The sequence below is a fragment of the Pseudomonas sp. GW821-FHT09A09 genome, assembly GCF_059418405.1.
In genome coordinates this window covers 32,989-147,266 of record NZ_JBWKPU010000010.1, presented here as the reverse complement: position 1 = coordinate 147,266, position 114,278 = coordinate 32,989, and the positions used below count along the sequence as shown (strand labels likewise).

The 114,278-nt window shown below is 58.0% G+C and carries 100 protein-coding genes and 3 pseudogenes (1 of these 103 running past the window's edge); 59 read left to right on the top strand and 44 right to left on the bottom strand.

Annotated elements, in window-relative coordinates:
* From AC07OV_RS11370 to AC07OV_RS11355, 4 genes are all read right to left on the bottom strand, one after another.
* Positions 1-39 carry the 5' portion of an efflux transporter outer membrane subunit gene (locus AC07OV_RS11370; RefSeq protein WP_176998170.1) on the bottom strand. 1,377 nt of this gene lie to the left of the window's left edge, so 39 of the gene's 1,416 nt are visible here — the first part of the coding sequence; it begins with the start codon at positions 37-39; the stop codon falls past the left edge of the window.
* Positions 36-3,215: an efflux RND transporter permease subunit gene (locus AC07OV_RS11365; protein ID WP_176998171.1), complete on the bottom strand. Its 3,180-nt coding sequence runs from the start codon at positions 3,213-3,215 to the stop codon at positions 36-38. Before AC07OV_RS11365 ends, AC07OV_RS11370 begins: the two co-directional genes overlap by 4 nt.
* Positions 3,216-3,230: 15 nt before the next feature.
* Complete coding sequence (gene mexE, locus AC07OV_RS11360) at positions 3,231-4,472, bottom strand: multidrug efflux RND transporter periplasmic adaptor subunit MexE (protein WP_495092254.1); 1,242 nt, start codon at positions 4,470-4,472, stop codon at positions 3,231-3,233.
* Positions 4,473-4,711: 239 nt separating this feature from the next.
* Positions 4,712-5,248, bottom strand: a complete 537-nt coding sequence (locus AC07OV_RS11355; protein ID WP_494998612.1) for a sterol desaturase family protein — start codon at positions 5,246-5,248, stop codon at positions 4,712-4,714.
* A 379-nt stretch (positions 5,249-5,627) separates the two neighbouring features.
* Here AC07OV_RS11355 and AC07OV_RS11350 point away from each other — a divergent pair, with 379 nt between their 5' ends.
* The 4 genes from AC07OV_RS11350 to AC07OV_RS11335 all read left to right on the top strand — a co-directional run bounded on the left by AC07OV_RS11350 (position 5,628) and on the right by AC07OV_RS11335 (position 8,850).
* Entirely contained in the window at positions 5,628-5,945 is a 318-nt protein-coding gene (locus AC07OV_RS11350) for a hypothetical protein (RefSeq protein WP_494998639.1), read from the top strand.
* Positions 5,946-6,054: 109 nt separating this feature from the next.
* Positions 6,055-6,909, top strand: a complete 855-nt coding sequence (locus tag AC07OV_RS11345) for a LysR family transcriptional regulator (RefSeq protein ID WP_494998611.1) — start codon at positions 6,055-6,057, stop codon at positions 6,907-6,909.
* A 106-nt stretch (positions 6,910-7,015) separates the two neighbouring features.
* Positions 7,016-8,197, top strand: a complete 1,182-nt coding sequence (locus AC07OV_RS11340) for an MFS transporter (protein ID WP_494998610.1) — start codon at positions 7,016-7,018, stop codon at positions 8,195-8,197.
* A gap of 179 nt (positions 8,198-8,376) precedes the next feature.
* Positions 8,377-8,850: a hypothetical protein gene (locus AC07OV_RS11335; RefSeq protein ID WP_494998609.1), complete on the top strand. Its 474-nt coding sequence runs from the start codon at positions 8,377-8,379 to the stop codon at positions 8,848-8,850.
* 976 nt (positions 8,851-9,826) lie between these two features.
* Here AC07OV_RS11335 and AC07OV_RS11330 read toward each other — a convergent pair.
* The 3 genes and pseudogenes from AC07OV_RS11330 to AC07OV_RS11320 form a co-directional block, all read right to left on the bottom strand.
* Positions 9,827-10,183 (bottom strand): type II toxin-antitoxin system RelE/ParE family toxin, encoded by a 357-nt coding sequence (locus tag AC07OV_RS11330; protein ID WP_339437124.1) that lies wholly within the window; start codon positions 10,181-10,183, stop codon positions 9,827-9,829.
* Positions 10,184-10,185: 2 nt separating this feature from the next.
* A complete protein-coding gene (locus tag AC07OV_RS11325; protein WP_449117174.1) occupies positions 10,186-10,476 on the bottom strand; it encodes a type II toxin-antitoxin system ParD family antitoxin in 291 nt (96 codons plus the stop codon).
* Between the two features lie 201 nt (positions 10,477-10,677).
* A pseudogene (locus AC07OV_RS11320) lies at positions 10,678-10,892 on the bottom strand (hypothetical protein).
* Between the two features lie 350 nt (positions 10,893-11,242).
* Here AC07OV_RS11320 and AC07OV_RS11315 point away from each other — a divergent pair.
* Positions 11,243-12,685: an ATPase domain-containing protein gene (locus AC07OV_RS11315; protein WP_494997000.1), complete on the top strand. Its 1,443-nt coding sequence runs from the start codon at positions 11,243-11,245 to the stop codon at positions 12,683-12,685.
* Positions 12,686-12,708: 23 nt separating this feature from the next.
* Positions 12,709-13,071 carry a response regulator gene (locus tag AC07OV_RS11310; protein WP_494996967.1) on the top strand — a complete coding sequence of 121 codons (363 nt, stop codon included), beginning with the start codon at positions 12,709-12,711 and terminating at the stop codon, positions 13,069-13,071.
* A 118-nt stretch (positions 13,072-13,189) separates the two neighbouring features.
* Here the strand turns inward: AC07OV_RS11310 and AC07OV_RS11305 are convergent, their stop codons facing one another.
* From AC07OV_RS11305 to AC07OV_RS11295, 3 genes are all read right to left on the bottom strand, one after another.
* Entirely contained in the window at positions 13,190-13,489 is a 300-nt protein-coding gene (locus AC07OV_RS11305) for a hypothetical protein (protein ID WP_495092253.1), read from the bottom strand.
* Positions 13,490-14,236: 747 nt separating this feature from the next.
* Complete coding sequence (locus AC07OV_RS11300) at positions 14,237-15,070, bottom strand: HNH endonuclease (RefSeq protein WP_494996969.1); 834 nt, start codon at positions 15,068-15,070, stop codon at positions 14,237-14,239.
* Positions 15,063-16,694, bottom strand: a complete 1,632-nt coding sequence (locus AC07OV_RS11295; RefSeq protein WP_494996970.1) for an AAA family ATPase — start codon at positions 16,692-16,694, stop codon at positions 15,063-15,065. The genes AC07OV_RS11300 and AC07OV_RS11295 overlap by 8 nt, the downstream gene beginning before the upstream one ends.
* A gap of 486 nt (positions 16,695-17,180) precedes the next feature.
* Here AC07OV_RS11295 and AC07OV_RS11290 point away from each other — a divergent pair.
* Positions 17,181-17,348, top strand: a pseudogene (locus AC07OV_RS11290) (IS3 family transposase); the annotation flags it as partial.
* Here AC07OV_RS11290 and AC07OV_RS11285 read toward each other — a convergent pair.
* The 5 genes and pseudogenes from AC07OV_RS11285 to AC07OV_RS11265 form a co-directional block, all read right to left on the bottom strand.
* Positions 17,344-17,436 (bottom strand): annotated as a pseudogene (locus tag AC07OV_RS11285) (transposase); the annotation flags it as partial. The pseudogenes AC07OV_RS11290 and AC07OV_RS11285 sit on opposite strands and share 5 nt — an antisense overlap.
* Positions 17,437-17,596: 160 nt before the next feature.
* Complete coding sequence (locus AC07OV_RS11280; RefSeq protein WP_495092252.1) at positions 17,597-18,097, bottom strand: MFS transporter; 501 nt, start codon at positions 18,095-18,097, stop codon at positions 17,597-17,599.
* A gap of 125 nt (positions 18,098-18,222) precedes the next feature.
* The gene (locus AC07OV_RS11275; protein WP_495092251.1) at positions 18,223-18,801 is read right to left on the bottom strand and encodes an MFS transporter; all 579 of its coding nucleotides are present in this window, start codon (positions 18,799-18,801) and stop codon (positions 18,223-18,225) included.
* A gap of 32 nt (positions 18,802-18,833) precedes the next feature.
* Positions 18,834-20,030, bottom strand: a complete 1,197-nt coding sequence (locus AC07OV_RS11270) for an alpha/beta hydrolase family protein (protein ID WP_494996971.1) — start codon at positions 20,028-20,030, stop codon at positions 18,834-18,836.
* A 209-nt stretch (positions 20,031-20,239) separates the two neighbouring features.
* Entirely contained in the window at positions 20,240-21,133 is an 894-nt protein-coding gene (locus AC07OV_RS11265) for a LysR family transcriptional regulator (protein WP_495092250.1), read from the bottom strand.
* 229 nt (positions 21,134-21,362) lie between these two features.
* Here AC07OV_RS11265 and AC07OV_RS11260 point away from each other — a divergent pair, with 229 nt between their 5' ends.
* The 6 genes from AC07OV_RS11260 (at position 21,363) to AC07OV_RS11235 (ending at position 27,329) form a co-directional block, all read left to right on the top strand.
* Complete coding sequence (locus AC07OV_RS11260; protein ID WP_495092249.1) at positions 21,363-22,481, top strand: alkene reductase; 1,119 nt, start codon at positions 21,363-21,365, stop codon at positions 22,479-22,481.
* A gap of 104 nt (positions 22,482-22,585) precedes the next feature.
* Positions 22,586-23,299, top strand: coding sequence for a TetR/AcrR family transcriptional regulator (locus AC07OV_RS11255; RefSeq protein WP_178903485.1), 714 nt, complete (start codon positions 22,586-22,588; stop codon positions 23,297-23,299).
* A gap of 283 nt (positions 23,300-23,582) precedes the next feature.
* A complete protein-coding gene (locus AC07OV_RS11250; protein ID WP_494996973.1) occupies positions 23,583-24,065 on the top strand; it encodes a VOC family protein in 483 nt (160 codons plus the stop codon).
* Positions 24,062-25,282: an FAD binding domain-containing protein gene (locus AC07OV_RS11245; protein ID WP_495092248.1), complete on the top strand. Its 1,221-nt coding sequence runs from the start codon at positions 24,062-24,064 to the stop codon at positions 25,280-25,282. Before AC07OV_RS11250 ends, AC07OV_RS11245 begins: the two co-directional genes overlap by 4 nt.
* Positions 25,283-25,314: 32 nt before the next feature.
* Positions 25,315-25,677 (top strand): DUF485 domain-containing protein, encoded by a 363-nt coding sequence (locus AC07OV_RS11240; RefSeq protein ID WP_178903488.1) that lies wholly within the window; start codon positions 25,315-25,317, stop codon positions 25,675-25,677.
* Positions 25,674-27,329, top strand: coding sequence for a cation acetate symporter (locus AC07OV_RS11235; protein ID WP_495092247.1), 1,656 nt, complete (start codon positions 25,674-25,676; stop codon positions 27,327-27,329). Before AC07OV_RS11240 ends, AC07OV_RS11235 begins: the two co-directional genes overlap by 4 nt.
* Before the next feature lie 54 nt (positions 27,330-27,383).
* On the opposite strand, the gene AC07OV_RS11230 is transcribed toward AC07OV_RS11235, so the two are convergent.
* On the bottom strand, positions 27,384-28,301 hold the full coding sequence (locus AC07OV_RS11230; RefSeq protein ID WP_495092281.1) for an AraC family transcriptional regulator: 918 nt from the start codon (positions 28,299-28,301) through the stop codon (positions 27,384-27,386).
* Between the two features lie 163 nt (positions 28,302-28,464).
* Here AC07OV_RS11230 and AC07OV_RS11225 point away from each other — a divergent pair, with 163 nt between their 5' ends.
* Positions 28,465-29,307, top strand: a complete 843-nt coding sequence (locus tag AC07OV_RS11225) for an SDR family oxidoreductase (protein WP_495092246.1) — start codon at positions 28,465-28,467, stop codon at positions 29,305-29,307.
* Positions 29,308-29,310: 3 nt separating this feature from the next.
* Here the strand turns inward: AC07OV_RS11225 and AC07OV_RS11220 are convergent, their stop codons facing one another.
* The 5 genes from AC07OV_RS11220 to gcvA form a co-directional block, all read right to left on the bottom strand.
* Positions 29,311-29,772 (bottom strand): PaaI family thioesterase, encoded by a 462-nt coding sequence (locus tag AC07OV_RS11220; protein ID WP_178924103.1) that lies wholly within the window; start codon positions 29,770-29,772, stop codon positions 29,311-29,313.
* A gap of 93 nt (positions 29,773-29,865) precedes the next feature.
* Positions 29,866-31,431 (bottom strand): DHA2 family efflux MFS transporter permease subunit, encoded by a 1,566-nt coding sequence (locus AC07OV_RS11215; RefSeq protein ID WP_495092245.1) that lies wholly within the window; start codon positions 31,429-31,431, stop codon positions 29,866-29,868.
* Positions 31,428-32,537, bottom strand: a complete 1,110-nt coding sequence (locus tag AC07OV_RS11210; protein ID WP_259174493.1) for an HlyD family secretion protein — start codon at positions 32,535-32,537, stop codon at positions 31,428-31,430. The genes AC07OV_RS11215 and AC07OV_RS11210 overlap by 4 nt, the downstream gene beginning before the upstream one ends.
* 22 nt (positions 32,538-32,559) lie before the next feature.
* On the bottom strand, positions 32,560-33,084 hold the full coding sequence (locus AC07OV_RS11205; protein ID WP_495092244.1) for a winged helix-turn-helix transcriptional regulator: 525 nt from the start codon (positions 33,082-33,084) through the stop codon (positions 32,560-32,562).
* 175 nt (positions 33,085-33,259) lie between these two features.
* Positions 33,260-34,189: a transcriptional regulator GcvA gene (gene gcvA / locus AC07OV_RS11200; RefSeq protein ID WP_178911828.1), complete on the bottom strand. Its 930-nt coding sequence runs from the start codon at positions 34,187-34,189 to the stop codon at positions 33,260-33,262.
* Positions 34,190-34,386: 197 nt separating this feature from the next.
* On the opposite strand from gcvA, the gene AC07OV_RS11195 reads away from it, so the two are divergent.
* The 6 genes from AC07OV_RS11195 (at position 34,387) to AC07OV_RS11170 (ending at position 39,890) form a co-directional block, all read left to right on the top strand.
* A complete protein-coding gene (locus AC07OV_RS11195) occupies positions 34,387-35,160 on the top strand; it encodes an SDR family NAD(P)-dependent oxidoreductase (protein ID WP_495092243.1) in 774 nt (257 codons plus the stop codon).
* Between the two features lie 91 nt (positions 35,161-35,251).
* Positions 35,252-35,593, top strand: coding sequence for a carboxymuconolactone decarboxylase family protein (locus tag AC07OV_RS11190; protein ID WP_494997001.1), 342 nt, complete (start codon positions 35,252-35,254; stop codon positions 35,591-35,593).
* A gap of 70 nt (positions 35,594-35,663) precedes the next feature.
* Positions 35,664-36,332: a cupin domain-containing protein gene (locus AC07OV_RS11185; protein ID WP_495092242.1), complete on the top strand. Its 669-nt coding sequence runs from the start codon at positions 35,664-35,666 to the stop codon at positions 36,330-36,332.
* Between the two features lie 2 nt (positions 36,333-36,334).
* Complete coding sequence (locus tag AC07OV_RS11180) at positions 36,335-37,492, top strand: flavin monoamine oxidase family protein (RefSeq protein WP_494996984.1); 1,158 nt, start codon at positions 36,335-36,337, stop codon at positions 37,490-37,492.
* 83 nt (positions 37,493-37,575) lie between these two features.
* Positions 37,576-38,661, top strand: coding sequence for an alcohol dehydrogenase (locus tag AC07OV_RS11175; RefSeq protein WP_494996985.1), 1,086 nt, complete (start codon positions 37,576-37,578; stop codon positions 38,659-38,661).
* Positions 38,658-39,890, top strand: a complete 1,233-nt coding sequence (locus AC07OV_RS11170; RefSeq protein ID WP_494996986.1) for an MFS transporter — start codon at positions 38,658-38,660, stop codon at positions 39,888-39,890. The genes AC07OV_RS11175 and AC07OV_RS11170 overlap by 4 nt, the downstream gene beginning before the upstream one ends.
* A gap of 224 nt (positions 39,891-40,114) precedes the next feature.
* Here the strand turns inward: AC07OV_RS11170 and AC07OV_RS11165 are convergent, their stop codons facing one another.
* The 8 genes from AC07OV_RS11165 to AC07OV_RS11130 form a co-directional block, all read right to left on the bottom strand.
* Positions 40,115-41,008, bottom strand: coding sequence for a LysR family transcriptional regulator (locus AC07OV_RS11165; RefSeq protein WP_101270021.1), 894 nt, complete (start codon positions 41,006-41,008; stop codon positions 40,115-40,117).
* A gap of 81 nt (positions 41,009-41,089) precedes the next feature.
* On the bottom strand, positions 41,090-42,142 hold the full coding sequence (locus AC07OV_RS11160) for an alpha/beta hydrolase (RefSeq protein WP_495092241.1): 1,053 nt from the start codon (positions 42,140-42,142) through the stop codon (positions 41,090-41,092).
* Positions 42,143-42,189: 47 nt separating this feature from the next.
* A complete protein-coding gene (locus tag AC07OV_RS11155) occupies positions 42,190-43,134 on the bottom strand; it encodes an alpha/beta hydrolase (protein WP_176332055.1) in 945 nt (314 codons plus the stop codon).
* Between the two features lie 121 nt (positions 43,135-43,255).
* Complete coding sequence (locus tag AC07OV_RS11150; protein WP_101273790.1) at positions 43,256-44,029, bottom strand: carboxymuconolactone decarboxylase family protein; 774 nt, start codon at positions 44,027-44,029, stop codon at positions 43,256-43,258.
* Positions 44,030-44,260: 231 nt separating this feature from the next.
* Positions 44,261-44,728 (bottom strand): (R)-mandelonitrile lyase, encoded by a 468-nt coding sequence (locus tag AC07OV_RS11145; RefSeq protein WP_101270027.1) that lies wholly within the window; start codon positions 44,726-44,728, stop codon positions 44,261-44,263.
* 60 nt (positions 44,729-44,788) lie between these two features.
* Positions 44,789-45,781: an aldo/keto reductase gene (locus tag AC07OV_RS11140; RefSeq protein ID WP_101270030.1), complete on the bottom strand. Its 993-nt coding sequence runs from the start codon at positions 45,779-45,781 to the stop codon at positions 44,789-44,791.
* A 24-nt stretch (positions 45,782-45,805) separates the two neighbouring features.
* Positions 45,806-46,396 carry a flavodoxin gene (locus AC07OV_RS11135; RefSeq protein WP_101270033.1) on the bottom strand — a complete coding sequence of 197 codons (591 nt, stop codon included), beginning with the start codon at positions 46,394-46,396 and terminating at the stop codon, positions 45,806-45,808.
* On the bottom strand, positions 46,393-47,382 hold the full coding sequence (locus AC07OV_RS11130; RefSeq protein WP_101270036.1) for an aldo/keto reductase: 990 nt from the start codon (positions 47,380-47,382) through the stop codon (positions 46,393-46,395). The genes AC07OV_RS11135 and AC07OV_RS11130 overlap by 4 nt, the downstream gene beginning before the upstream one ends.
* A 1,131-nt stretch (positions 47,383-48,513) precedes the next feature.
* Here AC07OV_RS11130 and AC07OV_RS11125 point away from each other — a divergent pair.
* From AC07OV_RS11125 to AC07OV_RS11100, 6 genes are all read left to right on the top strand, one after another.
* Positions 48,514-49,386, top strand: coding sequence for a helix-turn-helix domain-containing protein (locus AC07OV_RS11125; protein WP_101270042.1), 873 nt, complete (start codon positions 48,514-48,516; stop codon positions 49,384-49,386).
* A gap of 148 nt (positions 49,387-49,534) precedes the next feature.
* A complete protein-coding gene (locus tag AC07OV_RS11120; RefSeq protein WP_495092240.1) occupies positions 49,535-50,803 on the top strand; it encodes a DUF1479 domain-containing protein in 1,269 nt (422 codons plus the stop codon).
* 58 nt (positions 50,804-50,861) lie between these two features.
* A complete protein-coding gene (locus AC07OV_RS11115; protein ID WP_041064242.1) occupies positions 50,862-52,142 on the top strand; it encodes an ABC transporter substrate-binding protein in 1,281 nt (426 codons plus the stop codon).
* Between the two features lie 280 nt (positions 52,143-52,422).
* Positions 52,423-53,760 carry an MFS transporter gene (locus AC07OV_RS11110; protein ID WP_101270049.1) on the top strand — a complete coding sequence of 446 codons (1,338 nt, stop codon included), beginning with the start codon at positions 52,423-52,425 and terminating at the stop codon, positions 53,758-53,760.
* Positions 53,761-53,783: 23 nt separating this feature from the next.
* Positions 53,784-55,046, top strand: coding sequence for a gallate dioxygenase (locus tag AC07OV_RS11105; RefSeq protein ID WP_101270051.1), 1,263 nt, complete (start codon positions 53,784-53,786; stop codon positions 55,044-55,046).
* 123 nt (positions 55,047-55,169) lie between these two features.
* Entirely contained in the window at positions 55,170-56,417 is a 1,248-nt protein-coding gene (locus AC07OV_RS11100; protein ID WP_101270053.1) for an OprD family porin, read from the top strand.
* On the opposite strand, the gene AC07OV_RS11095 is transcribed toward AC07OV_RS11100, so the two are convergent.
* Positions 56,392-57,627 (bottom strand): LysR family transcriptional regulator, encoded by a 1,236-nt coding sequence (locus AC07OV_RS11095; RefSeq protein ID WP_495092239.1) that lies wholly within the window; start codon positions 57,625-57,627, stop codon positions 56,392-56,394. The genes AC07OV_RS11100 and AC07OV_RS11095 overlap by 26 nt on opposite strands.
* A 155-nt stretch (positions 57,628-57,782) precedes the next feature.
* Between AC07OV_RS11095 and galB the strand changes: the two genes are divergently transcribed.
* From galB to AC07OV_RS11080, 3 genes are read left to right on the top strand one after another with little or no spacing between them, the layout of a single operon-like run.
* Positions 57,783-58,517: a 4-oxalmesaconate hydratase gene (gene galB, locus AC07OV_RS11090; protein WP_041064224.1), complete on the top strand. Its 735-nt coding sequence runs from the start codon at positions 57,783-57,785 to the stop codon at positions 58,515-58,517.
* A complete protein-coding gene (locus AC07OV_RS11085; RefSeq protein ID WP_495092238.1) occupies positions 58,514-59,230 on the top strand; it encodes a 4-carboxy-4-hydroxy-2-oxoadipate aldolase/oxaloacetate decarboxylase in 717 nt (238 codons plus the stop codon). The genes galB and AC07OV_RS11085 overlap by 4 nt, the downstream gene beginning before the upstream one ends.
* A gap of 2 nt (positions 59,231-59,232) precedes the next feature.
* Positions 59,233-60,321: a 4-oxalomesaconate tautomerase gene (locus tag AC07OV_RS11080; RefSeq protein ID WP_101270055.1), complete on the top strand. Its 1,089-nt coding sequence runs from the start codon at positions 59,233-59,235 to the stop codon at positions 60,319-60,321.
* Positions 60,322-61,524: 1,203 nt separating this feature from the next.
* On the opposite strand, the gene AC07OV_RS11075 is transcribed toward AC07OV_RS11080, so the two are convergent.
* The 3 genes from AC07OV_RS11075 to AC07OV_RS11065 form a co-directional block, all read right to left on the bottom strand.
* Complete coding sequence (locus tag AC07OV_RS11075; protein WP_494998608.1) at positions 61,525-61,881, bottom strand: type II toxin-antitoxin system RelE/ParE family toxin; 357 nt, start codon at positions 61,879-61,881, stop codon at positions 61,525-61,527.
* A gap of 2 nt (positions 61,882-61,883) precedes the next feature.
* Positions 61,884-62,174, bottom strand: a complete 291-nt coding sequence (locus tag AC07OV_RS11070) for a type II toxin-antitoxin system ParD family antitoxin (RefSeq protein ID WP_494998607.1) — start codon at positions 62,172-62,174, stop codon at positions 61,884-61,886.
* A 201-nt stretch (positions 62,175-62,375) separates the two neighbouring features.
* Entirely contained in the window at positions 62,376-62,591 is a 216-nt protein-coding gene (locus AC07OV_RS11065) for a hypothetical protein (protein ID WP_494998606.1), read from the bottom strand.
* 490 nt (positions 62,592-63,081) lie between these two features.
* Between AC07OV_RS11065 and AC07OV_RS11060 the strand changes: the two genes are divergently transcribed.
* The 6 genes from AC07OV_RS11060 (at position 63,082) to AC07OV_RS11035 (ending at position 71,724) form a co-directional block, all read left to right on the top strand.
* Complete coding sequence (locus AC07OV_RS11060; protein ID WP_495092237.1) at positions 63,082-64,233, top strand: ABC-three component system protein; 1,152 nt, start codon at positions 63,082-63,084, stop codon at positions 64,231-64,233.
* Complete coding sequence (locus AC07OV_RS11055; RefSeq protein WP_495092236.1) at positions 64,223-64,741, top strand: three component ABC system middle component; 519 nt, start codon at positions 64,223-64,225, stop codon at positions 64,739-64,741. The genes AC07OV_RS11060 and AC07OV_RS11055 overlap by 11 nt, the downstream gene beginning before the upstream one ends.
* Complete coding sequence (locus tag AC07OV_RS11050; protein ID WP_495092235.1) at positions 64,741-66,729, top strand: DUF3732 domain-containing protein; 1,989 nt, start codon at positions 64,741-64,743, stop codon at positions 66,727-66,729. The genes AC07OV_RS11055 and AC07OV_RS11050 overlap by 1 nt, the downstream gene beginning before the upstream one ends.
* A gap of 120 nt (positions 66,730-66,849) precedes the next feature.
* Entirely contained in the window at positions 66,850-68,376 is a 1,527-nt protein-coding gene (locus tag AC07OV_RS11045) for a P-loop ATPase, Sll1717 family (protein WP_495092234.1), read from the top strand.
* Between the two features lie 365 nt (positions 68,377-68,741).
* Positions 68,742-70,196: a DUF1254 domain-containing protein gene (locus AC07OV_RS11040; protein ID WP_495092233.1), complete on the top strand. Its 1,455-nt coding sequence runs from the start codon at positions 68,742-68,744 to the stop codon at positions 70,194-70,196.
* Between the two features lie 34 nt (positions 70,197-70,230).
* Positions 70,231-71,724: a DUF1254 domain-containing protein gene (locus AC07OV_RS11035; protein ID WP_495092232.1), complete on the top strand. Its 1,494-nt coding sequence runs from the start codon at positions 70,231-70,233 to the stop codon at positions 71,722-71,724.
* Positions 71,725-72,027: 303 nt separating this feature from the next.
* On the opposite strand, the gene AC07OV_RS11030 is transcribed toward AC07OV_RS11035, so the two are convergent.
* Complete coding sequence (locus AC07OV_RS11030; RefSeq protein WP_122685129.1) at positions 72,028-72,942, bottom strand: LysR family transcriptional regulator; 915 nt, start codon at positions 72,940-72,942, stop codon at positions 72,028-72,030.
* 268 nt (positions 72,943-73,210) lie between these two features.
* Between AC07OV_RS11030 and AC07OV_RS11025 the strand changes: the two genes are divergently transcribed.
* The 4 genes from AC07OV_RS11025 to pgm all read left to right on the top strand — a co-directional run bounded on the left by AC07OV_RS11025 (position 73,211) and on the right by pgm (position 79,537).
* On the top strand, positions 73,211-74,233 hold the full coding sequence (locus AC07OV_RS11025) for a zinc-dependent alcohol dehydrogenase family protein (protein ID WP_071483319.1): 1,023 nt from the start codon (positions 73,211-73,213) through the stop codon (positions 74,231-74,233).
* A 715-nt stretch (positions 74,234-74,948) separates the two neighbouring features.
* Positions 74,949-76,385 carry a hypothetical protein gene (locus tag AC07OV_RS11020; protein ID WP_495092231.1) on the top strand — a complete coding sequence of 479 codons (1,437 nt, stop codon included), beginning with the start codon at positions 74,949-74,951 and terminating at the stop codon, positions 76,383-76,385.
* Complete coding sequence (locus AC07OV_RS11015) at positions 76,382-77,788, top strand: aminotransferase-like domain-containing protein (RefSeq protein WP_495092230.1); 1,407 nt, start codon at positions 76,382-76,384, stop codon at positions 77,786-77,788. The genes AC07OV_RS11020 and AC07OV_RS11015 overlap by 4 nt, the downstream gene beginning before the upstream one ends.
* Before the next feature lie 105 nt (positions 77,789-77,893).
* Positions 77,894-79,537: a phosphoglucomutase (alpha-D-glucose-1,6-bisphosphate-dependent) gene (gene pgm, locus AC07OV_RS11010; RefSeq protein ID WP_494996993.1), complete on the top strand. Its 1,644-nt coding sequence runs from the start codon at positions 77,894-77,896 to the stop codon at positions 79,535-79,537.
* Between the two features lie 79 nt (positions 79,538-79,616).
* Here the strand turns inward: pgm and AC07OV_RS11005 are convergent, their stop codons facing one another.
* Positions 79,617-80,312 carry a pirin family protein gene (locus AC07OV_RS11005; protein ID WP_495092229.1) on the bottom strand — a complete coding sequence of 232 codons (696 nt, stop codon included), beginning with the start codon at positions 80,310-80,312 and terminating at the stop codon, positions 79,617-79,619.
* A gap of 219 nt (positions 80,313-80,531) precedes the next feature.
* Here AC07OV_RS11005 and AC07OV_RS11000 point away from each other — a divergent pair, with 219 nt between their 5' ends.
* Positions 80,532-82,982, top strand: coding sequence for a UvrD-helicase domain-containing protein (locus AC07OV_RS11000; protein WP_495092228.1), 2,451 nt, complete (start codon positions 80,532-80,534; stop codon positions 82,980-82,982).
* A 137-nt stretch (positions 82,983-83,119) separates the two neighbouring features.
* On the opposite strand, the gene AC07OV_RS10995 is transcribed toward AC07OV_RS11000, so the two are convergent.
* The gene (locus AC07OV_RS10995; protein ID WP_495092227.1) at positions 83,120-83,392 is read right to left on the bottom strand and encodes a DUF1652 domain-containing protein; all 273 of its coding nucleotides are present in this window, start codon (positions 83,390-83,392) and stop codon (positions 83,120-83,122) included.
* A gap of 257 nt (positions 83,393-83,649) precedes the next feature.
* Here AC07OV_RS10995 and AC07OV_RS10990 point away from each other — a divergent pair, with 257 nt between their 5' ends.
* Genes AC07OV_RS10990 through AC07OV_RS10975 form a run of 4 tightly spaced genes read left to right on the top strand, consistent with a single transcriptional unit; the run spans position 83,650 to position 87,422 of the window.
* Positions 83,650-84,459, top strand: a complete 810-nt coding sequence (locus tag AC07OV_RS10990; RefSeq protein WP_495092226.1) for a helix-turn-helix transcriptional regulator — start codon at positions 83,650-83,652, stop codon at positions 84,457-84,459.
* A 48-nt stretch (positions 84,460-84,507) separates the two neighbouring features.
* Positions 84,508-85,914 carry an NAD(P)/FAD-dependent oxidoreductase gene (locus AC07OV_RS10985; RefSeq protein WP_495092225.1) on the top strand — a complete coding sequence of 469 codons (1,407 nt, stop codon included), beginning with the start codon at positions 84,508-84,510 and terminating at the stop codon, positions 85,912-85,914.
* A gap of 26 nt (positions 85,915-85,940) precedes the next feature.
* A complete protein-coding gene (locus AC07OV_RS10980; protein WP_176998327.1) occupies positions 85,941-86,282 on the top strand; it encodes a cupin domain-containing protein in 342 nt (113 codons plus the stop codon).
* Between the two features lie 60 nt (positions 86,283-86,342).
* Positions 86,343-87,422, top strand: a complete 1,080-nt coding sequence (locus AC07OV_RS10975; protein ID WP_494996999.1) for a polyamine ABC transporter substrate-binding protein — start codon at positions 86,343-86,345, stop codon at positions 87,420-87,422.
* A 334-nt stretch (positions 87,423-87,756) separates the two neighbouring features.
* Here the strand turns inward: AC07OV_RS10975 and AC07OV_RS10970 are convergent, their stop codons facing one another.
* The gene (locus AC07OV_RS10970; protein WP_495092224.1) at positions 87,757-88,542 is read right to left on the bottom strand and encodes a helix-turn-helix transcriptional regulator; all 786 of its coding nucleotides are present in this window, start codon (positions 88,540-88,542) and stop codon (positions 87,757-87,759) included.
* A gap of 200 nt (positions 88,543-88,742) precedes the next feature.
* On the opposite strand from AC07OV_RS10970, the gene AC07OV_RS10965 reads away from it, so the two are divergent.
* The 8 genes from AC07OV_RS10965 to AC07OV_RS10930 all read left to right on the top strand — a co-directional run bounded on the left by AC07OV_RS10965 (position 88,743) and on the right by AC07OV_RS10930 (position 99,473).
* On the top strand, positions 88,743-90,107 hold the full coding sequence (locus AC07OV_RS10965) for an APC family permease (RefSeq protein ID WP_495092223.1): 1,365 nt from the start codon (positions 88,743-88,745) through the stop codon (positions 90,105-90,107).
* Between the two features lie 9 nt (positions 90,108-90,116).
* The gene (locus tag AC07OV_RS10960; protein WP_495092222.1) at positions 90,117-91,220 is read left to right on the top strand and encodes a DmpA family aminopeptidase; all 1,104 of its coding nucleotides are present in this window, start codon (positions 90,117-90,119) and stop codon (positions 91,218-91,220) included.
* A gap of 367 nt (positions 91,221-91,587) precedes the next feature.
* Positions 91,588-93,021 (top strand): serralysin family metalloprotease, encoded by a 1,434-nt coding sequence (locus AC07OV_RS10955; protein WP_176998322.1) that lies wholly within the window; start codon positions 91,588-91,590, stop codon positions 93,019-93,021.
* A 48-nt stretch (positions 93,022-93,069) separates the two neighbouring features.
* On the top strand, positions 93,070-93,438 hold the full coding sequence (locus AC07OV_RS10950) for a protease inhibitor Inh/omp19 family protein (RefSeq protein ID WP_176998321.1): 369 nt from the start codon (positions 93,070-93,072) through the stop codon (positions 93,436-93,438).
* Positions 93,439-93,541: 103 nt separating this feature from the next.
* On the top strand, positions 93,542-95,293 hold the full coding sequence (locus AC07OV_RS10945) for a type I secretion system permease/ATPase (protein ID WP_495092221.1): 1,752 nt from the start codon (positions 93,542-93,544) through the stop codon (positions 95,291-95,293).
* A complete protein-coding gene (locus AC07OV_RS10940; protein ID WP_495092220.1) occupies positions 95,290-96,603 on the top strand; it encodes an HlyD family type I secretion periplasmic adaptor subunit in 1,314 nt (437 codons plus the stop codon). Before AC07OV_RS10945 ends, AC07OV_RS10940 begins: the two co-directional genes overlap by 4 nt.
* Positions 96,604-96,605: 2 nt before the next feature.
* The gene (locus AC07OV_RS10935) at positions 96,606-97,934 is read left to right on the top strand and encodes a TolC family outer membrane protein (protein ID WP_494998647.1); all 1,329 of its coding nucleotides are present in this window, start codon (positions 96,606-96,608) and stop codon (positions 97,932-97,934) included.
* Positions 97,935-98,042: 108 nt separating this feature from the next.
* Positions 98,043-99,473, top strand: coding sequence for a polyurethane esterase (locus AC07OV_RS10930; RefSeq protein ID WP_495092219.1), 1,431 nt, complete (start codon positions 98,043-98,045; stop codon positions 99,471-99,473).
* Here AC07OV_RS10930 and AC07OV_RS10925 read toward each other — a convergent pair whose 3' ends face one another.
* Positions 99,474-99,749 carry a hypothetical protein gene (locus AC07OV_RS10925; RefSeq protein WP_495092218.1) on the bottom strand — a complete coding sequence of 92 codons (276 nt, stop codon included), beginning with the start codon at positions 99,747-99,749 and terminating at the stop codon, positions 99,474-99,476.
* Between the two features lie 191 nt (positions 99,750-99,940).
* Here AC07OV_RS10925 and AC07OV_RS10920 point away from each other — a divergent pair, with 191 nt between their 5' ends.
* Positions 99,941-100,105: a hypothetical protein gene (locus tag AC07OV_RS10920; RefSeq protein WP_176998315.1), complete on the top strand. Its 165-nt coding sequence runs from the start codon at positions 99,941-99,943 to the stop codon at positions 100,103-100,105.
* A gap of 50 nt (positions 100,106-100,155) precedes the next feature.
* Here AC07OV_RS10920 and AC07OV_RS10915 read toward each other — a convergent pair whose 3' ends face one another.
* On the bottom strand, positions 100,156-100,380 hold the full coding sequence (locus AC07OV_RS10915; protein ID WP_176998314.1) for a YgdI/YgdR family lipoprotein: 225 nt from the start codon (positions 100,378-100,380) through the stop codon (positions 100,156-100,158).
* Positions 100,381-100,567: 187 nt separating this feature from the next.
* On the opposite strand from AC07OV_RS10915, the gene AC07OV_RS10910 reads away from it, so the two are divergent.
* The 3 genes from AC07OV_RS10910 (at position 100,568) to AC07OV_RS10900 (ending at position 105,479) form a co-directional block, all read left to right on the top strand.
* Positions 100,568-102,214 (top strand): VRR-NUC domain-containing protein, encoded by a 1,647-nt coding sequence (locus tag AC07OV_RS10910; RefSeq protein ID WP_494998651.1) that lies wholly within the window; start codon positions 100,568-100,570, stop codon positions 102,212-102,214.
* Positions 102,211-104,466 carry an ATP-dependent DNA helicase gene (locus tag AC07OV_RS10905; RefSeq protein WP_495092217.1) on the top strand — a complete coding sequence of 752 codons (2,256 nt, stop codon included), beginning with the start codon at positions 102,211-102,213 and terminating at the stop codon, positions 104,464-104,466. Before AC07OV_RS10910 ends, AC07OV_RS10905 begins: the two co-directional genes overlap by 4 nt.
* 80 nt (positions 104,467-104,546) lie before the next feature.
* Positions 104,547-105,479 (top strand): alpha/beta fold hydrolase, encoded by a 933-nt coding sequence (locus tag AC07OV_RS10900; RefSeq protein WP_495092216.1) that lies wholly within the window; start codon positions 104,547-104,549, stop codon positions 105,477-105,479.
* On the opposite strand, the gene AC07OV_RS10895 is transcribed toward AC07OV_RS10900, so the two are convergent.
* Positions 105,442-106,908 (bottom strand): sensor histidine kinase, encoded by a 1,467-nt coding sequence (locus AC07OV_RS10895; RefSeq protein ID WP_495092215.1) that lies wholly within the window; start codon positions 106,906-106,908, stop codon positions 105,442-105,444. The genes AC07OV_RS10900 and AC07OV_RS10895 overlap by 38 nt on opposite strands.
* Positions 106,905-107,615, bottom strand: a complete 711-nt coding sequence (locus AC07OV_RS10890) for a response regulator transcription factor (RefSeq protein WP_176998308.1) — start codon at positions 107,613-107,615, stop codon at positions 106,905-106,907. Before AC07OV_RS10890 ends, AC07OV_RS10895 begins: the two co-directional genes overlap by 4 nt.
* Before the next feature lie 231 nt (positions 107,616-107,846).
* Here AC07OV_RS10890 and msrB point away from each other — a divergent pair, with 231 nt between their 5' ends.
* From msrB to msrA, 3 genes are all read left to right on the top strand, one after another.
* The gene (gene msrB, locus AC07OV_RS10885; protein ID WP_495092214.1) at positions 107,847-108,347 is read left to right on the top strand and encodes a peptide-methionine (R)-S-oxide reductase MsrB; all 501 of its coding nucleotides are present in this window, start codon (positions 107,847-107,849) and stop codon (positions 108,345-108,347) included.
* Positions 108,348-108,382: 35 nt separating this feature from the next.
* Entirely contained in the window at positions 108,383-110,143 is a 1,761-nt protein-coding gene (locus AC07OV_RS10880) for a cytochrome c biogenesis protein DipZ (RefSeq protein WP_495092213.1), read from the top strand.
* A gap of 132 nt (positions 110,144-110,275) precedes the next feature.
* A complete protein-coding gene (msrA, locus tag AC07OV_RS10875; RefSeq protein WP_494998657.1) occupies positions 110,276-110,971 on the top strand; it encodes a peptide-methionine (S)-S-oxide reductase MsrA in 696 nt (231 codons plus the stop codon).
* 114 nt (positions 110,972-111,085) lie between these two features.
* Here the strand turns inward: msrA and AC07OV_RS10870 are convergent, their stop codons facing one another.
* The 3 genes from AC07OV_RS10870 to AC07OV_RS10860 all read right to left on the bottom strand — a co-directional run bounded on the left by AC07OV_RS10870 (position 111,086) and on the right by AC07OV_RS10860 (position 113,992).
* Positions 111,086-111,520: a nuclear transport factor 2 family protein gene (locus tag AC07OV_RS10870; RefSeq protein WP_495092212.1), complete on the bottom strand. Its 435-nt coding sequence runs from the start codon at positions 111,518-111,520 to the stop codon at positions 111,086-111,088.
* Positions 111,521-111,628: 108 nt separating this feature from the next.
* A complete protein-coding gene (locus AC07OV_RS10865) occupies positions 111,629-112,579 on the bottom strand; it encodes an alpha-E domain-containing protein (protein WP_017253783.1) in 951 nt (316 codons plus the stop codon).
* Positions 112,580-112,582: 3 nt separating this feature from the next.
* Positions 112,583-113,992: a circularly permuted type 2 ATP-grasp protein gene (locus tag AC07OV_RS10860; protein ID WP_176998303.1), complete on the bottom strand. Its 1,410-nt coding sequence runs from the start codon at positions 113,990-113,992 to the stop codon at positions 112,583-112,585.
* Between the last annotated feature and the right edge of the window lie 286 nt (positions 113,993-114,278).

Sequence of the window (114,278 nt, the reverse complement as noted above, 5' to 3'; positions counted from 1 at the left end):
CAGTACCAACAAGCTCGGCAGGAATACTTTTACGCTCATTGCTGTGTCTCCAGCTTCAAGGCCTTGGCCGCTTTGCGTGCTTCGCTGCGCTCGACATAGCGACGAATCAATACGTAGAACACTGGCGTCAGCAACAGACCGAAGAAGGTCACCCCGATCATCCCGGAGAACACCGCCACGCCCATGGCATGACGCATCTCGGCACCGGCACCGCTGGACAACACCAGAGGCACCACACCCATGATGAACGCGAACGAGGTCATCAGGATCGGCCGCAGACGCAGACGGCAGGCTTCCAGTACCGCTGCGAGCGGGTCGAGGCCTTCCTGCTGTTTGTCCTTGGCAAACTCGACGATCAGAATCGCGTTCTTGCACGCCAGGCCCACCAGTACGATCAAGCCGATCTGGGTGAAGATGTTGTTGTCGCCGCCCGAGATGATCACCCCGGTGATGGCCGACAGCAGCGTCATCGGTACGATCAGGATCACCGCCAGTGGCAAGCTCCAGCTTTCGTATTGGGCGGCCAGTACCAGGAACGCCAGCAGTACGCAGAGCGGGAACACGAACAGCGCGGTGTTGCCCGAGAGGATTTGCTGATAGGTCAGGTCGGTCCACTCGTAAGTCATGCCGTTGGGCAGTTCTTCTTTGAGCAGCTTTTCAATCGCGGCCTGGGCCTGGCCGGAGCTGTAGCCCGGTGCGGCGTTGCCGTTGATTTCAGCGGTGATAAAGCCGTTGTAGTGCATCACGCGGTCCGGGCCCGAGGTGTCGCTGACCTTGATAAAGGTCGCCAACGGGATCATCTCGCCTTTGTTGTTGCGTACTTTCAGCTGGCCGATCTGGTCTTCATCCAGGCGGAACTGCTGCTCAGCCTGCACGTTGACCTGGTAAGTACGGCCAAAGCGGTTGAAGTCGTTGGCATACAGCGAACCCAGGTAGATCTGCAGGGTGTCGAAGATGTCGCTGATCGCCACGCCGTGGGTCTTGGCCTTTTCGCGGTCGATGGCAGCATCGACCTGAGGCACGTTGACCGTGTAGCTGGTGAACAGGCCGAACAGCTCCGGCGTGGTACGGCTCTTGGTGATGATGTTCTGGGTTTCTTTGTACAGCTCGTCGTAACCCAGGTTGCCACGGTCCTCAATCTGCAAGCGGAAACCACCAATCGTACCCAGGCCCTGTACCGGCGGCGGTGGGAAGATCGCCATGTAGGCTTCCTGGATGCTGCTGTACTTGCCGTTGAGCGCGCCGGCAATTGCACCGGCGGACATGCTCGGGTCTTTACGCTCGTCGAACGGCTTCAAGGTCACGAACACGATGCCGCTGTTCGGGCTGTTGGTGAAACCGTTGATCGACAGGCCCGGGAATGCGACGGCGCTTTCCACGCCAGGTTGCTTCAGCGCGATGTCGGACATGCGCTTGATCACGTCTTCGGTGCGGTCCAGGCTCGCGGCGTCCGGCAGTTGGGCGAAGGCCACCAGGTATTGCTTGTCCTGGGCCGGTACGAAACCGGTTGGCGTGTGGGCAAAGCCCAGCCAGGTCAGGACCATCAGGCCGGCGTACAGGAACAGCGCGATACCACTGCCGCGAATCACTCGGCGAACAGTGCCGACGTAACCGTGGCTGGCTTTCTCGAAGAAGCGGTTGAATGGACGGAACAACCAGCCACCCAGCAACTTGTCGAGGAACTTGGAGAACGCGTCTTTCGGTGCATCGTGACCTTTGAGCAACACGGCCGCGAGGGCAGGGGACAAGGTCAGCGAGTTGAAGGCCGAAATCACCGTCGAGATCGCAATGGTCAAGGCGAACTGTTTGTAGAACTGCCCGGTCAAGCCGCTGATGAACGCAGCCGGGATGAACACCGCACACAGCACCAGGGCCGTGGCAATGATCGGGCCGGTCACTTCGCTCATGGCTTTTTCGGTGGCCGGGAACGGCTCCAGGCCCAGTTCGATGTTCCGTTCGACGTTCTCCACCACCACGATGGCGTCGTCCACCACGATACCGATCGCCAGTACCAGGCCGAACAGCGACAGCGCGTTGAGCGAGAAGCCAAACAGGTGCATCACCGCAAACGTACCGATCAACGATACCGGCACCGCCACCAACGGAATGATCGAGGCACGCCAGGTTTGCAGGAACAGGATCACGACCAATACAACGAGGATCAGCGCTTCGAACAGGGTGTGAACCACCGCCTCGATAGAGCCACGCACGAAGATGGTCGGGTCATAGACGATGCTGAAGTCCATGCCTTCCGGGAAGCTCTTTTTCAGCTCCGCCATCTTGTCGCGCACTTCGTTGGAGATCTCGATCGCGTTGGAGCCCGGGCGCTGGAAGATCGGGATCGCCACGGCCGGCTGGTTGTTGAGCAACGAACGCAAGGCGTACTGGCTGGAGCCCAGCTCCACCCGTGCGATGTCTTTGAGGCGCGTGATTTCACCATTGTCGCCAGAGCGAATGATGATGTTCTCGAACTCTTCCTCAGTCACCAGACGGCCCTGAGTGTTGATCGACAACTGGAAGCTGGTGGCATTCGGCGCAGGTTGTGCACCCAGGGCACCGGCGGCTACTTGACGGTTCTGCTCGCGGATCGCGGTCACCACATCCGTGGCGGTCAGGTTGCGCGAAGCGGTCTTGTTCGGGTCCAGCCATACACGCAGGGAGTAGTCGCCCATGCCGAACAGTTGCACGTCACCCACACCACCCAAACGGGCCAGCTCGTCTTTGACGTTGAGCAAGGCATAGTTGGACAGGTAGAGCATGTCGTAACGCTTGTCCGGGGAGGTCAAGTGCACAACCATGGTCAGGTCGGGGGAGGCCTTGTCCACGGTGATACCGATGCGCGTCACTTCCTCAGGCAGCTTTGGCTGAGTCCGGGTCACACGGTTTTGCACCTGCACCTGCGCGTTGTCCAGGTCAGTGCCCAGGGCGAAGGTGATGGTCAGGGTCAGCTTGCCATCCGCGGTCGACTGCGACGACATGTACAACATGTTTTCGACGCCGGTGATGGCTTGCTCCAAAGGGGCCGCAACGGTTTCACCGATGACTTTAGGGTTGGCGCCGGGGAAGTTGGCACGTACCACCACGGTCGGCGGCACCACTTCCGGGTATTCGCTGATCGGCAGCTTGAACAGCGAGATCGCACCGGCGATCAGGATCAACAGCGAGAGCACCGCTGCGAAGATCGGCCGTGAAATGAAGAACTTGGAAAAATTCATCTTGAGTTGTGTCCCTTAACCGCGTGGAATCGCGACGGCTGCGAGCTTGGGCGCGGCTTTATCCGGCGCCACTTGCTCCAGGTTGCTGGCTTCAAGCGCTTGTCGTTGTTGTGCCAAGGCGGCGAGGGTTTCCTTGCTGGCCATCGGGATGGTTTCCGGAGCAACCGGCGACCCCGGGCGAATGCGCTGCAAGCCCTTCACGACGATGGTGTCGTCCTTGTTCAAACCGCTGCGCACGATGCGCAGGCCTTCGATCTTCGGCCCCAGTTCCACGGCGCGGTAGGCCGGCTTGTCGCCGTCCATTACCAGTACGAACTTCTTGCCAAGGTCGGTGCCCACGGCTTCGTCATTGATCAGCACGGCGGAGTAGGTGCCGCTGCCAACCAATTTGAGACGGGCGTACAGGCCAGGGGTGTATTCGCCCTTGCTGTTATCAAACACAGCGCGACCGCGGATAGTGCCGGTGGCCGGGTTGACCTGGTTGTCGACGAAGTTCATCTGGCCCAGGTGCGGGTTGCCGGTTTCGTTGGACAGGCCCAGGTACACCGGGGTAGTTGCGCCACGGCGGCCTTCGCGCGCCAGCTCGGTGTACTTGAGGTACACGCGCTCATCGGCGTCGAAGTAGGCGTAGACCTTGTCGGTGGAGACCACGCTGGTCAGCGGGGTGGTATCGGCGGTCACCAGGTTGCCGGCGGTGATTTCGGCACGGCTGACGCGGCCACTGATCGGCGACGTCACGCGGGTGAAGCTCAGGTTCAGCTTGGCCAGGTCCAACTGCGCCTGGATACCGGCGACGGCTGCGCGGGCTTCCTGGGCGGCGGTGGTACGCGAATCGGCCAGCTCGGCGGAGATCGCGTTGCTCTGACGCAGGCGTTCGCCACGTTGCGCTTCGTTATCACTGCGGGTAGCAGCAGCTTTCGTTTGGGCAAGCTGGGCTTCGAGGCGGCGCACTTCAGACTGGAACGGACGCGGGTCGATCTGGAACAGCAGGTCGCCTTTTTTCACCAGGGCGCCTTCGGTGAAGGCCACCTGGTCGATCTGGCCCGACACGCGCGGACGGATCTGCACGGTTTCCGGGGCTTCCAGACGGCCGGTGAATTCGTCCCACTCGTTGACCGGTTGTTCCAGCACCTTGGCCACGCTGACTTTTGCAGGGGGCATGGCGGCCGCTTGTTCCGGGGCTTTACCGCATGCGCTCATCACCACCACGGCCAAAATCGCCAAGGGGAAGCGCATATGTTTGAGTGACTGTTCCATGAGGTGCATCCGCCAATGTATTTGAGATGGGCGGATCATGCGCGGCGATGTGCTATGTCACGAATCGAATGAAACAAAGGTAACTATCATTCGGAATGATATAAGCGCGAGGTCAGCCCTCTAGCATGGGGGTTTCGTTAGGGGGCTATCAATGAGCGTGATGACAAAAGACTGTTGCCCGGGTTGCAAGGAACCTCGGGCAAGGTACAAGGTCCCGGCTGCCTGAGCTATTCAAAGCTTCACGCCCGTTCTTGATTTCCATCGAGCGCGTGAGCCCGAACGTAGGTACGAAACACGTGATCCCATAACGGCGAGGACACCCCGAAGTTCTTCTCCACACCCTTGCGGTGATGCAGGTCATGGTTGGCCACCAACCGGGGAATCAGCGGGTACGCCCAATGCTCGGGACGATGCATCACGTAATGCACCGAGATATAAAAGAAGTACCCCGCAACCGTTCCGGCAAACATCGACGTCAATCCGACGTACCCCGCACACAGCAACAGCACGGCAAAGGTGGAGCTGGTCTTCCAGCTGGATACGCCGATGTAAGCCAGCACATCTATATGATGGGTCCAATGCTCGCGGCGGTACAGCGAGTGAAACAGGAAGCGGTGCGCCGAATATTCCACCAGCGTCCAGGCCAGCAGGCCTGCGACGATTTGCACGGGGTCAATGGGGGCGAGGTACAGCGCCAAGACGATAAACAGGGGGACGGTGAAGAAGTCGAGGTAATACGCGACAGATGACATCAGCCATTTGTTTGAAGCAGCCATGGGCAGAAAATCCTTGTAGTGCTCAAGGGTTGAATGAAGTGCCCGGCTCTCCAGGCAGGAAGACTATCCCGTGGGGATGATGCTACAGGCTGTAGGAAATTTCCCAGCGCAATGGGTGTCCGGGATCACACTCTGGTGTTTACGTCGCTGAAGCGTTCGTGCCAGTCTCTCGGCAAGCGGCAAGGGGCCGCCTCGTACATCAGGAGATTGACGTGGCTAAGTACTTCGATAATTCAGGGCTGTTCAAGATGACTTCGTATCGCGGCATCCGCTCCACACGCAGCGCCATCACGGGCTGGGAGCTGAAAAACCTGTCCCTGAATACGAAGGAATTTTTGACATGTCCAAAGAACTACTCGGAGTTTCTGCTCTAGGCCTGATGGTATTGGGTGAGTTTTGTGCGATCTACAGCGAGGTAGCCACCGCCCGGCTTGCGCAAGTGGATAACGGCGCGTGGTCGGCCTTTGTCGTGCCGGTCCTGCTGATGTGCTTTGCAGGGTTGTGCCTGCTGGGGGCGTATTGGCTTGGTTATGTGGCGGTAGGTGACATTTGGGTGGTCACCGTGGTTTCCGTCACGTCGTTGTTGCTGCTTGAGCCGCTGGTGGTGTGGTGTCTCTTCCAGGAGATGCCGGGGCGCGGCGCGCTGATCGGGTTTGTCCTGGGGGCGTTGGGGATGCTGGCTACGGTAGTGCTGTAGGTGTGGAAGCTGGCTCGACTCTCAACGGTTGAGCCAGCTGTTACGGGTTGTCGGGCTCCCCGAAATCACTTTTGAAAGGCCGACGGGCTCGGTATCGATTCGATGAACAATGATGTTTGATTGGGACAGCCTTCGCTTTTTCTCTGCCTTTGCTCGAGAAGGCTCTCTCGCTGCCGCTGCGCGCTCATTGGGCGTAGAGCACGCGACCGTCGTTCGACGGATAGCCGCCCTTGAGGCGTCGTTGAACATGAAGTTAGTCGACCGCAGGGGCCGTGTTTACCAACTGACCGAAGATGGGGTGAGGGTCAGTGAATATGCTGCAGAGATGGAGTCCGCGTCATTTGCGCTCAAGCGGTTCGTGGAGGGCGAGGAGACACGTATCGAAGGTGAGGTGATTTTGTCTGCCCCTCCGGCGTATCTGGGCACCCTGGTTGCTCGACGTCTGGGCGTGTTGCGCGAGCGGTATCCCAAGTTGCAATTGAGGTTGGTGGGTGCCAAGTCCACCAGCTCCCTGGCCAGGAAAGAAACGGACATCGCCATCACGTTCAGTCGGCCGGAGGAGCAAAGCGTGGTCGCAAAAAGACTCGGCTTTTTGCAATTCTTCCCTCATGCAAGCCCGGATTACGTGAACCGGCGCGAACCTGATGCCTACGAATTCATCGGGTATGACCGAAGTATGGGGGATTCGGTACAGCAGCAATGGCTCCTGAATCACCTGGAAGGTCGATCGATTTCGGTCACCAGTAACGATTTGCGTATTCAAGCAATCGCCGCTGCGGGTGGGGCCGGCATCGTGTTCGTACCGGATTTTCTCGGGGCGGAGTATGGGCTGGCCAGGGTCGAAATGGGGCTGGCGCCACTGGAACTGCCGGTGTGGCTTGCTTTCCATGAGGATCTGCGCAGTGCTCAAAAGATTCGGGTCGTGCTTGATTTCATCCTGGAAGGCTTGGCGCAAGCGTTGTGAATTTTTGCACATCCCGTTTGTGACATTGATGAATAGGGCGCCATGAAACATTTCTCTAGTCTGGGCCGCAACACGATTTCGCGCCCGCTAGAGAGGCCTTTCACGAATGAGCAGTCCCCACCTTAAACACGGTTCACTGGCGGTCTACCGCACTGCATGGGTCGTCACCGCTGTCTTCATGCTGTCGAACGCAGCAACGCCACTTTATAGCGTCTGGCAGCAATCCCTCGGCTTCGCCTCCGGCGTACTGACCGTGATTTTCGCTTGTTACATCATTGGCCTGCTGCTAACCCTCACGGTGGCAGGGCAATTGTCCGATCACTTTGGGCGCAAAGCCCTGCTTGTGCCCTGTGTGGGCCTGGCCATCGCTGCGGCGGCCTTGTTTAACCAGGCGGACAGTGTTGGCGTGTTGATGCTCGCGCGCTTCCTCACAGGTGTATCTGTCGGTCTTGTGGTGTCTGGCGGCATGGCGAATGTGGTTGAGCACGCCCAGCCGCATCGCAAGCACTTTGCTTCGCTCATGGCGTCTGTCGCAATGGTCGCGGGTGCCGGTACGGGACCTTTGCTGGCTGGGGTCGTGGCGCAATACTTCCCGCACCCGATACAGACTGTTTTTCGAATTGAAATGGCGGTGTTGTGCCTGGCACTTTTCGCGTTGCTGAGCCAGAAAAACCTCAGGCTAGGCAAGGGCTCTTTCAAACCGCGCTTACCCACCGTTGCCAAAGAAAACGTAAGGATTATTTTGCTTGGCATCGCATTCTTCGGCCCAGGGATAACGTCCACTTCGTTCATCCTGTCCCTTGGCCCCAAGTTGATAGCCGCCTTTATGGGGGCAAACAGTCCCTTGATTGCCGGCTGTATGGCGTTCGCGATGTTCTTCGTTGCGGCAGGTGTCCAGTTCGCGGCAAAACGGTTTGATAACCCTGGCGTTTTCCTGTGCAGCGGGCTGGCGACTGTTTTTTCGATGATCTGCGTTTGGGTTGCACTGCAAACCAGCTCAGCGCCGTGGCTGATTTTATCGGCTCTTCTGGCGGGGGCAGGCCAGGGGTTGGGGCAGCTCGGTGGGCTGAGGCTGATAGCAGACAATGTCCCGCCTCAACGAAGAGCCGAGGCGAACGCAGTGTTCAATATGGGCGGTTACATTCCCGCAGGGGCAATTCCGGTCATCACTGGGTATTTGATTGACAGCCTGGGGCTGGGTGTTGGCATTTGTTCGCTGGCCCTTATCATTGCGAGCCTGGCGCTATTGGGGTTGATCCAACTGAAGCGATATCCGGCCACGCGTTGACTGACGTGATTGTGAAGCGATAGGAAGCTCTGAGTGTGGCGCCGTAAACAGACGCTTAAAAGCGGTTAATGTGTATCGTGTGAGGGAGCACGGAGAATACTCAGGATGTGGTACGTGTCTTTTCATGAACGATCCGCCCTCCCTCGAACAATAAATTTCCACGGGGTATCAGAGACTTCATGACGATAATTAAGGTCACAGACGCTGTCAGTTCGCAAAAATACGAGCGCTGGAAAAACCAGTGGAAGGACCCGTCCGAGCTGGATGAGTATTCTTATATCAGCGATGTTGTACACCCTGAAGACGCCTTGATGTTTTCCAAAGTTTTATTTCCGGATTTTGTAATTCACGAATCAGGTGTGTTTTTGGAAAGCAGATTTACCGTCGAGGCGTTCATCGGTTGGATGGAAGCGTGTAATGACGATGTGGTGGCGGTTGAGAAGGTTTTGAATCATGTACATCTATATGATGTTTTTGGCGGCTGCAGAGATAGGGTGGATGAGGTGGTTTATGAGCAGCTGTGCAGGATTGTTGCCCAGTCATGGAAGATGGTGTTGCTGAATAAATTCCCGGAAAAGAAGTTTTGTGTACAAGCGATAATATCCGATCAGGAGTACGGTCCGGTGGTTACGTTCTCTCAGGTCAAAGAGTAGTGTTGTCACGGGACAGTTCATGGTTGCTCCTATTATTTTTTCCAACGACCTCTGTAGTTGGCGTTCCTGTAAGGGGCTGTCAGGATTTCAGATACATCGGAAGATCGCTTTAAGTCTACAAACTGAGGTGATCGGATAGCGCTCGACGGCGGTTTCGGAGCAGCAGCTTATGACTTTTCCGAAAAGGGGCTGTTGGGCCCTAGGCTGGGGGCATCCTTTTCAAACCATCCAAAGCATGCCCTCAGATGTGCCTCCAACGTAGCAATCCACTGGAAGTGAACGGAGCTCCATGGTGTGTGGAAGGGCGGAAATGATCAGATGAAGAGTCTGCCCGACGACGCCTAGAGACTGTCCGGATCCCCAAAAAACATTTTGACTAGGCTCTAGGACGGTAGTTACAGCCTGAAAAAAACTAATTATGCCCCCAGTTATGCCCCCAATTGCGCGTAGTGTTCGAGCGATCGCGAATGGCGATTTCTGACGCAGGCTTGGGTGGCTGTGGCTGGTATTCAGTGCGCCTCCGTATACTGGATTAGCAACCCGTATCTGGCGAACCCTTGCTCGTCCGGAAGAGGATATGGGTAATGAGTCGATATCCTTAAGTGGTGTTGTCGGGTCTTTCTCTATGCACCTATCCTGAAATTGACTCCAGAGACGCTCGTGCTCTGCGTGATGTTGCCAGGCCTCTGGATGCTAGGGGCATTGATCCGCGTGTCCATTGGCAGTTGCAGCGTAATGCGAGGCGCCTAGGCACGGAAAACGCCTATGAAGCGGTTGTTCAGCATTGAAAGCGGTGGGCAAAATTGAACATCGTGTTTCTTGTCGTGGATCTCGATAGTCCGGTCGGGGCCAGAGCATCGTGCTTCAATTGGCCGCCGAATCGGCTGGTAGCGGGGGAGGGGCTCAGGTTGCGATGTAGAGGGAGCGCCTACCTTTGCTGTTCATGGCCGGTTAAACTATTGGGCCCGGTCGCTGATCAGTCGTTCGGCAAGTGCAACTGCACTTCCATGGCGTCGTGAAGGAGTCGGACAACCTCGATCAGATCGTCGTTAACCATGCGATAGAAGACGATGTGGCGTGGGCTTTTGACCGCCCCGCTGGGATGCTTGGCCTGCTGGCGTGAATAGGTGAGATGGTAGCTGCGAAGGCCCGGTGCAAGCTCATCGCGGTCGTGGCTGCCAATGCAATAAGGCTTGCTGGCAAGCGCTTGCAGCGCCGTTAGGATCAGCGTCTGGTAGCGTTGGCGTGCTTGATCGCCGAATTGCGTCTGGGAGAGCCTGAGTATGTCGACAATGTCGGCGCGCGCCGCGTTGGAAATCCGATACTGCGGCATGCTTAATGTTTCTCTCTCGCGGGGAGGGTCGCCTCCAGGCTTAAGCCCTCGAGGTAGTGCTCCAGATTCCCTTCGTTCACCTGAGTAAAGCGCCCGTGCTCAAGATCCATGATGCCGATCGAGGTCGCCTGACGCAGTGCCTCAATTTTGGCGGTGTCTTCGGCGACGCGCTGCTCCAGTAAACGCAAACCCTCTCGCATCACTTCGCTGGCATTCTGATAACGGCCGGACTGCACCAGGTCATGTATAACCTGTTCCTGATGAGGGGTGAGCACAACGTTTCTCGTTGCCATATTGAGCTCCAGCTTTCGTTAAACATTTTCTTTCGGTCATTGGCATATTATGCCATTTTGCTTGCGAACACATTGTTTGGGATTTTAATCGGACGGACCTATTTCATACGGGTCATTTTTGCGACTAACCGCGTGCTGACCCGACGGCACGCACTTAAAGTCGAAAAAAAGGCCGCTCCAGGGATGTCGTCGGCAGCTTGATTAGTGTGGATCTTGGGACTTTAGTTTGGCCAGACCTTGCTTCATGTGTCCGGCGTTCTCGCCGATCGTTTGTAGCGCACCGCGGATATTTTCGCCGGTGTCTGTCGCACCTGGCATTCAGCCCTTAAGGTCAGCTCCATTACGGCCGCCTCTAAGGCAAGCTGGTTCTGGTAAAGGCGCTCAAAGACATCACCTAGTGAGTATTCAGTGGGCATTGTTCCGACTCCAATGAGTGAGTCGAAAGCGTAGCTGCGGGGGGAAGTGGATGTCTTGAGCCACCCGCAAATTAAGTGAATGCAACGGTTTTGGGGTGGGGTCGGCATTCGTCAAAAGCTGCCTTGGTGACAGGCAGCAGACGGCCAATAGCAGACGCTCACGATCGCTTGCTTTCGGCCAAAAACGGTCACTCAGTATCTGAGAAACACAGTCCGGCTCAGAAGACGGTGATAGTGCAAATACCTCTCTTGGCCAACTATGATTCAGCCGAGAATGGCCCCATAGCGAAAATGGCGTTAGCATCCCGCCTCACTCGGCTTAAATAGCCTGTTTTTCAGATCAGGGTCGCATCGTGGAAAAGCTCAAACGCCTCCAAAGTGGAATAGAAGGGCTGGACGCTCTCCTTAAGGGAGGGCTGGTCGCAGGTGCTTCATACATCATCCAGGGACGCCCGGGGTCCGGTAAAACGATTCTAGCGAACCAGCTGGGATTCCATCATGCGAATAATGGAGGTCGTGTGCTGGTCGCCACGCTGCTGGCCGAGTCACATGACCGTCTTTTTCAGTTTCTTTCAACGCTGAGCTTTTTCGATTCCTCAAAAGTCGGCGCAGAAATTCAGTTTGTCAGCGCATTTGATACTTTAGAAAACGAAGGCCTGGATGAGGTGGTGAAGCTGCTTCGTCGTGAGATAAGCCGCCAAAAAGCCACAGTGATGGTGGTGGACGGCTTGCTCAATGCGCGCTCAAAGGCCGATTCGCACATCGATACCAAGAAATTCATTTCAGAATTACAAGGGCACGCCGCTTTTGCGGGTTGCACCGTGCTATTTCTCACCAGCTCACGCCTGGACGACGGTAGCCCTGAACACACCATGGTTGACGGCGTAATTGAAATGGGCGAAGAGCTGTTTGGCTCCCGCTCGGTCCGTCGTATTCAATTGCGCAAAACTCGGGGCAGTGGCGCACTGACAGGCCTACATGAGTGTGAGATTACCGACAACGGATTGGTGGTTTACCCTCGTTTGGAAAGCCTTTACAGCCATCCGTCCGCTCCAGACAGCGCTGACATGACGCGTATCGGCAGTGGTGTTGGCTCGCTGGACGCGATATTGGGTGGAGGCCTTTATAGTTCCAGCGTGTCTTTGGTGATAGGCCCATCCGGAATTGGTAAAACGACTCTGGGTCTGAAATTTTTGGCCGAGTCGACGAAGGAAGCTCCAGGGTTGCATTTTGGCTTCTACGAAAGCCCACAACGGCTGCGACTCAAGGGCCAATCTCTAGGAATCGACATCAAAGGTATGGAGGACAGCGGTGCCCTAAGCATCGCCTGGCAACCCACTACTGAAGGTCTATTGGATGGTCTGGGCGCACGATTACTGAGTATCGTTGAAGAAAAGGGTATCAAACGCCTGTTTCTCGATAGCCTTAGCGGTATGACAAGGATTTCTACGAATCCAGCGAGGATTACCGACTTTTTCAGTGCGCTGATGAACGAACTGCGATCCCGGGGGGTCACGGTATTTGCATCTTGGGAAATGCGCGATCTATTTGGCTCCGAGGTCAGCGCGCCAAACTCCGACCTATCAAGCATCGTCGACAACCTCATGCTAATGCGGTTCTCAGAGAATCACTCTGAACTAAGCAGGACGCTTTCGATTCTTAAAGTACGTGATAGCGCTTACGACCCCTCGCGCTTTGAGGTCGTCATCCATGCCCAAGATCTTTTACTGAAAAAGGCTTCAAGACATGAACCATCAGTCCCCACTGAGTCATCTCCTGGTTCAAATTCTTAAGCTTTTGAGTGGGTTAAACTAAAATGACCACCATCCTGGTCGTCGACGACGAGTATTTGATCGCTGACATTCTCAGCTTCGCGCTGGAGGATGAAGGATTCATGGTGGTAACGGCCAGCAATGGTCGAAAAGGACTGGATGTGCTGGAAAGAGAAAGACCAGCCTTGATTATCACCGACTTTATGATGCCAGTCATGGACGGCTTAGAATTCGCCACAGCCGTCCGCGCACTTCCTTCCACCAATCATTTGCCGATTATTTTGATGAGCGGAGCCCAGGCACATATCGGTATGCAACGATCAGATTTATTTGATGTTGTATTGCCAAAACCATTCGATATCGATGTGATCATCACCGAGGTTAGAAAACTTCTAGCCTCCGAATAGCGGGCGTGTCCGTGGCTGCGGCGTTTGTAACCTCTGCATCATGTCTCGTCACTGCTCTTTCTTTTTGAAGCAACGATAGCGATCAGCCGAGTGCGCAAACTTGCGGTCACTTGCTCTCCTACTGACCTTGTTCTAGATGCACGTAGGCAGCCTTTTCGGCAGCGGCGATCGCTTCTTCCATCGCTTTATGCATGTCTTCGTTGATCAGGTCGGCAGCTCGCAGGCCCCACGCAAACCCTCGCGCCCGCTCAGCGCGGTGGGGAATCTTCGGAAGGGTGAGGTCTTGGCCAATACGGGCCAGTTCGCTGTTCCACGCAGCTCTCAAGAAATCTGTAGGCAGCGTAATACCGCTGGAGGAATCGTCGCGACGACCTGAGCCATACTGAGGACCGCGGGGGTTTGCGGTATTGGGAGGCATGGAACGACCTTTTGCGAACGTATGTAAGGGACTTTGAAACCAGAATAGGGAGTGTCGGTATGCCAGTCTAGGGGGCTGGACGCCACCAGGATAAAAAAGCCCCCCGCACCTGGTGAAGGTGCGGGGGCCTTTTTAACTTATGGGCGATGTCAGATGTTCATAAGCAGTTCACGGGCCCGATTTTACTGAATCAGTGATCTCGAAATTAGCGCGACTGTTCATCGATGAATGTTCACGGACCTAGTTTTCCCCGCCATCCTTAGCCCCGTCGCCCGGCCTGTGACGGTCCCAGTCCAGAGGCTAAGCCCTTAATGCTGGAGTTCGGAAGGTGAGTTTGCCGGATGCTTACGAAAAGCGTGTGGCACAGATAGGAGAAAAAATCTGAGAAAATGGATGGTAAGGAGATCCCGCTTTTTCTTTGTCCCTCAAATATAACAACTCCGTTTTATTTTTTGTTTTATAGGGTTAACATTCGGAAATCATACAGAATTGTGATGTGCATCACGGAAAGTGGCTGATTTCTTTGGTTTCCGTTAGGTTTGTTTTTCAAGTGGCGTCTGTTGAACCCGTCGCAGCGACGACTTAAATGAAGCCGGTCAGCCTGTCATTTTTAGGGCTTTTTCGTGACCCTATCCGGGAGCTCGCAAGGGCAGAAAATAGGCTTGCTGAAAACCCTGGGGCAGATAAGCTGGTGTTGGACGTTCGCAAATCATCGCAGCGGGAGATGCTCCCGCTGCGTCACGGACGTCAAGGACGGGGAATTGCGGGAGGAAGTGCTGCTATGTATTGCAGGGCTTCCAAATTCATGCTCAGACCGAGTATGAAACAGGATCGCCATCCGTTGAGGGAGCGGTCGGATGCCTCCTCAACCCTCTGCCAGCGCTGCAGGACCCTGATCACAGCATTGATGTCGGTCGGGTCATCAAAATAAGCGTAAGGGTCGAGAAGTATTGAACCCCATAGGTCGCGGATTTCTCTGTGAAAACCTGCTGGCACGATAATGTTGTCGATGTGCCACTTTGCAGTTACCAGCTCAGCGCCCGTGACATCATAAGGGATAGCATTGACCTCTGGTGCCTTCCAAGGAGGTGAGATCACGATGAGCATGATTCTGCGCTCTGCAAAGGCATCGAAATAAGGGTGAATAGGGCGTTCGCCGTCAAGCGCACCTTTGGTGAGGTTGCCTCTCTTCGTGTTGCAGTTGAAGCAAGCAGGCACCAGATTCTTTGAGTAGAAAGAAAACTCCGCATAAAAGCTTTTTGGCAGGTAATGATCGAGGGTGCCAACACCTCGCCCTCCGCACACCGGACAGGCGCCCGCCAGCGAATATCTTAATTGCTCTATAAAACCCAACGCCAAGGGTGGGCTTGTGTAGAGATGTTGCAAATGGGCTTTCTTATCCTCAAATTGCTGATCAACATCAACCAGCCACGGATTACCACAGCCTCGATCGTATTCCGCAAACCGCTCTCTCATAGCTGGCATGTGCGCCACGATGGCTTGCGCATTATCGGATTTTGAAGCTTCAAGAAGCTGCAAGTTTTCAATGTCATCTACGACGGGTAGCGGGATCTTACGCATTTTCGCTATCCATTTTTTTATGAAGCAGCATCAACGCTTCAGTACTTAGCTCACCCGAATACTTTTGCAAGGCCTCGGTAAATGTGCTGCTCTGATTTTTGGCATGAACGACGAGCTCCTCATAAAGGTGCATGGGAAGATCGTCGCCAAACACTTCATTAGAAATGGACGCAACGTTTGCCCCCAGGGTTTGGAGGCGAGGGTGGCTCACCTTTATTAACCCCTCTGACTCCCACATGACATGCACCTGAGCGCTTTGGACTTCGCGAACTACGAATGGTGAATGGGTCGCTATAATTGCTATGGACTGTGTTGCTTCTAGGATTTTATTGAGCGTTCGCATGAACCTTGAAATAAGGTTCGGATGCAAGAAGTTTTCAGGCTCATCAATGATAAACGCGGAAGAAGGGCCAGCGTTTGCAAGCGCTATCAGGCAAAAATTAATGAATGACTGCTGTCCCAAACTCAGGGGTCGTTCGCTGCCTCGCTCGTCGACAAACTTAATTGGACGGGAGTGATCAATCTGTGCGATCTGTTTCAGCTGGCTGAATTCTCCACCCCTCATCCAATCTTCAAAATTGGCGTGACCGTCTCGTTTGTTAGAGTTGGGCTCGTTATTGTTCGGGTGGTCGATCGGAATGTATAGCTGAAGATTTGGGAATTCAGCGGCGAGGACTTCTCGAAAAATGTCCAATGATTTATACATGGGGCCAAGACTGCGGGCGACATCGACCAGCAGTTGTGTCATAGGCACTGAGTCATATTTTTTGGGCGTAGCGGGGTTAAACGTGAATATCCGGGCTCTACCCATGCCTGCTTCTGAAGCAGGTGTAAACTGGCGGCGTGATGAGGTGTGAATGAAGGCCAGAACCTGATTAAGATCTGGGCGATTGGTGATCTCTACGCTCTTATTTTTTGTATCCGCCAAGCCGCGCGCCAGCTTTGCAAGCGATGCAGTTTTACCTGATCCGTTTTGGCCGATTATGACTGAAATTCGTCCTCTGAAGAAGTTTGACTTGTCGAATAGAAAGTTGAACGTAACGTTCGGCCCTTTTCCTATTAAAGCGGCGCTGAAGGTCTGGCGGGCATCCGCTACTTTGATGCTCAATCCTTGGATAATTCTCTTTGCCCGACGGAAGGCGAAATAAGCTTCGCTTGATCTGATAAAGCCCAAAGAAAATTCGGAAGAAGAGGTGAAACCGCGCCAGGATACATGGAACCCAGTCGCCACAGCGATGTCTTGAGCGGCTGTTAATAGCTCTCGTGCCCGCTTGGCTCCGAAGATGTTGTGCAGAAGATTGTAAGATTTGCTGTCGGAAAGTAAAGTTCTGAACGGTACTTTGAGCGAGCGGGCATCAATAGGCTCATGACTTTGTAATACGCTGTTGAAAAACTCATTCAGGTTGTTGTTTCCTTGGATGGCGCAGTGCCCATTGAAACTCTCGTATGCGCCGTCATATGTCCTGAAGTAGATTGCGCACCCCATTCCAAACTTTGTGTCTTTTCGATTGCTCAGCTTAGGTGTGATGACGATATCGTGTGAGTTTTTGTTAAAGTTGGGATAAGGGTCATGGTAGAAACAAACTGTGACGGGTTCCGTCGGAGATGCCTTTTTTGTCTTCATTGAATTGGGTATCATTCGGGCAATAGAGTGTTTTGGAGACGCCGCTATCTATTAGCAGGGCTTAGTTATGCTGTGGCGAAATGATATCACGAAAATTGATGCCTCTACTGCACAGATAGCTCAGGCCAATCGTTACTGATCGATCACCGGCTCAGCGTGAGGAGGTGGATGTAATGGAGTTGAACCATTCCAAAGTCGATGCCGGATGCGGCTAATTGGTTAATCTAATCCGGGAGGCTCTTGCGGGTTAGATAGCGAGACAAAGCGGCCTGTGGCTCGGCACCAGGCGATCGTTGTGCCTGACTAGCTCTCGCCACTTTGGTGAATCCACGTTGCGTATGCCGATATCAACGTTTCGGGCAGGCTGGGTAGATTCCGCTCGGCCTGTGCGATCTCCGGAGCACTTTTGATGCATTCAGCTAGCCAGGTGATTAGCCGAAGGCGTGAGGTAGGGCATCGCATTACTTGACTTTCCAGAGCGTCGGCCAAACTACCCGAGCAAAAGAAGATCAACGTCTGCTTGGCTTGATCAAACACGCTTGGCTAGAAAGCGGAGGTGTATACGGCTACCGCAAAATTCACGATGACCTACGTGAACTGGGAAAGGCATGCGGGCGAAATCGAGTCGGGCGCTTGATGCAGGCGGAGGGGCAGCTTCGATATGGCTGTAGCCCTGGTCGAGCACCAGACTTGCAGCTTCGCGCTTGAACTCGGGCGTAAAGGAACGACGTTGCTTGGTCATCGGACACCTCTCTATGGCGAGCATTCTCGCCTAAATGGGTGTCCGGTTTCATTAGACCACTACAATGAGCCCACACCTGATTTTCTAGGCCCGTAGCTAAGAGAAGCTAGATAACTGTTTTGCAGAGCCATCCTCTCTCTCCCGATTTTCTTAATTTTAATCAGCTTCTGCTCCTTCCACTCAACAACCTTGGTTCAGCTATTTCCCGCTTTATTCCGAGCAAAAATATCAGCAACGCAGCCAGCAGAAGTACGCTAGTGATCCAGTGCAGTTGTGAAACATCAATTCCACGCGCGATAGCGGCACCGCCGATGGCTGCTCCAGTCGCAAAGCCGATGTAAATGACGGAATGATTCAGTGCAATTAGAAGGGCGCTATTTTGCGGCGCCAGGTTGATCAAGCGTGCCTGTTGAGGAGCGAAGGTCGCCCAACCGGTGATCGACCATATGGCTAATGCACATGCGGTAGTTAACGTAGAAGTCGCACTTATCTGCATCATGGCTTGATTGATGGCTGCGATAGCCAAGCAAAATGCGAGAGGTGTTGTTACGCCAAAACGGTCGAGAAGACGACCGCCCAACTGGCTACCGATCAGCCCTCCGACACCGTATACGAAGAACAAAAAAATCACTGTCTGAGGATCATGACGCTCTGCAAGCATGGCGCCCAAATACGTGTAGCTAGTCAGGTTTGCGGTGTTCCAAAGCAAGCTGGGCAGCAAGGCCAGCAGAACCGTTGGCCGTATAAGGGGCGCAAATCGTGCTGCGTAAGTCAGCCGACTCGTATTCAGGTGTGATTGGTTTGCAAACGTACGACATGAAAGTGCAAATACAGCCCCCCCGAGAGGGTCGCCACGAGCCAGAATGTAGCTCTCCAGCCAATCGCGTGGCCAATGGCCGCGCCGATTGGAACGCCAAAAACCGCGGCCGCAGTCAATCCCAATGCAACGGCGGACAGGGCCGCACCCTTGCGATTGGCTGGCGCAAGAGCGGTGGCCAGGGCATAGGCGGTTGAGGTGTACAGCGCTGCTGCGATGCCTGCAATGGCACGGGCGACCATCAGCAGTTCATAGGATTGAGCCAGGGCACAAAGGAAATTGCCGACAGCGAACATGGCCAGTGCTGAGATACACACACGCCGTTGGTTCAGTGTTGCAGTCATTGGCACTATCAATGGCGCGGCCAAGGCGTAAGTGAGGGCGTATGCGGTGACTGTAAGGCCCGCTGACTCGAGGCTGGTGCTCAGGTCTTGTGCCATGAGTGACAATACGCCGGAGACTACAAAGACGTCTGTTCCTATGGCGAAGGTGCCCAATGCAAGCAGCCAGATGACAGGGTTCAGTGCTGTGGTGGGTGCTTTACTCATCAATCATTCATCACTCTTTGCGCGTTCAACCCTCATGCAAATGTTTCGTCGAGCCAATCAAAAATAGTCTGATGAACGCGACTCATCGCCCCCATATGGCAATGCTCCCCGGCACCTTCGGAGGTCAGCAGTAGAGCCAGATGTTTTGGGCAGGTTAATACCGCATACACCTGCTCGGGTTGCCCTTTTAAAAACTGATCGTTTTCGGCGTCCAATACCAAGGTGGCAGCCTTGATCAAGTGAGCGCAGTCTTTCAGCGTGTACTGTCTGGTCATGCGGATAAACTCGGCGCCGGAGGTAACGCCAAACGTCCATTTGCCGTTATCAAGTGCCCATCGCTTGCCCGTGTTCAGGCGTCTGGCCAGGTTCAGCAACGGTTCCGCGAGGCTGTCCTGCTTGTTCGAGATCCATGTGGTCAGGAAAGAAGGGAGTGCGTTTCTAAACGCAAAATTAAAATCATAAAGCCCGTCATCCAGGATGATTGCAGCGACGCGATGCTCATACGCTGCAGCACGCGCGACCAGGTAGCCGCCAAGGCTGTATCCGAACAATGCGATCTTGTCGGCGAGCACTTCCGCACGCGTCAATGCAAAATCGATGACAGTCGTAATCACCGCCTCCCAGTCGTGCCGAAAGGGAATTCGCTGATCGCGAATAACCGATCCCTGGCCTGGGCCGTCAAACGCCAACACGTTATACCCACGTAACAGCGCCGCTGCGGCGATTGCGTAATAGGACTCTTCCTGAGTGGAGTCAAAGCCGTTGTTATAGATGATTGTGGGTTTGGGACTGCCCGAATGATCAGCCAGGAAAAGGTACCCCGGAAGGGTCGTTCCCTCATAAGGGATGGATACTATTTCGAAGGGGGTATCCAGAAGCTGTGCTGCCGAAATGAATGCCTCACGCGAGGCGTTACTGATTCGCGCAACGTCTTTATCCGTTTCAGGGTTGGCGCGTTTGAAAAACTCGGCCGTCCTGTAGTAATTAGCCGCTCTGAAAAAAGCTTCACGGGCGCTGACTCGGTGGCCACGCGCCAGAGAATGCTCTGCCAATCTCGCAACACGGTCCGCGGTGGCTTCCCACTCCCGTAGCCATGCTTCTTCGTTTCCTTCTGGAATGGCTTTAGCTGTCATAAGTACTTCGCCCAAATCAGCACCGCTGTAGCCAGCAAAACCGGCGGTTCTGAGGGTTTCGAAAGAAAAAGACTCATTTTTGAAAAGGAATTTCATTGCAGACACCCCGGCGCAGAAAATGGAATCGTATTCTCAGTGATGGAGCAAATGCAACGTTAATGTTCGATCGATAAATAAAGCGGATGAGTATTTGATTGAATCATAGACGCACATTCGGGAGTGCCGGCTCGATTACAGGGTTTCGATCATTTTGGCTTTACTAAAGGCATCCCGAGTGGAATGGCGCGCTTTGCCACGTCATCTGATCAAAGCAATTCGCTTAGAAATTCGATGAACGCATTGACTCTTCTAGAGCCTCGATAATTGGGCAGATAGAGCGCTGAGATGGCCGAGCTCGCGCTATTGGGGTTGACCACAAAAGATTCAAACAAGGACGTCAGCCTTCCGCTTTCGATATCTTCGCTGACGAGCCAGTCAGGCAACAGTGCCACGCCACCGCCTGCCAGTGCGACTTCGCGCAAGACTTCGGCATTGTTACTTTTGAACCGGCCATCAACCGATATGCGGACCTCCCCACTGTCTTCCTGAAAGGTCCAGACCTGCTGCTGAGGGCCATAGCTGAAGCGCATACAGTCATGTTGCAACAGGTCGGTTGGCTGCTTTGGAAAGCCGCGTACGTCCAGGTATTCGGGGCTGGCGACTACTTTTCGGCGAAACGTACCTATGGCGCGGCTGACCACTCCGTCCATGGTTGCTGCTGTTCCCAGTCTGATAGAAAGATCGATACGCTCACCGAGCAAATCGACGATGTCATCCGACAAGGTCATATCTAATTCAAGGTCTGGATAGCGCTGTAGAAATGCACCGATATGAGGGCTGATCAATCGTCGTCCAAACGCGACAGGCACTGAAATACGTAATTGCCCGGTAGGTGCATCACCCCGATCCGTGACCGACGCATCAGCGTCAGCCATGGCACTCAGAATTTCCCGAGCCTTCAAATAATATGCGGAGCCCGCGTCAGACAAGGTGACTTGACGGGTTGAGCGATTGAGCAATACAGCGCCTAGTTCGGCTTCCAGCCCATCGATCATTCGCGTTACCGAAGAGGTTGCCAGGCCCAATTGTCTGGCCGCAGATGAAAAGCCCTTGGAGTCGACGGTCTGCACGAACATCTTCAGGGCCAGCAGCTTGTCCATAACACTCCTTAAACGGTATCAGCGCGTCTGTTGGTGCAGTTGATAGGAGGCATTTAATCGATCAGAAATTCTTCTCTGACCGCGCATGTCGAGATCCGCAGGGTGCTTTGCGCATTGCGCAAGATTGTGTTGCAGATCGCACCGATTCTCCTGTTGAGACAGCGCCGCTACCTTGCACGCCTGAAACCTATTCATGCGCGGCGTAGCCCGCTTATCTACAGGAACGCCTATGAAACTTTTCGACCCCATTACAATTGGCACTCACACTCTCAAGCATCGTATCGCGATGGCTCCTCTGACGCGCTCGCGTGCCGGTCAACCAGGTAACGTGCCGACGCAGTTGAATGTCGAGTATTACCGTCAACGTGCAAGCGCCGCGCTAATCATCACAGAGGCTTCTCAAATTTCACAGCAGGGTCAAGGTTACGCCTGGACTCCAGGTATCTACACGCCCGAGCAAGTTGCTGGATGGAAGGCCGTCAGCGATGCCGTTCATGCCGAAGGCGGTACGATATTCTTGCAGCTTTGGCACGTGGGTCGTATCTCCCATCCCAGTTTTCAACCCAACGGTGGATTGCCGGTCGGGCCGAGTGCTTTGAGTGTAGAGGGCGGCAAGACATTCATTATTGATGAAGAAGGCAATGGCGTCTGGGGTGACGTTCCAGTACCACAGGCCCTGACAATCGAGGGTATCCAGTCAATTATTCAGGACTACCGTGTTGCCGCGCGTAATGCTGTACTGGCGGGTATGGATGGCGTAGAAATCCATTCTGGCAATGGGTATCTGCTAGACCAGTTCATCGATTCCAACAGCAATAAGCGTGATGATATTTACGGAGGGAGTATTGAGAATCGTGCTCGACTTTTGCTCGAAGTCACTCAGGCAGTGATTGAGGAAGTGGGGACTCACCGTGTCGCGGTACGCCTGACGCCCATGGGGCGTTTCATGGGCATGGGAGATGCGACACCAGAAGCGACATTCGGTTATGTGGTGACGCAGCTCAACACGATGAATCTGGCCTATCTGCACCTGGTCGAACCGGTCATTGTGGGCATCGAGCGAGATGAAAACTTCGATCCGCGCTGGGACACGATCATCAAGCAGCTTCGTGAGAGTTACAGCGGTGTGCTGATGCTCGCCGGTGGGTACGATCAAAAGACTGCCGAGGCTGCACTCGAAAGTGGGCGAGGGGACATCATTGCATTCGGGCGTAACTTCCTCGCCAACCCCGATCTCCCAGCGCGTTTCAAGGCAAACCAGCAGTTGAATCCGGCTGATGGCGCCACGTTCTTTGGTGGCGATGCGACGGGTTACACCGATTACCCCGCTCTGGCAGATCATGCCTGAACTGGCGCGTGAACGTTGAACCCCATCGGTAGAGAGCCTGGCCATTCATAGCCAGTGCATTCTTTTGTTTTGTATGATGCCTCAATCAGCTCGAGCGAGGCGTTATGCAAGACTCAAAAAAGGTCAACAACAAGGCCTCCGGCAAGGTGGCGCAGACAGCCGCTGTGGTCAAATCGACCGCACGGCGTTTGTCGCCCGAAGTCAGAGAACAGCAAATCGTGCAGAAGGCGATAGAGCATTTTGCGACGTGCGGATTTTCGGGCAGTACGCGCGAACTGGCGCGCCAACTTGACGTCACCCAACCGCTGCTCTACCGATACTTCCCCAGCAAAGAAGCACTGATTGACCGCGTATACGATGAGGTCTATCAGTGGGATGACGCTTGGGAGTCCATCATAAAAGACCGCTCGGAAGGTCTTCAGTCTCGCTTGGTGCGTTTCTATACCGCTTATGCCCAGGTGATCCTGCGACGAGAATGGATTCGTATCTTCGTGTTTGCCGGTTTGACTCGCGAAGGTATCAATGATCGCTATCTGGCCAAATTGCGCGAGCGGGTCTTCATTCCCGTTATCGCGGAAATTCGCCACGCGCATGGTCTGGCGCCGTCAGCGAGTGCGACGATCAGTGAAAGCGAACTCGAACTGATCTGGAGTTTGCACGCCAGTATTTTTTACGTGGGCGTTCGAAAGTGGATCTACGATCTTCCCGTGACTGAGGACATAGACGTGCTGATCAAGCAAATGGTCGACGCGTTCCTCAACGGCAGCCCTCACACCCTGCAACAACTGGATAGCGACGCGCTCGACATCCACTCTTGAGTTGAACAGCGATGCCGCCCCTGTGCGGCGTTGAACACTGCTTTTAGACGTCTGCATTACTGGCTGTCATTACTTTCCTTGGCGATTTGCGCAAAGGGTGATGGATGGCGCGCCCCCCGCTTTCGCGCTAAGAAAACTCCCTGATACCCGCCTGATAAGCCTTCCGAATCGGCGGCACGCAGCATTGCGCGCACAAAAATATGCCCCCCAACCTATTTACTTCAAATTCGTGAAGCTCTATTGTTTATCGGGTGATAAATAAACACAAAACGTTGGAGGCATCATGCAAGTCTTGAAGCTCGCTCACTATTCAATACGCTCGTTCGATCTGGAAAAATCGAGCCGATTTTATGAAAAAGTGCTTGGGTTTACTCCCGGCTACCGGCCGCCGTTCGATTTTCCCGGCGTCTGGCTGTACATGGGCGGCGACGAGAAGGATTACGGCACGGTTCACATTATCGGGATTGATCCGAATAACCCCGAAGGCCTCAAGCAATACCTGGGTGATAAAGAAATCCTGCAGACCGGCACCGGTACCGTCGACCATATTGCGTTTCTGGTCACCGGCCTGGTCGATTTCTGGAGCGTTTTCAAAGCCGAAGGGGTTGCTTGGCGTGACCGCACCGTTCCCAGTCTTGGCCTTCATCAGGTGTTTATCGAAGACCCTTCAGGCGTGACCATCGAGCTCAATTTTCCGGCATCGGAAATTCAAGCGGTCGGTTCTTATGCAGACCATGTGGCGGCCATGGGAGGAGAGCGGTCATGACTCATTCTTCGAACAAGCGCCGGGCTATTGTTGTGGGTGGTTCTCTGGGAGGGCTGTTTGCAGCGAATATGCTATTGCGCAAAGGTTGGGATGTAGAGGTCTTCGAGCGCGTGCCGGATGAGCTTGCCGGACGTGGCGCCGGCATCGTGACGCACCCTGAGTTGTACGAGGCGATGGCAGTGGCGGGTATTCCTCTCGACACTTCCATCGGTATCGATGTGCATTCACGCGTTACCCTGGCGCAGGGCGGTAGCGTCGTACTTGAGACGGCACACCCGCAGACTTTGACCGCGTGGGGGAAGATGTACCAGGTGCTTCGCGCGGCTTTTCCAGATCCTCAGTACCGCTGCGGTGGCAATGTCATCTCGGTCGAAAGTACTCCGACGCACGCCAGTGTCACGTTGGCCAACGGGACAACCCACCAGGCCGATCTCATTATCGCCGCGGATGGATTTCGCTCGACCATTCGCCAGCATTTTTTACCAGACGTGCACCTGCAATATGCCGGGTATGTTGCCTGGCGCGGACTGGTTGATGAAAGTGCGCTCTGCGACGCCACTCACACGGCGCTTTTCGACAAGTTTGCATTTTGTTTGCCGCCTCAAGAGCAAATTCTGGGCTACCCCGTAGCCGGGCATTCCAATAGTACGGCTGCAGGCCAGCGTCGCTACAACTTTGTGTGGTATCGCGCGTGCGACGACGATGCCTTGCGCGACTTATTGAGGGATGAAAGCGGTAAACAATTTGAAGGCGGAATTCCTCCCGGGCTGATACGCGGTGACGTGCTTGATGCTATGTACAAGGCAGCCGATACCTTGCTGGCTCCCCAGTTTGCCGAAGTCGTAAGAAAGGCGTCTCAACCGCTGTTTCAGCCGATTTACGATCTTGAAGTTCCGAAGATGAACTTCGGCCGTATTGCTTTAATCGGTGACGCCGCGTTTGTAGTGCGTCCTCACTGCGGCATGGGTGTTACCAAGGCTGCCGGCGATGCTTTGGCCATTGTGGAAGCACTGGAGCGTCATGCATCTGTTGAGCTCGCATTGGCAGACTTCAGCGAACAGCGCTGCCAATTCGGGACGTCGATTGTTCAGCATGCGCGGCACTTGGGGGCCTATATGCAAGCGCAACTGAAAAATGAAGAAGAGCGCGAAATGGCTGAGTTGCATAGGACTCCGGAAGCCGTCATGCGTGAAACTGCCGTGCCTGTGAGCTTTTAATTCGGTCGTAAGCCCTTCTGCAGGAGATTCCTATGCAAGCTCTATATCCGCAAGACGGTGACCCGGCCGTGTCTGCCAATCAGTTGGAAAACGCCATCAGGAGTCCGATACTCGACAGCCCCGACTTTCGTGGGCTGGTCAAACAGCGTCGCAGATTTTCGTGGAGCATGAGCCTTCTCATGTTGACGGTCTATTTTGGATTCATCCTTTCCCTGGCCTTTATGCCCGAACGTTTGGGCACTCCGATTATTGAAGGGCAGCCCATTACCTGGGGCATCCCTGTCGGCTTTGGAATGTTTGCCTTCACCACGCTGCTGGTGGCCATCTATGTATGGCGCACTACGACCTGTTATGACCCGAAAATAAAAAAAATCATCAGGATCTTTCACACATGAAGCGTCTACTCATTGGAGCCACAGCCGTTGTTACTTCAGTGGTGGCACAGGCAGCCGAGCCCTCCATCGCCGCACAACAACATAGTTATTTAGCCATTGGTATGTTTTTAGCGTTCGTTATATTCACGCTATTTATTACGCGATGGGCTGCACGCAAAAACAACAGCGTCGCAGATCACTATGCTGCCGGTGGAAAAATCACCGGGTTCCAGAATGGTTGGGCCATCGCCGGGGACTATATGTCCGCCGCCTCGCTGCTTGGTATATCAGCACTGGTGTTTACCAACGGCTTTGATGGGTTGGTTTATTCAATTGGGTTTCTTGCAAGCTGGCCAATCATCCTGTTTTTGATTGCAGAGCCCTTGCGCAATTTGGGCCGTTATACGCTCGCGGATGTGCTGAGTTATCGGTTGAAGCAACGGCCTATACGCGCTTTTTCGGCATCCAGCTCGATCGTCATTGTTCTTCTGTACCTGGTGTCTCAGTTGGTAGGCGCCGGGAAGCTGGTGGAGCTGTTGTTCGGCTTTGATTACACGGCAGCCGTGCTGCTTGTAGGCACGCTCATGGTGATCTACGTTTTTTTTGGCGGGATGTTGGCCACTACCTGGATTCAGATTATCAAAGCAGTATTGCTGCTGACCGGCAGCGTTTTCATGGCGGTCATGGTCTTGGCCGAATTCGGCTTTAGTTTGAATCAGCTGTTTACTCAAGCAATCCGTGTCCATCCCTCTCATGTGGCAATCATGAGCCCCGGTGGGTTGATAAGTGATCCTGTGTCCGCGATCTCACTGGGCTTGGCACTTGTGTTTGGTACGGCAGGCCTTCCGCATATCCTTATGCGTTTCTTTACCGTAGGCAACGTGAAGGCAGCACGCCAAAGCATTCTTTATGCGACGGGTTTAGTCGGCATCGGCTATGCGCTAATTGTGATCATTGGTTTTGGCACCATCGCATTGGTTGCAGGCAACCCCGACTATCACGATCAGTCAGGCGGAATATTGGGCGGCGTGAATATGGTTGCGATTCATCTGGCACACCATGTCGGCGGCGAGGTGTTTCTTGGCTTCATGTGCGCGGTATCGTTTTCGACGATATTAGCGGTCGTGGCGGGGCTGACCCTTGCCGGCTCATCTGCTGTTTCACATGATCTCTATGCACATGCCTTGCGTCGCGGCGCGGCGAATGATCGTGAAGAGATGCTGGTGTCACGTGTGACCACTATTGTGCTGGGCGTTTTGTCGATTCTTCTGGCCATCGCGTTTGAAAAACAGAACATCGCTTTTATCGTGAGCTTAACGTTCTCCATCGCTGCCAGCTCCAATTTTCCAGTGCTGCTGCTGTCCATTTACTGGAAAGGCCTGACAACACGCGGCGCAGTGGTGGGCGGTTCCTTGGGACTGGTATCTGCAATCACCTTGTGCATTCTCAGCCCTACCGTTTGGGTCAAGATACTGCACCATCCGCAAGCCTGGTTCCCATACGAGTACCCGGCTCTATTTTCCATGTCGATAGCATTCATCGGTATCTTCCTGTTTTCCATCACAGACCGCTCTGCGGGCGCAGCGGGGGAGCGCGACCGATACGCAAACCAATTGGTAGATTCTGAACTGGGGACACCTGCAACGTGGAGCGCGCAGTTGAAGGTTGAGTGAGCATTATGAGAATCCTGCTCGTACGCCTTGCTCCAGGACTCAAGGTCAAGCCGGTTATTGCGCCATCAATCGTCGAAAATGCAGAGGGTATCGGCCGGTAACGCGCTTGAAGGCGCTGCTGAAGGCGCTCTCGGATGTATATCCGAAAGACCGTCCAATGTCCCCGATGGAGGCACGCGTCTCGCGCAGTACACGCTCTGCGAGTCGCATGCGCCAATGGGTCAGGTAGGTCATTGGGGCGACACCGGCGACCGTTCTGAAGTGTAATGCGAACGTCGCTCGCGACATGGCGGCTGCCTTCGCCAATGCTTCGAGTTGCCAGGGATAGCCGGGATCGCCGTGCATCAATCGAAGCGCCGGCGCAATGCGCTTGTCGGTCACGGCCCTCAACCACCCCGGGTTCAGGGGGGCTTCAGTAACAAAATGAGCGCGCAGAGTCTGGATGAACATCAGGTGGGCAAGCTGTGCAGAGGCAACGCCAGAGCCCGGTGAATTGTCTTCGCGCTCCTGAATAAGGTCATCCATCAACCAGGAAAGTTTTAGCGCTTGACGCGACGTGCCCCGCACGTGAATGGTTGCCGGGATGGCGTCCAGAAACAGCCGATCGTAGTCAGAGCTAAGTTCCACACCTGCAACGATCACATAGCAGTCATCACCACTGCCAAGCTGGACCGTTGCGCCTACGCGATTCTTGATCACATCGCCGAGGTCCACTCGCGGTGCGCCAAGGTCGCTGGCGAGGGTGAGCGAGCGAGGCCTCGAAGAGAGAAACACATCACCTTCCTCCAGCAGGATGGGCGTCGCTTCGTCATCGAACGAGAGCCAGCAGCTGCCGCGAGCCACCCCCCAGAACTTGATCGTGTCCGGCGCTGGGATGGCTATCGCCCAGGCACCGCCTGCCACCAGTCCGCCGGACATGACGGATCGTGCGTTCACGAAATGTAGGAACTCTGAAAGGGGATCGCTGTGCATGCTCAGACGATGACGCAAGTAATGCAGAGGATCAAGCATTAATAATCTGGAGTTAGAGCGTTATCTTGCAGGTGTACCGGGGGAGAGCCACCGGACAGCACGCCCTTCGCGATGATTGCGGTGGGCCTACTCATTGAACGACTACTCGTCTAAAAGGGCACCCATGACACAGCGCACTTGGTTTATTACTGGCGTCAACAGCGGTTTCGGCCGCGTCATGACAGAGCAATTGCTCGCCCGCGGTGATCGGGTGGCAGGTACCACGCGCAAGATGGAAGCACTGAGCGATCTCAAGGACAAGTATGGCGATCAACTGTGGCTCGCCCACTTGGATATGACGGACACCGTCGGCATCCAACAAGTGGTGAGCAACGCTTTCGGTGCGCTTGGCAAGATCGATGTCATTGTCAGCAATGCAGGCTATGGCTTGTTTGGCGCAGCGGAAGAGCTGAGCGACGAACAGGTCAACCATCAACTGGCGACAAACCTGATTGGTCCAATCATGTTGATTCGCGCGACCTTGCCTCACTTGCGTGCGCAAGGGGGCGGCCGAATCATCGGCCTTTCGACGTTTGGCGGGCAGGCAGTGCTGCCCGGTGGCTCTCTTTATCACGCGAGCAAATGGGGGCTGGAGGGTTTTCTGGATTCTTTGTCCATCGAGCTTGCACCCTTCAAGATCGGCGTCACGATTATTGAACCCGGCAGCGCACGCACCAATTTCCGTTTCGGTGGTGCACAGCTCGGTAAGCCTCTCGCTGCTTACAAGGACACTCCGGCCGGGATGGTGCATATGATGATCAAAGATACCTCGCGCCAGCCTCTCGGAGACCCGGCGAAGATGTCGGAAATAATCCTCGACAGTGTCGATCACGAACCTGCACCGAAACGGATTGTTCTTGGCTCCGACTCTTGGGGCATCCTCTTCAAGTCGTTGACTGATCGGTTGGCGGCGGTTGCGGATCAGAAGGCTCTCGCTTCATCGACGGACATCCCGGCCAGTGCCTGATCATCATGCTTTTTGTGGGCGCTCCATCACCAGCAACGTGGAGGTAGCGCTTGCGTAGATGCGCTCGTCGGGGCCCTTCAAGGTAGCCTCGGCAAACGCCGCCCGCCGGCCGACCGAGATGACACGGCCCTCTGCGCGCAGTGGGCCTGTCTCAGTGGTAATGGGGCGCAAGTATGAAACTTTCAGTTCAAGGGTTGTGTAGGCCTGGGTGGCTGAAAGCGTTGAGTGAACGGCGCACCCGCATGCCGAGTCGAGCAGCGTTGCAGCATACCCGCCGTGGACCGTGCCGATCGGGTTGTAAGCATGCAGGCCGGGCGTGCCTGTAAAGACCGCCCACCCGTCACCTGCCTCGACAAACGTGAAGTCGAGCGAATCGCCAATCGGCGGTCGTCCCCCGGCTGAAATCAAAGCCTGGAGGGTTTCAAGTCCGGATAGGCCGGGTGCAACTTCATTGACTAGATTCACTGATATTTCTCCAGTTGGGCCGCAGCGTTCTCGCTGGCCGGACGATGCAACGTTACTGAGCGCCTGATGCGTGGCGGCTCCTGTCGTTTAAACTCAATGGGCATTCGCGGACGGCTGCTTCGGTGGCTGCACCTTGTGCATCAACGGCACCAGCAACACCGCGACAACAAAGCACGCCATGATCATCAGGAACGCGTCGGCATAGGTCAGCGTCTGCGCCTCACGCCATGTCAGCGCCCACAGTTGATGCAGTGCGAACTGGCTCGCATCCAGGCTGTTTTGCCCAAGCAACTGAGCGTTACCCGAAAGCTGATCAAGCCAGACATTCATGGATTCGTTCTGGATGTTCAGGTGCTCGGCCAGGCGAAGGAAATGCAGGTTGGTGCGGTCGTTGAGCACCGTAGCGCAAGCGGCGATGCCGATGGCGCCGCCGAGGTTACGCATCAGGTTGAATAGTCCGGAGGCGAGTTTCAGCCGGTCGGGGGCCAGTGCACCGAGGGTCAGGGTCACCACGGGTGGCACGGTTATTTGTTGGGCGAACCCGCGTATGGCTTGCGGCAACAGCAGCTCCTTGGCGCCCCAGTCGTGGGTGATGGGGGAGAAGTCCCACATCGACAGGGCGAACAGCGATAAGCCGAACATCAGGATCCAGCGTAAGTCGAAACGGCTGGCCAGCACTGCGTACACCGGGATGGCCAGCAACTGGAACACCCCCGTGGAAAACACTGCAAGGCCGATATCCAGCGAGCCATACCCACGCACTCGGCCAAGAAACAGCGGCGTGAGGTAGATGGTGGCGAAAATACCGATGCCGGTTATGAACGAAAACAGGCAGCCCAGGGCGAAGTTTCGGTCCCACAGAGCGCGCAGGTCGACAATCGGCTCCTTGATTTCTAGGCAGCGCCAGATAAACAGGCCGCCGCTGATGGCGGTGATCCAGGCAGTGGTGGCGATGGTGCTGTCACTGAACCAGTTCCATCGCGGGCCTTCTTCGAGGGTGTATTCCAGGCAGCCGAGAAACACCGCCATCAAGCCCATGCCGATGTAGTCGGCACCCTTGAGCAACGACGGGTTGGGGCGGTCGACCTTAACCAGCATCGGCACGGCAAAGGTCACAAACAGGCCGGGCAGCAGGTTGATGTAGAACAGCCAGTGCCAGGAGGAAATGTCGGTGATCCAGCCGCCGACAGCCGGGCCCAACGTGGGCGCGAGGGACGCGATGGCGCCGATGGTAGACGCGGCGATCACCCGTTGCTTGCCGTTGAAATACATGAACGCGGTGGTGAACACCAACGGGATCATCGAGCCCCCCAGAAACCCCTGCAAGGCGCGAAACGCGATCATGCTCTGGATGTTCCAGGCCAGCGCGCAGAGCAGGCTGGTCAGGGTAAACCCCGCCGCCGAGGCCGCGAACAGCCAGCGCGTGCTCATCACTCGTGAGAGCCAGCCCGACATGGGAATCACGATGATTTCCGCGATCAGGTAGGCGGTCTGCACCCACGCCGTATCGTCCGCTCCGGCAGACAGCCCGCCGCCGATGTCCTTGAGCGAGGCGGACACGATCTGAATGTCGATCAGGGCGATGAACATGCCCACGCACATGGTGGCGAAGGCCGCGACCTTTTGCGCGGTGCTGAGGGTGGGTAACGGGCTGCTCATAGCTGGGCCTTGAGTGCGCTGGCCTGGTCGTCGAACACCTCCTGGGTGTTGACCTTGGCCATCACCGACAAGCCTGGGCGCAGGGCGCCGAATTCGGCGTCGCTGCTGTCGAGCCGCACACGTACCGGCACGCGTTGCACGATTTTGGTGAAGTTGCCGGTCGCATTCTCTGGCGGCAACACGCTGAACTGCGCACCGGTGGCGGGAGCCAGACTCTCGATGTGCCCGTGGAATTCACGGCCGGGGAGGATGTCGGCGCGGATACTCACGCTTTGCCCGATCTGCAGGCGCCCCAACTGGTCTTCCTTGAAGTTGGCGTCTACCCAAAGCCCTTTTGCCGGTACCACCGAGATCAGTTGGCTGCCGGCCGCGGCGTAGGCTCCGACCCGGGCGCGGCGGTTGCCCACATACCCGTCCACCGGTGCTCGCAGTTCGGTGTAGCCGATATTCAGTTGGGCTTGGTCGCGTTCGGCTTGCGCCTGTTGCAGTGCCGCACGCGCTTGGCCGCGCTGGGTTTCAATCACGTCGATTTGCCGGCGTGCGGCCATCAACCCGGCTTGCGCCCGGGAGTGGTCGGCGCGTGCGGTCTTCCACACCGCGTTGACCCGTTGTGCACTTTCGACCGACACAGCCTGGCTGCGCACCAGGTTCTGGTACCGCGTTTGATCATCGCCGGCCCGTTGCGACTCGGCGTCCGTGGCGTCGATTTGTGCCTTGGCCTGGTTGATCACCGCCAGTTGCAGTTGTTCGGTGGCATCCAGGTTGGCCAGGCTGGCTTGTTGCGCGGCCACGGCGCCATCGGCCTTGGCCAGGGCGGTGCGGTAGTCGCGCACGTCGATGCGCGCCAATACGTCGCCAGCATGCACGAACTGATTGTCCAGCACCGTCACTTCGCTGATATAGCCGGGCACCTTGGCGCTGATCACCGTCACATCCGCGCCCACATAGGCATCGTCGGTGTCTTCAACAAATCGACTGACCAGCCACCAGTGGCTCGCGTACCACACGCCGCCCGCCACAGCGAGGGTCAGCAAACCCAGCCGCACTGCCTGTTTGCGCCGGGATGGTTTTGCGGGTTCGGGCACAGCGCTGACTGGAGCGTCCATGGCGAAATGACCTCATTCAAAATTAGTGGGGGAAGGGGCTGACCAATTGATCTTTGTCGGCATAGGCGCGGCCGGTTCGCGCGCGCCATAGCGTCAACGTCTCGGCATCGGCGGCAACATGCACTCGGTGGCCATCGCGGGTGATGGGTTTGCCAGTGTTGGTGTCCATTAACCCCAGTGCCACGGGGCGCCCAGTGGCTTCGTCGGCGAGAAACACCTTGTTCGAGCCCTCTGCATGCCGCGCACCCCAGGCCATCAGCGTGAGGATGACTTGCCGCAGGTCCCGGCCGGATTCGGTGAGGTGGTACTCATGGCGCGGCGGGTTGTTCTGGTACGAGTGCCGCTCCAGCAACCCGTTGGCCACCAACGTGTTCAAGCGGCGGGTCAGCGTGTTTGAAGCGATGCCGAGGCTGGCAAGAAACTCATCGAAGCGGCGCAATCCGTAGAACGCGTCCCTCAGGATCAACAGGCTCCAGCCATCACCAATGTGCTCTAGAGCACGGGCGACCGGACAAGGCATGGACTGAAAACTGGCTTTCTTCATCATGATCACCCGCACCAAATGAACAATATTACATTCATAATATTGCATGGTGACTTTCATAATGAAAGCTACTTTAGAAATTATTTGTTACGTTGGGCTGGGTAGGGGCGCTTGGCCCTAAAACGAAAGGAAACGAAGTCGTGCCGTATGGAAGGCACGCGGACCCCGGAAATCATCTTCAAAGCTCGTGATTTACCGTCTGTTGTGCCTCTGCCAACAACCAGTCCCGAAATGTCGCCAACTTGGGCAAGCTCGCACACTCAGGTCGATAAACGACGTAGTAGGCCAGCTCCGATGCAACACTGATGTCTGGAAACAACCGCACCAACCGTCCGCTTGCCAGGTCGTCGTGGGCCATGACGCTGCGTGCAAGTGCGACGCCGTGCCCCTCAACCGCAGCCTGCAACACGGCGGCGGAATTGTTGATTTGCATGCCCCGCATGGAGCGGGTGTCTTTCGCCCCGGCTTTCTGCATCCAGGTTTCCCAGCTTGGAAAACCGGTATGGCTATCCATTGAGAGGTCGTGAATCAACATCTCCTGCGCCAAGTCATTGGGCTTTTGCAAACGCGAGTGCTCGCGCAGCAATTGTGGTGAGCACACCGGATAGACCTCTTCATCCATCAGTTTTTCGGCGCTCAACCCTGGCCACCGCCCCGTGCCATAACGCACACCGATATCGATCCGCTGCGCGACGAAATCCACCGGTTTGAGGTTGGTATCCAGGCGCACGTCTGTTTCGGGGCAAACCGCCTGGAAGCGCTCGATGCGAGGCAGCAGCCATTTGGCGGCAAACGCCGGGCTCACGGCCACGGTCAATACGCCGGTGATCGAACTTTCCCGCAGTCGCTCCATCCCCAGCGTCAGCCTGTCGAAACCTGCGCGGATGTCGGGCAGCGCGCGCTCGGCCACTTCCGTAGGCACAAGCCTTGCCCGGCCACTGTTGCCGCGCACAAACAGTGGGCTACCGAGCCATTCCTCCAGCGTGCGTACCAACTGACCGACCGCCGCGGGTGTGACGTTGAGTTCGACCGCCGCCGCAGAAAAGCTCTGATGGCGGGCGCTGGCCTCGAAGGCGCGCAGGGCGTTCAGATGGACCGGTGATTTCACGGTGATAAAGTTTTTCTTTCAGGGATTGACACTTTATCTCGTTTGTCTGCAGCCGTGAAGAAGAGAAAAATCACCTCCATGCCAGCTAATCATCTGTTTGATGGGTGAGGGCATAGGCTCGTGAATACCATTGAAACCAATAGTTTTTCTTCCACTTAAGTCCTGCCAGGCGGCGGGCGCACAGAGAGAATTTCAAGATGAGCAATCAATTCAAGGGCAAGAAACTGCTGGTTGTCGGTGGCACCAGCGGCATGGGCCTGCAGACGGCGCGCACCGTACTGGCCGAGGGCGGCAGCGTGGTCATCGTGGGCAACCACCCGGAAAAAACTGAAGAAGCCCGCAGGGAATTAGCTGAACTGGGCCAGGTGTGGGCACTGACCGCCGACCTGTCCAACGACGCCGCCGTCGCTTCGCTAATCAAAACCCTGGACGAGCAGCATTCGGATATCGACCTGCTGGTCAACGCCGCAGGCGTGTTCTTCCCCAAGCCATTCCTGGAGCATTCGCAAGCTGACTACGCCCAGTACATGTCGATCAACAAAGCGACCTTCTTCATCACGCAAAAGGTTGCCGCCAACCTGGTCGCCAAAAACCGCCCGGGCGCGATCGTGAACATTGGTTCTATGTGGGGCAAACAGGCGATCGCAGCCACACCGTCGTCGGCGTACTCGATGGCCAAGGCGGGCCTGCACTCACTGACCCAACACTTGGCGATGGAACTAGGCAGCAAGAACATCCGTGTTAACGCGGTGTCGCCTGCCGTAGTACAGACCCCTATCTACGAAGGCTTCATTCCTAAAGCCGAAGTGCACAGTGCGCTGCAAGGCTTTAATAGCTTCCACCCGATTGGCCGTGTGGGCACGCCTCAGGACGTGGTCGAAGTGGTTGCCTTCCTCCTCTCGGACAAGGCGGGTTGGGTCACTGGCGCGGTCTGGGACGTCGATGGCGGTGTGATGGCCGGCCGTAACTGACCTGCGCGGCTACAAGCGTTGCTGACGTACTGAGTTCCTTGCCAGGCGTGACCCCACACCTGGCTTCAATCTGTTTTGGAGAAAGACCATGATGCAAGACTGGAATGGCTACCGTGACTCCCTGATGGAGCGTGTGGGTGACTACGCCAAACAAAGCCCCGACGTAATGCGTGGCCTGGTGATGATCGACAACTCGGCTGTCAAAACGGGGCATCTGGAGCCGAAGATCCACGAACTGATCGCATTGGCGGTGGCTGTGACCACGCGCTGCGACGGGTGTATTTCCGTTCACACTAAGAAGGCGGTCGAGCACGGTGCCACGCTTGAAGAAATCACCGAGGCCCTCGGTGTGGCGATTGCCCTTAACGCGGGTGCTGCACTCACGTACTCGGCACGCGTCGTCGAGGCCTATCAACAGTTGCCCACTCAGTAAACCCTATCGATAAGGACCGCCCCCCCACGGACGGGGTGGCCGGTGTCTTTGTCTCATTTGGATAACCCTCATGCTGATCAATGCCGATTTCACGCGCCGCGCCATCGTTGCGTCCCAGCAGTGCCAATGGGTAGCTTCACCCCAGGATGGCGTCGAGCGCGTGATGCTGGATCGCGTGGGCGCGGAAAAAGCCCGCGCCACCAGCCTTGTGCGGTATGCCTCTGACTCCAGTTTTCCTCGCCATCCCCATCCCGGGGGAGAGGAGATTCTCGTGTTGTCGGGGACCTTCTCCGACGGGAGTGGGGACTACCCGGAAGGCTGGTATTTGCGCAATCCTCCCGGCTCCAGCCACCAACCCTCCAGTGCCGAGGGTGCCGTCATTTTCGTCAAGCTTCAACAAATGCGGGGAAGCGAGCAGCGCCCTGTGCGCATTGATACCCGTGACCCTGCCGCGTGGAGTCGGGAGGGCCAGCGCGAGGTTTGCGCATTGTTCTGTGATGAAACGGAGCAGGTCTCTCTGCAACGTCTGGCACCGCATGACGCGGTTTTCAAGACGCCGCCTGATGGCGCTGAACTGCTGGTGCTGACAGGCCACGTGACGCTGGAGGGGCAGATCTACGAGCGCGGCAGTTGGCTGCGCCTGCCCGCTGGCCAGTCTGCGAGTCTCCACGCTGGCGACAAAGGCGCCACCGTGTACCTCAAAACGGGCCACCTGCCCGATGTAGCAACAGGGGAATGACCATGTACACGGTACGCATCGCTGTCATTGGCGGCGGTTTGAGCGGTCTGTACGCCGCGAACCTGCTGGAGCGCCAGGGCATCACGAATTATGTGTTGCTGGAGGGGAGGGAGGTCCTCGGCGGTCGTATCGGGTCTATCGACGCCACCGGCCAGGCCGTCACCCACACTGCCGCCAATACCCACGCAATCGACCGCTTCGACTTGGGCCCCACCTGGTTCTGGCCTGGTTACCAACGGGAGCTTGACCGGCTGGTGGATGCCTTGGGCCTGGAGCGGTTCGAGCAATTCGAGGAGGGCAACATGGTGGTGGAGCGTTCACCCCAGGAGCCCCCTGTGCGCATGCGTGGCTACGTGAACTCGCCCGCGTCCATGCGTCTGGTCGGTGGAATGGGGAGCTTGATCGAAGCACTGCGCGACAAACTGAGCCCAGCAAATATCATCATGGGCCACGCGGTGCGCCGACTTCGCAAGCACGACGGCCACATCGAGCTCGAAAGCGTAGACGCCACTGGCGATGTCAGTGCCTGGCAGGCCGAGCATGTCTTGCTGGCGCTGCCGCCTCGTTTGGTGGAAAGCACCATCGTCTTTGAACCGGCCTTGCCGGCAGCGCTGGTCCGGGAATGGCGTGAGACGGCGACGTGGATGGCGCCCCAAGCCAAGTATGTCGCCATTTATGACACGCCGTTCTGGCGCGAGCAGGGCTTGTCCGGGGAAGGCCGCAGTGCCCGTGGGCCGATGGGGGAAATCCATGACGCCTCCATGCCGGGTGGCAGCGCGGCGCTGTTTGGCTTCCTGGGTGTGCCGGCGCACGCGCGTAGCACGGTCTCCGAAGAGGTATTGCGCAGACATTGCCGTGCGCAACTCGTCCGGATGTTTGGCCCTCTGGCGGCTACACCTAAAGCCGAGGCCATCAAGGACTGGGCGCAAGACCCGTTCACGGCCACTGCTGTCGATGTCAATGCGCCGGCCCAGCATGCCCGGGCGCCCTCAGCTAAGGCAAATTCGGGACCTTGGCAGGGGGGCCTGACAGGTATCGCCAGCGAGTGGTCGCCGCAGTTTTCGGGCTATTTGGCCGGGGCCGTCGAGGCCGCTGGCCTGGGCGTGAAGGCGTTGGTTGAACGTGCTGCTGCGCCTGCGTTGAATTCTTCGAAGCGTTGACCTGAGATCGCAAGGCAAGGCCGCATTCGCCGTTGCTTCGGACCGACGCGTTGCCGTTTTTCATCTTTTTAGGAGTGAGGGCTATGAACGCTACATACCGTGCCATGCAAGTCACCCGACCGGGTTTTCTGGAGCTGGTTAACCGTCCAACAGCAGTGCCTGGTATTGGGCAGGTACTGATTGCGGTGGAGGCCTGCGGTATTTGTGGCGCCGATGTGGGTGACATCGAAGGGGCAGACCCTGCTCTGCAGCCGCCGCGCGTGCCAGGCCATGAGGTGGTCGGCCGTATCGCGGCGCTAGGCAAGCATGTTCCGTCTCTTTGGAAGGTCGGTCAGCGTGTCGGCGTGGGTCGCCTGGGCGGGCCTTGCGGCGAATGTGTGCAATGCCGCCAGGGGCACTTTCAGTTGTGCCAACACCAGCCCTTCGTCGGCGCTACCTGCGATGGTGGTTATGCCGAAATGATGCTGGCACGAGCCTCAGGGCTAGTGTCGATTCCTGACGAACTCCTTGCCGAGGAAGCCGCGCCGTTGCTCTGCGCCGGTCTCGCCACGTTCAATGCACTGAAGAAATGCGGCGCCCAGGCGGGCGATACGGTTGCCATCTTCGGTATTGGCGGTCTGGGGCACATGGCCTTGCAGTACGCGCGCCGCATGGGCTTTCGCGTGGTTGCCATCGGGCGCGGCAGTGATATCGCCGAGGACGCACTCAACTTGGGTGCCCATGTCTACATCGACACTCATACGGAAGACGCGGCGGCGACACTCAAGCAAATGGGGGGCGTGCAGGCCATCGTGAGCACGATCAATGCCCCTGCCGCCGTGTCGACGCTCATCGCAGGGCTCGCGCCACAAGGCCGTCTTGTGCTGCTGGGCGCGGGCAAGGACCCGTTGCCGGTGTCTGCCGGCCACCTGGTCGTGGGTGAGCGCAGCCTGCTGGGCTCGATCACCGGCTCACCCTATGAAAACGAAAAGACCCTCGATTTCAGCGTGCTGGTCGGTGTGCGCTCAAGGATCGAAGTGATACCGTTCGAACAAGCCAATGAAGCCTACCAACGGATGAAATCCGGCGACGTCAAATTCCGCATGGTATTGACCCTCGCAGGTGATCACGCCATTGCGCGTCCATCGACGCGCGATGATGACCGTGAGATGGGCACTCGACACCCATGAAGAACCACAACCTCAACACAGCGCCACCCGCCGGCCCACCCTCTTTGCTGCCGGAGCGCGTGCAACGCTCGAACATAGGTCGACTGTCCATCGCTCAGGCGCTGGCGGGGGCGAATGCCGTGGTGATTTACGCCACGGGAGCGATTGTGGGCAGCACGCTCGCTCCTGCACCTGCGCTGGCAACGTTGCCCATTTCCATCTTCGTGGTAGGCATGGCGGCGTGTATTTTCCCGATGGGCGCTCTGGCACGCCGGTATGGGCGGCGCGCTGCGTTTCTGGCAGGCGCGGGCGCGGGTGTACTCACGGGGTTATTGGCGATGCTCGCCGTCATTGTCGGTTCATTCTGGTTGTTTTGCCTGGCGACGTTCTTGGGCGGGAGCTACGCGGCAGTTGTGTTGTCGTTCCGCTTCGCGGCCGCCGACGGTGTCGAGCCATTACGACGTGCACGGGCTCTGTCGCTTGTCATGGCGGGGGGCGTGCTCGCGGGGGTGGTGGGGCCCCAGTTGGTGACCTGGACGATGGACATTTGGCCGCTGTACCCGTTCGCCCCCACCTTTATGGTGCAAGCCGCCGTCGCGGCGATCTCAGCACTCATCCTGCTGGGTGTGAAGCTGCCGATGCCGACGGCTGAAGAGCTTGGAGGAGGGCGCCCACTCGGGCTGATTGCGCGGCAGCCGCGCTTCATCGCTGCGGCGACCTGCGGTGCAGTGTCCTACATGCTGATGAATTTCCTGATGACGGCAGCGCCGCTGGCCATGCACCTCTTCGGGCATTCGCAGGCCTCGGCCAACCTGGGGCTGCAATGGCACGTCATCGCAATGTACGCGCCCAGCTTCTTCACCGGCCACCTCATCACACGGTTCGGCGCCGTTGGCGTTGCAGTGGCCGGCCTGGCGTTAACCGGGCTGTCTGCCGCAGTCGGACTTGGCGGGATCGAGGTGATGCATTTTGACGGGTCGCTGATCCTGCTGGGGCTGGGTTGGAATTTCGGTTTCCTTGGCGCGTCCGCATTGGTGCTGGAATGCCATCGGCCCGAAGAGAAGGCACGCGTTCAATCGCTCAATGATTTCATCGTGTTCGGCGTGATGGCGATAGGGTCTTTTTCGTCGGGCGGGTTGCTGTCGGCTTATGGCTGGAACACGGTGTTGTGGGTGTCGTTTTTACCGCTTGTTTTGGCTGCCGTCGCGCTGGCACTGACTGTCCCCAAGTACATGAGTCTTTCGGTTTGATCTGAAGGGGCAAGATGCGCTAGCCACTCGAGTGCATTGACGGCCTCAAACATAGAAGAGGTACGCGCGTGGAAACAACGGATAGCTGTCGTCGTCGGATACAAACATTCAGGTTGAATCGCCCCATTGCAGCCGGTCGCTTCCGGCTGCAACCGATCAAAAGCATTAGCTCATTCACGGGTTTGTGGGGCGGATGAAGCTCATGCGCCTTGAAGGTCGATGACTCAGTGCTTGTAGAGTAACGCCTCAACTACAACGCCAAACGCTGACGAATGTTCACGGCGATTGGGGTAGTAGAGATGGTAGCCGGCAAAGGGTTGGCACCAATCTTCCAACACCCGCACAAGGCTACCGTCGCCAAGCTCCTTCGCCACCATGTCCTCTGGCAGGAAAGCCAAGCCACATCCCGCCACGGCCGCACGCAGAATTGGCACGCTGCTGTTGAATGTCCATTGGCCTTCGACGCGAGCTTTGAGTTCGTGGCCATCCTTTTCGAAATCCCATTGCATCAGGCTGCCGTGAGTCGGCAGGCGCAGGTTGATGCAGTTGTGTGCCGCCAGATCTCCCGGTTCCATCGGGTAAGGCCGATGCCGGAAATACTGAGGCGAGCCGACAACTGCAATACGCAAGGATGGACCGATCGGCACGGCGATCATGTCCTTGGCCACCTGTTCACCCAGGCGCACACCTGCGTCATAACGCTGCGCGACGATGTCGGAGAGGGCGTAGTCGACGGTGATTTCGACCTTGATGTCCGGGTAGTCGGGCAACACCTTCAGCAGCTTCGGCCAGAGGATATTGTTGGCTGCATGTTCGGACGCCGAGATCCGCACGTTGCCGGCCGGCGTGTCGCGAAACTCACTGACAGCAGCCAGTTCCAGTTCGATCTCATCGAAGCGCGGCGCCATCGACTGATACAAGCGCTGGCCGGCCTCGGTCGGCGAAACGCTGCGTGTGGTTCGCGTCAACAGGCGCACGCCCAGCCGAGTTTCTAGGGCGCGCATGGTGTGACTCAGCGCCGACTGCGAAACGCCCAGTTGCGCGGCAGCACGGGTAAAACTGCCTTCGCGGGTGATGACCACGAAGGCTTGCAGGTCGTTGAGATTGGGGCGGGACATTGATGAGTATCTCTCATGAGGAGCGCGTGATTATTCCATGAAAGCAGGTCGCGCGCGGATGCGCGACCCTTGGCGCGCTGATCACAAGGTGCGTGCGTAAAAATCCGTCAGTTTGCCGATCGCCGCATCGACATAACGCGGCACCCAGTAGGTTTCGATGTGTGTGGCGCCATCGAGGATGAACACTTCCTTGTCAGTGGTGCCGATGGCTTTCGGGAACGCATCCTGGGTCATGTACAGGCTGTCGGCCTTGCTGCCGGCGATCATCAGCAAGGGTTGATTGATCAACTCGATATGGTCGGTGGCGTCGAAACGCATAAGGTCAATAAGGCTGCTGGTGGTGTATTTGAAGGTCGAGTTCGGGTGCGCGTGGGTTTTCCAGTAGTACTCATAACCTTGGCGATACAGTTCGAAAGGCAGTTCGGCAATCTGCTCGTCGGTGAGGTTGGCATCCCCCGAATACAGCACTGCGCCCCCCGCTGCCTCTTGCGCGCGCGCTACTGATGCCTGTTGCAAACGTTGCTGAATGCTGTCCATTTGCGAGTCGTTGTAGCCGTTGCGGCGTACTCGACCCGAGTTGAACATGCTCACCGTCGCCAGGGATTTGAAGCGTTTGTCGGTTTGCGCCGCCGCCAACGAATAACCACCGCCGCCACAAATGCCGAGCAGGCCCAGGCGGTTGTCATCCACACCAGCGAACTGGCTGATGAAATCGGCCATGCCGTGAATGTCTTCGATGCGATACGCCGGTTTATCGATGCTGCGCGGCTGACCACCGCTGGCGCCCTGATAGGCCGCATCGGCCGTGATGGTGATGTAGCCCTGTTCGGCGAGGCGCTGGGCATACAGACCGGCGACTTGCTCTTTTACGCCGCCATTCGGATGCGCAACCACCACGGTCGGGTAGTTCTTCTTCGCGTCGTAGTTGGCAGGAGTGTAGACGTTGGCGGCGATGTCCAGACCGTTGAGCTTATAGCTGACCGGGTGAATGTTGACCTTGCCCGGTTCGTTGCGGGTGATCGCGCCGTCGTAGGCGAGGGTGAACGGGTTCTTCTTGTAGTCGGCGGCCAAGGCTTCGCCTGCCGAGAGGCCGACCAATGCCGACATGAACGTGGCTTTGAGAATGTTCTTCACGTGAAGCTCCTGAGCAAAAAAAGGCGGCAGTTGCAAAAGTATTTGGGTCAGTCCAGCTGTTTTTCTTTGAGGAACTGCGCGACCAGGTCAGCGATCTGCACGTTGTTCAGATCCGACATAGGGAAATGGGTGTTGCCGTGAATGCCAATCTCCGGCAGGTGTATCAGTCGCACATCACCGCCATGGCGATTGACCGCGTCACGCCAGAGCCGGGCCATTTTCAGGCGTGCGCGCCAACTGTCCTGAGCGGGCAGATCGACTGCCTGTTCCGGGATGTTGTCGCCGTACAGGATCAGAATCGGAATACGCGTCAGTGCCATGAATTGCTCCATCGGCACCTCTGCGCCTTGGACCGTGTCGAACGCACTGGGGATCGGCGCCGGCACCTCACCGTCAGCAAACACGAAACTGCTGCCCGGTTCGAACGCCACGATGGCTTTGACCTTGTCGTTCTTGATAGCCGTCAACCAGCCCGGCCCGCCACCCTGAGAATGCGTAAACAGGATGCCGGGGCCGATTTTGTCGAACAGCGCCGACACACCATCGGAGACCACGCCCATGTCAAACGGCCCGGTGTTCGGCGTCATTGCCCTGAAAAACTGCTCGCGGGTCTGGGCATCCTGTGCCACTTGCACGCCGTTGAAGTAGCGGGGCCAAAGGCCGATGCGGAACTGGTTGAACCACAGTTGTTCGTCCGGCACAGGCTTGATGGTGGTCTCGACCATGCTGCGCCCGGCATCACCACGCCGGGGCTGATCGATCACATAGACGCCGTAGTGGCGGCGCAGAAAGATGTTCTGAAAACCCTCACGACCATCGGCGGTGGTTTCCCAGGTTTTGGAAAACTGACCCGCGCCGTGCCACATGACGATGGGCAGTTTTCGCGCGTCCACCGGGATTTGATAGAAGGCGTAGGCGTGGTCACCGTGGTAGGTCTGGCCGTTGGGCGTCATCGGTTGGCGCGGGTTGAAGGTGCCCGGTGCCGTGGTCATCGTTCCGCCTGCGGCGAAGCTGCCTTGTTTCTGGATCAGCAGCGGGCCTTCGGGGTGGTTCGCGCAGGCCGCCAACAGGCTCAACAGCGTGACGCTCAGCAAATGTTTTGCAGTTCTCATGTCATTTCCTCGAAGCCGTGAGGGCTTGGACCAGCGCTGCGTTGGCCCGCTCGGCGGTCTGTGCATCGCCATGCTTTTTCAGCAGCTCGGTGACTTGGTGCAACTGTGCCGCACTGAGCCCGACGCGCAGGCTCGCTGCCATGTGCGAGCGCAACTGCGGCTCGACCCCCGGCGTTGCTGCCAGGGCCCCGACAGTTGCCAGTTCACGGCTTTGCCAGTCGAGGTTGTCGCGCTCGAAGATGTCGCCGAACAGGTGGGTTTGCAGGAAGCGGTTGATCACCGGAGCGAACTCGAACACCGGGCCTTTGACCGGGGCGCCGGAAATCTTGGTTTGATTCGCCGTGCCCGCGGCCAGCAGCTCATCCCCGACCGGAATCGCCCGGCTCGGCTCACGCCCCGGCGCATCTTCGATGCCGCGTTGTTTGCGCGCCTGCACCACGGTCATCAATTCATTCAAGGCGTTGAGGCTGCGTGGGAAGCCGACGTAGGCGTAAAGCTGCACGAGAACTTCGCGGGTTTCGCTAATGGTCAGGCCGGCATCAAGCCCTTGGTTGAGCGCCGTGTTGAGGTTGGGCATGTCGCTGGTCGCCATGAACGCCGCGATCAGTGGAATGGCTTGTTGCTGGCTCGACAAGCTGGCTGCGCTGGCAAGTGTGTTGGTCATGGTCTGCGATGCCTCGGCTGCTTGAATGGGAACGCTGAAGATCGCCGCAACGCCCAGACAAAGCGCGATAAATGCGGGGAGGGCGGTGCGGTTGCGTACTTCAGTGGTCATCATGAAAGGCTCCGTCCATTGCAGGTCACTGCGAGGTGTGGCTGGATCGTACGGAGGATGTTTGTGGCGATTAACCCCGAAAAGGCGCATGGACTCCTGAGTAAAACTCATGAGTCGACGTTGCCAAAACTGCTGAAAACCTCGCGCGAACCCGCTGTTACGGGGCCTGGAGGTCAGATGACGGTTCGCCGCAAGAGTGTCGAGCGAACAGCTTCGACACATTCCGTAACTTCATTGGCCGGCGTATTGCGCCTCCGAGACCTGCTCCGCCCAAGTGACTGTCTGGCCGTCCTCGGCTTCGGCGATGGCGATGTGGGTCATGCCACTGTTGGCCGTGGCGCCGTGCCAGTGCCGGGTGTTCGGCGGAATCCAGACAGTGTCGCCCGGACGGATTTCCTGACGCGGGCCGCCCTCTTGCTGCACATAGCCAACGCCAGCGGTGACGATCAGCGTTTGCCCCAGTGGATGGGTGTGCCACGCCGTGCGTGCGCCAGGTTCGAAGGTCACCGTGCCGCCGCCGATGCGCGCGGGAGCGTCACCTTTGAATAATCCATCGACGCGCACCGCGCCGGTAAAGTTTTGCGCCGCGCCCTTGATCGAGGGCTGGGTACCGTTCGGGGTAATGCGGATTTCATTAGCAGCCTGGGCTTCTGCGGTCATGAGTGAGAAAGCCACGAGTGGCGCGATCAATCGGTTCATCGGATCAACTCCGGTCAGGCAATGAAAGCGGCGCCCCACGCAGCGCCGCGTTGGGTAGACTCAAAGTCCGGTCATTTTCAGTGCCGATTCCGGCAGGCGTTCACCGTGCACCTGAATTTGCGCCATCCGCTCGTTGATCACGCGCAGATCGTCTCCGGTCAATTGCAGCTCGACCGCGCCCAGATTTTCTTCCAGACGATGCGGTTTCGTCGTACCCGGGATCGGCACGATCCACGGTTTCTGTGCGAGCAACCAGGCTAGGGCCACTTGCGCCGGCGTGGCGTGTTTGCGTTGCGCGACGGCTTTCACCACATCGACCAACGCCAGATTGGCCCTGCGCGCTTCAGGGGAAAAGCGCGGGACGAAATTGCGGAAATCGCTCGCGTCGAACTGCGTGTGCTCGTCGATCTGACCGGTGAGGAAACCGGCACCCAGCGGGCTGAACGGAACGAAACCGATCCCCAGTTCTTCCAACACCGACAGCAGTTCCAGCTCCGGGCCGCGCCAGAACAGCGAATATTCGCTCTGTACCGCCGTGACCGGTTGCACCGCGTGAGCCCGGCGTATGGTCTCCACACCCGCCTCAGACAGGCCAAAATGCTTGACCTTGCCCTCGGCGATCAGCTCCTTGACCGTGCCGGCGACGTCTTCGATGGGTACCTGCGGATCAACGCGGTGCTGATAAAACAGGTCGATGCAATCGGTGCGCAGACGCTTCAACGACGCCTCGGCCACGGCGCGGATATGCGCCGGGCGGCTGTTGGTTCCGCCGCCGCGTGCGCCGGTGACCAAGTCGATATCGAAGCCGAATTTGGTAGCGATAACGACTTGCTCGCGGATCGGCTGCAAGGCCTCGCCCAGCAGTTCTTCATTGGCGAACGGGCCATATGCTTCAGCGGTGTCGAACAAGGTGACGCCTTGCTCGTGGGCCGAACGAATCAGCTTGATCATGCTGGTTTGGTCGGCAGCCGGCCCGTAGGCCGACGTCATGCTCATGCAACCAAGGCCCAGTGCGGACACTTTCAGGCTATTGCCCAACGTGCGGATTTTCATGATGTCACTCCGTACAGAATTCGATTAACGCGTGAGGGGGTGATCGCTCAGCCAGCCATTCACGCGCTCCATGGTCTTGCGCTCTTGCTCACCCTTCATCACAAAACCTTCCAGAACCTTAGTCTTCGGCGTGTGCTTGACGAGCACGCTGCGACTGTTGCCCAAGCCATAACCGCCGTGGGTGTTGAAGGGGATGAGGGTCTTGCCGGTCAGGTCGTGGGCGCTGAGGAAGGCGCGCACGATCGGCGGCGCGGTTTCACCCCAGATCGGAAAGCCCAGATAGATCGTGTCGTAGTCGCTGAGGGCGTGAACCTTGTTTTGCAGCTCGGGTTCGAAGCCGCTGTCACGCTCCTGACGCGCCTGTTCCACGGTTTCCAGATAGTCCTCGGGGTAGGCGTGGGCCGGGCGAATCTCGAACAGATCGGCACCCAGTCCACGCTGGATCAGCCCGGCAACTACGCGGGTATTGCCCGAGCGCGAGAAGTACGCGACCAGAATCCGCGAACCGGAACGCGGGGTTTCATGGGGGCTTTGCGTGTCGGCGAGTGACAGCAGCGGGGCGCTGGCCAGTGCAGCGATGACCGTGCGCCGCAGCGGATCGTGATCTTTGCTCATCGGCCGACGCGTGCCTTGAGGGCCTCGGGATAGCGCTCGCCTTCGATGCGGATCTGCGCCAGCGCAGCATCAATCGCCTTCAGCTCCGCTGCATCGAGCGTGATGTCCGCGCCACCGAGGTTTTCTTCCAGGCGATGCAGCTTGGTCGTGCCCGGAATCGGTACGATCCACGGTGCCTGCGCCAGCAGCCAGGCCAAAGCGATCTGCGCCGGCGTGGCTTGTTTCTGCGCGGCGATCTGACGAATCAATATCACCAGCCCCTGATTGGCTTGCAGCGCCGACTGGCTGAAGCGCGGCACGATGCTACGAAAATCGTCGCTGCCGTAAGTGGCCTCCGCCGACACCGTGCCGGTGAGAAAACCCTTGCCCAAAGGGCTGAACGGCACGAAGCCGATGCCCAGTTCCCACAACGTCGGCAGGATTTCCTGCTCGGGCTCGCGCCACCACAGCGAGTATTCGCTCTGTAGCGCCGTGACCGGTTGCACCGCGTGCGCACGGCGAATGGTCTGTGCTCCGGCCTCCGACAGGCCGAAATGCTTGACCTTGCCTTCGCCGATGAGGTCTTTCACCGTCCCGGCGACGTCTTCGATCGGCACGTCCGGATCGACGCGGTGCTGGTAAAGCAAATCGATGTAATCGGTTTTCAGTCGGCGCAGCGAACCTTCGACGGCGACCCGAATACGTTCGGGCCGGCTGTCCAGAGTCTGCTTTGTGTTGTCGGCACCGACGGCGAAGCCGAATTTGGTGGCGATCACGACCTGTTCGCGAACCGGGAACAGCGCCTCGCCAACTACTTGCTCATTGAGATAGGGGCCGTAGAACTCGGCGGTATCGAAGAACGTGACGCCTCGATCAACTGCCGTGCGAATCAGCGAGATCGCCTGCTGCGTTTCTGTCGCTGGACCGTAGCCATGGCTCAGGCCCATGCAGCCAAAGCCGAGTGCCGATACTTCAAGTGAGCTGTTGCCGAGTGTGCGGTTGTGCATTTCGTTCTCCCGAATAAGGCGTTGGGGAACAGTAAGCGAGCTACCGAATAGGTACTAGACGCTTAAATCGGCAAGGGTTCATGAAATTTGCTCATCAATCCCAAAACAAGAGAATGGCGCTGTCATGTCGTACGCAGCGAGTATCATCCATCTCCGCATCGCTTTAATTGCTTCAGGTGTGAGATCTCACATCGGTTGCCGGTAATGCGCTTGCTACAGCTTTGAGGCTTTCAGAAGCCATTGCCTCAGTCAGTCTGCGGACCCATGCGGAGCATTCCCGCTATGAACGAGGTAATAGTCTTCGCCCTCTGATAAGGAAGTATCGAATAGCTGCGCAAGTTGGTTTTGCTCCAAGGCATCTTCGACAAGCCAGGGACTTGTTAGCACCACGCTTTGACTGCGCCGCGCCGCGTCAATGGCGAGTTCCGATTGATCAAAGCGCATCCCGATCTTCAAATCTGTCTGCGGTCAACCGGCGTGGGCAAACCATTTGGGCCAGTTCGCATGTGAAGTTGTATACAACAGCGTTGCCTTCACCAAGTCCGAAACTTCAAATAGCCGCAGTGTGCTGCAATACACCCTGACTTCTCCGGGCAGCATTAATTCGGCAGTGAGCCCTAGGGCATGGCCATGGCAATGACGCACCGCAATATCAAGTATCCTGATCGCCGTCTAGGAGGTCTGTGCTCGCATTCAAATGCAATTTGAGTTGCGGATCATTACGAGTAACCGCTGGTATGCGCCTGGAGAACCATGAATTGGCCAGCGCGGGGGAGGCTGACCCGAATTTCATCGTTTGTTCGATTACGCAGCATCCTTTCGTCGCATGGATGCCTGGCAGCTTTTCACTCGAGGTGCGCAACGAATACCTGGCTGCTTACCAAACCAGGTTGCGTGTACCTCAAGCGACGCAAACGCTATTCTTTCATCCACGCGAGGATTACGGTAGCGACCAGCGATAAAATCCAAGCGTGCTGGCGCGCTCCGGTTTTCAATGGAACCCTCGTGCAGGTCAATGTCATGATCAGGCGGCCGACGATTTTACGCGTTGAGATCTCGTCAGCTCACTGCAGAAGTAGTGGGTGTTACGATGATGGCGATACAAGTCCCTTGCTAGGCCGAGTCGATGTCATGAAACCCAGCTTCGAGAAAGTACCCACAGAGGCTGCAACCTCTTGGACGCTATTGAACAGGCGTTTGCCGGATGCGATTCCATTCGAGTGGCATCATCATCCCGAATATGAGTTGACACTCACGCTCAATAGTCGCGGCCATCGCTACATCAGTAATGACGTAGCGCGCTATGACGATGGAGACCTGATTCTTGTAGGGCCGAATATTCCTCATAGCTGGTCTTCAGCGGAGCGTATTGATGAGGATCAGCCGCATGTTGCCTTGGTTATCTGGTTTTCCGCTGCTTGGGCCGACTCGCTTGTGACATTGTTTCCGGAAATGGCTGCGGTTCGCCCATTGCTGGCGGCAGCTCAACACGCGGTGAGTTTCAGTGGTAGGGCCTCCAGTGAAGTACGCTCCTACATCGAGGCAATGGTCAATCAGACGCCGCCTCAGCGCTTGATCGCATTGCTAACGGTGCTCGACAGGCTGGCAAGAGACGCTGATGCTACTCGGATCCTGCCGACGCCAGGCGGGCAGGCCGGTGATCAGATTGTCGAAGACGCGCGTATTCATCGAGTTCTGCATTACCTACATGGTAACTACGCCCGGGCAATCAATGTTGCCGAGTTAGCAGAGCTGGCCTGCGTCAGTCTGTCTGCTTTCCATCGAATGTTTCGCCGGCATACACGCTGTACCGCCTTGGACTATATCGTTCGACTGCGCATCGGCCATGCCTGTGCGTTGCTGATGCAGGGCGACTCGCCGGTATCGATAATAGCGGAGGAGGTGGGCTACTCGTCGCTGGCATTATTCAACCGCCAGTTCAAGGCGTTGAAAGGGCTGACACCTTCCGCGTTTCGTCAAACGCACAGCCATCATTTTCAGTGAAGGTCAGAAATCTAGTGGGTGGATACTCCGATCGTATTGGCTCAAAACGCCATTATCGTACTAGTCGACGCTTCAAATGAGGCTGCCGTGTGCTTATTTAAAAGTGGTTCCATACCTGCATGAATAACAAAAACAGCAGGTAGTTCCCATGAGTAAATACCGTGCCTTCGAAAGCGAAACGCTTCCGCAAGATTATCGAGACAGCATCGTCAAAATGAAGCGCGCCTTGCGCGCGCAGATCGGCGACGTTGAATCTTTGTTTGAACAAGTTAGCGAATTCATCGTTGCTGAAATCGACTCAATCAAGGCGCAGGAGGCGCTCACCGGTTCGGCTTGGCCGATCCTTGAGTTCGAGGATATCGCGGTCGGGAAAGTGAGTGCGGACCAGTTGGCGCTAATCAAGCGGCGTGGTTGCGTCGTGCTCAGAAACCATTTTCCTCGAGAGCAGGTTTTGGGGTGGGACGAGAGGCTTTTGGATTACCTTGACCGCAATCACTTCGATGCAATTTATCGTGGTCCAGCGGACCAGTTTTTCGGAAGCCTGGAGGCATCGCGTCCAGAAATTTTTCCGATCTATTGGTCGGAGTCGCAGATGCAGTTGCGTCAGGATGAGCGCATGGGGGCCGCACAATCTTTTCTGAATCGTCTTTGGAAGATCCATTCTCAAGGGCGGCAATGGTTCAACCCTGATATCAATGCCCTATACCCGGATCGAGTACGGCGTCGACCTCCGGGAACACATTCAAAAGGTCTCGGGCCACACACCGACTCGGGCGCCTTGGAGCGATGGCTGCACCCAGCCTACCTGAAGGTATTCGACAAAATTTACAGCAACGATTTCAGCGCCTACGACCCTTGGGACGCAGCCTTCCGTACTGAAGTCGATGAGTACGCCTACAAAGATACGGTCAAGTGCTCTGCGTTCCGCACGTTTCAAGGCTGGACCGCGTTATCGGATATGAACGCCGATCAGGGGGTACTGCATACCTTGCCGATCCCCAAGGCGATGGCTTACATGCTGCTGCGGCCACTGCTGGACGATGTACCTGAGGATGAGCTGTGCGGGGTTGCGCCGGGCAAGGTACTTCCGGTGTCCCGACAGTGGCATCCACTGCTGTTCGAAGGGCTGAGTCCGATTCCGGATGTCCGTGCGGGCGATTCGGTGTGGTGGCATTGCGATGTAATTCACAGTGTCGCACCCGTGGCAAATCAACAAGGCTGGGGCAATGTTATGTACGTTCCGGCTGCACCTATGTGTCAAAAAAACCTGCGTTACGCCAAGGATGTGTTCAGGGCATTCGCGCAGGGTGCATCACCCGACGATTTTCCTCGGGAAGACTATGAAGCAACTTGGGAAGGTCGTTTCACCTTGGAGCGTCTGAACGCGCTCGGACGTGCCGGTCTGGGGCTCGAATGATTGCGTGAGACTGAGCGAATAGCCCACTACCTCGATAAAAAAACAATAAGGTACTGACATGAACTCAATGAACCGCCTTGCAGCCATGGTTTCTCTTGCCGCTTTATTTCCTCTTGTGATTCAGGCCGCTGAAACCAAGGGAAACGTTGAAGTCGTTCACTATTGGACCTCCGGGGGCGAGGCCAAATCGGTGGAAGTTTTGAAGAAAATCATCGAGAAAGATGGATTCACTTGGCAGGACAGTGCAGTCGCTGGCGGCGGAGGCAGTGCGGCCATGACTGTGCTGAAAACCCGTGCTGTATCGGGCAATCCTCCCACCGCCGCGCAGATAAAAGCGCCAGATATTCAGGAATGGGGTCGCCTCGATCTTCTTGCCAGCATTGACGACGTCGCCAAGGCGAATAACTGGGACAGCCTGCTTCCCGAGTCCGTCGCCCAAATAATGAAGTACGAGGGGCATTACGTTGCGGTACCGGTGAATATTCATCGCATCAATTGGCTTTGGCTTAACCCTGTCGTTCTGAAGCAGGCGGGCATCTCCGATGTGCCGACCACTCTTGATGAACTTTATGCTGCTGGGGATAAGCTCAAGGCGGCAGGGTTCATAGCTATCGCACATGGCGGTCAGGCCTGGCAGGACACGACAATCTTCGAAAACCTCGTTTTGAGCGTGATGGGCGTTGATGGTTTCAAGAAGGCCTTTATTGATGTCGACGACAGTGTTTTCACCGGGCCGAAAATGATTGAAGTATTCAATGCGCTGCGAAGAATACAGAGTTATCTGGATCCCGATGGCAACGGTCAAGACTGGAATCTGGAAACAGCCAAGGTCATCAATGGCAAAGCAGGCATGCAAATCATGGGGGACTGGGCGAAAAGTGAGTGGAGCGCGGCGGGCAAGTTTGCCGATACAGATTACATTTGTGTGCCATTTCCCGGCTCGCAGGGTGCTTACAGCTATACCATTGATTCACTGGCGATGTTCAAACTTGCCTCGAAGAATGACACCCCTGGCAATATTGCAGCCCGCAACGACCTGGCCAAAGTAGCGCTGGAGCCGTCGTTTCAATATGTTTTCAATCAAAACAAGGGGTCAATACCCGTCATCAAGGGTTTGGACATGAGTCGATTCGATAGCTGTGCACAAGCCTCTGCAAAGGATTTCGCTGCTGCCGAGAAGACTGGTTCACTCGCTCCGAGCATGGCATTCAACATGTCGACTTCTCAGGCGGTGCAGGGCGCTGTGTTCGATGTCGTGACCCACTTCATGAATGACAAGTCCGCCGATGCTGGTAAGGCTGGAAGGCAGTTGCTGGCGGCGATCAAGGCCGCACAATAAATTGCTTTAGTTTTGAGCTGCTCCGTATACCGAATACGGAGCAGCTATTGACGATGCATCTCCTACTAGCGGCTGCTCGTGCCGCAATCATCACCCCCGCTCTACCACGCTCTGTCTATCTCTGTTGATTCCCCGATAAGAAAAATCGATACCCGGTTAATAATTTCCCAGAGGCGGGCGGTATACCTGCGGCTTTACAGTCACCTCCATCGTTTAGCGTGGACGGTCCAATTACAGGCCTCGTCCGTCGGGACTTCTACAAAAATAAGAAGGTGAGAGCATGAGTAGTGAAACGGTGGATATCAAAGCGTGGATTGACAACCGAAAACTGGTGCCGTACCAGTGGCTGATTATGGGTTTATGTTTTTTCATAGTGCTTTTCGATGGCTTCGACGTCGCGGTGATGGGGTTTATTGCCCCCTCGCTGATTCAAGAGTGGGGGCTTTCGAAAGCGGCGTTTGGCCCGGTGATGAGCGCGGGCATGATTGGGCTGGCGATCGGTGCGCTGACCGCTGGCCCTTACGCCGACCGAATCGGCCGCAAAAAAGTACTACTGACGGCGGTGACTGGCTTCAGCGTGCTAAGCCTTGCATGCGCCTTTGCACGTAATCCCTACGAGCTGGCTGCCTTGCGTCTGCTGACCGGTGTGGCGCTGGGCGCAGCATTGCCAAACACCACCACACTGCTTTCCGAGTATTTGCCGGAACGCAATCGGTCACTGTTCATCACGATCATGTTCACCGGATTCAATATGGGGTCGGGGTTGGGCGGATTTCTCGCTGCGTGGTTGATTCCCCATCACGGCTGGCAGTCGGTGTTGCTCGCCGGCGGGATTCTGCCGATGTTGCTGCTGCCCTTGATGTGGCTGTTGCTGCCTGAGTCGGCGCGTTTTCTCGCCGCACGCAACGCGCCCGCCAGCCAGATTGCCAAGGTGCTGAACAAGCTGGGGGGCACGTTCAGCGCAGCGACGAAATTCGTCATTGCCGAACCGCAAACTCAGCAAAAAGCACCGCTGCGCTTGCTCTTCACCGATCACTATCGTTTCGGCACTCTCGCCTTGTGGGCAACTTACTTCATGGGGTTGCTGGTGATCTACCTAACCATGGGCTGGATGCCGACCCTGCTGCGTGAAGGTGGGCTGTCCATCGAACGGGCCGCGACCATCACCGGACTGTTCCAGATTGGCGGCACTGTCGGCGCCATCGTAGTTGGGTGGGCGATGGACCGGCGAAATCCGAACGCGGTGATTGCCACGTCTTACGCTCTGGGTGGCGCTTTCATTCTGCTGCTGGGCGCCTTCAGCCTTGAATCGGGCCTGCTGGCATTCGGCGTGGTGGCGGCAGGTTTCTGTATGAGCGGCGCGCAAACCGGCCTCAATGCTTTCGCACCCGGTTACTACTCGACGGACTGCCGCGCCACGGGCGTCAGCTGGATGCTGGGTATCGGCCGCTTCGGGGCTATCTTTGGTTCGCTCATCGGTGGCGCGGTGCTCAGCCTCGGGTTGGGGTTGCCGCTGCTGTTTGCCCTGTTGAGCGTGCCTGCCTTTATCGCTGCACTTGCGATCCTGGCCAACGGTCATGCACGGCGCCGAGTCAGTCGGGCCTTGCTGGCGCATTAATCTTTTCAATAAAGGAACTCGTTATGGCACGCATCATTGGTGGCCTCGCTGTATCTCACACCCCGACCATCGGCTTTGCAGTCGATCACGATAAGCAGCATGAGGCCGCCTGGGCGCCGATCTTCCGTGGCTTTGAGCCGATCAAGGTGTGGCTGAAGGAGCAGCAACCGGATGTGCTTTTCTATATCTTCAATGACCACGTGACGTCGTTTTTCTTTGATCACTATGGTGCCTTTTCCCTCGGTGTCGATGATCGCTACGAAGTCGCCGATGAGGGCGGCAATCCACGTGAGTTACCTGGGATCGCTGGTCATGCGGCGCTGTCGCGGCACATCGGCGAGAGCCTGGTGGCGGATGAATTCGACATGAGTTTCTTCCGCGACAAACCGCTCGACCATGGCTTCTTCTCGCCGATGTCGGCGCTGTTGCCGTGCGAGCCGGACTGGCCGGTGGAGATCGTGCCGCTGCAGGTTGGCGTGTTGCAGTTCCCGGTGCCGAGTGCGCGGCGTTGCTACAAGTTGGGTCAGGCGCTGCGCCGGGCGATTGAAAGCTACCCCGAGGATCTGAAAGTGGCCATCGTCGCGACCGGCGGTGTTTCCCACCAGGTGCACGGCGAGCGCTGTGGTTTCAACAACCCGGAGTGGGACCAGCAGTTCATTGATCTGTTGGTCAATGATCCCGAGCGGCTGACCGAAATGACCCACGCCGAGTACGCCGCGCTGGGGGGCATGGAAGGTTCGGAAGTGATCACCTGGCTGATCATGCGCGGCGCGCTGTCGGCCACGGTGAAAAACCTGCACCAGGATTACTACCTGCCGTCGATGACCGGCATTGCCACACTGCTGCTGGAAAATCAGGATCGGCCCGTTCCCGTCGACGTCAACGCGCGGCACTTGCTGCACATGCAGCATCAGTTGGCGGGTATCGAGAGGCTCGCAGGCACCTATCCGTTCACCCTGGAACGCAGCGCCAAGGGCTATCGGTTGAACAAGTTTTTGCATCGCATGATCGAGCCGCACTGGCGTCAGCGTTTCCTCGACCAACCCGAAGCGCTGTTCGATCAAGCAGGGCTGAGCGATGAAGAGCGGGATCTGCTGCGACGCCGCGACTGGCGCGGATTGATTTACTACGGGGCGATTTTTTTCGTGCTGGAAAAACTCGCTGCCGTGGTCGGGGTGCCGAATCTGCAGATATACGCGGCAATGCGCGGACAAAGCCTCGAGGAATTCATGAAAACCCGTAATCAGCAGGTGCTCTATTCGGTAGCGGGCAAGGCCCCACGCTAACGACACGGCGTCATCGGCGGCTCGCTCCGGGCCGCTTCGCAACACCCTTGAATGACTTCACTGCGCCCGGCTCATGCGGGCGTAGCGGACTGCTTCATCCCAAAAAAATGGATAACAATAACAATGAAAATCACCGCCAATACACGCGTAGTCTTCACGCTGTCCGCCGTTTGTGCTCTGCCTGTCGAGGCGAGCGCTGCAGGCTTTGTGGAAGACGCCAGGGCCAATCTCAACCTGCGCAACTTCTACATCAATCGCAACTTCACCAACCCGGCCAATGCGCAGGGCAAAGCCGAGGAATGGACGCAGAATTTCATTCTCGATTTCCGCTCTGGATTCACCCAAGGTGCAGTCGGATTTGGTGTGGATGTGCTGGGCCTGTATTCGCTGAAGCTTGACGGCGGGCAAGGCACGGGAGGCACGCAATTGCTGCCGCTGGACAGTGATGGCCGACCTGCCGATCAATTTGGGCGCCTGGCTGTCGCCGGGAAAATGAAAATCGGCAAGACCGAAATCAAGCTCGGCGAGTGGATGCCAGTGTTGCCGATATTGCGTTCCGACGACGGTCGCTCATTGCCACAAACCTTTCGTGGCGGTCAGGTCACTTCACAGGATATCGCCGGGTTGACCTTGTATGGCGGTCAGTTCCGGCAGAACAGTCCGCGCAACGATTCAAGCATGGAAAACATGTTCATGCAGGGCAAAACCGCGTTTGCCTCTGACCGTTTCAACTTCGTCGGCGGCGAATACGCGTTCAACGAAAAGCGCACGATGATCGGCGTGTGGAATGCTCAGCTAAAGGACATCTATCAGCAACAGTATCTGCAACTGGTTCATAGCCAACCACTGGGTGACTGGACGCTGGGCGCCAATCTTGGCTACTTCTGGGGTCGCGAGGATGGCAGTGCCCGCGCAGGCGATCTGGACAACCGCACGTTCTCGGCATTGCTGTCGGCACGCTACGGCGGCAACACGTTTTACGTCGGTTTGCAAAAGCTCAGCGGCGATGATGCCTGGATGAGAGTCAACGGCACCAGCGGCGGAACCTTGGCCAACGACAGCTACAACAACAGCTACGACAATGCGCGGGAGAAATCCTGGCAACTACGCCATGACTACAATTTCGCCGTACTCGGCGTGCCCGGTCTGACCCTGATGAACCGTTACATCAGCGGCGACGACGTGCACAGCGGGGCCGTCACCGACGGTAAGGAATGGGGGCGCGAATCCGAGTTGGGCTACACACTGCAAAGCGGTGCGTTGAAGAACCTCAACCTGCGCTGGCGCAACTCGAGCATTCGCCGCGATTACAGCAGCAATGAGTTCGACGAGAATCGCTTGATCATCAGCTATCCGTTGAACCTGCTTTAAGCGCCTCAGCGGCCTGTGCCTGGATCACCTGGCGGATCATTTCCATCAACGCCTGCGCCACCGGTGAGTGCAGGCAGCCGCTGCGGTAGGTCAGACCAATGGCTCTGGCGGTCTGTTTCAACTCCAGCGGCAAAATGCACAACTCGCCGCTAGTGATTTCCTGTTCCAGTTGATGCGCTGAAACGGCCGCGAGCATGTCCGAGCGTAACAACAGACCGCGAATGATCGCCATGTCGGCGCTTTCCACCACCGGGGAAGGCGCCGGAATGCCGAAACCGGCGAAGCATTCCTCGAGCATCGTCCGCGCCGGTGAGCCAGCACGAGGCAATACCCAGCGCGCGTTGCCCAGATGATTCTGCAAATCGCCGTTGCCGCAGAGCGGATGATCACGCCGCGCAAGCACGACCATTTCTTCCGTCAGCAGTGACTCGCCGACCAGGTCGCTGGCATAGGTCGATGAACGCAGCGCACCCAAAATGAAATCCACATCGCCGGCACGCAACTCGGTCGCCAGCAGGTCGAAGGGACTTTCATTGGTGATCACTTGAATGCCGGGATGCTCTGCCATCAGGCGCACGATGGCCTCGGGCAGAATGCGCGTGCGGCCGAGGGGCAGGGCACCGACGAGCACAACACCGTGCAAGGCGCCGCGAAGGGCGGTGATGTCGGTGTCGATATGGCGCAACTCGTTCAGCGCACGGCGGATTGCAAACAGGATGTCATGACTGGCGCGGGTCGGCTGCAAGCCGCGTGGCGTGCGCTCGAACAGCGATTGGCCGCAGCCGTTTTCCAGCACTTTCAGCGTCGAACTGACGGCCGGTTGGCTCAGGCCCAGCAGACTGGCCACGGTCTGCATATGGTGGGTTTCACAGAGTTTGATGAACACTTGCAGGCGTCGCGCCTGGAACAGATAAAGCGGTTCAATCGCGGCTTTTTCGCCTAGGCCGAGCAATGTAGGCACGCTCCCAAGCTCCGCCAGCACCCGTCGCGCTCGGGGCAGCAAACGCTCTCCGAAATTGGTCAGACGCATACCGTTGGCATGGCGCTCGAACAGCATTACGCCCAGCCGTTCTTCGAATTCGGAAATGGAGCGGGTGACCACCGATTGCGCCCGGTACAGCGCGACTGAAGCCTTGGAGACGCTGCCGTGATCAGCCACGCGGACGAAGGCGCGCACGTGCATCAGGCTCGGCAGTTCAAGGTTTTCCATGGACAAGGGCTCTGCGGGTCGGCGAATTCGACGACTATGCCGCCGATATTTTCGAGTGGCAATAAAAAAAACGCATACCTCGAACACTCGAACGCATTACTCCGTCGGCGGGGTGCGATGCGATGCTCTTTCGCAACGCTAAAGGAGAATCCGCAATGATCGATTCAACCAAAAACGCGCTGGTCGTCAGCGCCCACTCAGCCGATTTTGTCTGGCGTGCCGGTGGCGCCATCGCTCTGCATGCCCAGCAGGGTTACCACGTTCACATTGTCTGCCTGTCGTTCGGTGAGCGCGGCGAATCCGCCAAGCTGTGGCGCAAGGGCGAGATGAGTGAAGACAAGGTCAAAGCCGCACGTCGCGAAGAGGCTCAGGCCGCCGCCGATATTCTCGGGGCCAGTGTCGAGTTCTTCGATATCGGCGATTACCCGATGCGCGCCGACAAGGAAACCTTGTTCCGCCTTGCCGATGTGTTCCGCCGGGTGCAACCGGAGTTCGTCCTCAGTCACTCGCTCAAGGACCCGTACAACTACGATCACCCGCTGGCCATGAACCTGACGCAGGAGGCGCGCATCATCGCCCAGGCCGAAGGCTATAAACCGGGTGAGAAAATCGTCGGCGCACCGCCGGTCTACAGTTTCGAGCCGCACCAGCCCGAGCAATGCGAATGGCGCCCCGATGTATTGCTCGACATCACGGAGGTCTGGGACAAGAAGTACGCGGCCATCCAGTGCATGGCCGGTCAGGAACATTTGTGGGAGTACTACACGCGCGTTGCCCTGCAGCGCGGTGTGCAAGCCAAACGTAATGTCGGGATCACCTCAACCCGCAACATCGTCTATGGCGAGGGTTATCAGAGTATTTTCCCGCGTGTCACGGAGAATCTGGGATGAGCGAACATATCGGCAAGACTGGCGTTGTCGTGCGCAATATTCAGCGGGCCGAAGCGGCGCAGGTCGATGAGTTGAATCGCTTCGGGGTGGCGACTATTCATGAAGCACAAGGCCGCAAAGGACTGTTCGCGGCTTCGATCAGACCAATTCAACAAGGCTCGGTAATCAGTGGTTCAGCCATCACGGTACTCGTCGCTCCGGGCGACAACTGGATGTTCCATGTGGCCGTCGAACAATGCCGGCCCGGTGATATTCTGGTGGTTGCGCCGAGTTCACCTTGCACAGACGGCTACTTCGGCGACCTTTTGGCCACCTCGCTCAAGGCTCACGGCGTTCGGGCGCTGGTAATTGATGCGGGCGTGCGCGACACCCACACCCTGCGCGAAATGGGCTTCCCGGTCTGGTCCCGCGCCATCAGCCCCCAAGGCACAATCAAAGAAACCCTGGGCTCGGTCAACCTGCCGCTGGTGTGCGGCGGGCAACTGGTGCACCCGGGTGATGTGGTGGTTGCGGATGACGATGGTGTTGTGATCGTGCGACGTACCGAGGTGCAGCAAGTCGTCGAAGCCAGTCGCGCCCGGGCCGACCTGGAGGAACAGAAGGCCTTGCGCTTGGCCAAGGGCGAACTGGGTCTGGACATCTACAACATGCGCGCGCGCTTGGCGGAAAAGGGTTTGCGTTACGTCGACAATCTTGAAGAGCTGGGAGACTGAGCATGGCGCAGACCCGCATTCCCTGTCTGTTGATGCGCGGCGGTACGTCGAAAGGCGCTTACTTTCTGGCCGACGATTTACCGCAAGAGCCTGCGCTGCGAGACCGCGTGTTGCTGGCGGTGATGGGCTCGCCGGATGCGCGGCAGATCGACGGCATTGGCGGTGGTGATTCACTGACCAGCAAAGTGGCGATCATCAGACCGTCAAGCCGCGCGGGTGCAGATGTCGATTACCTTTTCGCCCAGGTGCTGGTGGATGAGCCGCGCATCGATTACGGTCAGAACTGCGGAAACATCCTCGCCGGTGTCGGCCCGTTCGCCATCGAGCGCGGGTTGGTGGCGGCGATAGCCGACGTCACCCCAGTGCGGATCTACATGGAAAACACCGGACAGATCGCCATCGCCCATGTACCAACCTCTGATGGTGAGGTGCGCTATGACGGCGACGCGCGTATCGACGGCGTGCCAGGACAGGCCGCACCATTGATTGTCGAATTCAAGGATATCGCTGGCGCCAGTTGCGGCGCCCTGTTGCCGACCGGCAGCGCCCGGGACGTGATCGACGGCGTTGAAGTGACCTGCATCGATAACGGCATGCCCGTAGTGCTGATCAACGCGCAAGAGCTTGGTTGCAGTGGCTATGAGAGTCCTGCGCAACTCGACGTCAATGCTTCACTGAAACAGCGTCTGGAGTCCATTCGACTGCAAGCGGGGCGACGTATGAACCTGGGAGATGTGAGCCAGCGCAACGTGCCGAAGATGTGCTTGATTGCACCACCGCAAATAGGTGGGGCCATCAGCACACGCAGTTTCATTCCCCATCGATGCCACACCAGCATTGGTGTGTTTGGCGCCGTCAGTGTAGCTGCTGCCAGCCTAATTGAAGGCAGTGTTGCGGAGGGCATGGCAGTTGTGGAGGAAGGTGATATGAAGCGCTTGTCGATCGAACACCCGACGGGCGAGTTTACTGTTGAAGTACGGTTAAAGGATGGGAAAATAGCGGGCTGCGGGTTGATGCGCACCGCCAGACTTTTAATCAGCGGCATCGTATTCGTTCCGTCAGGTCTATGGCGTGATATGCCAATCGGTTAAATTCGACCCTCCAATTAAGATCAACCGAGCGATCCTGTAGACACGGTTGTTAGTTCTGGTTGCGGAAACCGAACAAATCATGCGGAAAGGATTTACGAAATCCGCGATTACAATCGCGTACCTCACAAACGACAAAGCCCTGAATAATCATGGCTTTGTCGTATCAAATACGGATGAGGCGGTGGGATTCGAACTCATGGACTTGTTACAGTTGACTGTTTCAATTCCATGACTATAACAAGTAGTTTCAATGGGTTATGGCCCAAAGTATTCCGCTTTGATCGTGTGCAAATGTCACTCGGTACGGTCGCTAACGGGCCAGAGTGTGTAAAAATGTCAGATTGGGTTTTCAGGACATCGAAAATGCTCTAGAAAAAATCGTAGAGACAGGAATTTTCGAGTCTGGCGACATCGTGGATCAGTATGCTCTGGAAGCAGCTCTAACTTAGCTCTGGATTATTTCCGCGCTCATTGCCTGTGCCGACTGAACGGCATCGCTAGACTGCCATCTACGGCGACTGACTCATGTCGACCCAAAGCTGCCATCACTGCTTACGACAATCGATTTAGAACAGACATCGAGACTAGTAGAGTAGAGCCTACACTCTATTGCTACTGATCAAAACAGTTCGTGCGATGGTGGTTGCGAGCAGTAGCGTATGACTTTTCCGAGAAGGGGCTGTCGAACCTTATGTTGGGGGCATCCTTTTCAAACCATCCAAAGCATGCCCTCAGATGTGCCCCCAATGTAGCAATCCACTGGAAGTGAATGGAGCTCCATGGTTTGTGGAAAGGCAGAAATGATCAGCCGAACAGCCTGCCCGACGACACCTAAAGACTTTCAGGGTCGCCAAAAAACATTTTGACTAGGCTCTAGGACAGTACTTTCAGCTTGAAAAAATCGATTTATGCCCCCAGTCATGCCCCCAGTTGCGCTGAGTGTACAAGCGATCGCGATTTGCGATTTCTGACGCGGACCTCGGTGGCCATGGCAGGCATTCAGTGCCCCCCCGTATACCGGATGACCAATCCGAATCCGGCAAATCCTTGGTGGTTCGATGAGTCGATATCCTTATTGAAGTTGCCCGGGCTATCTTTCAGCACCTGTCCTGAAATAAGTTGGCTGGCAGAGTGGGGGGGGCTAGAGGGAGCGTCTCACCTTCTTTGTTCTTGGCCAGTCATGTCTGTGTCTTGGATCGCTGATCAGTCATCAGGCAAGTGCAACTGCACGTCCATGGCGTCATGAAGGAGTCGGACGACCTCGATCACCTCGCTATTTGCTACACGATAAAACACGATATGGCGTGGGCTTTTGACCGCCCCATGGGGCTGTTTGGCTTGCTGGCGTGAATAAATGAGGTGATAGCTGCGAAGGCCCGGTGCCAGCTCATCGCGTTCGTAGCTGCCAATGCGATAAGGCGTGTCGGCGATCGCTTGCAGCGCCGCGAGGATTAGCGCCTGATACCGCTGGCGTGCTTGATCGCCGAATTGCGTCTGGGAGAGCCTGAGGATGTCGACAATGTCGGCGCGCGCCGCGTTGGAAATCCGATACTGCGGCATGCTCAGTGTTTCTCGCGCGCGGGGAGGGTTGCCTCCAGGCTCAAACCCTCGAGGTAGTGCTCCAGATCCCCTTCGTTCAACTGAGTAAAGCGCCCTTGCTCAAGGTCCATGATGCCGATAGAGGTCGCCTGACGCAGGGCCTCAATTTTGGCGGTGTCTTCGGCGACGCGCTGTTCCAATAGCCGCAAACCTTCTCGCATCACTTCGCTGGCATTCTGATAACGACCGGACTGCACCAGGTCATGGATAACCTGTTCCTGGTGAGGGGTGAGCACAACGTTTCTAGTTGCCATAATGAGCTCCAGCTTTCGGTAAACAGCTTCTTCCTGCCGTTGGCATATTATGCCATTTTGCTTGCGAGCACATTCGTTGGGATTTTAATCTGACGTACTGCGTCATACGGGGCATTCTTTGCGTCGAACCGCGTGCTGATCCGACGGCACGCACTTAAAGTAGAGAAAAAAACAGTCCCTCGGATGTCGTCGGCAACTTGATTAGTGTGGACCTTGGGCCTTCAGTTTGGCCAGGCCTTGCTTAATGTGTCCGGCGTTCTCCCCGATCATTTGTAGCGCGCCGCGGACATTTTCGCCGATGTCTGTCGCACCCTGGCATTCAGCTCTCAAGGTCAGCTCCATTATGGCCGCCTCTAAGGTGAGTTGGTTTTGGTAAAGGCGCTCAAGGACATCAGCTAGTGAGTATTCTGTGGCCATTGTTTCGACTCCAATAAAGGAATCGAAAGCGTAGCAGTGGGGGGAGGCGGGTGTCCTGAGCCGCCCGTGAGTTAAGGGCATGAAACGGTTTAGAGTGAGGGGCAGCAATGGCCATAAGGTGCTGTGGCGACAGGCAGCAGACGGCCAAAAGCGGACATCGGCAAGCCACCGCTGTCAGCCAGAAGCGGACGTTCCCATGCGAATGCATACGGCCATAAGCGAAGGCGCATGACAGGCCAGCTTGCGGCCAAAAGTTGCGGTTTATCGATGAAATCTATTCCCATTCCATGACCGGTGTTTTAAACATTCTGCTTGGCTTGCTATGAGGCGCGGAGTGCTCGTTTGCATCGTCTAATATTTCAGGGAATGGCTATCCCGTTGACGGTGGCATTGATGCTCTGACATGCACACGAGATAAATCGTGACGACCGCTTCATCCTGACGCAGAATAAAAGCCAGATGCCATCATAGGGACGACGAGGTAGTCAAGGTGAGCGAGAATGCCCCCGGCCAGCTACTAGGCTTCACAATCCAATTTCCAAGGGCCCTTTGCCACCTTCTCACTTGCACACCGGGAAGCGTCGTTTGCGTTGAGGTCCATGGGGATGTTGCGACCATCCATAGCGACGGTACTAAAACTGCCGAAGAAGACAAGTCTTCGATAAATAGCAATCCCGTTACGGATAAATCCAGTGACCTCTGGAAAACTTTCTCGAACTGGATCAACGCCGTTAAAGCTGGCGAGCTTGATATAGAAAAGACCAAATTTATTTTGTTCCGAAATAAGCCTGGACGACTAGGCATCGCTGACGCATTCCATTCTGCCAACTCAAATGACGAAATCAAAGCGGCAGTAGATGACGCTATCACGAAGATGAGCGATATTAATGAAAAGCACGTCGCTTGGACGTATTACGACAATGCCGTAAATAACAACAGACGAACCCTTGAGAAAGTCGTTGAAAACTTCACGTTGGAAACCGGGAGTGGAGATGGTTTTGACGAAGTGGAAGCGCTGCTAAAGAAGCTCCATGTACCAGAAAAATCGATTAGAGATCTAGCTACTCACTTAGGGGGTTGGATTTTACGCGATGTTGTGAAAAAAATCAGCCAGAAAGAAAATGCTAAAATAAGCTGGGAAGATTTCCACATCGCCTTCTTGGAACGTTTTGAACAGGCAAGACGGCTGGAGCTTATTGACTTCACCTTAGAAACCCCGCTGTCAGATGATCAGATCACGTTTCAAATCGCAATCCGCCCGATGTACCTTCTACAAGCTGAACTTGTGGGGTGCGATCATGAAGATTTGCTAGGAGCAGTAACTGATTTCTTGAAGGCAAAAACCAATAGGGACCGATGGATTGAATCCGAGTTATTGGACGAAGTTTCAGCAGCCGAATTTGAATCCAAGCTGCATAGATTCTGGAAAAACACGAAAAGCACGATAAGAATAACAAATAATTCACTTGCGCCAGAAGATCGGGGCAGGCTGCTTTATAATGAATGTCAAGTCCGACAAGAAAAAATTAAAAATAGTGAGCTGCCCGACTCAACTGTGGCAGGTACGTACCACGCCTTGGCTAATGGTTCAAAACTGGGCTGGCATGAAGACTGGGAGTCGAGATTGAAAAATGGAAAATGACCCACATAGTTTGTTAGCCGAAGAAGTACGTGAGTGGAATACTCCATTGCTCAGCGCCTATTTGCTTTGGGAGTTTACAGTAGGTTATAAAGAAGCACACCCCGAAAATTCTTCCCCGATAGGGCTGCTTCACTTTATCGCTCTTGCCTTGTTAACAAACCCTAGGCTAGTGAGGTATGTAAGTAATAAGCGCAGCAGCCTACAATCCTACACTCTAGGCATCGAAGAGAACAGACTGACTGACCAGTTGTTATCTTTACAGGACAGAATAAACCAGCGTAAGCATCACACGTTGGAAGCTATAGATACTGCTATCAATGCTGGATTGCTTGTATGGGATCCCGAGACGGCCATAATCTACCCCGTAAATCTTCGCAAAAAGCCAAGCCATGGAAAAAATTTGAAAGCAACTGTCAAAAGCTACGGCGCGAAGGCTCGCCTACTGGGAAACTGGTTTTCAGCTCATGACACATTGGCTATCGCTAATTACTTGCGAGTGACGCTGTAATGAATTTTCAGATCCTGCAACTAATAGTTTGGCCTAAAAACCCCGTACATAGTCCTCAAGTCATTAAGTTTGAAAAGGGCAAGGTGAATGTCATAACTGGTGCCTCGCGAACAGGCAAGTCTGCGATTATACCAATAATTGATTACTGCTTGGCATCCTCTGAATGCCAAATTCCCATTGATACAATTCGAGACCATTCAGCTTGGTATGGTATTGTCGTAGAGTCTGATGAGGAACAGCTTTTATTAGCCCGGCGCGGTCCGGTGGGCAAGGAGGCGTCGCGTGAGTTTTATGTAGCGCGCGCAGCAACTGTTACTATACCGAATTTGGTAATTGAAGGTAACGAGTCCATTGATGGTGTGAAACTGATATTAAATACAGTTGCTGGCACGCCATATTTACGACTATACGCACCAGACGATAATCGTCCGTTTCAAGAGAGACTTAGTTTCAGAGATGTTACCACCTTGACCTTTCAAAGTCAGGATGTTGTTGCTAGCCAGAATATTCTTTTCTACAAGATGCACGGATTCGAATATAGAGAGCGGCTTAAAAATTGGTTTCCTTACATCCTAGGGGCTGAGAATTTAGAGACTTTGACAGCACGCCACCGACTTGCCGTTGTTCAAGCAAAGTTGGCACAGCTCAAGCGTGAAGACGAACGGGCGAAAAAAGTATCGCAAGCATGGCTAGATAATATGGTCGGCCAGGTCGAGGTTGCTCGGCAGTATGGTCTGGTACCAGAAGGTACCGCCAAAACCACTGACCCAGAAGTTCTAATTCAGATTGCCAAAATAATTATTGATACAGACCTAGAGCATCCTCACACAACTACCAAATCGATTGAGCAGGCTAATGAAATCATTACTGCACTGGAAAAGCAGGAAGATGAAATTAGTGATGAAATTAGCTTAGTGAAAAGGCGACTGCGAGATCTTTCTCGTCTAAAGGAGAGTTTAACATCCTACGGTCTAAGCACCAGAAAGAGGGCGGAGCGCCTTCACATTTCACAATGGCTGAAAGATATCTCGTCCAAGGACGCTTCATGCCCAGTATGCGGAGAGCGTGGCCATATTAACTCAACAGTTGAGATGGGTAAAATCGCTACGGCTTTTGAAAAAGCTGAACTTGAGTCCAAGAAAACAAAGACGATACCTACTACATTTGTTCGTGAGGAGGAACTCTTAAAACGTCAACTTGACATAGCATTGGAGAAGCGTTCAGCAATCGCTGGCAGGCTGGATTTTAGAATATCTAAAAGCAAAGAGCTTTCGTCACACTTTGCCAGAAGAAAAAATATGTTTCTGTTCTTAGGATACCTCAGAGCGTCCCTAACTACTTTTGAAAATCTCTTCAACAAAAATGAAACAGGCAAGGAAATCGAAGCTTTAGAGGAAGAAGAGGCAGCTCTCAAACTCAAATTTACCCCAGGTTCTTCCGAAAGGAAAACTGAGACGGCGCTTGGCCAAATCGAACTAAAAACTCTCGCTCGCCTTCAGTCTTTAGATGTCGAAAGCAAATACAAAAAAAGACCTCCTAAGTTCTCAATCAAAGATCTGAGCCTGAAGGTGCTTAGCAACGATAATGACTGGCACTTCTTGTCAGAGGTAGGGAGCGCTTCAAACTGGTTATCTTTCCACGTTGCGTTCATATGCGCGCTTCATGAGTTCCTGAGCGAGTTGAATGAGTCATGTGTTCCCTCCTTCGCAGTATTTGATCAGCCTAGCCAAGTCTATTTTCCTAAAATTAGTCGCTCCAAGCAGGAATCAAACGACCAAGAGCACAGCTACCTTGACGAGGATGTTGATGCAGTTAGGGGGATCTTCAAAACGCTATCTGATTCTGTCGAGGCAATGGGAGGAAAGTGGCAGTGTATTGTGCTTGACCATGCCGGAATGGATATCTATGACGGGATTGTTAACGTTCATGAAGTGGACGTGTGGCGTAATGGAAAAAAACTGATACCAAGCCACTGGATGACAGATTAGCGCAACTTAAAAGACAGTCAGAAGTAACAAAAGGTGGACGCTAGAGTGATTTGGACCATGCTGTGCTGTAGCTCAACTTAAAGAAGAATTCTAACGCCTCAAAAATAAAAGGTATTTTTTATGGTTTTTGGTGGTTTATTTAGTTCTGAGCGTACTGTACCAGTTTTCTTGGGGGCGCCGGAGGCGGAGGCAGAGTCTACATCTCAGTCTCGCGTGTCTATTCTTGATGTCTATGAAGATTACCATGGTCTAAGCCCCGCGCTAACAACTGAGCAATTCATTATTATAGGACGAAAAGGCTCAGGCAAAAGTGCCTTCGCAGAGTTTATAAGCGCGAAAGCCAAGTCGATGCCTAATTTATTCAGTCAATTCGTACGGGCAAGCGAATTTCAAATAGAAAAAGCAATTCAAAATATCACGACAAAAGATAGTCAAATTGACAGTGAAAGTTTCTTTTTGTGGCTGATTTATACAAATGTCCTTAAGCTATTTTCCCATAATGAAGCAATTAAGGAAGATAAAAGCTATGAGCTATTGAGACAATTTCTAAAAAAGAATTCCGGATACATAAATATTAAAGACTTTGAAATAAAAGGACTTGTCGAGAAGCACGGATTTGATGTAAGCATAGAGCAGTTTAAAAGATTCTTTCGATTGAAGATGGATAGGAACTTAGAAATAAAATCAGAGCGGGCAAGCTTTGATAAGTTACTTCCTCATCTAGAGGAGGTTATTATTTCCGCTCTCAGCTCAGAAGTTGAACGATCGAACAATAATTCATATTCAATTTTTTTTGACGACTTAGATGTTTGGTTCAATGCCTCTAGCAGAGAATCATCCGACTCACTGGTCAGTTTGATTAGGGCATGCCGGAGAGTTAATAATACAGTTTTTGGTGCAAATGGAATCAAAGCAAAGGCGATCATACTGCTTCGTGATGATATTGAATCCTATATCTCTAATCGCTACGCCGACACAGCTAAAATTTTGGCATCTTATTCAATAAAAATAAACTGGTATCATGAAGATTATTCGGGCGCCGATCTGGAAGAGCAACTTAGCTTAAAAAAATTCATTAATAAGCGTATTGCTCTCGCGTTCGGCAAAGCTGGTAAATCGTTCAGCGCGGAAGATCCTTGGACATCTCTCGTGGGTGCAATGAGCGGCGAACGGTCTAGTTTCAAGTATGTGGTCAATAAAACATTGTTTCGCCCCCGCGACTTATTGCTATTTTTTAAGCCGTTGGAAAGTGGTAGCTTCAAATATCCGCTCTCCAAATATGATATCAATGCTTTAAGCGTTAGCTATGCCAGGGAACTAGCAAAGGAAGTTAGAAACGAATTATCATCTTTCTACTCTAGCACGCAGGTTGAAAATATTTTTGGTGCTATTTCGCAAATAGCGAAAGCCAAAACGAAATACAATGACGCGCTAGAAATTATTGAGAGCTACTGCAAGGATGTTGTGCCAAAAGAAGTTCTTGAGGATCTTTTTTCAAGATCGATAGTCGGAAGCTGCGATAATCAAGGGAGATTTTCATTCAAGTGCCGGGAGCCAATGGGGACAATAAATCCTATTAAACTGGATAAGGATAAGCTAGTTGTCGTTCAATACGGCATTAGAGACTACGTCACGCAAAAATATTAACCCACAGAAGTCTCAATCAGCTGGAAAAGGTCTCTTGCTTCAGAGGCGACCTGTTCCAGGGTGCGTTACAGCCGCAGCTAACTGGCAGCTTTGGGTCGTAAGCTGTAGATCGCGGATGTCCGCTATTGGCCGATAGCTGCCGCTCACGGACGACCGCTTTCGGCCAGTTGCTGCCATTCAGGACGCAAAAAAATAGCCTTCAAAACTTAATTCCTACTAAGAAACAGTTATCAGGAAGGGAAATATAATTGTAATTTTTCATGCCTTTTTCTGGATGATCCAGTTTCCTCTGCTAGTTTTTCTAACGATCAGTCTGCCTCACAAGATTCTCTCCCCGAAAAACGCCAATGCAAGGAAGCTTCGGTATGAACAATACGCCTTTATTCGTTAGCGGCCTGCTCGCGACTGTAGCATTGCTCGGCGCAATGGCCGTGCAGGCAGAGACCTCTCCGGTGGCGCAAGTTTCAGGCCCGGAAGCCGATGTGAAGGTGACGGAGACTTACGTTCGGATGATGGCGCGAGAGGCGTATTTTTGGGGTTGGCCGATGGCCAACATCTTCAATCGTCGGCAGAAGTTCAACGATCTCCCAGAGCCAGGCCTGATGGGTGGCATCGTACCCGTAGCGCCGATCAATCATCTGTCGATGCTTACCGATTACATTTCCCCTGGGGAGCGGCTGGTGGCCTGTCCGAACCAGGATGTGGTTTACGGTGCGGGCAGCATTGCGCTGGATATCGAACCGGTGGTGATTCAGGTACCGGACTTCGGCGACCGCTTCTGGGTGTACCAACTAGTAGACCTTCGCTCCGACAGCTTTGCCGAACTGGGGAAGATGTACGGCACCAAGCCTGGTTTCTATCTGCTGGTGGGGCCGGACTGGAACGGCAAAGTACCGGAAGGCATCACCCAGGTGTTTCGTGCAAAGACCAATACCGGTTTCGTGATTCCGCGGGTGTTCCAGGACGATACAGCCGAAGATCGCAAAGCTATCCAGCGCTATCTGTCGGGGATCGACATGTACCCGCTGTCCAAATACGACGGCAAACTCAAGCAGCGTGATTGGAGCCAGTCGCCGAAATTCCCCGCTGAGGCGTCGGGTGACGAGGAAACGCGTTGGGTGCTCCCGGAAAAGTTCTTCGATGAGCTGCCAGCGATTCTCAAGGACGCCAAACCGCTGCCGGGAGAAGAGGCGCGCTATGCGCAATTGTCGGTACTGGCACAAATCGCTCAGCGCGATCCCGAGCTGAAAAAAGCCATGATCGACGAAGCGCAAAAGGCCGACAGCGAAGTGGTCAAGCCGCTGCTGCAGTTCCGCAATTACGGCCAGCAGTTGCCGCACCACTGGAGCACCATCAGCAACGGCGCGGCGTTTGGCACCGATTACTTCCTGCGCACGGCGGTTGCCCGCTCGAACATCTTCGTCAACAAGCAGATCGAGACCAAGTACTTCTATCAAGATCTGGACGAGTCCGGCATGCGGCTCAATGGTGCCCAGCGCTACAGCGTGACCTTCTCCAAAGGCGCGCTGCCGCCGGTTAAGGGTTTTTGGTCGCTGACGCTGTACAACCAGCAGCATTTCTTCGCCGAAAACTCGTTGGGGCGCTATTCCCTCGGTACCAAGAACAAGTCGCTCAAGACCAATACCGATGGCTCGCTGACGCTCTACGTGCAGAGCGATTCACCGGGTGCGGACAAGGAAAGCAACTGGCTCCCAGCGCCGAAGGGCGCTGATTTCTCGCTCTACGTTCGCGCCTACTGGCCGGAAGCGGCCGCGATGAATGGCCAGTGGACTCCGCCGGCGGTGGTCAAGGTCAACTGAACCGATTTCCCAACTGCGTTCATAAGGACAGCCCATGAACCGTTTGCGCACCACACTCACGGCCTTGGCCGTAAGCCTTTCTCTAAGCGGCCTGGCCGACGCTGCGTCGCGCTATGAAGAGCTCGCCAATCAACCTTTTGAAAAGGGCTTCCCGACCGAAGCGACTGCACGCAGCCTGATCGATGAACTGGTGTTTCAGCGTGCTGTGCAGTCGTATCTGTGGGCCTTGCCGGCGATCAACATTTGGTCGATGAAGGAAGCGTCGGAGAAGCAGTTTGGCGCGGGCTACAACATCTTGCCGACCTGGAAAAAGCGAATCAATGCCAAGACGCTGGTGACGACACCGAACTCCGATTTGGTCTACGCCATGAGCTATCTGGATCTGGCAAAGTACGGCCCGCTGGTGGTCGAAGCACCGCCCGGTGTGCAGGGGATGTTCGATGATTTCTTCCAGCGTCCGATTGTCGGACCAACTATCGATGGCAAAATCTGGCGCGGTGACGTCGGCCTTGCCGGCCCCGACAAGGGCAAGGGCGGTACCTATGTGCTGCTCCCGCCTGATTACAAGGGGCCGGAACCGACCGAGGGATTCGTCTACCGTTCGCGCACCAACAACGTGTTCCTGTTCTGGCGCACCTTCTTCAAGGACCCGAAAGACCTCAGTGTGCCGGTGGCCGAGGTCGAGCGCACGAAGATCTATCCGCTGGGCAAGAAGGATTCGGCCCTGCCTATGCAATTCCCCGACGCCACCGGCGCACCGATCAACATGTTGTTCCCCGAGGACGGTCGTTACTTCGACATGCTCTCGCGCTTCATCGACGCCGAAGCCGTCGACCCGGCGGACATGGACATGCGCGGGTTCCTGCACACCCTGGGCATCGAGAAGGGCAAACCCTTCGCCCCGGATGCCGAACGACGCAAGCTGCTGGATGACGCCGCGCGAACCGCGTTTAAGATGAGCAAGGTGGTGACCAGCCACTTGTTGTACAAAGAGCCGGGCGGTCTGTACTACAAGGATCGCCAGTACGTGAACACTTTCGCCGGGGAGAACACCGAGTTCCAAGCCAGCGGTAGCTTCACCAATCTTGAGCAGCGAGTGGCGTTCTTCACCTCAGCCTATTCGGACAGCCCTGGCATGGTTATGAACATGATCGGTGCCGGCGCCAAGTATCCTGCTACTACCCGCGACGCCGAGGGCAAATTTCTGGATGGCGCCCAGACCTACAAGCTCAATCTTCCGGCCAATGTCCCGGCGGCGTTGTTCTGGTCGGTCACCGCTTACGACAACCTGACTGCGTCAGGTCTGGACAATGGCCAGCCGTTCCCGTCCCTCAATCAGATGGATAAACCGGCGCAGAACAGCGACGGCTCCACTGACATCTACTTCGGGCCGAAATCGCCAGGTGAAGGCAAGAACTGGATCAAGACCGTACCGGAGAAAGGCTTTCTGGTGATCGTGCGGCTCTATGGGCCAAAGCAGGCCTTCTTTGATCAGAGCTGGAAGCCAGGCGACTTGATCAAACAATAGATACACGTTCGCCTTGCCCTGCTAGCAACGAGGGTACCGCGAGCAACTCGGCGGTCTGAGTAGAAATTAAATCAATCAGTGGCCTGTAATTGTCAGCGTAGAGTTGAGTGTTATCAGCTGTATTTACTAGGGAGAAATCGTGATCCGTGTGCTGTTAAGTCTCAGGTTGGGGGCATCCTTTTCAAACCATCCAAAGCGTGCCCTCAGATGTGCCCCCACTGTAGCAATCCACTGGAAGAGAATGGAGCTCCATGGCTTGTGGAAATGCAGAAGTAATCAGATAAACGGTCTATTCTAAGACATCTAAAGACTCTCAGGGGCGCCAAAAAACATCTGAATCCGCGACCGCAACCACCGTTCCCCCGGATCGTTATCCTGCGACCCACGCCACGCCATGTGCAGTTCAAACGAGCGCACCGGCAACGGCGGATCTTCCGCCCGCAACCCACCTGCCGACGTCAGCGCCTCAGCCGCGTAGTCCGGCACAGTCGCCAGAATATCGGTGCCCGCCAACAACGTCCCCAATCCATTGAATTGCGGCACCGCCAACACCACGTGGCGTTTGCGGTCGAGTTTCTCCAGTTCTTCGTCAATAAAACCACTCAAGTCGCCGGCAAACGACACCAGCGCGTGCGGGCGGGCGCAGAAGTCGTCCAGGCTCAGGGAGCCTGGCACGCTGTCGGCGCGCAGCAGTTTGGGCAGGCTGCGGCGCAGGACTTTGCGTTTGGCGTTGGCCGGCAGGTCGGCGGTGTAGCTGACGCCGATGGAGATTTCGCCGGAGGCCAACAGGCCCGGCATCAGGATGTAGTTGACGCGGCGCACCACCAGCACGATGCCGGGGGCTTCGGCGCGCAGGCGCTTGAGCAGTTGGGGCAGCAGGGCGAACTCGACGTCGTCGGACAGGCCGATGCGGAATACGGCGGTGCTGGTGGCCGGGTCGAACTCGGCGGCGCGGCTGACGGCGGTGGAGATCGAGTCCAGAGCCGGGGAGAGCAGGGCGAAGATTTCCACGGCGCGGGCCGAGGGTTCCATGCTGCGGCCGGTGCGTACAAACAGCGGGTCATCGAACAGCCCACGCAGGCGCGACAAGGCCGCGCTGATGGCCGGCTGGCCGAGGAAGAGTTTCTCGGCAGCGCGGGTCACACTGCGCTCATGCATCAAGGTTTCGAATACGATCAAGAGGTTAAGGTCGACACGACGCAGGTCGTTACGGTTCATCTTGTGTCCTGGAAGAGTCAGCAAACTTGACGTGAGCGGCCATCCTGGAACCCTTCAGATTCCATTTAGAAGCATGACCGGCATGAATCTTACGGGTAAAGACTGGTACTCTGCACCGGCTAATTGAGTTTTCCTACGATTGTTGAGGTCTATTCCTCAGTTGCGGAATCAATGACAGGCATGTCGACTATTAACGGCGACCGGTGGTCTTACCCGGAAAGCCCAGATAGAGTTCATGGCATTAGAGGTTACTTTGACGAGGTTTGCGATGTCCCGCACGATCCGTTTTCACAAGTTTGGTCCGGCCGAGGTGCTCAAGTGCGAAGAGCATGTAGCCGCGCAGCCCGCACCGGGCGAAGTGCAGGTGCGTGTCGACGCGATTGGCATCAGCTGGTACGACATTCTCTGGCGCCAGAACCTGGCGTCTTCCCATGCGCGCCTGCCTTCAGGGCTTGGCCATGAGATGGCCGGGGTTGTAGTTGCCCTGGGCGATGGCGTGGATGACTTGGCAGTGGGCGATAAAGTGGCCAGTTTTCCGGCCGAGAGCCCCAATGATTACCCGGTGTATGGCGAGCAGATCGTTTTGCCGCGCTCGGCCCTGACCCGTTACCCGGATGTCTTGAGCCCGATTGAAGCCAGCGTGCACTACACGCCGCTGCTGATTGCCTACTTTGCCTACGTGGACTTGGCGCGGGTCAAGCCTGGCCAGTTCGCCCTGGTGACCGACGCCAGCCATTGTGCCGGCCCGTCTTTTGTACAGCTGGGCAAGGCGCTGGGTGTGCGGGTGATTGCTGCGACCAAAGACAGCGCTGAGCGTGAATACCTGCTGTCGTTGGGCGCAGAAAAGGTCATCGTGACCGAAGAGCAGGACTTGCTGATGCAAATCAACAAGTTCACCGACAATCGCGGTGTCGACGTGGTGTTCGATGGCCTGGGCGGCCCGCAGATGTCGTTGCTGGGTGATGTGTTGGCCCCACGTGGCAGCCTGGTGCTGTATGGCCTGCAGGGTGGCAACCAGACGCCATTCCCGGCATGCGCAGCGTTCCAGAAGAACATTCAGTTCTTTGTGCACTGCATCGGCAATTTCACCGGCAAACCGGAGTTGGGCATCATCCAGGATCAGGTTGCCCTGCAACGGGCCTTGCGCGATATCAACCAATTGACCGCTGACCGTGTGCTGGTGCCGCTGAAAACCACGGTGTTTCCGTTCAACCAGTTCGTGGAAGCGCACCGCTACATGGATGAATGCCCGTGCCGTGAGCGAGTCGCGTTGCAGGTTGAAGCTGTTTGAAGCGTAGGAATATTCTTAAACGAGTATTTCAATCCCCGGGCGTATGGGGCAAATACGCCATTTGAGAAGGCTTAAGCTGCGTAATGCATGAGGTGCGCAGCCACGGCAGTCTCCTGTAAACGATACCTTTCCCCCTGACGCCGCCCTGAATTCCAGTGCGGCGTCTTTGTCTGTGCGTTTTACGCACGTTGCCTGTTGTCAATCTGAACTGGTTTTCGATCAGGTTCTGTGTCTGTTAATCATAATTGCAACCTTGATAATTGTGCTGTCACTTTCATCTCAAGGACTGAGTAATGAATGAAACCATGCTTGTAGTGCAGGTGCCTCCTGCAACTAACAGTTCGGCATTTCTACGGGCCCGGGGAAGCGGGTATTTCCACGGCGGATCTCAACTTATAAGCGCGCGAAGAGAAAAGGTCGGCGTGATTTATTTGTGGGAAAGTTCTTTTAGTTCTGGTTTTAGTGGAGTAGGAGGTTGTCGGAAACCTCCTAGGAGTGCCGCTGCGGGCCGTCGATAGGCCGCCTGCGCAGCGCCTTTGCCGCAGCAGGCTTCCATGATAGGGGCAGCACGCAGTCCATGCGTTGTTGTTACAGGGTGCTAGTGTCTTTTTACCCAAGCACTTTATGGCGAGCGGCATTCAAAAAACGCAATAGGTCGAGCGAACACGATTGTTCAGTGGCTCGTAACTTATATTTAAATTCAGGTATTAGAACAATGAGCGCTATTCACGAACAGGCCATGACGTATGTTTATCAACAAGTTCTTCAACGTTTGATCGGGCATTTCAGCCGCGCGGAACGTACGGCACTTCAATTGTTGATCCAGCGTATCGTCGTGGCCGCCGGTGGCATGGAACAAGTGGGTGACTACAAGGTGCTGGTCGCCCATGGCGGCGGCGAAGTCAGCAGCTACACCCTGGCGCTATTGCGCGCCGCACAATTGACTATCGCCGGGCGTGCGCCCAGGACGTTTCATCTGCGGGTCGCCACGTTACGCCATGCCGGTATGACTCAGGACACCCTCGACACTCTTCATCGGGGTTACGGCCGGCTATTTTTCCATGACGATCCCAGGGTCGAACTGCTGATGGTGGACCATGGGGAAGTGCTGCCTTTCAACCACCTGCGTCCTGCATCGGCGCCCGGGCGCGAAACCAGCCAGCGTAACCGGCTGATGGTAGGGCACCTGACTTCCGGGGATATCCGCGCAACGTTATGCAATGACACGTATCTGGCCTTGGGCGACTTTTATCAGCGCGTGACCAGCTGGAACGGGGGCGTACACGCCGTGGTCAGCGGTGATTCCGTACGCAAGCAAAGCCAATTTCTCGCTTGGCTGAAAAAGTCCGCACAAGGCGCAGGCCTCACCATCCCCAGGAGCCCGCCCGCATCGCTCAATGGGCTGTATGCGCGCATGGATGAATGGAGCCAGGGGTATTACCGCGAGTTGTACGGCGAGCACTATGTCGAGCGAGAGGACGCCGCAAAGGGTGGGCATCGTCATCTGGCCTACATCGGCATTGCTGACTTGCTGGAGGATATCGCCCAGCCGGGAAGTACGTTGCTCACGGAGTTCATGGCTTACGTTGTCGACCCCCTGGGCTTTCATTTCAGTAATCCGACGTATGCCAATCCCTTGTTGATGGCCCATCTGCGCGGCTTGCAGGCCGAATGCCTGAGGGACTTGGACTATGAAGCGGGTGCTGAAGGCTTCGTCATTCAAGCGGCGAACGCCATGCGTCAACGGCAGATCCCGGAAGAGCTGCTGGCTCAAGCTGCGACACGGGAGGGGCGGCTGATGTCTTCTGCCTACGCCCTGCAGTTTTTTGGCGTGGAGGAGGGGCCGTTGATCTGCCTGTTGTGCTCGCCGTTTATCCATCATGGCGAACGCCTGGAAGGCTATTTGCGCCAGTGCCACCCAGGCATGCTGGTGGCGTTGCCAGAATTGCACAAGGTGCTCCAAGGCAAGCCGGCTGCCGACATGCTGCAGCAATGGGTCATCGACACCAGTGGATTGCCGCTGAACCTGCTTCAGCACCTTTACCGCAAGCGCCCGTTGCCCCTTGCCTCGGGCCGTTCCACAAGTAGCCCTCGCCAGGCGCACCCGACGCCAGCATACGATGCGCAGGCCTTTCAGCTGTCCGGACGATGATGCTGCGAGGCACGCGGCAGACCGATTTCGCCTATCAGGCGGTCTACCGCTACATGATCAATCTGATCAACGAGGTCAGCACGGATACACGGGTGAAACTGCCGTCGTTGCGGCAGTTGTCCGGGCGCCTGAATGTGTCGATTTCGACCATTCAATATGCGTATTCGCTGCTTGAAAAAGAAGGGCGGGTCTATTCGGTGGCCAAATCGGGCTACTACGCCTGGCCACTGGCAGGCAGCCCGGCGCCGTGTTCCGGAGGCGACGTGCTCGAAAGGCTCTACATTGCGGCCCGTCGCCCAGGCATGGTGGTGCTCAGTGGCGACGAGCCCACCTTGCTGGCATCCCTGGATGCGACCTTGCTGCGATTGGAGCGTGAACTGGTGCGCCAGTACCCGCGCGAGTTGCAGCCCTGGTCCCAGCCTTGTGGCGTGTGGGAGTTACGAGCGGCAGTGGCGGCCCGCTACACCACCTCGCCCATTCGCTGCTGGCACGCCGACGACGTTTACATCGGTGCCGATCTTCGAAGTGTGCTGGATATTCTGGTCGAGACCTTGAGGTTGCGAGGCGCCACGGTGATTGTCGAGTCGCCGTGTGACTGGTTGATCCTGCGACTCCTGCAAGATGCCGGGGTGCGTATCATCGAGTTGCCTTGGGCCACCGATGGGCGCCTCGACCTGGCACTGCTCGAAGGGCTGCTGCGCGATGAGCCCGTGCAACTGGTGCTGCTGTCGTCCTCCGTCAGCCTGCCATCGGGCGGCGTATTGCAACCCCGTGACCGTCTGGAGGTGGCACAGTTACTGGATCAATATGGTTGTTGGCTGCTGGAGAACGATACGTGCGGTGAGTTGAGCTTCAAGTCGTCCCAGAGCGCATTGCGTGACCTGGTCAACCCGGAGCGGCTGATTGTATTTTCCTCGTTCGAGAAGATACTCGGCCCAGAAGCGCCATACGGCTACCTGCTGTCCCGGTGCATGAGCAGTGAATTGCAGCGCCAGTTCCTGTTTCGCGGGTTCCGGTTGTCCTCCATTCGCCAGCGTGCGATCGCTCGCCTTTATCACAGCGGGCGAATCGACCAGCATTTGCGCAACCTGCGTCATTTGCTGCGCGAGCAGGCCGGGGCGGTCAGCCAGCGACTGGACGAGCACCTCGGGCAGCAAGTGACCTATCGAATGCCAGCGGGCGGGGCCACATTCTGGTTGGGTGCGACCCAGGCCGTGGACATGCGCCAGGTGTTCCAGTCCATGCTCGCCCAGCAAATCGTGGTGGTGCCCGGCGAGCTGTTCAGCCTTTCAGGCCTGCATCACCAGCAACTGCGCATCAGCCATACCTTTCAGGGGCATCCCAACCTGGACATGGCCCTGGTTGCCCTGAGCGATGCCCTGCGCCAGGCTCAGGTGGGGTGAGCGCGTGAAATTTCTCTTGTTGATGTAGGATCGATACCGTCGCGCGGTAGTCCAACTCTCAGTAAACTGTCACTTTTTCCGAATCCTTCTTCTTGAGGTTTATGCATGACAATCAGTCCTTTTGCGGGCAAGCCGGCGCCAGCCCAGTTGCTGGTGGATATCCCGCGACTGGTCACGGCCTATTACACGGGCCAGCCTGATGCAGCGATCTCCACCCAGCGCGTGGCCTTTGGCACGTCCGGGCACCGTGGCAGCTCGTTCGAGCTGAGCTTCAATGAATGGCATGTGCTCGCTATCAGCCAGGCCATCTGCCTGTACCGCGAAGCCCAAGGCATCAACGGCCCGCTGTTTGTCGGCCTGGACACCCACGCGCTGTCCACGCCTGCCGGTGCCAGCGCCCTGGAAGTGCTGGCTGCCAACGGTGTGCACGTGATGTTGGCCGAAGGCGATGAGTACACGCCGACTCCGGCCATTTCCCACGCCATCATTTGCTACAACCGTGGCCGCACCACCGGCCTGGCGGACGGCATCGTTATCACGCCGTCGCATAACCCGCCACAAAGTGGCGGCTACAAGTACAACCCGCCCAATGGCGGCCCGGCCGATACCCACGTCACCAAGTGGATCGAAGCCAAGGCCAACGAGTTGCTGGCCAACAAGCTCGCCGGGGTCAAGCGCATCACCCACGCGCAGGCGCTCAAGGCCGACACCACCCATCGTCACGACTACCTCAACAGCTATGTCGCCGACCTGGTCAACGTGATCGACATGGACGCCATCCGCAGTGCCGACCTGCGCCTGGGTGTAGACCCACTGGGCGGAGCAGGGGTGCGCTACTGGTCCGCGATTGCTGAGCACTACCGCTTGAACCTGGACGTGGTGAACACTGAAGTTGACTCGACGTTCCGCTTCATGAGCGTCGACTGGGATGGCCAGATCCGTATGGACCCGTCCTCCAGCTACGCCATGCAGGGCTTGATCGGCCTGAAGGAACGCTTTGACGTGGCCTTCGCCTGCGACCCGGACCACGACCGCCATGGCATCGTGACCCCGTCCGGTGGCCTGTTGGCGCCGAACAACTACCTGGCCGTGTCCATCGACTACCTGTTCCAGAACCGCCCTGACTGGCGCACTGACGCCGCCGTGGGCAAGACGGTGGTCAGCAGCGGCCTGATCGACCGCGTGGCCGCACGCATTGGTCGTCGCCTGTACGAAGTGCCGGTGGGTTTCAAATGGTTTGCCGACGGCCTGTTTGAAGGCTCGCTGGGCTTTGGCGGTGAAGAAAGCGCCGGCGCTTCGTTCCTGCGCAAGGACGGCAGCGTCTGGAGCACCGACAAGGATGGCCTGATTCCTGCGCTGTTGGCGGCGGAAATGACTTCGCGCAAAGGGCAGGACCCGAGCCAGATCTACCGTGGCCTGACCGACGCCCTGGGTGAGCCGTTCGCCATTCGTGTGGATGCCAAGGCAACACCGGCGCAGAAGGCCCTGCTGGGCAAGCTGTCGCCAGAGCAGGTCACCTCCACGCAATTGGCCGGGGAAAGCATCCAGCAGATCCTCAGCCACGCGCCGGGCAACAACCAGGCGATCGGCGGCTTGAAAGTGATGACCGAAAACGGCTGGTTTGCCGCAAGGCCATCGGGCACCGAGGACATCTACAAGATCTATGCCGAGAGCTTTATTGGCGAAGACCACCTCAAGCAACTGGTGGAAGAGGCGCAGGTGTTGGTAGATGGGGCCATCAGCCAATAAATAATCCTGTGTAGGAGCCGGCTTGCTGGCGATGGCGGTCGCAAGATCGCTATCGCCGGCAAGCCGGCTCCTACAGGTTTCAGGCGAGATCGACCAACACGATTTCGCTGTCCTCAATCGCCGTCACCCGCAATACGCGCTCATCCTCTGCTGCAACCCCATCTCGAGCTTGTGCGCGTAAGCCATTGATTTCAATCACGCCCGTTGCCGGCACCAGATACGCACGACGCCCTGCGTCCAGCGCATACTCGGCACTTTCCCCAGCCTTCAAGTTGGCCGCTACCAGCCGTGCATCGGCCCGAATGCGCAGGCTTTCGCTGTCCCCGGATTTTCCGCTGGCCAATGTTACAAAGCCCTCGCGATCACCCTTTGGAAACGGCTTGGCGCCCCAGGAAGGCGGCAGGCCGGCTTCATTCGGGATGATCCAGATCTGAAAAATCTCTGTCGGCGTGGTCTCCAGGTTGTATTCGCTGTGGGCAATGCCGGTGCCGGCGCTCATCACCTGCACGTCGCCGGCCTCGGTGCGGCCTGTGTTGCCCAGGTTGTCCGCATGGCTAATCGCGCCTTTACGCACATAGGTGATGATTTCCATGTCGCGGTGCGGATGCTGCGGGAAGCCGGTGCCAGGAGCAATGATGTCGTCGTTCCACACTCGCAGGTTGCCCCAGTGCATACGCTTGGGGTCATGGTATTCGGCGAACGAAAAATGGTGATGGGCGTCAAGCCAGCCATGGTGGGCGCCGCCCAGGGAGTTGAAAGGTCGCAGTTCAAGCATGATCGTCTCCAGTTGATGGCATCTATGATCCAACAGCCCTAGATCGATAAAAAGCGTAAAAACTTCCGTGTTCCTATCAGTTCTCTCGATTGGTTGCTGGCGTTTTGACTTTCACTTCATCGCCTAACCTCATGACAGCAAAGCAATTGGCTGGAACTGCGCGCAGTTTCCGGCGACCATGGCGCACTCTTCAAAACCAAGCTCATCGCAGGAGTCCGCGTGCCGCAACAACAGCCTGATCTGCCCCCTGAACTGCGCCCTCTGGCCGAAATGCCCCTGTTCAAGCGGCTGGCCGCGCGCCTGTTTGGCCATGGCCTGACGCGCTTGAGGGCGCAGCACCGCTTTTCGTGGCTGCACGGGCAGGCCGATGGGTTCCGCAGTGGGCACGAAGCCGGTGTGGAATATGGTTACCGCGAAGGCAAGGCCGACGGCATCGAGGAAGGGCGCCAAGTCCTGCTGATCCGTGACTTTCGCCCCGAGGAGCACCGTGCCCCCGGCGTTGACGACAGCCTGTTCGATGACTGGCGCCTACCGCTGACCGCCGAGATCAAGAAGCGTATCAAGGCTGACGTGGCGCGCCTGCTGCCGGCCCATGCCCAGCCCAGTGCCGCGCAGTGGAAGATGATCTTCAGCGACACGCCCTCAACGTCCGTGATTGCCGGCGCAGGTGCCGGCAAGTCCACCTCGCTGGTGCTGCGCATCCTGTTGCTGACCCACTACCTGGGGTTTGAGCTGAGCTCGATGACCGTGGTGACCTTCACCCGTGAGTCACGCAAGGACTTCATCAACAAGCTCATGGAAATTCTCAGCCTGTGGGGCCAACCCCTTGGCATGAAAGAAGCCCAAGCCGTGGTGCGTACCTTTCACTCGCGGATCCTGCCCATGGTGCGCAGCCTGCCGGGCTTTGAGCGGTTGCAGGCCTTTGAAACCCTCAGCGCCGGTTTCGAGGACGCCGACAGCAACCCGTTCGACCTGCGCATCAGCGATGCCCAGCGCCAACAGATGAACGCCTGTTATCACCGGCTGCATGGTCAGCATGCCCGCTTTCGCGAGCTGATTGCGCCGCTGGCGCGCCATGGCCTGCAGCTTAAGGAGCTGGAGCGCGACCACCCGGACGTGCAAAAGCGCATGGCGGTGACCGAACTGGCCGCCAAGCGTGATGAAGAACTCTGCGATGTGATCGAAGACCTGTGGTTCAGGGCCGGCGCCTGGCCGATCAAAGGCATTGAACCCAGCCGCCAGACCGTCGAAATCAATGGCGCGCAGTTCCACTGCCACGGCTATATCCCTGAGCTGGACGCCTGGGTGGTGCTGGGCTTCGATTCCCGCGAAAACGCCCAGATCAGCCGCCCCAACTCGAAACTGTCGGTGCGTGCAGAGTGGGCGGTCAAGCGCACTTTATTTCAAGCTTTCTGCCGTAAGCCTTTGATATGGTTGGATAGTTATGAGTCTTCAAAGCGGCTGTTAAGCAGCCTGGCCGGTGACGCCACGGCAGGGCCTGGCTTCGATTACAAGGTCAAGGGCGAGCTGGCCTCGGCGCCGCTGCTGGACAGTTTTGTGATGGCGGCCGGCTTTATCGAGAACCTCGGCCTGGACGTGCCCAGCGCTGTCGGCCAGATGAGCTTTGCCAAGGATGACCCCGACCGATTCTTCTTCGAGGCCCTGAGCATTTTCTGGAAAGCCCTGGAAGACCACTTGCTCGACCAGTCGCCGCCGATCATGACGTATAACCGCATGTTTTCGCTGTTTGGTGAAAACACCCCGGAAAACCTCAAGCTGCTCAGCGACCCGCTATTACGGCCGATGTCCCACTTGATGATTGACGAGTTCCAGGACGTGTCCCCGCAGATCGTCTCGTGGATTCGCGCCAGCCTGCGGGAAATCCGCAGCCGTGGCCCGGCCATGCACGTAGGCCGCGGGGCGCAACGCTCTTCGTTGCTGTGTGTGGGGGACGACTGGCAGTCGATCTACGGCTGGCGTGGCAGTTCGCCCAAGTACTTCATGGAGTTCAACAAGGAATTCCCGTCGCCAAGCACCACCCGCGTGATGCTGAGCGAGAACTACCGCAGCCACCAGCACATCATCGACGCTGCCGAGCATATCGTGCGGGCTGCGCCGGCGATCCCCGGCAAAAAAGCCAAGGCCAGTGGCGAACCCAGGGCATTGGTGCCGGTCGCCGTGCTGGAGCGGGATGATGCCGCGTTGGGGCGGCGGTTGCTCGCGCACTATGAACGGGGCGATTCAGTGTTAATGCTCTATCGAAAAAGCAGCGATAAGTTATTGATAGAGGAGCATATTCAGTCTGTGGTTAATGTGGATTCTAGCTTGCCGGTCGGGTCCCGCCGGCTCAAGCAACTGACCTATCACAGCGCCAAGGGCTTGCAGGCGGACGCGGTGTTCCTGTTGGGCGATTGCCAGCACGTCACCAGCTCGCCGTACAAGAACCAGGTCTACCGCATGGCAGGCCTGGGCAAGGACGGTGACAGCGAACCCTACGACAATGCGCAAAAAGACGAAGTGCTGCGCCTGGCCTACGTCGGCATTACCCGGGCGGTGAGCCACTGCTATTGGTATGTAGAAAAGCCGGAAGGCCAGGGCTTGAATGTGCCCCGTGCATCGGAGCGGGTCGACGGCAAAAAAGCCTTCTTCGACGATCAACGCAGCCAGTAAACCGAACGCAATCCACCTGTGGGAGCGGGCTTGCCCGCGAAGGCGGTCGATCAGTCACCGAATGCATCTACCGACACGCCGCCTTCGCGAGCAAGCCCGCTCCCACATATAGAAATTAGTCATCCGATAAGTCTTAGTCACGCCCGCAGAGACTGCGGCGGTACAAACGACTCCAGCTCATCCTCCACCGCCTCGATGATGCGCTCCACATCGGCGGCATTCATCACGGTGGCACAGGGAATGCCGGCGATGGCGATCAGCGTCTCGCCACTGGCGCGGTCGAACAAACGCGCAACCATACTGCCGGGGGCGTCCATGCTCCCCTCGAAGCCCATCGGATGAAAATGCCAGCGCATCAACTGGCAGGCGTTGGGGAACGTCACTTTGTTCATGTTGCCCACCTTGTTCATTGAGCGCTTCCTTTAGCTCGCGGCAGGGGGCCATGACCTTCACTGGTCGTGGCGTCGAAGACCCTCAAAGTAGCATTCGTTCGCAACACTGCGGTGACTTTTTTTGCCCCGTTCGGCGGTTCTTTCCCATGATTTTGACGTGGGTCATGTCCTACCCAAAACTAGGCAAAAGGCCATTAGTCAGAAGTGCCAAATGGCCATTGAAGGCCCCGGTAAAATTCGGCAATCTCCAGGGTTTACCCGCCGCAGAGCTATCCATGCCCGACATCGCACGAGACGATGCTTGCCAGAACACCCAAGCCACCGGCGACCTGGTGTTGCGCCACAGCCTGTGCTGGCGCCATCGCGACCTGGATGGGGTGATGTCCTACTACCATCCGGACATCCAGTACCACGATTTTTTCCAGAATCGCGTAGTGGGTTACGCCGAGTTGCGCGAGTACCTGCAAGCCAGCATGCCCCGTGGCGCGGATGAGGCGATCGAGCACACCGACCGTATCCGTGCCGACGGCGATACCGCGTTTATCCAGTACCGCATCACCTTGCGCGGCGGCCAAGGGTTGGTGTCGTTCCGCACCAGCGAAGCCATCACCGTGCGCGACGGGCTGATCTGGCGGGTCAATGAATACGCGTCCCTGGTGCATGAGCAACCCACACAAGCGATGCGCCCCACGGTCAGCCGCCTGGGCCTGTCGCCCCAGCAATTGGGGCACATGGCCAACGACCTGCAGCATTATTTCCAACAACAGCAACCTTACCTGGACCCGGAGCTGGACCTGCAACGGGTGGCGAAGGAGTGTGGCTACAGCCGCAATCAGATTTCCTACCTGCTGAACCAGGTGCTGGGGCAAAGCTTCTACCGCTACGTCAACCAGGCCCGGCTCCAGCATTTGCTCGCCGCCCTGGATAAGGCCGCGCCGCCGATCAAGATCGATGACCTGGCGTTTGCAGCCGGTTTCAATTCGTTGTCGGCGTTCTACAGCGCGTTTCGCCAGCACACGGGCCAGTCGCCCAAGGCCTACGTCAAACAAATTTCTTTGCGTGCACGCGCGCAAGACAGCCCCTGACACCGCGCTCTAGCATCCCCCTATCGAAACGAGGTAGGGGAGCTTGGCATGCCGGCATGGCGCAATATCAGTTTATGGATGGACCAGTTGGACGACCCGCTGGTGGCGCGGCCGTCCCTTGAGCATGACCTGGACGTCAACGTGGCCATTATCGGAGCCGGCTACACCGGGCTGTGGACCGCCTATTACCTGAAGCGTCAGGCCCCCGAACTGAAGATTGCGATCATCGAGGCACAGACTGCCGGATTCGGCGCGTCCGGGCGCAACGGCGGCTGGCTGATGGGCAACCTGCTGGGTGAGGATCGTCTGCTGGCCGGTCTTTCCCCGCAACAGCGCCGCGCCTCGTTTGACCTGCTGCACGGCATTCCCGATGAAGTCGCCCAAGTGCTGGCCCGCGAAGGCATCGAGTGTGATTACCGCAAAGGCGGCGCCCTGTACTGCGCCGCACGCTACCCGGAACAGGAAGGCAGCCTGCGGCGTTACCTGGACAAGCTCCACGCCCAAGGCCTCACCGAAGACGATTATCGCTGGCTCAGCCCGCAACAATTGGCCGAACAGATCCGCATCGCCAAGCCCTATGGCGGTATCTATGCACCCCATGTCGCGACCATCCACCCGGCCAAGCTGGTGCGCGGCCTGGCGCGCGCGGTGGAGCGCCTGGGTGTGACGATCTACGAAAACAGCCCGGTGACCCACTGGCAGTCCGGCAGCCTGCGCACCGCCAAGGCGGGTGTGCGCGCCGCGTGGGTGGTGCCGGCGGTCGAGGGGTACGCCAATACATTGCCGCCATTGGGGCGTTATCAGTTGCCGGTGCAAAGCCTGATCGTCGCCACCGAACCGCTGCCCGCCAGCACCTGGGATGAAATCGGCTTGAGCCATGGCCAGGCGTTCGGCGAGAGCAGTCGTCAGGTCACTTACGGCCAGCGTTCGGCCGACAACCGCCTGGTGTTTGGTGCCCGTGGCGGCTACCAGTTCGCCGGCAAGTTGCGCCATAACTTCGATCTGACCGACAGCGAAGTGGAGCTGCGTCGCTACCTGTTCGGCGAACTGTTCCCACAGCTCAAAAAGGTGCGGATTACCCACTCGTGGGGCGGCAACCTGGGCATGTCGCGCAATTTCCGACCGCACATGCTGTGCGACCACAAGACCGGCATCGCAGTGTCTGGGGGTTATGGCGGGGAGGGCGTCGGCGCGACCAACCTGGGTGGGCGCACCCTGGCCGACCTGATCCTCGGCCTGGACACGCCGCTGACCCATCAGCCGTGGGTCATCCGCGAGCGTGGCCTGGAGGCGCTCAAGGCCTGGGAGCCCGAGCCGTGCCGCTGGCTGGGTTACAACGCGATCATTCGCAGTTTTGTCCATGAAGACCAGGTGTTGGCCAACCCCAACACCGCCCCGTGGCGCCGCAAGCTGGCGACCGGCGTGGCCGGGTTCATGGAAGGGTTCATGCATTAAGTTGTTTCACTCACACGGAAAAACCCATGAGCATCACTCAATTCAAAGACACGCTGAACGCCCACTTGCCCGACTCGTCACCGGTGGCCGTGCCCTTGGGCGAGCCTATCGCCGTGGCCTCGACCTTGAGCGTTGAGCGCAGCGACGGCGTCGAAACCGGCATCTGGGAATGCACCCCGGGCGTCTGGCGTCGGCAGATCAAATCCCAGGAGTTTTGCCACTTTATCCAGGGCCGCTGCACCTTCACCCCTGACAACGGTGAAATTGTTCACATAGAAGCCGGCGACGCACTGATGTTGCCGGCCAACAGCACCGGGATCTGGGACATCCAGGAAACCGTGCGCAAGACCTACGTATTGATCCTGTAACGCTTTGATCCTTGATCGCCTGCCATAAAAACAGCCCTAAAACCGCCAGGAAATCGAACCATGAAAGCCATTGCCCTGTTGCCCTTGATGTTGGTGGCCTCTATCAGCCAGGCCGCCGAGACGGTGAAGATCTACAACTGGTCGGACTACATCGCGCCGGACACCACGAAGAACTTCCAGAAAGAAACCGGTATCGCCTTTACCTACGACGTGTACGACAGCAACGAAACCCTCGACGGCAAGTTGATGACCGGTAAATCCGGGTATGACGTGGTGTTTCCGTCCAACCACTTCATGGCCCGGCAGATCCAGGGCGGCGCGCTGAAAAAGCTCGACAAGAGCCAGTTGCCCAACTGGAAGAACCTCAACCCGGTGTTGCTCAAGGCCCTGGAAAACAACGACCCGGGCAATGCCCACGGTTTCCCCTACCTGTGGGGCAGCACCGGCATCGGCTACAACATCGACAAGGTCAAGGCAGTACTGGGCGACAACGCGCCGGTGGATTCCTGGGACCTGATCTTCAAGCCCGAGAACATGGCCAAATTGCAGAAGTGCGGCGTGGCGATCCTCGACAACGGCCCGGAGCTGCTGCCAGCCGCGCTGAACTACCTGGGCTTGCCGCACCACAGCAAGAAGGCCGAGGACTACAAGAAAGCCGAAGACCTGCTGATGAAAGTGCGGCCTTACGTGGCGTACTTCCACTCCTCGAAGTACACCGCTGACCTGGCCAATGGCGACATCTGTGTGGCTGTGGGCTTCTCCGGCGACATCCTGCAGGCTGAAAGCCGCGCCAAGGAAGCCAAGAACGGCGTGAACATCGGCTACAACATTCCCAAGGAAGGCGCCGCGATCTGGTTCGACATGGTCGCCATGCCCGCCGACGCCCCCGACGAAAAAGCCGGCTACGCGTTCATGAACTACCTGCTGCGCCCGGAAGTCATGGCCAGCATCACCAACTACGTGCACTACGCCAACGGCAACGCCGCCGCCGACAGCCTGGTAGACCCGGCCATCAAGGCCGACACCAAGGTGTACCCGAGCCCGGACATGATGGGCAAGCTGTTCGCGCTGGAAGCCATGCCGCTGAACATCGACCGGATCCGTACACGGGTGTGGAACACCATCCGTACCGGCCGCTGAGGTCTAATCGTTCCCGCACCTTGCATGGAAACAATGGGGCGACACAAATCCCGTAGGAGCCCGGCTTGCCGGCGATAGCGTCCACAAGATCGCCATCGCCGGCAAGCCGGACTCCTACAGGTGGTGGGGTATCAGACGCTATCCAGCCCATCCCCCACGATTGAACAAACAGCGAATCAGCTACCCATGGAAACGACCTGGCCACACACAAATCCCGTAGGAGCCCGGCTTGCCGGCGATAGCGCCCGCAAGATCGCCATCGCCGGCAAGCCTGGCTCCTACAGGTGGTGGACCAATCGTTCCCACGGTCCGCGTGGTAACGAGATGTGGTCGCCTACGGGTTTTCCAGGTCATGCCCCAACGACTGGATAAACAACGAAAACAACTCCGGCTGTGACGAAATATCCAGCTTCGCGTACAAATGCCGACGGTGCACTTTCACCGTATCCGGCGAGATATTCAGGCGTTCGGCCATGGCCTTGGACGAAAACCCGCGCAGCACCAGCCGTGCCACTTCCAGTTCGCGCTCCGACAACACGCCACAGCCGAAATGACTCAATGCATCGCGGATCTGGCTGTCCATCGCCGCAGGGCGTTGGGTGCTTTGCTGCCAATGCTGCTGCATCAACGGCAATACCCAATTCGCCACCGTGGTCATCAGCCCGGTCTCTTCCGCGCTGAAGCGCCGCTGCATGCCCAATGACAATGACAAGGTGCCCGCACCCGGCAGTTGCAGGATGAACTGCACCTCGTCTTCCAGCACGTTGTCGTGGAAATAATTGAGGAAGTACTCGCTCTGGCGGAAGTGGTCCGGTGCGACTTCCTCCAGGCGGTACACGCCGCTGGCATAGCCCTCGCGACAGGCCTGGAAAAACGGGTCGAGCAAATACAGGCCGTTGAGGTACACCAGCATCGACGCCGGTTTGCTGCTCGGTTGCGCGTCGTATTCCTCCAGCGCCTGGGGCGGGCCGTCGACCGGGTAGAAAATCGCCAGGGCGTTATCGAACGGCAGGCAGTGGTGCAGCAACAGCACCAGCTGTTTCCAGAACCGCTCGGTGCCGATGTGCGCGACGGTGCGCCCCAGCCCGGCATGCAAGCCGACTTCTTGAAACAGGCTCATGTGACAGGCTCCCGCCAACCCAAAGATCGGCCAAGGGTTCGGCTTTTGCCGGGTGGCGTCAAGGGGAGTACGCCAATAGGGGAATTGGCTGACATGAACACCCTGTTTAAGGTTGCCATCATTCAGCGGGAAACATATCCCGCGACATTCAGACGTTTCGTTTCTGCCTCACACCAAAAACAACGACAGAGGATAACGATATGAGCACTTCCCCCACGCCCGACGGCGTGCTGAAACCCACCTTGAGTGTCTTCGACGTGGTCGCCATCACCGTCTCGGCGGTGACCCCGGCCAGTTCCGTATTCGTAATCGCGCCCTTTGCCATCCAGCAGGCCGGTAGCGGTGTGTTCCTGGCCTTTGTGATGGCCGCCGTGCTCGCGCTGATGTTTGCCTTTTGCTACGCCGAGCTGGGCCGCGCCCATAACAGCGCGGGCGGTGAATACGTGTACGCCAAGCGCGTGTTTGGCGGCATGGCCGGGTATGCGACGTTTTTGACGGTGTTGGTGATGCTGTTGTTTATCCCGCCGGTGTTGGCCACCGGCGCGGCGACTTATCTGAATAACGCCCTGGGTACGACGTTCGATTCACAAACCGTCGCCCTGGTCATCGTGGTGTGCAGTTACGCCCTGGGCATCCTCAATATCAAGCTCAACGCCTGGATCACCGGCACCTGCCTGTTGCTCGAAGTCGCTGCGCTGCTGGTGATCGTGTTTCTCGGTTTCGGCAACCCGGTGCAGCCGGCCAGCGTGTTGTTCCAGCCACAGATCGTCGAAAACGGCGTGCTGCACCTCGCGCCCTGGGCCTTGGTCATCGGCGCCGTGGGCATCGGCCTGTTCTCGTTCAATGGCTACGGCCCGGCCGTGCTGCTGGCCGAAGACATGAAATGTGGCGGCAAAGGCGTGCACAAAGCCGTGTTGTGGTCGTTGGGGCTGGTGGTGGTGATTGAACTGGTGCCGATCACCGCGCTGCTGATCGGCGCGCCGTCCCTGAGTGCGATGATCAGCAGCCCCGACCCCATCGGCTACCTGCTCACCAGCCACGGCAACGAAACCCTGTCACGCCTGGTCAGCGCCGGGATCTTCCTGTCGGTGTTCAACGCAATTGTCGCCATCGTCATCCAGATCGGCCGCGTGGTGTTCAGCAGTGGCCGCGATGCGCTGTGGACACCAGGCATTAACAAGCTGTTTACCCGTATTCACCCGCGCTGGGATTCACCGTGGTTGGCTACGCTGTTCCTGGCGATCCCCTCGGCACTGTTGAGTTTCAGCTCCAACCTGGCGGACCTCACCTCGTTCAGCGTATTGCTGATCATGCTGGTGTACCTGGTGGTGGCGTTGAGCGCCTTGATGAGTCGGGTATTGCTGCGCGATCGCGAGCATCCCTATCGCATGCCGCTGTGGCCGGTTCCCGCGTTGCTGGCGGTGCTGGGCGCAGGCTACCTGCTGGTGACCCTGGTGGCGGCGGCGTCGGTACGCGACATCATGATTATCATCGGCTTGCTGGCCCTGTCGGTGATTCTGTATTGCATCAGTGGCCGGTTGAGTCCGGCGTTCCAGAAATTGTAAGGAGTGGTTATGCGTGCACGTCAATTGGGCATTACCTTGGGGCTGGGTACGCCCGGCGAATTGAATGCCATCACCGATGTTCCGGGGGTGCGGGTCGGTCACAGCACCCTCAAGACGCGTGTCGACGGCAAGCACGTGCGCACCGGGGTGACGGTGGTGCAGCCGCGTGCCGGGGAGGCGCGGCTGCAACCCTGTTTTGCCGGGTACCACGTGCTCAATGGCAACGGCGATGCCACGGGCCTGGAGTGGATCAGCGAAGCCGGCCTGTTGACCACGCCGCTGGCTATCACCAACACCCACAGCATCGGCATCGTGCGCGACACCCTGATCGCCCTGGAGCGTGAGCGCCTGGCGGACCCGGCGGTGTACTGGTGCATGCCGGTGGTGATGGAAACCTACGACGGCCTGCTCAATGACATCTGGGGCCAGCACGTCAAACCCGAGCATGTGCGCCAAGCCCTGGAAAGCGCCGAAGGCGGCCCGGTGCAGGAGGGCGCGGTGGGCGGTGGCACCGGCATGATCTGCCACGAATTCAAGGGCGGCATCGGCACGGCATCGCGGCGCCTGACGACCGAGCAGGGCGGCTGGACCGTCGGCGTGCTGGTGCAGGCCAACCATGGCAAGCGCCAGGAGCTGCGGGTGGACGGCTACCCGGTGGGGCGCAGGTTGATGGACATCCCGTCACCGTTCGCGGAGCGCGGCACGCCGGGCATGGGTTCGATCGTGGTGATCATCGCCACTGACGCACCGTTGTTGCCTCACCAATGCAAGCGCCTGGCCCAGCGCGCGTCCATCGGCATTGCGCGCACAGGTGGCGGCACCGAGGATTCCAGCGGCGATCTGTTCCTGGCATTCGCCACCGGCAATACGGCGTTGCCGCCTGCCGACTACGGGCGCAAGGATTTACCCCTGAGTACCGAGCTGCACATGGTCAATAACGACCATATTTCCCCGCTGTTCAGCGCCGCCGCCGAGGCTGTGGAGGAGGCGATCATCAATGCCGTCCTGGCCGGGGAAGACATGCTCACTGACGACGGTGCGACAGTGCCGGGCTTGAAAGCCGAGACTTTATTAGAGGCATTGCGCACAACGGGCTGGAGTGTGTCCCGGTAATAGGGGGCAACTCTCATTATTATGATAACTAGTGGCTCTTTAATGTTGCCAATGACACCGTGACAATATATTGGATCCATTAATTAACGCCGCTATTAGAGTGGCGCGGCTTTAGCGGTATTTAATATTTAAATAAGGGGTGGATGTTTTTTGTCGGACAAAATCAAGTGCGCCCAGCAAATACTGGATTTGAATTGCGAGAGGTATTAGTTGGCCAGTTTTTTAAGCCGGAAATAGATGTAGACGAATGATTTCAAGTTGTGTCAGTTTTCTTACGCCTTCAAAAGAGGCGAGTGATAGGACGATCTCGCCCGCGGGGTTCCTATCGAACAAAGACTGATGCACTTGCAAACAAGGAAGTACGTTTATGTCAAAAGTAAAAGACAAAGCTATTGTATCTGCCGCGCAAGCCAGCACCGCGTACTCGCAAATCGATAGCTTCAGCCATCTGTATGACCGTGGCGGTAACCTCACGGTCAATGGCAAACCGTCCTACTCCGTGGACCAGGCAGCCACCCAGCTGCTGCGGGACGGCGCCGCGTACCGTGACGTTGATGGCAACGGCAAGATCGATCTGACCTACACCTTCCTCACCTCGGCTTCCTCGAGCACCATGAACAAACATGGCATCTCCGGGTTCAGCCAGTTCAACGCCCAGCAGAAAGCACAGGCCGCGCTGGCCATGCAATCCTGGTCGGACGTGGCCAACGTGACCTTCACCGAGAAGGCCACCGGCGGCGACGCCCATATGACTTTCGGCAACTACAGCGGTGGCCAGGACGGCGCAGCCGCCTTCGCTTACCTGCCCGGCACCGGCGCAGGCTATGACGGCACTTCGTGGTACCTGACCAACAGCAGCTACACGCCGAACAAGACGCCGGACCTCAACAACTACGGCCGGCAGACCCTGACCCACGAAATCGGCCACACCCTGGGCCTGGCCCACCCTGGCGACTACAACGCCGGGAACGGCAACCCGACCTACAACGACGCGACCTATGGACAGGACACGCGCGGCTACAGCGTCATGAGTTACTGGAGCGAGAGCAACACCAACCAGAACTTCAGCAAAGGCGGCGTCGAGGCTTACGCTTCGGGCCCGCTGATCGACGACATCGCCGCGATCCAGAAGCTCTACGGCGCCAACTACAGCACCCGCGCCGGTGACACCACCTACGGGTTCAACTCCAACACCGGGCGTGATTTCTACAGCGCTACGTCCAACGCCGACAAGCTGGTGTTCTCGGTTTGGGACGGGGGTGGCAACGACACCCTGGACTTCTCCGGTTTCACCCAGAACCAGAAGATCAACCTCAATGAGGCCTCGTTCTCCGACGTTGGCGGCCTGGTGGGCAACGTGTCCATCGCCAAGGGCGTCACCATCGAGAACGCCTTCGGCGGTTCGGGCAATGACCTGATCATCGGCAACAATGCGGCGAACGTCATCAAGGGCGGCGCCGGCAACGACATCATCTATGGCGGTGGCGGTGCGGACCAACTGTGGGGCGGTGCCGGCAACGACACCTTCGTCTACGGGGCCAGCTCGGACTCCAAGCCTGGGGCGTCGGACAAGATCTTTGACTTCACCTCGGGTTCGGACAAGATCGACCTGTCCGGCATTACCAAAGGTGCAGGCCTGACCTTCGTCAATGCGTTTACCGGGCACGCAGGGGATGCTGTACTGACCTACGCGGCAGGTACCAACCTGGGTACATTGGCAGTCGACTTCTCCGGTCACGGCGTGGCGGATTTCCTCGTCACCACCGTCGGCCAGGCAGCCGTCAGCGATATCGTGGCGTGATGTAAAGCGCGCGGCGCCTCGGCGCCGCGCACTTGGAAGGAGCTGGAAATGCCACGTTTTTCTCATTTGATCGCCTGTGTTTCACAGGTGTTGTTCGTGTCGGCAGGAGCCCACGCAATGGCGAGCAGTCTCGTTTTACCCACCACCGCGCAATTGGCCGGGCACTGGGCGTTGAAGCAGCAGGACCAGGTCTGTGCCCTTGACCTCTTGGAGCAGGCCAACGCCCTGGGCGGCGATGTGGCCTGTGCAACCCAATGGTTGGGCGACAAGCCCCTGAGCTGGTCACCGACGCCGGATGGGATCTGGCTGATGAATGCCGAAGGCACCGGCATTACCCATTTGAACCGCCAGAAAGAAGGCGAATACCAAGGGCGCACTCCGTCGGGCACCCTCCTGATATTGCAGCGCACGCCTTAGTTGTTCGTTATAAACATATAACTTGATTTTATTAGTTGGCTGTCCCCTGTTTCGGGGGTGGGCAACTATTGCGCGCAATTAGGTTCAAGGAAGATCAAAACATATGGCCAAGCCCCATGCCGTTGCGCCCTTGTTCAAGGCGCTGGGTGAATACAAGAGCATTTTGATCAGCATTGGCTGTTTCACCGCATTGATTAACCTGTTGATGCTGGTACCGTCGATTTACATGCTGCAAGTGTATGACCGCGTACTGTCCTCCCAGAATGAAACCACCCTGGTGATGTTGACGTTGATGGTCGTGGGCTTCTTTGCCTTTATTGGCACCCTGGAAGTCATCCGCAGTTTTATCGTGATCCGTATCGGCAGCCAGTTGGAGCGGCGTTTCAACTTGCGCGTCTACAAAGCCGCGTTCGAGCGCAACCTGCAACGCGGCCAGGGGCATGCCGGGCAATCCCTGGGCGACCTGACCCACTTGCGCCAGTTCATCACCGGGCCTGCGCTGTTCGCGTTCTTCGACGCGCCGTGGTTTCCCATCTACCTGTTCGTGATTTTCCTGTTCAACGTGTGGCTGGGCGTATTGGCCACGGCGGGCGCCGTGCTGCTGATCGGCCTGGCGTGCCTCAATGAATACATGACCAAGAAACCGTTGGGGGAGGCCAGTGGCTTCTCCCAGCAGTCCACGCAACTGGCCACCAGCCATTTGCACAACGCCGAGACGATTCAGGCCATGGGCATGCTCGGTGCGTTGCGCAAACGCTGGTTTGCCGTGCATTCGCAATTCCTCGGCTTGCAGAACCGGGCCAGCGATACCGGCTCGGTGATCACCTCGCTGAGCAAATCCTTGCGCCTGTGCCTGCAATCGTTGGTGCTTGGCCTGGGCGCGCTGCTGGTGATCAAGGGCGACATGACCGCCGGGATGATGATCGCCGGTTCGATCCTGATGGGGCGCGTGCTCAGCCCCATCGACCAGTTGATCGCGGTGTGGAAGCAATGGAGTTCGGCAAAGCTGGCCTACCAGCGCCTGGATGACCTGTTGCGCGAGTTTCCCCCGGAAGGTGAGCAGATGGCGTTGCCGGCGCCCAAGGGGCAGGTGAGTTTCGAGCAGGTCAGTGCCGGGCCGCCCGGGCGGCGCATGGCGACCTTGCAGCAAGTCAGCTTCAACCTGGGGGCCGGCGAAGTGTTGGGTGTGCTCGGCGCCTCGGGTTCGGGCAAGTCCACCCTGGCCCGCGTGCTGGTAGGTGTGTGGCCGACCCTGGCGGGCATCGTGCGCCTGGACGGTGCCGACATCCACCGTTGGGACCGTGACGACCTCGGCCCGCACATTGGTTACTTGCCCCAGGACATCGAACTGTTCAGCGGCAGCATCGCAGACAACATTGCGCGCTTTCGCGACGCCGACCCTGAGCAGGTGGTCAAGGCGGCTCAACAAGCCGGGGTGCATGAGCTGATCCTGCGCTTGCCCCAGGGCTACGACACCGTGCTGGGGGACAACGGCGGCGGGCTGTCGGGCGGCCAGAAACAACGGGTGGCACTGGCCCGCGCCTTGTACGGCGCGCCGCGCCTGATCGTGCTGGACGAACCCAACTCCAACCTCGACACCGTCGGCGAAGCCGCCCTGGCCAGCGCCATCGTGCAGATGAAAGCCCAAGGCAGCAGCGTGGTGCTGGTCACCCACCGTTCTTCGGCGTTGGCCCAGGCCGACAAGTTGCTGTTGCTCAACGAAGGGCGCCTGCAGGCGTTCGGGCCAAGCCAGGACGTGCTACGCGCCTTGTCCGGCCAGCAGGAAACCCCACGGGAAAAGGCCGGCGTGAGCCTCAGCCGTCAGTATCAAGCCGCAAGGAACCCAGGCGCATGAGCAGCCTTACTGTTGAACCGCGTTTTGAACAACGCGACGCACGCTTTTTTGTCCGCATGGGCTGGCTGCTGACCGTGGTCGGTGCGGGTGGCTTCTTCTTGTGGGCCAGCCTGGCGCCGCTGGACCAGGGCATTCCGGTGCAAGGCACGGTGGTGGTGTCGGGCAAGCGCAAGGCCGTGCAAACCCTCAGCCCTGGCGTGGTCAGCCGGATCCTGGTGCGCGAAGGCGAAGCGGTGAAGCAGGGCCAGCCGCTGTTCCGGCTCGACCAGACCCAGAACCAGGCCGACGTGCAATCGCTGCAGGCCCAGTACCGCATGGCCTGGGCCAGCGTCGCCCGCTGGCAGAGCGAGCGCGACAACCGTGCCAGCATTACCTTTCCCCCTGAGTTGAGCAGCGACCCCGACCCGGCGCTGGCGCTGGTGCTGGAAGGCCAACGTCAACTGTTCAGCAGTCGCCGCGAGGCGTTTGCCCGCGAGCAGGCCGGCATTCGCGCAAACATCGACGGTGCCACCGCACAACTGGGCGGCATGCGCCGTGCGCGCAGCGACCTGACCGCCCAGGCCCAATCCCTGCGCGATCAACTGAGCAACCTGCAACCTTTGGCCGACAACGGCTACATCCCGCGCAACCGCTTGATGGAATACCAGCGCCAGCTGTCCCAGGTGCAACAGGACCTGGCGCAGAACACCGGCGAAAGCGGCCGCGTGGAGCAGGGCATTCTTGAGTCGCGCCTCAAGCTGCAGCAACACAGCGAGGAGTACCAGAAGGAAGTGCGCAGCCAACTGGCCGACGCGCAATTGCGCAGCCTGACCCTGGAGCAGCAACTGACCTCGGCCGGCTTCGACCTGCAACACAGCGAGATCAATGCACCGGCCGACGGCATCGCGGTCAACCTGGGTGTGCACACCGAAGGCGCCGTGGTGCGCGCCGGCGAAACCTTGCTGGAAATCGTGCCCCAGGGCACGCGCCTGGAAGTGGAAGGGCATTTGCCGGTGCACTTGGTGGACAAGGTGGGCACCCACTTGCCCGTGGACATTCTGTTCACCGCCTTCAACCAGAGCCGCACACCGCGCGTGCCGGGGGAGGTGAGCCTGATCTCTGCCGACCAGATGCTCGATGAAAAAACCGGTGCGCCGTACTACGTGCTGCGCACCACGGTCAGCGAGGCGGCGCTGGAGAAACTCCACGGCCTGGTGATCAAGCCGGGCATGCCCGCCGAGATGTTTGTGCGCACCGGCGAGCGTTCGCTGCTCAATTACCTGTTCAAGCCGCTGCTCGATCGCGCCGGTTCTGCGTTGACCGAGGAATGAGCATGAAGCCTGTGTTCTTCGCCTTATTGCTTCTGTGCTCCAGCGCCGAGGCGGCCATGGGGCCGTTTGATGTGTACGAGCAAGCCTTGCGCAATGACCCTGTGTTCCTCGGTGCCATCAAGGAGCGCGATGCCGGCCTGGAAAACCGCACCATCGGCCGGGCCGGCCTGCTGCCCAAGCTGTCCTACAACTACAACAAAGGCCGCAACAACTCCCAGGCCACCTTGCCCGACGGGCGCGGCGGCAATTACCACGATGACCGCAACTACAGCAGCTACGGGTCCACGTTCAGCCTGCAGCAGCCGTTGTTCGACTACGAGGCCTATGCCAACTACCGCAAGGGCGTGGCCCAGGCGCTGTTTGCCGACGAGAGCTTTCGCGACAAGAGCCAGGCGCTGTTGGTGCGGGTGCTGACCTATTACACCCAGGCGCTGTTTGCCCAGGACCAGATCGACATCGCCCGCGCCAAGAAGAAGGCCTTCGAGCAGCAGTTCCAGCAGAACCGTCACCTGTTCGAGCAGGGCGAGGGCACCCGCACCGACATTCTGGAAGCAGAGTCACGCTATGAGCTGGCCACCGCCGAAGAAATCCAGGCCCTGGACGAGCAGGATGCGTCGCTGCGAGAACTGGGCGCGTTGATCGGTGTGCAAAGCGTGAATATCCAGGACCTGGCGCCGCTCAACCCGAGCTTCGCCGCGTTCGCCCTGGCACCGGCCAACTACGACAGCTGGCACGAGCTGGCGCTCAGCAATAACCCGACGCTGGCCTCCCAGCGCCAAGCGGTGGAGGTGGCGCATTACGAGGTGGAGCGTAACCGTGCCGGGCATTTGCCCAAGATCACTGCGTATGCCAGCTCACGCCAGCAGGAATCCGACAGCGGCAACACCTACAACCAGCGTTACGACACCAATACCATCGGCGTGGAAGTCAGCATGCCGTTGTACGCCGGTGGCGGCGTTTCCGCTTCGACGCGCCAGGCCAGCCGTGCCATGGAGCAGGCCGAGTACGAGCTGGAAGGCAAGACCCGCGAAACCCTGATCGAACTGCGCCGCCAGTTCAGCGCCTGTCTGTCGGGCGTCAGCAAGTTGCGCGCCTATCAGAAGGCCCTGGCCTCGGCCGAAGCGTTGGTGGTGTCGACCAAGCAAAGCATCCTCGGTGGCGAGCGGGTCAACCTCGATGCGTTGAACGCCGAACAGCAGCTCTACAGCACCCGTCGCGACTTGGCACAGGCCCGTTACGACTACCTGATGGCCTGGACCAAATTGCATTACTACGCCGGCAACTTGCGCGACACCGACCTGGCCAAGGTGGACGAAGCCTTCGGTCATTGATGTTCCGTAGGAGCCGGCTTGCCGGCGATAGGGTGTCCCGCACGCCGCAATCGCCAGCAAGCCGGCGCCCACAGTGGGGTTTGTACAACAACAAAAAGAGGCGCTGCGATGGGAATCTTCGACTATAAAAACCTCGGCTCCGAGGGCTCCAAAGCGTTGTTTGCCGATGCCATGGCGATCACGCTGTATTCCTACCACAACCTGGATAACGGCTTTGCCGTGGGCTACCAGCACAACGGCCTGGGGCTCGGCTTGCCGGCCACCTTGGTCGGTGCGCTGCTGGGCAGTACCGATTCCCAGGGGGTGATCCCGGGCATTCCCTGGAACCCGGACTCGGAAAAAGCTGCGTTGGAAGCCGTGCAAAAAGCCGGTTGGACGCCGATCAGTGCGAGCACCCTGGGTTACACCGGCAAGGTGGATGCGCGAGGCACGTTCTTCGGTGAAAAGGCTGGCTACACCACCGCGCAAGTCGAGGTGCTGGGCAAGTACGATGACGCCGGCAAGCTGCTGGAAATCGGCATCGGCTTTCGTGGCACCTCGGGCCCACGGGAAACCTTGATCAGCGATTCCATCGGTGACCTGGTCAGTGACCTGCTGGCGGCGCTGGGGCCCAAGGATTACGCCAAGAACTACAGCGGCGAGGCGTTTGGCAACTTGCTCAAGAACGTCGCTGACTATGCCAGCGCCCACGGCCTGAGCGGCAAGGACGTAGTCGTCAGCGGCCACAGCCTGGGCGGTTTGGCCGTCAACAGCATGGCCGACTTGAGCAACAACAAGTGGTCGGGGTTCTACAAGGACGCCAACTACGTTGCCTATGCGTCGCCGACCCAGAGTGCCGGGGACAAGGTGCTCAATATCGGTTATGAAAACGACCCGGTGTTCCGTGCGCTGGATGGCTCATCGTTCAACCTGTCGTCGCTGGGCGTGCACGACAAACCCCACGAGTCGACCACCGACAACATCGTCAGCTTCAACGACCATTACGCGTCGACCTTGTGGAATGTGCTGCCGTTTTCCATCGTCAACCTGCCCACCTGGATTTCCCATTTGCCTACCGGCTATGGCGATGGCATGACGCGTATTGTGGAATCCGGGTTTTACGACCAGATGACCCGCGATTCCACGGTAATCGTCGCCAACCTGTCCGACCCGGCCCGGGCCAACACCTGGGTGCAGGACCTTAACCGCAACGCTGAGCCCCACAAGGGCAATACCTTCATCATCGGCAGCGATGGCAATGACCTGATCCAGGGCGGCAAGGGCGCTGACTTCATCGAGGGCGGCAAGGGCAACGACACGATCCGCGACAACAGTGGCCACAACACCTTCCTGTTCAGCGGGCACTTTGGCAACGACCGCATCATCGGCTACCAGCCCACCGACAAGCTGGTGTTCAAGGACGTGCAAGGCGGCACCGACCTGCGTGACCACGCCAAGGTGGTCGGCGCGGATACGGTGCTCACCTTTGGTAACGACTCGGTCACCCTGGTGGGCGTGGGTCATGGGGGCCTGTGGGCCGACGGTGTGGTGATCGGCTGATCAACGCCAGTGCTGCCCCCGCCAGCCACCCCAATAGGGCCGGTGGGGGTAGCCATAGCCGTAGCCGTAGCCGTAATAGTGATGCGGGTAGTAATAGGGCCGTGGGCCGTAACCCCAATGGCCGTAATAGACCGGTGGTGGCGGTTGCTGCACCACGATTACCCGGGGAGGTTGGCGGATGATGATGGTGTCGGCAAACGCCGGCGCGCTGGCCAGGGCCGCCAGGGTCAGGGGAATGAGTAAAAGAGCGCGTACCGTTCGGGACATGAGTGCCATGGCCGTCGTTCCTCCGTTCTGCCGCCTTCGACGTTGAAGGGGCTTACCGGTTAAACGTGGGGAGAGGGGCAAATCCTTCGGTAAATAAATCTTCACTGATCAGTGGTAAATGCACCGACGGATAACCCGGGGCTCACACGTTCAATGACTACCTGCGAGAGGTTTCGCGCGTCATGTGTGAGGAATTGAGCATGTCCCGACTTCGATTGTTACTCTGCGCCGTGGTGTTGTTGGGGTTGGGCGGGTGTGCGGTGTACCCGGCTTATCCGGGGCCATGCTGCTACCGGCCGTACTACCACTCCTACTACTACCATCCCTACTATCACCCGTATTACCACCCGTACTACCGGTATTGATCGAGATGCGCTTCAACAAAAAGCCCCGCAGATGCGGGGCTTTTTCATGTTCAGTTTTCCTTGCGGACGGTGGCGACGTCGGACGCCTTGACCCGCACGTGCTTGCCGGCGATGTCGATGAACTCATAGAAACCGTCAGCGGTGTTTGTCTTGGGCAAATCCTTGGTCAGGTACTGCGTACCGTTTTGCAGCGTCACGACGGTTTGCGTTGCGCAACCGGCCAAAACCAGAAAAGTGAGTGCAACCAGCGGCAGACCCAAATTCTTCATGCTCATAACCCTACCTTTAACCTTGAAGAGACCCGCACCAGAGGGCCGCGGGCAACAAATGTTACGCGATCAATGCTTGTATCTGATCACTTTAAAACTAAAAGTTGCGCGCGCCACTTATCTATTACCGATTGCAACAACGCCTTTGGGGCGGCAATCTGTATGCATAACCAGTGTCCGAATACCCCGTGAAATGGCCAATCCCCTCGACGATCCGCTCTATTACCTGCATAACTTCCGCCAGGTGCTGCTCTGGCTGGGGCAACGTTATGCTGATTTACTCGCCCCTGACGAACAGCATTTCATTCAGCATTTTGACAGCTTGCCCCAGGCGTCCCAGGCGTTATTGGTGCGTATGGTGATGCGCAAGGGCATGCATTTTCGGGCGAGCAAACTCAATTACGTGGAAGTCGGCTGCACTCACGCGGCAACCGCACCGCTGGTGCAGTTGGGTTGGGTGGATGAGCACAGCCCCCTGACCTTTGAAACACTGTTCGCCTTGCTGCAAAAAGGCGAGGTCTTGGCAGCCTTCAAGCCGTGGATTGAGCAGCCCAAGGCCAACAAGGCCGATTGGCTCGAGGCCTTGGCCGCACAGTTCACCGAGCTTCGCAGCTTTACCCAGTGGTGTCCGCAGACCACCGATACACTGTACAGCCTCACCGTGATGGACCTGTGCGACCGCCTGCGCCTGATGTTCTTCGGCAACCTGCATCAGGACTGGTCCGAGTTCGTGCTGGCCGACCTGGGCATCTACACCTACGAAAAAGTCGAGTTCTGCGCCGAGTCCCGTGGCTTGCGCAGCCGTGACGACGTGCACGGCTACCTGTTCCTGCACGGGTGTCAGCAGGCGTTTGAAGCCGGGCTGGCACTCGACCAGGTGTTGGCTCACATCGCCACGCTGAACACCGACAACCCCTGGCTGGAAAAACGCCGCGCCAAGCTGTTGTTCCAGATCGGCCAATACTGCGAACGCAGCGCCGAGTTGGACCTGGCCGAGCAGATTTACCGGCAATGCGCCTATCCCGGTGCGCGTTCGCGGCTGATCCGCGTGCTGGAGCGCCGCGAGGACTATGCCCAGGCCATGGCCCTGGCCTGTGCCGCACAGCAGGCCCCGGAAAGCGCCGCTGAACAGCAGCACCTGTTGCGCGTGTTGCCCCGGCTGCGACGCAAGCTGGGTGAGCCACCGCTACCCAAGACCAAACCCCGGGCGGTTACCCGGCTGGATCTCGCGCTGGCGCCTCCCGATGAACTGATGTCAGTGGAATATTGCGTGCAGGCGCACCTGAGCGAGCCGGACGCGCCGGTGCATTACGTCGAGAATGGCCTGATCAACTCGCTGTTCGGCCTGCTGTGCTGGGAGGCGATTTTCGCACCCTTGCCGGGTTCGTTTTTCCACCCGTTCCAACGCGGCCCGGCAGACCTGCACAGCGAAGACTTCCACCTGCGCCGCGCCGCGCTGTTCGCCGCCTGTTTCGAGCAACTGCAGGATGAACGCTACAAGGCCACCATCCGTCAGCGCTATACCGACAAGTGGGGCATCCAGTCGCCGTTCGTGTTCTGGAACCTGCTCAGCGACGAACTGCTGGAGCAAGCCCTGGCCTGCCTGCCCGCCGAGCACCTGCGTTATTGGTTCGAGCGGCTGTTGCTGGACATTCGCGCCAACCGCGCCGGCATGCCGGACCTGATCCAGTTCTGGCCGGCCCAAAAGACCTACCGCATGATCGAGGTCAAGGGCCCGGGCGACCGTCTGCAGGACAACCAGTTGCGCTGGCTGGAGTTCTGCGGCGAATACCAGATGCCCGTGACGGTGTGTTATGTGCGCTGGGCAGAACCCGCTTGAGCTACAGCGTGGCGGTGCGCGCGCTGTGTGAGTTCACGGCCAAGGTGGGCGACCTGGACCTGCGCTTTACTCCGTCGCCCAGTGCCCAGGAAGGCATTGTCGGCCATCGCACCGTGGCCTCGCGGCGCAATGCGCACTACCAGAACGAAGTGGCGCTGGAAGGCGAGTACCTGCAACTCAAGGTACGGGGCAGGGCAGACGGCTACGACCCGGACGCCAATCGCCTGGAAGAAGTGAAGACCTATCGCGGCGACCTCGAGGCCCAACCCGCCAACCACCGGCAACTGCACTGGGCCCAGGTCAAGGTGTACGGCTGGTTGATGTGCCAGAAGCTGGGGCTCGATGCCATCGACCTGGCGCTGGTGTACTTCGACATCGTCGGCGAGGGCGAAACCCTGCTGAACCAGCATTACCCGGCCGCCGAACTGGAGGTCTTCTTCAATCAGCAATGCGCGTTGTTCCTCGGCTGGGCCACCCGGGAAATGCAGCATCGCGACGCACGCAACAGCGCAGCCACCACCTTGGCGTTTCCCCATGCCGCGTTCCGCCCCGGCCAGCGCGTGCTGGCCGAATCGGTCTACAAAGCCGCGAGCACTGGCCGTTGCCTGATGGCCCAGGCGCCCACGGGTATCGGCAAGACCATCGGTACGATCTTCCCGCTGCTCAAGGCCCTGGCGCCCCAGCAACTGGACAAGGTGCTGTTCCTCACCGCCAAGACCCCGGGGCGCAAGTTGGCCCTGGACGCGGCTCAGGTGCTGTACGACAGTCGCCCTGACTTGCCGCTGCGGGTGCTGGAACTGGTGGCGCGGGACAAAGCCTGCGAACACCTGGACAAGGCCTGTCACGGCGATTCCTGCCCGTTGGCCAAGGGCTTTTACGATCGTCTGCCGGCTGCCCGTGAGGCGGCTTCCCAGGTGCGCCTGCTCAATCAGCGCAACCTGCGCGAGGTGGCCCTGGCCCATGATGTCTGCCCCTATTACCTGAGCCAGGAAATGGCGCGCTGGACCGACCTGGTGGTCGCTGACTACAACTACTATTTCGACTTCGGCGCCATGCTCTTCGGCCTGGCCCAGCTCAACCAATGGCGTGTCGCCGTGCTGGTGGACGAGGCCCATAACCTGGTGGAACGTGCGCGCTCGATGTACAGCGCCAGCCTTGACCAATACAGCCTCAAGACCCTGCGTGACACCGCCCCCGAAGCGCTGAAAAAGCCCCTGCAACGCCTCAACCGCGAGTGGAACGCGCTGCACAAGGAACAACTGGCGCCGTATCAGGCCTACCCAACCCGGCCCGACAAACTGTTGCAAGCCTTGAATCTGTGCACCAGCGCCCTGGGAGATTACTTCAACGACCACCCCGAATCCCTCACCGGTGATCTGCAGGCGTTCTATTTCGAAGCCCTGCAATTTGCCAAGGTCGCGGAGCTGTTCAACGAACACTTCATCTTTGATATCAGCAAGCGCCAGTTCAGCGGCAAGCGCAGCAGCTCGACCCTGTGCCTGCGCAACGTGGTGCCGGCTGAATTCCTGCGGCCCAGGCTGACGGCGGCGCGCAGCAGCGTGCTGTTTTCCGCCACCTTGAGCCCACGGCACTACTACGCCGACCTGCTCGGCTTGCCGCCGGACACGGCGTGGGTCGACGTGGAGTCGCCGTTCAAGGCCGAGCAACTGACGGTGCGCATTGTCGACCAAGTGTCCACACGCTTTGCACACCGTGAGGCGTCGCTGGCGCCCATCGTCGCGTTGATCGCCGCCCAGTTCGCAAAAACGCCCGGTAACTATCTGGCGTTTTTCAGCAGCTTTGATTACCTGCAACAGGTGGCGCAGTTATTGGCCGAAACGCACCCGCAAATCCCCTTGTGGCAGCAATCACGCGGCATGGCCGAGGCCGAGCGTCAGGCGTTCCTCGACCAGTTCACCGAGCACAGCCAGGGCATCGGTTTTGCCGTGCTCGGTGGCGCCTTCGGTGAAGGCATCGACCTGCCAGGCGCGCGCTTGATTGGTGCCTTTGTCGCCACCCTCGGGCTGCCGCAACTGAACCCGGTCAATGAGCAAATGAAGCTGCGCATGGGTGCCATCTTCGGCGCCGGCTACGACTACACCTATTTGTACCCGGGCCTGCAGAAGGTGGTGCAGGCCGCCGGCCGGGTGATCCGCAGCCAGCAGGACGAAGGCGTGGTGATGTTGATCGATGACCGCTTTGGCGAGCCACGGGTGCGCCAGTTGTTGCCGCAGTGGTGGGCAGTCGGTTGACGTATTCCCGGCATCAATGATGCTGGCCTCGACCCACCCGATGCGCCAGGCTATGGCAAACCCTTCGCCAGGCTAAACCCATGAGCCAGCACACCCTTCGCGTCAACGGTATCGAGCTGAGCGTGCACATCGCCGGCCCTGAACACGGCCAGCCGGTGTGGCTGCTGCACGGTTTTCCTGAATGCTGGCATTCCTGGCGCGAGCAGATACCGGCGCTGGCGTCGGCGGGCTACCGGGTGTTCGCGCCGGAAATGCGCGGCTATGGTCGGTCGAGTTCGCCTGCCGAGATTGCCGATTACGACCTGATGACCCTGTGCGGCGATATCCAGCAAGCCATGGACCATTTCGGCCACCGCGAGGTGGTGATGGTCGGCCACGACTGGGGCGCCGTGGTGGCCTGGCACCTGGCATTACTGGAGCCCGAGCGTGTCACGCGGTTGATCACGATGTCGGTGCCGTTCGCCGGGCGTGCCCGCCGGCCAGTGATCGAGATCATGCGCGAGCTGTACGCCGACCGATTCAACTACATCCTGTACTTCCAGGCGCCCGGCGTGGCCGAACGGGAATTGAATGCTGACATCGAGCGCACCCTGCGGTTGTTCATGCAGGACCAGGACGTGTTCTTGCAGAAGAAATCCCCCGATGCCACCTTGCTCGACGGTGTCTCAACCCCCGCCACGCTGCCAAACTGGTGCCGCCAGCAAGACCTCGACGTCTACGTGCAGACGTTCACCGAGCACGGCTTTCGCGGCCCGTTGAACTGGTACCGCAACTTCGAACGCAACTGGCAGCGCACCGAAGCCCTGGCGGGCCGGCAGGTGCTGCAACCGACGCTGTTCCTGATCGGCGACCGCGACCCGGTCGGCGTGTTTGAAGCCCATACGATCAAGCGCATGCCAGATTCGGTGCCCGTGCTGGAGCAACACGTACTCCCCAACTGCGGGCACTGGATCCAGAACGAGCAGGGCGCTCAGGTCAACGCGCTGATGCTCGGGTTTCTAGGGAGAACGTAAAGGTCGCGCCATGGCCGGGGCGGTCCACCAGTTGGATGCTGCGCCCGTGCAATTGCAGGATGCGGTGCACGATGCGCAAGCCCAGGCCGCCATCCCGGCGTGCGCCGCCGATGGTGAAGGCACGCAGGAACAAGCCTTCGCGCAGCTCGGCGTCGATACCCGGGCCGCTGTCGCTGACCGTCACCGCCACGCCATGCGCCGCGCTCGCCAGCAGCACTTCCACTTCGCCATTCACCGGCGTGTGGCGCAGGGCGTTGTCCAGCAGGTTGGTCAGCACCCGTTCGATCAGGCCCAAATCCGCCAGCACCGTGGGCACCTGTGGGGGCAGGGTGGCCGTCAGGGTAATGCCCCGGGCTTCGGCGGTGAGCTCGAATTTCTGGAAGATGTCCTGCACCAGGTCGGGCAGCGAAAAGCCTTCGATCACTGGCTGCACAAAGCCATGTTCCAGGCGCACCAGTTCCAGCAGTGACTGGGCGAGCCCGCCGACCTTGCGGCTTTGGTCCAGCGCAATGCCCAGGTAACGGCGGCGTTCTTCGGGACTGAGGCTGGCGTCTTTGAGGGACAGGGTTTCCAGGTAGCCGTGCAACGAGGCCAGGGGCGTGCGCAGGTCGTGGGAGATGTTGGCCACCATTTCCCGGCGTTCCTGGTCCTGGTGAGTAATGGCGCGCCATTGTTCGCCCAGGCGGTTTTCCATCTGCACGAAGGCGTGGTCGAGCACGGCGATCTCATCGCCGCTGGTGAGTTCGGGCGTCAGCGGCGCGGGGGCTTTCGGTGCGCCGTTGATGTCGAACTGGCCGACCTTGTCGGTCAGCTGGCGCAGCGGCCGGGTGATCCAGGCGAACGCGATCAGGCCCGCCATCAGGCACAGCAGCGCGACCAGGCCGATGGACCACAGCGCGATCTTCAGCGCCATGCCGGTGGCGTCCTTGGCGTCGTACACGTCATGGGCTTCGCCCAGCAGCACCACGTAGAGGAAACCGGTTTGTTGCCCGTTGGCCTTGAGCGGTGCGGCACTGAACACTTTGCGCCCATCAACGCTGCGCGGGTCGTCGCCGAGGATCGGCAGCATGGCGCCGCTGAGGAAGCGGCGCACCGGCGTCAGGTCGACGCGATCACGCAGCAAATGCCCGCTGGGCGCGGCATTGCCGACCACACGGCCGTCGATGTCGAGCAGGTACACCTCGACACTCGGGTTGACCAGCATCAGCTGGCTGAACAGGTTGCGCACGGCGTCAGGCTTGAGGCCGTCGGCATCCATCAATTGGGTGTCACGGGCAATGTGCGCCGCCAGGTCGCGGGACAGGCCTTGCACCACTTCCAGTTCATGCATGTGGTTGGAGCGCACCTGCAACCACGCCGACGTGCCGCTGCAAATCACCAGCAACACGGCGAACACCACCGACAGGCGTTGGGTCAGCGTGAGTTTCATGGCGCGCTCTCGGCAAATTTGTAGCCGCGGCCCCACACCGTGAGGATGCGCGTCGGGTTGGCCGGGTCGACTTCGACCTTGGCGCGCAGGCGGTTGATGTGGGTATTGACCGTGTGTTCATAGCCTTCGTGGCTGTAGCCCCACACGGCATTGAGCAGGTCCATGCGCGAGAACACCTTGCCCGGCTGGCGGGCGAAAAAGTACAGCAGGTCGAATTCACGCGGGGTCAGGTCCAGGCGCTGGCCCTGCAGCGTGGCATCGCGAGTCAGCGGGTTGATGAACAGCTGGCCGAGGTCGAGGCTGCCGGCGTCCATCTTCAGGTTGCGCGCCATGGCGTCCACCCGGCGCAGCAGGGCTTTGACCCGCGCGACCAGTTCCGGCATCGAGAACGGTTTGGCCAGGTAGTCGTCGGCGCCCAGTTCCAGGCCGAGGATGCGGTGCAATTCGCTGGAGCGTGCGCTGGTGATGATGATCGGCGTGTAGCGCGCCATGGCCCGGGCGCGGCGGCAGATCTCCAGGCCGTCCACGCCGGGCAGCATCAGGTCGAGGATCAATGCATCCCAGCCGCCTTGCTCCAACAGGCCCAGGCCTTCGGTGCCGTCGGCGCTGTGCACCACCTCGAACTGCTCGTCCCGCAGGTGCAGGCAGATCAGGTCGGCAATATGGGCGTCGTCCTCGACCACCAGGACTCGTTTTGGCTGATCCATGTAGAGAAACCTTTACGTGTAGTTCGCGCATTGTGCGGGTTTTGCCACAGTGTAGTTATCACGAATTGTTTAACTCTGCGTGAGGATTCCGCGACCGTAAAAGCCGCAGCATGGCCCCACTGCCCAATGGTAGGAGCCGGCTTGCCGGCGATAGCGATCATCCTGATAGACCGCCATCGCCGGCAACCCGGCTCCTACAGGGGATCGCAATGGATCGAAGAGGGGAATGCCATGTATTCACGTCGACAAATACTGCTGGCCGGTGGCGGCCTGGGTGTCGCCGTCCTGGCCGGTGGCCTGCTCAAGCAACTCAACGTGGTCAGCGACGCTGAAGCCGCCGAAACCTTTGAGGTGAGCCACACCGAGGCCGAGTGGCGCAGCCTGCTCACCGCCGAGCAATTCGACGTACTGCGCGAGGAGGGCACCGAACGCCCTTACAGCAGCAAGCTCAACGATGAACACCGCACCGGCACCTTCGCCTGTGCCGGCTGTGCGCTGCCGCTGTTTTCCTCGGCCACCAAGTTCGACAGCCACACCGGCTGGCCGAGCTTTTGGCAGCCGCTGGACAACGCGGTCGCCAGTCACGTCGACACCTCCTACGGCGTGGTGCGCAAGGAAATCCACTGCCGGCGCTGCGGCGGTCACCAAGGGCACGTGTTCGACGACGGCCCACAACCCACCGGCCTGCGCTATTGCATGAATGGCGCCGCCATGACGTTCACGGCGGCGTAAGCCGATGTCTATTCATTCGTATAAGGGACGATCCCATGTGGCTTCTGGTTCTCGCGTATCTGGGCGGCGTGCTGACGATTGTCAGTCCGTGCATCCTGCCTGTTCTGCCTTTTGTCTTCGCTCGCACCGGGCAGCCGTTTATGCGCAGTGGCTTGCCGCTGTTAGCGGGGATGGCGGTGACGTTTGCCCTGGTGGCCTCGCTGGCGGCGGTGGGCGGCGGCTGGGTGGTGCAAGTCAATCAATACGGGCGCTGGCTCGCGTTGCTGTGCGTTGCCCTGTTCGGACTCACGCTGCTGTTGCCGCAACTGTCGGAACGGCTGACGCGCCCGTTGGTAGCGGCCGGCAGTCGCCTCTCGGAAGCCGCCGGGGCCGACGCCAAGCCGCGTCCGGGCGCTTCGTTCCTGATCGGCGTGGCCACCGGTTTGCTGTGGGCGCCGTGCGCCGGGCCAATCCTCGGCCTGGTACTCACCGGCGCGGCGCTGCAGGGCGCCAGCATCGGCACTACCTTGCTCTTGCTGGCCTACGCCGCGGGGGCTGCCACGTCCCTGGCCTTGGCGCTGCTGGTCGGCGGTAAAGTCTTTGGCTTCATGAAAAAGTCCCTGGGTGCCGGTGAATGGCTGCGCCGTGGCCTGGGGGCGTTGATGCTGGCCGGTGTGGCGGCAATCGCCCTGGGCCTGGACACCGGCGTGCTGTCGCGTTTGTCGACGGCTTCGACCGGTGGCCTGGAACAAAGCCTGGTAGATAAGCTGAGTGCCAAGCCTGAACCGAAGGGCGGGGCGATGATGGCCGGTGGCGCCATGATGATGGCCGCCAACCACAGCGACACGCTGCCCATCGAGGGTACGCTGCCGCCGCTGGACGGTGCCGTGCAATGGCTCAACAGCCCGCCGCTGACGGCCGAAGGCTTGAAGGGCAAGGTGGTGCTGGTGGATTTCTGGACCTACTCCTGCATCAACTGCCTGCGCACCTTGCCGTACGTGAAGGCCTGGGCCGAGAAGTACCACGATCAGGGCCTGGTGGTGATTGGCGTGCACGCCCCGGAGTTTGCCTTTGAGCGCGACGTGAACAACGTCACCAAGGCTATGAAGGACCTGGGCATCACCTACCCGGTGGCCATCGACAACAACTACAAGATCTGGCGCGCATTCAATAACCAGTACTGGCCGGCGCATTACTTTGCCGATGCCAAGGGCCAGATCCGTTATCACCACTTTGGTGAAGGTGACTACGCCGAGTCAGAGCGTGTGATCCAGCAACTGCTGCGTGAAACCGGGGCCAAGAATGTGGCCGGAGGCCTTATCGAGGCCGACGCCAAGGGCGTGCAACAGGCGCCGGACATGAACGAAGTGCAGTCGCCGGAAACCTACCTGGGCTTCCAGCGCGCCGAGAACTTCGTCACCACCGGCACCCTGGGCACCGACAAGGTGGTGAACTACCCGGCGGCCGGCACCCTGGCGCTGAATAACTGGACGCTGGAAGGCCAGTGGAACGTCGGCGGCCAGCAAGCCACCCTCGATCAGGCGGGTGGGCGCATCGTCTACCGCTTCCATGCCCGCGACCTGCACCTGGTGCTGGGCCCGGGCGCCGATGGCAAGCCGGTGCGGTTCAAGGTGACGGTCGACGGCCAGGCCCCGGGCGACGCCCATGGCACCGACGTGGCGCCGGATGGCAGCGGCACCGTGACCGAGCAGCGCCTGTACCAGCTGGTGCGCCAGCCAGGTGCGGTGCAGGACCGTACCTTCACCATCGAATTTCTGGACCCGAACGTATCGGCCTACGCCTTCACTTTCGGCTGAATTGAAAACCCAATCACTGTGGGAGCTGGCTTGCCTGCGATAGCGTCGGGCCAGCCGCTTCATCTGGCCCTGATGCACCGCCATCGCAGGCAAGCCAGCTCCCACAGTCGACCGTGTTCTGGAGTGATAGTGATGAAACGACTCAAGTTTTTACCGGTGCTCGCTTTCGCGGTTTTTGTCGGCCAAAGCTCGGCGTTCTCCTTCGGTGGTGCTGAAGACGCGGTGATGATCGCACCCCCCGCCCTGGACCTGCCCGCCACCTCCGGCAACCTGCAGACCGCCGTGTTTGCCGGTGGCTGTTTCTGGGGCGTGCAAGGGGTGTTCCAGCATGTGCAGGGTGTGAAAAACGCCGTGTCCGGCTACGACGGTGGTGCGGCGAGTACCGCGCAATACGAGACCGTCAGCGGCGGCGATACCGGGCATGCCGAATCGGTGTCGGTGACCTATGACCCGAGCCAGGTCAGCTATGGCAAGCTGCTGCAGATCTACTTCTCGGTGGCCCACAACCCCACCGAGCTGAACCGCCAGGGCCCGGACAGCGGCACCCAATACCGCTCGGAAATCTTTGCGCAGAACGCCGAACAGCAGAAAGTCGCCCAGGCGTATATCGCCCAGCTGGACGCGGCCAAGGCCTTCGACAAGCCGATCGTGACCAAAGTGGAAACCGGCAAGGCGTTTTACCCGGCGGAGTCCTACCATCAGGACTTTCTCACCGAGAACCCGTCTTACCCCTACATCGTGATCAATGACCTGCCGAAGGTAGCGCAGCTGAAAAAACTGTTCCCCGACCAATACCGCGCAGAACCGGTCCTGGTGAAAAACCAATAACCACCACCGCCACCCGTAGGAGCCGGCTTGCCGGCGATCGCAATCTTTCAGCCAATAAATCATTGACTGATCAACCGCCATCGCCGGCAAGCCGGCTCCTACAGGTGGGCGATTTTAGGCCTGGGATTTGGCCTTGGCCAGGTACGGTGCCAGGCGTCGACCCATTTCCTCACCCAAAGCCTGCAACCCGCTCAACGGGCGGACCATCACTTCAAACTCAATGATCTGCCCTTGCTCGTTGAAGCGAATCAGGTCGATGCCCTTGAGCTGCTTGTCGCCCACCCGGGCGCTGAACTCCAACACCACGCTCAGGCCATCGCCGGTCGCCAGTTCACGGTGGTAGGTGAAGTCTTCGAACACCTTGATCACGGTGTTGAGGATCATCGACACCACGGGCGCGCCAGGGTAGGGCGTGTGGGCCATGGGCGAGCGAAACACCGCGTCGGCGGCCAGCAGCTCGGGCAGGGACTTGAGATCACGGGCGGCCAGCATGGCGTGCCAACGTTGCAGGGTTTGGGCAGCAGCGGGGGTGAGGGTCAGTTCGGACATGCTCTGTACCTGTTCTTATGGTGGGAAGGCGTTGCACCTGCCCAACATAAGAGCGGTATCAAAGAGCGGTCAATCACCTGAATTGACAGTTAAGTAACCCAATTGCACTCACACCACTTCCAGGTAAGAGCTGTGAATGGCCCGTGCCAGTTCGCGCACGGTGTCGATGAAGTCGGTGAGGCGGCTGTGCAGGCCGTCTTCGAGGATTTCGTCGATCCCGGTGTAGCGCAGCCGCGCTTCGAACTCGGCGGCCAGGCGTTGGGCGGTGCGTCCGTAGCTGCCGGGCAGGTCGGCAAGGATGTGGCTCAATTCCTCAATGCAGGCGTGCAACGAGCGCGGTACATCACTGCGCAGCAGCAACAATTCAGACACCGACCGCGCGTTCAACGCATTCGGGTACAGCTCGGTGTAGGCCTCGAACGACGACAACGCCCGCAGCAGCGCGCTCCATTGGTAATAGCCGCGTGCCGACAGGTCGCTGACTTCTTCCGATTCCTCGCCAAACATCTCGTAGCGCGCATCGAGCAGGCGCAGGGTGTTGTCCGCTCGCTCGACAAAGGTGCCCAGGCGAATGAAGCGATAGGCGTCATTGCGCATGATGGTGCCGGAGGTGGCGCCGCGAAACAGGTGCGAGCGCTGCTTGACCCAGTCACAGAAGTGGCTGATGCCATGCCGCGCCAGGCCGCCGGCGGCGATGCTGCGCATTTCCAGCCAGGTGGCGTTGAGGTTTTCCCACATGTCGGCGGTGATGCGCCCGCGTACCGCGTGGGCGTTGCCCCGGGCGGCGCGCAGGCAGTTGTAGATGCTGGCGGGGTTTTCTTCGTCGAGGGCGAAGAAGTGCAGCATGCGTTCGGCGTCCAGCTGCTTGTGGCGTTCCAGGTAGCTGTCGAGGGTGCCGCTGCTGAGCAACGACATGGCCAGCTCATCCAGGCCATCGCTGCGCCCGGCCTGGGGCATCAGCGACAGCGAATAACTGACTTCGAGCATGCGTGCCAGGTTCTCGGCACGCTCCAGGTAACGGGACATCCAGTACAGATCTGCGGCGGTTCTACTCAACATGATTCAGCCCTCCACCACCCAGGTGTCCTTGGTTCCGCCGCCCTGCGACGAGTTGACGATCAACGAGCCTTCCTTCAGCGCCACGCGGGTCAAGCCGCCCGGCACCAGGCGGGTTTCCTTGCCCGACAGCACGAAGGGCCGCAGGTCGATATGCCGGGGGGCGATGCCGTTTTCGACAAAGGTAGGGCAGGTGGACAGGCTCAGGGTGGGCTGGGCGATGTACGCGTGTGGGCGCGCCTTGATGCGTTGGCGGAAGTCCTCGATCTCGGCCGCCGTGGACGCCGGGCCCACCAGCATGCCGTAGCCACCGGAACCCTGGGTTTCCTTGACCACCAGCTCCGGCAGATGGGCCAGCACATGGGACAGTTCATCGGGCTTGCGGCACTGGAAGGTCGGCACGTTTTGCAGTACCGGTTCTTCGTCCAGGTAGAAGCGGATCATTTCCGGCACGTATGGATAGATCGATTTGTCGTCGGCCACCCCGGTGCCAATGGCATTGGCCAGCACCACATTGCCCGCGCAATAGGCGGCGACCAGGCCGGGCACGCCGAGCATCGACTCGGGGTTGAACGCCAGCGGGTCGAGGAAGGCGTCGTCGATGCGCCGGTAGATCACGTCCACGGCCTTGGGGCCGTCGGTGGTGCGCATGAACACTTTGAGGTCCTGCACGAACAGGTCGGCGCCTTCCACCAGTTCCACGCCCATTTCCCGGGCCAGGAACGCATGTTCGAAGAACGCACTGTTGAAACGACCCGGCGTGAGCACCACCACATTGGGGTTATCCAGGCGGCTGGAGCTTTTCAGGGTCTTGAGCAGCAGGTTGGGGTAGTGGTCCACCGGCGCGATACGCTGCTTGGCGAACACTTCGGGGAACAGGCGCATCATCATCTTGCGGTCTTCGAGCATGTAGCTCACGCCGCTGGGCGTGCGCAGGTTGTCTTCGAGCACGTAGTAGGTGCCATCACCGTCACGCACCAGGTCGACGCCCGAGATGTGCGAGTAGATGTCGCGGTGCAGGTCCAGGCCCACCATGGCCTTCTGGTAACCCTCGTTGCCCAGCACCTGGTCGGCAGGGATGATCCCGGCCTTGATGATGCGCTGGTCGTGGTAGATGTCGGCGAGGAACATGTTCAGTGCGTTCACGCGCTGGATGCAGCCGCGTTCGATCACGGCCCATTCACTGGCGGGGATGCTGCGGGGGATGATGTCGAAGGGGATCAGGCGCTCGGTGTCTTGTTCGTCGCCATACAAGGTGAAGGTGATCCCGGCCCGATGGAACAGCAAATCGGCTTCGCGGCGCCTCTGGGCCAGCAGTTCCGGCGGCGTATTGGCCAGCCAGCGGGAGAAATCCTGATAATGCGCGCGGCATACGCCTTGCGCGTCATTCATTTCGTCAAAGAAAGATCGAGCCATTCCAGTACCTTGTCAGTGCCGAGGGAAGCCTGGGTGGCACTGCCGCTTTAAAAACCGCATTTTTTATGAGCCCGTGGCTGAGGGTGCCACTGGGCCTGGTCCTTACTTTCTTATGGGGTGGGCTCTGGGTCGGGGGGTAACGAATGCTCCTGTTTCCGGGCAGATGAATGGATAAAGCAATGCTTGTGCCGAAACGGCGTTTCAGGCGTCGTTTACCGGTGGGCGGGCGACAACGGTTGTGCAGGAGCACGGGGGGGGGGGGGGGGGGGGGGGGGGGGGGGGGGGG

What these genes read in the sequence shown, in the direction of transcription:
- AC07OV_RS11365 (WP_176998171.1), bottom strand. Translation starts at nt 3,215, where the DNA reads ATGAATTTTTCCAAGTTCTTCATTTCACGGCCGATCTTCGCAGCGGTG.
- mexE (WP_495092254.1), bottom strand. Translation starts at nt 4,472, where the DNA reads ATGGAACAGTCACTCAAACATATGCGCTTCCCCTTGGCGATTTTGGCC.
- AC07OV_RS11355 (WP_494998612.1), bottom strand. Translation starts at nt 5,248, where the DNA reads ATGGCTGCTTCAAACAAATGGCTGATGTCATCTGTCGCGTATTACCTC.
- AC07OV_RS11350 (WP_494998639.1), top strand. Translation starts at nt 5,628, where the DNA reads ATGGTATTGGGTGAGTTTTGTGCGATCTACAGCGAGGTAGCCACCGCC.
- AC07OV_RS11345 (WP_494998611.1), top strand. Translation starts at nt 6,055, where the DNA reads ATGATGTTTGATTGGGACAGCCTTCGCTTTTTCTCTGCCTTTGCTCGA.
- AC07OV_RS11340 (WP_494998610.1), top strand. Translation starts at nt 7,016, where the DNA reads ATGAGCAGTCCCCACCTTAAACACGGTTCACTGGCGGTCTACCGCACT.
- AC07OV_RS11335 (WP_494998609.1), top strand. Translation starts at nt 8,377, where the DNA reads ATGACGATAATTAAGGTCACAGACGCTGTCAGTTCGCAAAAATACGAG.
- AC07OV_RS11330 (WP_339437124.1), bottom strand. Translation starts at nt 10,183, where the DNA reads ATGCCGCAGTATCGGATTTCCAACGCGGCGCGCGCCGACATTGTCGAC.
- AC07OV_RS11325 (WP_449117174.1), bottom strand. Translation starts at nt 10,476, where the DNA reads ATGGCAACGAGAAACGTTGTGCTCACCCCTCATCAGGAACAGGTTATA.
- AC07OV_RS11310 (WP_494996967.1), top strand. Translation starts at nt 12,709, where the DNA reads ATGACCACCATCCTGGTCGTCGACGACGAGTATTTGATCGCTGACATT.
- AC07OV_RS11305 (WP_495092253.1), bottom strand. Translation starts at nt 13,489, where the DNA reads ATGCCTCCCAATACCGCAAACCCCCGCGGTCCTCAGTATGGCTCAGGT.
- AC07OV_RS11300 (WP_494996969.1), bottom strand. Translation starts at nt 15,070, where the DNA reads ATGCGTAAGATCCCGCTACCCGTCGTAGATGACATTGAAAACTTGCAG.
- AC07OV_RS11295 (WP_494996970.1), bottom strand. Translation starts at nt 16,694, where the DNA reads ATGAAGACAAAAAAGGCATCTCCGACGGAACCCGTCACAGTTTGTTTC.
- AC07OV_RS11280 (WP_495092252.1), bottom strand. Translation starts at nt 18,097, where the DNA reads ATGCTTGCAGAGCGTCATGATCCTCAGACAGTGATTTTTTTGTTCTTC.
- AC07OV_RS11275 (WP_495092251.1), bottom strand. Translation starts at nt 18,801, where the DNA reads ATGAGTAAAGCACCCACCACAGCACTGAACCCTGTCATCTGGCTGCTT.
- AC07OV_RS11270 (WP_494996971.1), bottom strand. Translation starts at nt 20,030, where the DNA reads ATGAAATTCCTTTTCAAAAATGAGTCTTTTTCTTTCGAAACCCTCAGA.
- AC07OV_RS11265 (WP_495092250.1), bottom strand. Translation starts at nt 21,133, where the DNA reads ATGGACAAGCTGCTGGCCCTGAAGATGTTCGTGCAGACCGTCGACTCC.
- AC07OV_RS11260 (WP_495092249.1), top strand. Translation starts at nt 21,363, where the DNA reads ATGAAACTTTTCGACCCCATTACAATTGGCACTCACACTCTCAAGCAT.
- AC07OV_RS11255 (WP_178903485.1), top strand. Translation starts at nt 22,586, where the DNA reads ATGCAAGACTCAAAAAAGGTCAACAACAAGGCCTCCGGCAAGGTGGCG.
- AC07OV_RS11250 (WP_494996973.1), top strand. Translation starts at nt 23,583, where the DNA reads ATGCAAGTCTTGAAGCTCGCTCACTATTCAATACGCTCGTTCGATCTG.
- AC07OV_RS11245 (WP_495092248.1), top strand. Translation starts at nt 24,062, where the DNA reads ATGACTCATTCTTCGAACAAGCGCCGGGCTATTGTTGTGGGTGGTTCT.
- AC07OV_RS11240 (WP_178903488.1), top strand. Translation starts at nt 25,315, where the DNA reads ATGCAAGCTCTATATCCGCAAGACGGTGACCCGGCCGTGTCTGCCAAT.
- AC07OV_RS11235 (WP_495092247.1), top strand. Translation starts at nt 25,674, where the DNA reads ATGAAGCGTCTACTCATTGGAGCCACAGCCGTTGTTACTTCAGTGGTG.
- AC07OV_RS11230 (WP_495092281.1), bottom strand. Translation starts at nt 28,301, where the DNA reads ATGCACAGCGATCCCCTTTCAGAGTTCCTACATTTCGTGAACGCACGA.
- AC07OV_RS11225 (WP_495092246.1), top strand. Translation starts at nt 28,465, where the DNA reads ATGACACAGCGCACTTGGTTTATTACTGGCGTCAACAGCGGTTTCGGC.
- AC07OV_RS11215 (WP_495092245.1), bottom strand. Translation starts at nt 31,431, where the DNA reads ATGAGCAGCCCGTTACCCACCCTCAGCACCGCGCAAAAGGTCGCGGCC.
- AC07OV_RS11210 (WP_259174493.1), bottom strand. Translation starts at nt 32,537, where the DNA reads ATGGACGCTCCAGTCAGCGCTGTGCCCGAACCCGCAAAACCATCCCGG.
- AC07OV_RS11205 (WP_495092244.1), bottom strand. Translation starts at nt 33,084, where the DNA reads ATGATGAAGAAAGCCAGTTTTCAGTCCATGCCTTGTCCGGTCGCCCGT.
- AC07OV_RS11195 (WP_495092243.1), top strand. Translation starts at nt 34,387, where the DNA reads ATGAGCAATCAATTCAAGGGCAAGAAACTGCTGGTTGTCGGTGGCACC.
- AC07OV_RS11190 (WP_494997001.1), top strand. Translation starts at nt 35,252, where the DNA reads ATGCAAGACTGGAATGGCTACCGTGACTCCCTGATGGAGCGTGTGGGT.
- AC07OV_RS11185 (WP_495092242.1), top strand. Translation starts at nt 35,664, where the DNA reads ATGCTGATCAATGCCGATTTCACGCGCCGCGCCATCGTTGCGTCCCAG.
- AC07OV_RS11180 (WP_494996984.1), top strand. Translation starts at nt 36,335, where the DNA reads ATGTACACGGTACGCATCGCTGTCATTGGCGGCGGTTTGAGCGGTCTG.
- AC07OV_RS11175 (WP_494996985.1), top strand. Translation starts at nt 37,576, where the DNA reads ATGAACGCTACATACCGTGCCATGCAAGTCACCCGACCGGGTTTTCTG.
- AC07OV_RS11170 (WP_494996986.1), top strand. Translation starts at nt 38,658, where the DNA reads ATGAAGAACCACAACCTCAACACAGCGCCACCCGCCGGCCCACCCTCT.
- AC07OV_RS11165 (WP_101270021.1), bottom strand. Translation starts at nt 41,008, where the DNA reads ATGTCCCGCCCCAATCTCAACGACCTGCAAGCCTTCGTGGTCATCACC.
- AC07OV_RS11155 (WP_176332055.1), bottom strand. Translation starts at nt 43,134, where the DNA reads ATGACCACGGCACCGGGCACCTTCAACCCGCGCCAACCGATGACGCCC.
- AC07OV_RS11150 (WP_101273790.1), bottom strand. Translation starts at nt 44,029, where the DNA reads ATGACCACTGAAGTACGCAACCGCACCGCCCTCCCCGCATTTATCGCG.
- AC07OV_RS11145 (WP_101270027.1), bottom strand. Translation starts at nt 44,728, where the DNA reads ATGAACCGATTGATCGCGCCACTCGTGGCTTTCTCACTCATGACCGCA.
- AC07OV_RS11140 (WP_101270030.1), bottom strand. Translation starts at nt 45,781, where the DNA reads ATGAAAATCCGCACGTTGGGCAATAGCCTGAAAGTGTCCGCACTGGGC.
- AC07OV_RS11135 (WP_101270033.1), bottom strand. Translation starts at nt 46,396, where the DNA reads ATGAGCAAAGATCACGATCCGCTGCGGCGCACGGTCATCGCTGCACTG.
- AC07OV_RS11130 (WP_101270036.1), bottom strand. Translation starts at nt 47,382, where the DNA reads ATGCACAACCGCACACTCGGCAACAGCTCACTTGAAGTATCGGCACTC.
- AC07OV_RS11125 (WP_101270042.1), top strand. Translation starts at nt 48,514, where the DNA reads ATGAAACCCAGCTTCGAGAAAGTACCCACAGAGGCTGCAACCTCTTGG.
- AC07OV_RS11120 (WP_495092240.1), top strand. Translation starts at nt 49,535, where the DNA reads ATGAGTAAATACCGTGCCTTCGAAAGCGAAACGCTTCCGCAAGATTAT.
- AC07OV_RS11115 (WP_041064242.1), top strand. Translation starts at nt 50,862, where the DNA reads ATGAACTCAATGAACCGCCTTGCAGCCATGGTTTCTCTTGCCGCTTTA.
- AC07OV_RS11110 (WP_101270049.1), top strand. Translation starts at nt 52,423, where the DNA reads ATGAGTAGTGAAACGGTGGATATCAAAGCGTGGATTGACAACCGAAAA.
- AC07OV_RS11105 (WP_101270051.1), top strand. Translation starts at nt 53,784, where the DNA reads ATGGCACGCATCATTGGTGGCCTCGCTGTATCTCACACCCCGACCATC.
- AC07OV_RS11100 (WP_101270053.1), top strand. Translation starts at nt 55,170, where the DNA reads ATGAAAATCACCGCCAATACACGCGTAGTCTTCACGCTGTCCGCCGTT.
- AC07OV_RS11095 (WP_495092239.1), bottom strand. Translation starts at nt 57,627, where the DNA reads ATGGAAAACCTTGAACTGCCGAGCCTGATGCACGTGCGCGCCTTCGTC.
- galB (WP_041064224.1), top strand. Translation starts at nt 57,783, where the DNA reads ATGATCGATTCAACCAAAAACGCGCTGGTCGTCAGCGCCCACTCAGCC.
- AC07OV_RS11085 (WP_495092238.1), top strand. Translation starts at nt 58,514, where the DNA reads ATGAGCGAACATATCGGCAAGACTGGCGTTGTCGTGCGCAATATTCAG.
- AC07OV_RS11080 (WP_101270055.1), top strand. Translation starts at nt 59,233, where the DNA reads ATGGCGCAGACCCGCATTCCCTGTCTGTTGATGCGCGGCGGTACGTCG.
- AC07OV_RS11075 (WP_494998608.1), bottom strand. Translation starts at nt 61,881, where the DNA reads ATGCCGCAGTATCGGATTTCCAACGCGGCGCGCGCCGACATTGTCGAC.
- AC07OV_RS11070 (WP_494998607.1), bottom strand. Translation starts at nt 62,174, where the DNA reads ATGGCAACTAGAAACGTTGTGCTCACCCCTCACCAGGAACAGGTTATC.
- AC07OV_RS11065 (WP_494998606.1), bottom strand. Translation starts at nt 62,591, where the DNA reads ATGGCCACAGAATACTCACTAGCTGATGTCCTTGAGCGCCTTTACCAA.
- AC07OV_RS11055 (WP_495092236.1), top strand. Translation starts at nt 64,223, where the DNA reads ATGGAAAATGACCCACATAGTTTGTTAGCCGAAGAAGTACGTGAGTGG.
- AC07OV_RS11050 (WP_495092235.1), top strand. Translation starts at nt 64,741, where the DNA reads ATGAATTTTCAGATCCTGCAACTAATAGTTTGGCCTAAAAACCCCGTA.
- AC07OV_RS11045 (WP_495092234.1), top strand. Translation starts at nt 66,850, where the DNA reads ATGGTTTTTGGTGGTTTATTTAGTTCTGAGCGTACTGTACCAGTTTTC.
- AC07OV_RS11040 (WP_495092233.1), top strand. Translation starts at nt 68,742, where the DNA reads ATGAACAATACGCCTTTATTCGTTAGCGGCCTGCTCGCGACTGTAGCA.
- AC07OV_RS11035 (WP_495092232.1), top strand. Translation starts at nt 70,231, where the DNA reads ATGAACCGTTTGCGCACCACACTCACGGCCTTGGCCGTAAGCCTTTCT.
- AC07OV_RS11030 (WP_122685129.1), bottom strand. Translation starts at nt 72,942, where the DNA reads ATGAACCGTAACGACCTGCGTCGTGTCGACCTTAACCTCTTGATCGTA.
- AC07OV_RS11025 (WP_071483319.1), top strand. Translation starts at nt 73,211, where the DNA reads ATGTCCCGCACGATCCGTTTTCACAAGTTTGGTCCGGCCGAGGTGCTC.
- AC07OV_RS11020 (WP_495092231.1), top strand. Translation starts at nt 74,949, where the DNA reads ATGAGCGCTATTCACGAACAGGCCATGACGTATGTTTATCAACAAGTT.
- AC07OV_RS11015 (WP_495092230.1), top strand. Translation starts at nt 76,382, where the DNA reads ATGATGCTGCGAGGCACGCGGCAGACCGATTTCGCCTATCAGGCGGTC.
- pgm (WP_494996993.1), top strand. Translation starts at nt 77,894, where the DNA reads ATGACAATCAGTCCTTTTGCGGGCAAGCCGGCGCCAGCCCAGTTGCTG.
- AC07OV_RS11005 (WP_495092229.1), bottom strand. Translation starts at nt 80,312, where the DNA reads ATGCTTGAACTGCGACCTTTCAACTCCCTGGGCGGCGCCCACCATGGC.
- AC07OV_RS10995 (WP_495092227.1), bottom strand. Translation starts at nt 83,392, where the DNA reads ATGAACAAGGTGGGCAACATGAACAAAGTGACGTTCCCCAACGCCTGC.
- AC07OV_RS10990 (WP_495092226.1), top strand. Translation starts at nt 83,650, where the DNA reads ATGCCCGACATCGCACGAGACGATGCTTGCCAGAACACCCAAGCCACC.
- AC07OV_RS10985 (WP_495092225.1), top strand. Translation starts at nt 84,508, where the DNA reads ATGCCGGCATGGCGCAATATCAGTTTATGGATGGACCAGTTGGACGAC.
- AC07OV_RS10980 (WP_176998327.1), top strand. Translation starts at nt 85,941, where the DNA reads ATGAGCATCACTCAATTCAAAGACACGCTGAACGCCCACTTGCCCGAC.
- AC07OV_RS10975 (WP_494996999.1), top strand. Translation starts at nt 86,343, where the DNA reads ATGAAAGCCATTGCCCTGTTGCCCTTGATGTTGGTGGCCTCTATCAGC.
- AC07OV_RS10970 (WP_495092224.1), bottom strand. Translation starts at nt 88,542, where the DNA reads ATGAGCCTGTTTCAAGAAGTCGGCTTGCATGCCGGGCTGGGGCGCACC.
- AC07OV_RS10965 (WP_495092223.1), top strand. Translation starts at nt 88,743, where the DNA reads ATGAGCACTTCCCCCACGCCCGACGGCGTGCTGAAACCCACCTTGAGT.
- AC07OV_RS10960 (WP_495092222.1), top strand. Translation starts at nt 90,117, where the DNA reads ATGCGTGCACGTCAATTGGGCATTACCTTGGGGCTGGGTACGCCCGGC.
- AC07OV_RS10955 (WP_176998322.1), top strand. Translation starts at nt 91,588, where the DNA reads ATGTCAAAAGTAAAAGACAAAGCTATTGTATCTGCCGCGCAAGCCAGC.
- AC07OV_RS10950 (WP_176998321.1), top strand. Translation starts at nt 93,070, where the DNA reads ATGCCACGTTTTTCTCATTTGATCGCCTGTGTTTCACAGGTGTTGTTC.
- AC07OV_RS10945 (WP_495092221.1), top strand. Translation starts at nt 93,542, where the DNA reads ATGGCCAAGCCCCATGCCGTTGCGCCCTTGTTCAAGGCGCTGGGTGAA.
- AC07OV_RS10940 (WP_495092220.1), top strand. Translation starts at nt 95,290, where the DNA reads ATGAGCAGCCTTACTGTTGAACCGCGTTTTGAACAACGCGACGCACGC.
- AC07OV_RS10935 (WP_494998647.1), top strand. Translation starts at nt 96,606, where the DNA reads ATGAAGCCTGTGTTCTTCGCCTTATTGCTTCTGTGCTCCAGCGCCGAG.
- AC07OV_RS10930 (WP_495092219.1), top strand. Translation starts at nt 98,043, where the DNA reads ATGGGAATCTTCGACTATAAAAACCTCGGCTCCGAGGGCTCCAAAGCG.
- AC07OV_RS10925 (WP_495092218.1), bottom strand. Translation starts at nt 99,749, where the DNA reads ATGGCACTCATGTCCCGAACGGTACGCGCTCTTTTACTCATTCCCCTG.
- AC07OV_RS10920 (WP_176998315.1), top strand. Translation starts at nt 99,941, where the DNA reads ATGTCCCGACTTCGATTGTTACTCTGCGCCGTGGTGTTGTTGGGGTTG.
- AC07OV_RS10915 (WP_176998314.1), bottom strand. Translation starts at nt 100,380, where the DNA reads ATGAGCATGAAGAATTTGGGTCTGCCGCTGGTTGCACTCACTTTTCTG.
- AC07OV_RS10910 (WP_494998651.1), top strand. Translation starts at nt 100,568, where the DNA reads ATGGCCAATCCCCTCGACGATCCGCTCTATTACCTGCATAACTTCCGC.
- AC07OV_RS10900 (WP_495092216.1), top strand. Translation starts at nt 104,547, where the DNA reads ATGAGCCAGCACACCCTTCGCGTCAACGGTATCGAGCTGAGCGTGCAC.
- AC07OV_RS10895 (WP_495092215.1), bottom strand. Translation starts at nt 106,908, where the DNA reads ATGAAACTCACGCTGACCCAACGCCTGTCGGTGGTGTTCGCCGTGTTG.
- AC07OV_RS10890 (WP_176998308.1), bottom strand. Translation starts at nt 107,615, where the DNA reads ATGGATCAGCCAAAACGAGTCCTGGTGGTCGAGGACGACGCCCATATT.
- msrB (WP_495092214.1), top strand. Translation starts at nt 107,847, where the DNA reads ATGTATTCACGTCGACAAATACTGCTGGCCGGTGGCGGCCTGGGTGTC.
- AC07OV_RS10880 (WP_495092213.1), top strand. Translation starts at nt 108,383, where the DNA reads ATGTGGCTTCTGGTTCTCGCGTATCTGGGCGGCGTGCTGACGATTGTC.
- msrA (WP_494998657.1), top strand. Translation starts at nt 110,276, where the DNA reads ATGAAACGACTCAAGTTTTTACCGGTGCTCGCTTTCGCGGTTTTTGTC.
- AC07OV_RS10870 (WP_495092212.1), bottom strand. Translation starts at nt 111,520, where the DNA reads ATGTCCGAACTGACCCTCACCCCCGCTGCTGCCCAAACCCTGCAACGT.
- AC07OV_RS10865 (WP_017253783.1), bottom strand. Translation starts at nt 112,579, where the DNA reads ATGTTGAGTAGAACCGCCGCAGATCTGTACTGGATGTCCCGTTACCTG.
- AC07OV_RS10860 (WP_176998303.1), bottom strand. Translation starts at nt 113,992, where the DNA reads ATGGCTCGATCTTTCTTTGACGAAATGAATGACGCGCAAGGCGTATGC.